The 113,791-nt window shown below is 65.6% G+C and carries 107 protein-coding genes, 3 pseudogenes and 1 riboswitch (1 of these 111 cut by a window edge); of the genes and pseudogenes, 57 read left to right on the top strand and 53 right to left on the bottom strand.

All coding sequences use genetic code 11. The features are described 5' to 3' along the window. Positions 1–29 precede the first annotated feature (29 nt). The 4 genes from SBA_RS23360 to SBA_RS23375 all read left to right on the top strand — a co-directional run bounded on the left by SBA_RS23360 (position 30) and on the right by SBA_RS23375 (position 3,151). Positions 30–785, top strand: coding sequence for an AraC family transcriptional regulator (locus SBA_RS23360; RefSeq protein ID WP_261937546.1), 756 nt, complete (start codon positions 30–32; stop codon positions 783–785). A gap of 400 nt (positions 786–1,185) precedes the next feature. Further along, a complete protein-coding gene (locus SBA_RS23365; protein WP_008831977.1) occupies positions 1,186–1,866 on the top strand; it encodes a hypothetical protein in 681 nt (226 codons plus the stop codon). Beyond that, on the top strand, positions 1,859–2,614 hold the full coding sequence (locus SBA_RS23370; protein WP_008831976.1) for an RES family NAD+ phosphorylase: 756 nt from the start codon (positions 1,859–1,861) through the stop codon (positions 2,612–2,614). Before SBA_RS23365 ends, SBA_RS23370 begins: the two co-directional genes overlap by 8 nt. Before the next feature lie 126 nt (positions 2,615–2,740). Further along, positions 2,741–3,151: a hypothetical protein gene (locus tag SBA_RS23375; protein ID WP_008831975.1), complete on the top strand. Its 411-nt coding sequence runs from the start codon at positions 2,741–2,743 to the stop codon at positions 3,149–3,151. Positions 3,152–3,231: 80 nt separating this feature from the next. Here the strand turns inward: SBA_RS23375 and SBA_RS23380 are convergent, their stop codons facing one another. From SBA_RS23380 to SBA_RS23395, 4 genes are all read right to left on the bottom strand, one after another. Continuing rightward, positions 3,232–5,484 carry a xanthine dehydrogenase family protein molybdopterin-binding subunit gene (locus tag SBA_RS23380; protein WP_008831974.1) on the bottom strand — a complete coding sequence of 751 codons (2,253 nt, stop codon included), beginning with the start codon at positions 5,482–5,484 and terminating at the stop codon, positions 3,232–3,234. A 10-nt stretch (positions 5,485–5,494) separates the two neighbouring features. Continuing rightward, complete coding sequence (locus SBA_RS23385; RefSeq protein WP_008831973.1) at positions 5,495–6,508, bottom strand: FAD binding domain-containing protein; 1,014 nt, start codon at positions 6,506–6,508, stop codon at positions 5,495–5,497. Further along, positions 6,505–7,011 carry a (2Fe-2S)-binding protein gene (locus SBA_RS23390; protein ID WP_008831972.1) on the bottom strand — a complete coding sequence of 169 codons (507 nt, stop codon included), beginning with the start codon at positions 7,009–7,011 and terminating at the stop codon, positions 6,505–6,507. The genes SBA_RS23385 and SBA_RS23390 overlap by 4 nt, the downstream gene beginning before the upstream one ends. A 68-nt stretch (positions 7,012–7,079) precedes the next feature. After that, complete coding sequence (locus SBA_RS23395) at positions 7,080–8,075, bottom strand: SDR family oxidoreductase (protein ID WP_008831971.1); 996 nt, start codon at positions 8,073–8,075, stop codon at positions 7,080–7,082. A gap of 116 nt (positions 8,076–8,191) precedes the next feature. Between SBA_RS23395 and SBA_RS23400 the strand changes: the two genes are divergently transcribed. Beyond that, positions 8,192–9,265 carry a catalase family protein gene (locus tag SBA_RS23400; RefSeq protein WP_008831970.1) on the top strand — a complete coding sequence of 358 codons (1,074 nt, stop codon included), beginning with the start codon at positions 8,192–8,194 and terminating at the stop codon, positions 9,263–9,265. A 239-nt stretch (positions 9,266–9,504) separates the two neighbouring features. Continuing rightward, entirely contained in the window at positions 9,505–9,753 is a 249-nt protein-coding gene (locus tag SBA_RS23405; RefSeq protein ID WP_129965651.1) for a hypothetical protein, read from the top strand. A gap of 73 nt (positions 9,754–9,826) precedes the next feature. On the opposite strand, the gene bktB is transcribed toward SBA_RS23405, so the two are convergent. The 6 genes from bktB to SBA_RS23435 all read right to left on the bottom strand — a co-directional run bounded on the left by bktB (position 9,827) and on the right by SBA_RS23435 (position 14,963). Beyond that, a complete protein-coding gene (bktB, locus tag SBA_RS23410; RefSeq protein WP_037520907.1) occupies positions 9,827–11,023 on the bottom strand; it encodes a beta-ketothiolase BktB in 1,197 nt (398 codons plus the stop codon). Positions 11,024–11,260: 237 nt separating this feature from the next. After that, positions 11,261–11,572: a hypothetical protein gene (locus SBA_RS23415; protein WP_008831967.1), complete on the bottom strand. Its 312-nt coding sequence runs from the start codon at positions 11,570–11,572 to the stop codon at positions 11,261–11,263. A gap of 268 nt (positions 11,573–11,840) precedes the next feature. After that, positions 11,841–12,179: a chaperone modulator CbpM gene (locus SBA_RS23420; protein WP_008831966.1), complete on the bottom strand. Its 339-nt coding sequence runs from the start codon at positions 12,177–12,179 to the stop codon at positions 11,841–11,843. Beyond that, complete coding sequence (locus SBA_RS23425; protein ID WP_008831965.1) at positions 12,176–13,069, bottom strand: DnaJ C-terminal domain-containing protein; 894 nt, start codon at positions 13,067–13,069, stop codon at positions 12,176–12,178. Before SBA_RS23425 ends, SBA_RS23420 begins: the two co-directional genes overlap by 4 nt. Before the next feature lie 185 nt (positions 13,070–13,254). After that, complete coding sequence (gene crcB / locus SBA_RS23430) at positions 13,255–13,632, bottom strand: fluoride efflux transporter CrcB (RefSeq protein WP_008831964.1); 378 nt, start codon at positions 13,630–13,632, stop codon at positions 13,255–13,257. A gap of 20 nt (positions 13,633–13,652) precedes the next feature. Continuing rightward, a riboswitch (Fluoride riboswitch) is annotated at positions 13,653–13,728 on the bottom strand. An 86-nt stretch (positions 13,729–13,814) separates the two neighbouring features. Then, positions 13,815–14,963: a winged helix-turn-helix domain-containing protein gene (locus SBA_RS23435; RefSeq protein WP_008831963.1), complete on the bottom strand. Its 1,149-nt coding sequence runs from the start codon at positions 14,961–14,963 to the stop codon at positions 13,815–13,817. 86 nt (positions 14,964–15,049) lie between these two features. On the opposite strand from SBA_RS23435, the gene SBA_RS23440 reads away from it, so the two are divergent. From SBA_RS23440 to SBA_RS23450, 3 genes are all read left to right on the top strand, one after another. Continuing rightward, a complete protein-coding gene (locus SBA_RS23440) occupies positions 15,050–15,640 on the top strand; it encodes a hypothetical protein (RefSeq protein ID WP_008831962.1) in 591 nt (196 codons plus the stop codon). 171 nt (positions 15,641–15,811) lie between these two features. Next, entirely contained in the window at positions 15,812–16,345 is a 534-nt protein-coding gene (locus tag SBA_RS23445; RefSeq protein WP_008831961.1) for a DUF937 domain-containing protein, read from the top strand. A gap of 39 nt (positions 16,346–16,384) precedes the next feature. Continuing rightward, positions 16,385–16,765: a nuclear transport factor 2 family protein gene (locus SBA_RS23450; protein WP_008831960.1), complete on the top strand. Its 381-nt coding sequence runs from the start codon at positions 16,385–16,387 to the stop codon at positions 16,763–16,765. A gap of 54 nt (positions 16,766–16,819) precedes the next feature. On the opposite strand, the pseudogene SBA_RS23460 reads toward SBA_RS23450, so the two are convergent. The 6 genes and pseudogenes from SBA_RS23460 to SBA_RS23485 form a co-directional block, all read right to left on the bottom strand. Next, positions 16,820–18,951 (bottom strand): annotated as a pseudogene (locus SBA_RS23460) (putative bifunctional diguanylate cyclase/phosphodiesterase). Between the two features lie 74 nt (positions 18,952–19,025). After that, positions 19,026–19,475 carry a globin domain-containing protein gene (locus tag SBA_RS23465; RefSeq protein WP_008831958.1) on the bottom strand — a complete coding sequence of 150 codons (450 nt, stop codon included), beginning with the start codon at positions 19,473–19,475 and terminating at the stop codon, positions 19,026–19,028. 59 nt (positions 19,476–19,534) lie between these two features. Continuing rightward, complete coding sequence (locus SBA_RS23470; RefSeq protein ID WP_008831957.1) at positions 19,535–19,828, bottom strand: DUF1971 domain-containing protein; 294 nt, start codon at positions 19,826–19,828, stop codon at positions 19,535–19,537. After that, the gene (locus SBA_RS23475; protein ID WP_008831956.1) at positions 19,825–20,208 is read right to left on the bottom strand and encodes a group III truncated hemoglobin; all 384 of its coding nucleotides are present in this window, start codon (positions 20,206–20,208) and stop codon (positions 19,825–19,827) included. The genes SBA_RS23470 and SBA_RS23475 overlap by 4 nt, the downstream gene beginning before the upstream one ends. A gap of 1 nt (position 20,209) precedes the next feature. Beyond that, positions 20,210–20,569 carry a response regulator gene (locus SBA_RS23480; RefSeq protein WP_008831955.1) on the bottom strand — a complete coding sequence of 120 codons (360 nt, stop codon included), beginning with the start codon at positions 20,567–20,569 and terminating at the stop codon, positions 20,210–20,212. A 29-nt stretch (positions 20,570–20,598) separates the two neighbouring features. After that, positions 20,599–21,288, bottom strand: a complete 690-nt coding sequence (locus SBA_RS23485) for an alternative oxidase (protein ID WP_008831954.1) — start codon at positions 21,286–21,288, stop codon at positions 20,599–20,601. Between the two features lie 125 nt (positions 21,289–21,413). Between SBA_RS23485 and SBA_RS23490 the strand changes: the two genes are divergently transcribed. Both SBA_RS23490 and fixJ read left to right on the top strand, forming a co-directional pair. Beyond that, complete coding sequence (locus SBA_RS23490) at positions 21,414–22,916, top strand: sensor histidine kinase (protein WP_129965652.1); 1,503 nt, start codon at positions 21,414–21,416, stop codon at positions 22,914–22,916. Beyond that, positions 22,906–23,517 carry a response regulator FixJ gene (gene fixJ / locus SBA_RS23495; protein WP_008831219.1) on the top strand — a complete coding sequence of 204 codons (612 nt, stop codon included), beginning with the start codon at positions 22,906–22,908 and terminating at the stop codon, positions 23,515–23,517. The genes SBA_RS23490 and fixJ overlap by 11 nt, the downstream gene beginning before the upstream one ends. Positions 23,518–23,627: 110 nt before the next feature. Here the strand turns inward: fixJ and SBA_RS23500 are convergent, their stop codons facing one another. Beyond that, the gene (locus tag SBA_RS23500) at positions 23,628–24,428 is read right to left on the bottom strand and encodes an alpha/beta hydrolase (RefSeq protein WP_008831218.1); all 801 of its coding nucleotides are present in this window, start codon (positions 24,426–24,428) and stop codon (positions 23,628–23,630) included. A 268-nt stretch (positions 24,429–24,696) separates the two neighbouring features. Between SBA_RS23500 and SBA_RS23505 the strand changes: the two genes are divergently transcribed. Then, positions 24,697–25,548: a glucose 1-dehydrogenase gene (locus SBA_RS23505; RefSeq protein WP_008831217.1), complete on the top strand. Its 852-nt coding sequence runs from the start codon at positions 24,697–24,699 to the stop codon at positions 25,546–25,548. A 207-nt stretch (positions 25,549–25,755) separates the two neighbouring features. Here the strand turns inward: SBA_RS23505 and SBA_RS23510 are convergent, their stop codons facing one another. The 4 genes from SBA_RS23510 to SBA_RS23525 all read right to left on the bottom strand — a co-directional run bounded on the left by SBA_RS23510 (position 25,756) and on the right by SBA_RS23525 (position 29,977). After that, complete coding sequence (locus SBA_RS23510) at positions 25,756–26,871, bottom strand: mechanosensitive ion channel family protein (RefSeq protein ID WP_008831216.1); 1,116 nt, start codon at positions 26,869–26,871, stop codon at positions 25,756–25,758. Positions 26,872–27,049: 178 nt separating this feature from the next. Further along, the gene (locus SBA_RS23515) at positions 27,050–27,361 is read right to left on the bottom strand and encodes a DUF6894 family protein (RefSeq protein WP_008831215.1); all 312 of its coding nucleotides are present in this window, start codon (positions 27,359–27,361) and stop codon (positions 27,050–27,052) included. Between the two features lie 202 nt (positions 27,362–27,563). After that, positions 27,564–29,417, bottom strand: a complete 1,854-nt coding sequence (locus SBA_RS23520) for a YbhB/YbcL family Raf kinase inhibitor-like protein (protein ID WP_129965654.1) — start codon at positions 29,415–29,417, stop codon at positions 27,564–27,566. 23 nt (positions 29,418–29,440) lie between these two features. Continuing rightward, positions 29,441–29,977 carry a DUF4142 domain-containing protein gene (locus SBA_RS23525; protein ID WP_011950549.1) on the bottom strand — a complete coding sequence of 179 codons (537 nt, stop codon included), beginning with the start codon at positions 29,975–29,977 and terminating at the stop codon, positions 29,441–29,443. Between the two features lie 184 nt (positions 29,978–30,161). Between SBA_RS23525 and SBA_RS23530 the strand changes: the two genes are divergently transcribed. Further along, on the top strand, positions 30,162–31,250 hold the full coding sequence (locus tag SBA_RS23530) for an alpha/beta hydrolase (RefSeq protein WP_129965655.1): 1,089 nt from the start codon (positions 30,162–30,164) through the stop codon (positions 31,248–31,250). A gap of 214 nt (positions 31,251–31,464) precedes the next feature. On the opposite strand, the gene SBA_RS23535 is transcribed toward SBA_RS23530, so the two are convergent. The 4 genes from SBA_RS23535 to ligD all read right to left on the bottom strand — a co-directional run bounded on the left by SBA_RS23535 (position 31,465) and on the right by ligD (position 35,957). Continuing rightward, positions 31,465–32,580, bottom strand: a complete 1,116-nt coding sequence (locus SBA_RS23535) for a DNA topoisomerase IB (protein ID WP_129965662.1) — start codon at positions 32,578–32,580, stop codon at positions 31,465–31,467. Between the two features lie 103 nt (positions 32,581–32,683). Next, positions 32,684–33,178 (bottom strand): cupin domain-containing protein, encoded by a 495-nt coding sequence (locus tag SBA_RS23540; protein WP_129965656.1) that lies wholly within the window; start codon positions 33,176–33,178, stop codon positions 32,684–32,686. Beyond that, on the bottom strand, positions 33,175–33,984 hold the full coding sequence (gene xth, locus SBA_RS23545; protein ID WP_129965657.1) for an exodeoxyribonuclease III: 810 nt from the start codon (positions 33,982–33,984) through the stop codon (positions 33,175–33,177). Before xth ends, SBA_RS23540 begins: the two co-directional genes overlap by 4 nt. Continuing rightward, positions 33,981–35,957, bottom strand: coding sequence for a DNA ligase D (gene ligD / locus SBA_RS23550; RefSeq protein ID WP_129965658.1), 1,977 nt, complete (start codon positions 35,955–35,957; stop codon positions 33,981–33,983). The genes xth and ligD overlap by 4 nt, the downstream gene beginning before the upstream one ends. A 48-nt stretch (positions 35,958–36,005) precedes the next feature. Here ligD and SBA_RS23555 point away from each other — a divergent pair, with 48 nt between their 5' ends. Both SBA_RS23555 and SBA_RS23560 read left to right on the top strand, forming a co-directional pair. Further along, the gene (locus tag SBA_RS23555; protein ID WP_008829210.1) at positions 36,006–36,182 is read left to right on the top strand and encodes a DUF3606 domain-containing protein; all 177 of its coding nucleotides are present in this window, start codon (positions 36,006–36,008) and stop codon (positions 36,180–36,182) included. A gap of 959 nt (positions 36,183–37,141) precedes the next feature. Beyond that, entirely contained in the window at positions 37,142–37,945 is an 804-nt protein-coding gene (locus tag SBA_RS23560; protein WP_008829211.1) for a hypothetical protein, read from the top strand. A 200-nt stretch (positions 37,946–38,145) separates the two neighbouring features. Here the strand turns inward: SBA_RS23560 and SBA_RS23565 are convergent, their stop codons facing one another. Together SBA_RS23565 and SBA_RS23570 are read right to left on the bottom strand one after the other, a co-directional pair. After that, positions 38,146–39,069, bottom strand: a complete 924-nt coding sequence (locus SBA_RS23565; protein WP_008829212.1) for a recombinase family protein — start codon at positions 39,067–39,069, stop codon at positions 38,146–38,148. A gap of 643 nt (positions 39,070–39,712) precedes the next feature. Further along, the gene (locus SBA_RS23570) at positions 39,713–40,954 is read right to left on the bottom strand and encodes a site-specific integrase (RefSeq protein WP_030541452.1); all 1,242 of its coding nucleotides are present in this window, start codon (positions 40,952–40,954) and stop codon (positions 39,713–39,715) included. A gap of 172 nt (positions 40,955–41,126) precedes the next feature. On the opposite strand from SBA_RS23570, the gene SBA_RS23575 reads away from it, so the two are divergent. Beyond that, entirely contained in the window at positions 41,127–42,332 is a 1,206-nt protein-coding gene (locus SBA_RS23575) for a MarR family transcriptional regulator (RefSeq protein WP_030538460.1), read from the top strand. Between the two features lie 254 nt (positions 42,333–42,586). Here SBA_RS23575 and SBA_RS23580 read toward each other — a convergent pair whose 3' ends face one another. The 3 genes from SBA_RS23580 to SBA_RS23590 are packed head-to-tail and all read right to left on the bottom strand — an operon-like array spanning position 42,587 to position 46,352. After that, on the bottom strand, positions 42,587–43,849 hold the full coding sequence (locus tag SBA_RS23580; protein WP_048575061.1) for a TniQ family protein: 1,263 nt from the start codon (positions 43,847–43,849) through the stop codon (positions 42,587–42,589). Continuing rightward, positions 43,846–44,682 (bottom strand): TniB family NTP-binding protein, encoded by an 837-nt coding sequence (locus tag SBA_RS23585; RefSeq protein ID WP_030540651.1) that lies wholly within the window; start codon positions 44,680–44,682, stop codon positions 43,846–43,848. The genes SBA_RS23580 and SBA_RS23585 overlap by 4 nt, the downstream gene beginning before the upstream one ends. Then, positions 44,679–46,352, bottom strand: coding sequence for a Mu transposase C-terminal domain-containing protein (locus tag SBA_RS23590; protein WP_030540650.1), 1,674 nt, complete (start codon positions 46,350–46,352; stop codon positions 44,679–44,681). The genes SBA_RS23585 and SBA_RS23590 overlap by 4 nt, the downstream gene beginning before the upstream one ends. 273 nt (positions 46,353–46,625) lie before the next feature. Between SBA_RS23590 and SBA_RS23595 the strand changes: the two genes are divergently transcribed. From SBA_RS23595 to SBA_RS23605, 3 genes are all read left to right on the top strand, one after another. After that, entirely contained in the window at positions 46,626–47,279 is a 654-nt protein-coding gene (locus SBA_RS23595; protein ID WP_261937536.1) for a hypothetical protein, read from the top strand. A gap of 432 nt (positions 47,280–47,711) precedes the next feature. Next, on the top strand, positions 47,712–48,398 hold the full coding sequence (locus SBA_RS23600) for a ParA family protein (RefSeq protein ID WP_008829214.1): 687 nt from the start codon (positions 47,712–47,714) through the stop codon (positions 48,396–48,398). Then, positions 48,391–48,786: a hypothetical protein gene (locus SBA_RS23605; RefSeq protein WP_008829215.1), complete on the top strand. Its 396-nt coding sequence runs from the start codon at positions 48,391–48,393 to the stop codon at positions 48,784–48,786. Before SBA_RS23600 ends, SBA_RS23605 begins: the two co-directional genes overlap by 8 nt. A gap of 38 nt (positions 48,787–48,824) precedes the next feature. Here SBA_RS23605 and SBA_RS23610 read toward each other — a convergent pair whose 3' ends face one another. Further along, a complete protein-coding gene (locus SBA_RS23610) occupies positions 48,825–49,940 on the bottom strand; it encodes a replication initiation protein (protein ID WP_008829216.1) in 1,116 nt (371 codons plus the stop codon). Between the two features lie 1,016 nt (positions 49,941–50,956). Here SBA_RS23610 and SBA_RS23615 point away from each other — a divergent pair. From SBA_RS23615 to SBA_RS23645, 7 genes are all read left to right on the top strand, one after another. After that, entirely contained in the window at positions 50,957–51,961 is a 1,005-nt protein-coding gene (locus tag SBA_RS23615; RefSeq protein WP_165362025.1) for an amidohydrolase family protein, read from the top strand. Between the two features lie 132 nt (positions 51,962–52,093). After that, the gene (locus SBA_RS23620; protein WP_008831024.1) at positions 52,094–52,663 is read left to right on the top strand and encodes a hypothetical protein; all 570 of its coding nucleotides are present in this window, start codon (positions 52,094–52,096) and stop codon (positions 52,661–52,663) included. A gap of 180 nt (positions 52,664–52,843) precedes the next feature. After that, positions 52,844–54,349, top strand: a complete 1,506-nt coding sequence (locus tag SBA_RS23625) for a Do family serine endopeptidase (RefSeq protein ID WP_202196485.1) — start codon at positions 52,844–52,846, stop codon at positions 54,347–54,349. Between the two features lie 469 nt (positions 54,350–54,818). Beyond that, complete coding sequence (locus SBA_RS23630; protein WP_008831021.1) at positions 54,819–55,484, top strand: YoaK family protein; 666 nt, start codon at positions 54,819–54,821, stop codon at positions 55,482–55,484. After that, positions 55,481–56,380 (top strand): fused MFS/spermidine synthase, encoded by a 900-nt coding sequence (locus SBA_RS23635; protein WP_008831020.1) that lies wholly within the window; start codon positions 55,481–55,483, stop codon positions 56,378–56,380. Before SBA_RS23630 ends, SBA_RS23635 begins: the two co-directional genes overlap by 4 nt. Positions 56,381–56,464: 84 nt before the next feature. Further along, entirely contained in the window at positions 56,465–57,316 is an 852-nt protein-coding gene (locus tag SBA_RS23640; protein WP_008831019.1) for a DUF7146 domain-containing protein, read from the top strand. Positions 57,317–57,457: 141 nt separating this feature from the next. Beyond that, entirely contained in the window at positions 57,458–59,137 is a 1,680-nt protein-coding gene (locus SBA_RS23645; protein ID WP_008831018.1) for an HWE histidine kinase domain-containing protein, read from the top strand. A gap of 31 nt (positions 59,138–59,168) precedes the next feature. On the opposite strand, the gene SBA_RS23650 is transcribed toward SBA_RS23645, so the two are convergent. Then, on the bottom strand, positions 59,169–59,654 hold the full coding sequence (locus SBA_RS23650) for a MucR family transcriptional regulator (protein WP_008831017.1): 486 nt from the start codon (positions 59,652–59,654) through the stop codon (positions 59,169–59,171). Positions 59,655–59,970: 316 nt separating this feature from the next. Between SBA_RS23650 and SBA_RS23655 the strand changes: the two genes are divergently transcribed. Beyond that, the gene (locus SBA_RS23655; protein ID WP_261937537.1) at positions 59,971–60,876 is read left to right on the top strand and encodes a tyrosine-type recombinase/integrase; all 906 of its coding nucleotides are present in this window, start codon (positions 59,971–59,973) and stop codon (positions 60,874–60,876) included. Between the two features lie 4 nt (positions 60,877–60,880). Beyond that, a pseudogene (locus SBA_RS23660) lies at positions 60,881–62,073 on the top strand (IS91 family transposase). Positions 62,074–62,591: 518 nt separating this feature from the next. Here SBA_RS23660 and SBA_RS23665 read toward each other — a convergent pair. From SBA_RS23665 to mprF, 5 genes are all read right to left on the bottom strand, one after another. Then, positions 62,592–63,599: an alpha/beta hydrolase family protein gene (locus SBA_RS23665; protein WP_261937538.1), complete on the bottom strand. Its 1,008-nt coding sequence runs from the start codon at positions 63,597–63,599 to the stop codon at positions 62,592–62,594. Between the two features lie 65 nt (positions 63,600–63,664). After that, positions 63,665–64,879, bottom strand: a complete 1,215-nt coding sequence (locus SBA_RS23670; RefSeq protein WP_261937539.1) for an IS91 family transposase — start codon at positions 64,877–64,879, stop codon at positions 63,665–63,667. Positions 64,880–64,883: 4 nt separating this feature from the next. After that, positions 64,884–65,792 (bottom strand): tyrosine-type recombinase/integrase, encoded by a 909-nt coding sequence (locus tag SBA_RS23675; protein ID WP_008833512.1) that lies wholly within the window; start codon positions 65,790–65,792, stop codon positions 64,884–64,886. 231 nt (positions 65,793–66,023) lie between these two features. Then, entirely contained in the window at positions 66,024–66,704 is a 681-nt protein-coding gene (locus SBA_RS23680; protein WP_261937540.1) for an AcvB/VirJ family lysyl-phosphatidylglycerol hydrolase, read from the bottom strand. A 50-nt stretch (positions 66,705–66,754) separates the two neighbouring features. Then, the gene (gene mprF / locus SBA_RS23685; RefSeq protein ID WP_008831565.1) at positions 66,755–69,283 is read right to left on the bottom strand and encodes a bifunctional lysylphosphatidylglycerol flippase/synthetase MprF; all 2,529 of its coding nucleotides are present in this window, start codon (positions 69,281–69,283) and stop codon (positions 66,755–66,757) included. Between the two features lie 217 nt (positions 69,284–69,500). On the opposite strand from mprF, the gene SBA_RS23690 reads away from it, so the two are divergent. Beyond that, positions 69,501–73,739 carry a strawberry notch-like NTP hydrolase domain-containing protein gene (locus SBA_RS23690; RefSeq protein ID WP_261937541.1) on the top strand — a complete coding sequence of 1,413 codons (4,239 nt, stop codon included), beginning with the start codon at positions 69,501–69,503 and terminating at the stop codon, positions 73,737–73,739. Here SBA_RS23690 and SBA_RS23695 read toward each other — a convergent pair. From SBA_RS23695 to SBA_RS23705, 3 genes are all read right to left on the bottom strand, one after another. Continuing rightward, a complete protein-coding gene (locus SBA_RS23695; RefSeq protein WP_008831244.1) occupies positions 73,714–73,923 on the bottom strand; it encodes a hypothetical protein in 210 nt (69 codons plus the stop codon). The genes SBA_RS23690 and SBA_RS23695 overlap by 26 nt on opposite strands. A gap of 83 nt (positions 73,924–74,006) precedes the next feature. Continuing rightward, a complete protein-coding gene (locus tag SBA_RS23700) occupies positions 74,007–75,800 on the bottom strand; it encodes an NERD domain-containing protein (protein WP_008831243.1) in 1,794 nt (597 codons plus the stop codon). Between the two features lie 139 nt (positions 75,801–75,939). Further along, positions 75,940–76,146, bottom strand: a complete 207-nt coding sequence (locus tag SBA_RS23705) for a hypothetical protein (RefSeq protein WP_233448269.1) — start codon at positions 76,144–76,146, stop codon at positions 75,940–75,942. A gap of 478 nt (positions 76,147–76,624) precedes the next feature. Here SBA_RS23705 and SBA_RS23710 point away from each other — a divergent pair, with 478 nt between their 5' ends. From SBA_RS23710 to SBA_RS23740, 7 genes are all read left to right on the top strand, one after another. Beyond that, on the top strand, positions 76,625–78,787 hold the full coding sequence (locus tag SBA_RS23710) for a ParB/RepB/Spo0J family partition protein (RefSeq protein WP_008831241.1): 2,163 nt from the start codon (positions 76,625–76,627) through the stop codon (positions 78,785–78,787). A 78-nt stretch (positions 78,788–78,865) separates the two neighbouring features. Then, complete coding sequence (locus SBA_RS23715; protein WP_129965674.1) at positions 78,866–79,801, top strand: ArdC family protein; 936 nt, start codon at positions 78,866–78,868, stop codon at positions 79,799–79,801. Between the two features lie 10 nt (positions 79,802–79,811). Further along, positions 79,812–80,129, top strand: coding sequence for a DUF5983 family protein (locus SBA_RS23720; RefSeq protein ID WP_008829631.1), 318 nt, complete (start codon positions 79,812–79,814; stop codon positions 80,127–80,129). Between the two features lie 26 nt (positions 80,130–80,155). Further along, positions 80,156–80,767, top strand: a complete 612-nt coding sequence (locus SBA_RS23725) for a DUF6927 domain-containing protein (RefSeq protein WP_008829632.1) — start codon at positions 80,156–80,158, stop codon at positions 80,765–80,767. A 44-nt stretch (positions 80,768–80,811) separates the two neighbouring features. Further along, entirely contained in the window at positions 80,812–81,012 is a 201-nt protein-coding gene (locus tag SBA_RS23730; RefSeq protein WP_008829633.1) for a hypothetical protein, read from the top strand. Next, complete coding sequence (locus tag SBA_RS23735) at positions 81,009–81,524, top strand: thermonuclease family protein (RefSeq protein WP_008829634.1); 516 nt, start codon at positions 81,009–81,011, stop codon at positions 81,522–81,524. Before SBA_RS23730 ends, SBA_RS23735 begins: the two co-directional genes overlap by 4 nt. 117 nt (positions 81,525–81,641) lie before the next feature. Beyond that, the gene (locus SBA_RS23740) at positions 81,642–82,670 is read left to right on the top strand and encodes a deazapurine DNA modification protein DpdA family protein (protein WP_008829635.1); all 1,029 of its coding nucleotides are present in this window, start codon (positions 81,642–81,644) and stop codon (positions 82,668–82,670) included. A 45-nt stretch (positions 82,671–82,715) separates the two neighbouring features. Here SBA_RS23740 and SBA_RS23745 read toward each other — a convergent pair whose 3' ends face one another. Beyond that, positions 82,716–83,204, bottom strand: a complete 489-nt coding sequence (locus tag SBA_RS23745) for a hypothetical protein (protein ID WP_008829636.1) — start codon at positions 83,202–83,204, stop codon at positions 82,716–82,718. A 73-nt stretch (positions 83,205–83,277) separates the two neighbouring features. Continuing rightward, positions 83,278–83,973 (bottom strand): hypothetical protein, encoded by a 696-nt coding sequence (locus SBA_RS23750; protein ID WP_008829637.1) that lies wholly within the window; start codon positions 83,971–83,973, stop codon positions 83,278–83,280. 194 nt (positions 83,974–84,167) lie between these two features. Between SBA_RS23750 and SBA_RS23755 the strand changes: the two genes are divergently transcribed. Beyond that, complete coding sequence (locus SBA_RS23755; RefSeq protein WP_008829638.1) at positions 84,168–84,812, top strand: hypothetical protein; 645 nt, start codon at positions 84,168–84,170, stop codon at positions 84,810–84,812. A gap of 2 nt (positions 84,813–84,814) precedes the next feature. Here the strand turns inward: SBA_RS23755 and SBA_RS23760 are convergent, their stop codons facing one another. After that, complete coding sequence (locus tag SBA_RS23760; protein WP_037518989.1) at positions 84,815–84,994, bottom strand: hypothetical protein; 180 nt, start codon at positions 84,992–84,994, stop codon at positions 84,815–84,817. Between the two features lie 104 nt (positions 84,995–85,098). Between SBA_RS23760 and SBA_RS23765 the strand changes: the two are divergent. Then, positions 85,099–86,063, top strand: a pseudogene (locus SBA_RS23765) (hypothetical protein). 109 nt (positions 86,064–86,172) lie between these two features. Next, positions 86,173–86,367, top strand: coding sequence for a hypothetical protein (locus tag SBA_RS23770; RefSeq protein WP_008829640.1), 195 nt, complete (start codon positions 86,173–86,175; stop codon positions 86,365–86,367). 369 nt (positions 86,368–86,736) lie between these two features. Here SBA_RS23770 and SBA_RS23775 read toward each other — a convergent pair whose 3' ends face one another. The 5 genes from SBA_RS23775 to SBA_RS23795 all read right to left on the bottom strand — a co-directional run bounded on the left by SBA_RS23775 (position 86,737) and on the right by SBA_RS23795 (position 94,283). Beyond that, a complete protein-coding gene (locus SBA_RS23775; RefSeq protein WP_008829641.1) occupies positions 86,737–89,184 on the bottom strand; it encodes a hybrid sensor histidine kinase/response regulator in 2,448 nt (815 codons plus the stop codon). Beyond that, a complete protein-coding gene (locus SBA_RS23780) occupies positions 89,118–90,767 on the bottom strand; it encodes a PAS domain-containing protein (protein ID WP_129965672.1) in 1,650 nt (549 codons plus the stop codon). Before SBA_RS23780 ends, SBA_RS23775 begins: the two co-directional genes overlap by 67 nt. 82 nt (positions 90,768–90,849) lie before the next feature. After that, on the bottom strand, positions 90,850–91,422 hold the full coding sequence (locus tag SBA_RS23785) for an ankyrin repeat domain-containing protein (protein ID WP_008832495.1): 573 nt from the start codon (positions 91,420–91,422) through the stop codon (positions 90,850–90,852). Further along, complete coding sequence (gene katE, locus SBA_RS23790; protein WP_008832496.1) at positions 91,412–93,619, bottom strand: catalase; 2,208 nt, start codon at positions 93,617–93,619, stop codon at positions 91,412–91,414. Before katE ends, SBA_RS23785 begins: the two co-directional genes overlap by 11 nt. A 172-nt stretch (positions 93,620–93,791) precedes the next feature. Next, positions 93,792–94,283 carry a Dps family protein gene (locus tag SBA_RS23795; RefSeq protein ID WP_008832497.1) on the bottom strand — a complete coding sequence of 164 codons (492 nt, stop codon included), beginning with the start codon at positions 94,281–94,283 and terminating at the stop codon, positions 93,792–93,794. Between SBA_RS23795 and SBA_RS23800 the strand changes: the two genes are divergently transcribed. The 6 genes from SBA_RS23800 (at position 94,282) to SBA_RS23825 (ending at position 97,420) form a co-directional block, all read left to right on the top strand. Continuing rightward, positions 94,282–94,749 carry a hypothetical protein gene (locus SBA_RS23800; RefSeq protein ID WP_313325810.1) on the top strand — a complete coding sequence of 156 codons (468 nt, stop codon included), beginning with the start codon at positions 94,282–94,284 and terminating at the stop codon, positions 94,747–94,749. The genes SBA_RS23795 and SBA_RS23800 overlap by 2 nt on opposite strands. A 182-nt stretch (positions 94,750–94,931) precedes the next feature. Next, entirely contained in the window at positions 94,932–95,390 is a 459-nt protein-coding gene (locus tag SBA_RS23805; RefSeq protein ID WP_129965671.1) for a DUF736 domain-containing protein, read from the top strand. A gap of 164 nt (positions 95,391–95,554) precedes the next feature. After that, positions 95,555–95,989 (top strand): antirestriction protein, encoded by a 435-nt coding sequence (locus tag SBA_RS23810; RefSeq protein ID WP_008831348.1) that lies wholly within the window; start codon positions 95,555–95,557, stop codon positions 95,987–95,989. A 61-nt stretch (positions 95,990–96,050) separates the two neighbouring features. Beyond that, positions 96,051–96,437 (top strand): hypothetical protein, encoded by a 387-nt coding sequence (locus SBA_RS23815; RefSeq protein WP_008831349.1) that lies wholly within the window; start codon positions 96,051–96,053, stop codon positions 96,435–96,437. 170 nt (positions 96,438–96,607) lie between these two features. After that, entirely contained in the window at positions 96,608–97,111 is a 504-nt protein-coding gene (locus tag SBA_RS23820) for a hypothetical protein (protein WP_008831350.1), read from the top strand. A 99-nt stretch (positions 97,112–97,210) separates the two neighbouring features. Then, positions 97,211–97,420: a DUF7673 family protein gene (locus SBA_RS23825; protein WP_008831351.1), complete on the top strand. Its 210-nt coding sequence runs from the start codon at positions 97,211–97,213 to the stop codon at positions 97,418–97,420. Here the strand turns inward: SBA_RS23825 and SBA_RS23830 are convergent. Then, positions 97,417–97,935, bottom strand: coding sequence for a hypothetical protein (locus SBA_RS23830; RefSeq protein ID WP_008831352.1), 519 nt, complete (start codon positions 97,933–97,935; stop codon positions 97,417–97,419). The genes SBA_RS23825 and SBA_RS23830 overlap by 4 nt on opposite strands. Positions 97,936–98,030: 95 nt before the next feature. Here SBA_RS23830 and SBA_RS23835 point away from each other — a divergent pair, with 95 nt between their 5' ends. Continuing rightward, positions 98,031–98,729, top strand: coding sequence for a hypothetical protein (locus tag SBA_RS23835; RefSeq protein ID WP_008831353.1), 699 nt, complete (start codon positions 98,031–98,033; stop codon positions 98,727–98,729). Between the two features lie 16 nt (positions 98,730–98,745). Here the strand turns inward: SBA_RS23835 and SBA_RS23840 are convergent, their stop codons facing one another. Next, positions 98,746–99,141 (bottom strand): hypothetical protein, encoded by a 396-nt coding sequence (locus SBA_RS23840; RefSeq protein WP_008831354.1) that lies wholly within the window; start codon positions 99,139–99,141, stop codon positions 98,746–98,748. Positions 99,142–99,423: 282 nt separating this feature from the next. Between SBA_RS23840 and SBA_RS23845 the strand changes: the two genes are divergently transcribed. Beyond that, positions 99,424–99,948, top strand: a complete 525-nt coding sequence (locus SBA_RS23845; RefSeq protein ID WP_129965670.1) for a DUF736 domain-containing protein — start codon at positions 99,424–99,426, stop codon at positions 99,946–99,948. A gap of 128 nt (positions 99,949–100,076) precedes the next feature. On the opposite strand, the gene SBA_RS23850 is transcribed toward SBA_RS23845, so the two are convergent. Next, on the bottom strand, positions 100,077–101,384 hold the full coding sequence (locus tag SBA_RS23850; RefSeq protein ID WP_008829867.1) for an SLC13 family permease: 1,308 nt from the start codon (positions 101,382–101,384) through the stop codon (positions 100,077–100,079). 102 nt (positions 101,385–101,486) lie between these two features. Here SBA_RS23850 and SBA_RS23855 point away from each other — a divergent pair, with 102 nt between their 5' ends. From SBA_RS23855 to SBA_RS23865, 3 genes are all read left to right on the top strand, one after another. Beyond that, positions 101,487–102,413 (top strand): hypothetical protein, encoded by a 927-nt coding sequence (locus SBA_RS23855; protein WP_051211480.1) that lies wholly within the window; start codon positions 101,487–101,489, stop codon positions 102,411–102,413. A 494-nt stretch (positions 102,414–102,907) separates the two neighbouring features. Then, positions 102,908–103,234 (top strand): single-stranded DNA-binding protein, encoded by a 327-nt coding sequence (locus SBA_RS23860; RefSeq protein ID WP_008829869.1) that lies wholly within the window; start codon positions 102,908–102,910, stop codon positions 103,232–103,234. Positions 103,235–103,328: 94 nt separating this feature from the next. After that, positions 103,329–104,201 carry an NYN domain-containing protein gene (locus tag SBA_RS23865; RefSeq protein WP_037519162.1) on the top strand — a complete coding sequence of 291 codons (873 nt, stop codon included), beginning with the start codon at positions 103,329–103,331 and terminating at the stop codon, positions 104,199–104,201. Positions 104,202–104,222: 21 nt separating this feature from the next. On the opposite strand, the gene SBA_RS23870 is transcribed toward SBA_RS23865, so the two are convergent. After that, positions 104,223–104,438 (bottom strand): hypothetical protein, encoded by a 216-nt coding sequence (locus SBA_RS23870; RefSeq protein ID WP_008829871.1) that lies wholly within the window; start codon positions 104,436–104,438, stop codon positions 104,223–104,225. A 549-nt stretch (positions 104,439–104,987) separates the two neighbouring features. Between SBA_RS23870 and SBA_RS23875 the strand changes: the two genes are divergently transcribed. From SBA_RS23875 to SBA_RS23890, 4 genes are all read left to right on the top strand, one after another. Beyond that, positions 104,988–105,962 carry a DUF2493 domain-containing protein gene (locus SBA_RS23875; protein ID WP_008829872.1) on the top strand — a complete coding sequence of 325 codons (975 nt, stop codon included), beginning with the start codon at positions 104,988–104,990 and terminating at the stop codon, positions 105,960–105,962. A 203-nt stretch (positions 105,963–106,165) separates the two neighbouring features. Next, positions 106,166–106,573 (top strand): hypothetical protein, encoded by a 408-nt coding sequence (locus SBA_RS23880; protein ID WP_261937542.1) that lies wholly within the window; start codon positions 106,166–106,168, stop codon positions 106,571–106,573. Then, positions 106,570–106,806 (top strand): hypothetical protein, encoded by a 237-nt coding sequence (locus SBA_RS23885; RefSeq protein ID WP_129965726.1) that lies wholly within the window; start codon positions 106,570–106,572, stop codon positions 106,804–106,806. The genes SBA_RS23880 and SBA_RS23885 overlap by 4 nt, the downstream gene beginning before the upstream one ends. Positions 106,807–107,350: 544 nt before the next feature. Continuing rightward, complete coding sequence (locus SBA_RS23890; protein ID WP_008829875.1) at positions 107,351–107,575, top strand: hypothetical protein; 225 nt, start codon at positions 107,351–107,353, stop codon at positions 107,573–107,575. Between the two features lie 114 nt (positions 107,576–107,689). Here SBA_RS23890 and SBA_RS23895 read toward each other — a convergent pair whose 3' ends face one another. Beyond that, complete coding sequence (locus SBA_RS23895) at positions 107,690–107,908, bottom strand: hypothetical protein (RefSeq protein ID WP_008829876.1); 219 nt, start codon at positions 107,906–107,908, stop codon at positions 107,690–107,692. Between the two features lie 805 nt (positions 107,909–108,713). On the opposite strand from SBA_RS23895, the gene SBA_RS23900 reads away from it, so the two are divergent. The 3 genes in view from SBA_RS23900 to mobF are tightly spaced (at most 1 nt apart) and all read left to right on the top strand, a layout consistent with a single transcriptional unit that may run on beyond the window. Beyond that, positions 108,714–109,004 (top strand): hypothetical protein, encoded by a 291-nt coding sequence (locus SBA_RS23900; protein ID WP_008829877.1) that lies wholly within the window; start codon positions 108,714–108,716, stop codon positions 109,002–109,004. Beyond that, on the top strand, positions 108,994–111,285 hold the full coding sequence (locus tag SBA_RS23905; protein WP_008829878.1) for a type IV secretion system DNA-binding domain-containing protein: 2,292 nt from the start codon (positions 108,994–108,996) through the stop codon (positions 111,283–111,285). Before SBA_RS23900 ends, SBA_RS23905 begins: the two co-directional genes overlap by 11 nt. A gap of 1 nt (position 111,286) precedes the next feature. Further along, a protein-coding gene (gene mobF / locus SBA_RS23910) for a MobF family relaxase (RefSeq protein ID WP_129965666.1) crosses the window boundary here: on the top strand, positions 111,287–113,791 show its 5' portion. Its footprint extends 528 nt past the window's final position; only the first 2,505 of its 3,033 coding nucleotides appear in the window; its start codon is at positions 111,287–111,289; its stop codon lies off the right edge, out of view.

A 113,791-nucleotide genomic window follows, 5' to 3' on the forward strand; every position in this document is an offset into this window, starting at 1 on the left:
TCTGCGATTGGGACAAAGCCGTGAACATCATGACTACCGAGCATGCCAAAGCGCCGCGCCCGCTCGTCGCGATCGGGCATGACTATCCGCCCTCCTACGAGCTCGCCGAACATCGTCATCGCCGCAGCCAGTTTCTCTATGCCGCGCGCGGGGTCATGGCAGTGAGCACACCCGATGGCGCCTGGGTCGCCCCGCCTGAACGGGCGGTATGGATCCCGGGCGGAACGGCACATTCTGTGCGCATGGTCGGAGCGGTACAGACGCGCAGCGTATTGATCGAACCCGGCATCTGTCCGTCGCGCGGCGCGCGGACCCAGGTTGTCGGCGTGTCGGCCTTGCTGCGTCAACTGCTTGTCGAGGCGGCCGATTTGCCGATCGAATATGACGAGCACGGGCGTGACGGACAGGTCATGACCTTGCTCGCGTCAGAAATCGATCGTGCGCCGGCCATCCCCCTGGCAGTGCCCTTCCCTTCCGACTCCAAGCTCGCATCGCTCTGCCACGCCTTCCTGAACCAGCCCGACGCCTCGGCGGCCATCGACCTGTGGGCCAACGCGATGGCGATGAACCGCCGGACTTTTACGCGACATTTTCGCCTGCAGACTGGGATGAGCTTTGGCGCTTGGCGGCAACAGGCTTGCCTCTCGGTGGCCCTGCCAAGGCTCGTGGCCGGCGAACCCGTGACGGCGGTTGCACTGGATCTGGGCTATGACGGACCCGGCAATTTTTCGACGATGTTCAAGCGGGTCCTTGGCGTTCCCCCAAGCCATTATCGTGCGGGGTGACAGCGACCTACGGTCCATGCTGATTGCGACGGCATCGTCGGGTCGTCGACCAGGGTGGCGAGCCTTCAGCGAGCCTTAGAGATCGCCTTTTTTCGCGACTTTCTTGTGAACTGCTATCAGTTCCGGTTCTCTAAAGAATATTGGATCCGCTGCTGCACCCCTCGGTCGGTGCTGCTCCCATCGAAACTTTGTTACCTCGAGCTGTGCTGATCTGGCTCACCCATCAATGATGTGCCGCGCGGCACAAAGCGCGGCACATCATTGATGGCTGGGTCGTGCGACATTTGCTTGCTGCAAAAACACGGCGGTTGATCGGAGCAAGTGCCTTCGGGGAACGTCGGCCATTGAATATTTAGAATATCGTGTTATGTAGATAACCGTCATATCCAAGGAGGCGATGATGGCCACCGCAACAGGGTCGGATTTCTCGGACGTCCGTATTAAGCCGCTAACGGGCTCCGCACGCGACGTGCGCGCGCACCTAAAGGACGATGACGGACCCATCATCGCTTTTCAGCTGGAACATGCTGGCGAGGCTGCGGCCTCTGCCTTTGCCGAGGCGGTTCGCCTGATCGCGCCGATGATTCTGCGCAACCTCGCCGCCCATGAGACAGCAACCCTCGAAAAGCTGGTCGACGCCCTCGTCCCCGCCGTTTCGCCGCCCGAACATCTGCTCACCCAGGCTCGGATGAACGCCGAAGCCCGTAAGGCCGTGCTGGAAAGCGCGGAATGGGTTAATGCCGCCAAGCTTTCCGAAATCGCCGGGTTCTCCGGGCAAAATTCGAGCGCCCAGCCAAACAAGTGGAAGCGCGAGAGGCGGATCTTTGCGCTGCGCCACGATGGCAATGATCTCTATCCGGCCTATGCCCTCGATCCCGACGCGCAGTATCGTCCCGTGAAGAGCCTCGCGCCTATCCTCGAGGTGTTCGGCGACGAACTCGACTCCTGGGATATCGCGATCTGGTTCGCGTCCGCCAACGGGTTTTTGGGCGGCGCTCTGCCACAGGATCTCCTCATCAGCGATCCCGAGCGCGTACTCGCGGCCGCGCGAGACGAGGTCGCAGGCGTGCGTCATGGCTAAAGGAGCCAAACCCCGCGAAGCGGGTGCCGATCCAGCCAAGCCGCGAACGCGCAAGATGGCGCCTGTCGCTCCCGCTCCCGCCCGTGCCGGAGCGATCCCTTCGCGCACGATCGCCTCGCCGCCCGCCAATCTCGATGCGCTCGTAAAACGCACGAGCTGGCCAGCGAGCCAGATAATCCATCGCATTCACCCCGATGAATACACCCCGGACGCATTCAATCCCGGGCCTGGCGGCAATGCCCGCTTCAGCCCGATCCGCGATGCCGCAGGTGACGCGATCCCCACCATCTATGGCGGTACCACGCTCGAATGCGCTGCCATGGAAACGGTCTTCCACGATGTGCCTCATGCGCCGGGACTGAAGACCGTCGCGAAGCGCAAGCTCAGGAAGCATCATTATTCCAGATTGCAACCCGCCGCGGACCTCAGGCTCGCCGATCTCGGCAGCACCGCGCTGCGCAAGCTTGGTATTCCGCGGGTCGATCTCATCGAGAGCGACAAGGATTTCTATCCGCAGACCCGCGCCTGGGCGGAGGCCATCCATGCCCAGTGTACGGACGTGCAGGGCCTGGGCTGGGTATCGCGTCAGGACGATAGCGCGCGCGCCCTCATTCTGTTCGAAGACCGGCTGCCGCCCGATCCATTCAGCAGCGTCGAAGCGCCCGTCAATATCGTCGCCGATGCCGACACCTTCACTGCACTCGTCGAGCTCGCCGACATCATCGGGGTGAAGATCACCGGCAAATAGCCACGCGAAGCCCGCTTCGGCGATCCAGCTGCGACCTGCTCCGCCAGGCAGCAGCCTCCCTCCCCTTCCTAAAACCCTGGCGACCGCGCGGCTTGTACGGGCGGCGCCAAAGCCTGGAGAATGCCTATGTTCGAACCGAAATCCAAAATGACCCCGCACGCCGAAGCGGACTTCCTGATCCAGGAAATCCGCGACACGCGCACCGCCTACGACAACGCGACCGTCGACAAGTGGCGCGCCCAGCATCTTGGCATGATCGGTCTGCGCATGAGCGCGCTGGTTCGCGCCGCCCGCAAGGTGCTCGCCGCCGCCCACCCGACAACCCAGAGCGACACCGACGCGGACCAGTGCACCATGCTGGAAGCGCGTACCAGCACCTATCTCAATTCTGCCAGCCGGCTTTCCGCCACGATGGAGCATGAGTGGCCCCGCGACATCCAGCAGGAGATTGATGCGCAGGCCGACGACCTTATCCGCGATGCAGACGCGATTTCGGCGGAGCTCGCCGCAATCGTCGCACGATATCCCGCCCCCTGACATCCGTGCTTCTCGGCCATCCCGCGCGATCACCGCGGGTGGCCGGGCGCCAGTGAAGCGCCCAGGCGGAAAGCGCTGATTCAGTCCGCAAGCAGCTTGTCGATCGTGACGGGCAGGCTGCGTACCCGCACCCCGGTCGCGTGATAAATGGCATTTGCGACTGCGGCCGCAGTGCCGACTATACCGATCTCGCCCAGGCCCTTCACGCCGAGCGGGGTGACTTCGGGGTCCGGCTCGTGGACGAAGATCACCTCGATATCGTGGATGTCGGCATGGGCAGGCACATGATATTCCGCGTAATTGTGGTTCATGAACCGGCCGAGCCGGTGATCGAGGAAGCTTTCCTCGTGCAGCGCCGCGCCGATCCCCATCACGACCCCGCCAAGTATCTGGCTGCGCGCGGTCTTGGGGTTGATGATCCTGCCGGCCGCGATCGCGCTCACCACTCTTGTCACACGGACGACGCCCAGCTCCTCGTCCACCCGCACCTCGCAGAACACCGCGCTATGGGTGTTGCGCGACTTGCGCATCAGACTGACCATGTCGAGGGGGCCAGGCTGCGCTGTCTTCTCGACCTCGATCCTGTCCAGCGCCGCAGCCTCCATCGCCGCCGTGAAGGGGACCGCTTCCCCCTTGCCGTCACGGCGGCGCATGGTCCCATTCTCGAAGAGCAGGTCATCCAGCTTCGCGCCCGCGAGCGGATCGCCGTCCATCTTCACAGCAGCCTTGGCGAGCCGGGCGGCCACGCCATGACAGGCAAGCTGCACCGCTGCGCCCACTGACGCCGCGCCCCAGGAGCCGCCCTCTACCGGCGATAGCGGAAGGGTGGAATCGCCGAGCTTTGCCGTGATAGCCGAGGCCGGTAGTCCGAGCGTATCCGCCGCGACCTGGGTCATCACCGTATAGGTGCCCGTGCCGATGTCCGACATCGCGCTTGCGACTTCGAGCGTGCCGTCGGTCTTGAGCGTCGCACGGACCGCGCATTTGGAGAACATCGCGTCCCACATTCCGGTCGCCATGCCCCAGCCGATCAGTTCCTTGCCTTCGCGCATCGAACGCGGCTGCGGGCTGCGCCTGTCCCATCCAAAAGCCTGGGCACCCTGCGCATAGGCTTCGCGCAGAGCCTTGCTGGTGAACTCGGTCCCGTTCATCGCGTCGATGTTGGAGTAATTCTTCACCCGCAAGTCGAGAGGATCGATGCCGACCGCGTAGGACAGCTCGTCCATCGCCATCTCGAATTGTGTCATGCCGGTCGCCGCGCCGGGCGCGCGCATGTCGCCAGGCGTATAGGTGTCGACCGGCGCGATAAAGGAGGCACCTTCCGCGTTCTCGCAGGCATAGTTCATCATGCCCCAGTTGACGACGGTCTCCATGTAATTCTCGAACCTGGACGTCAGGGTCGTGGCGTCGGTCAGGATCGCTGTCAGAGCCCCGTCCCGCTCGGCACCAAGCGAGATCGAGTTGAGGCATTCGGGGCGGTGCGTATGGGTAAACATTTGCTGGCGGGTGAGCACGACGCGTACCGAGCGTTTCAGCTTCAAGGCGGCCATGGCCGCCAGATAAACATTATATTGTGGCCGCAGGCCCGAACCGAACGCGCCGCCGACAAAGGGATTGAGCACGCGGACATCGTCGGCCTTCAGGTCGAACGCGCCGGCCAGATAGGCCTGCACATTCTGCGGACCCTGTGTCTTGTCATGAACCGTGAGCCTGCCGTCTCCTTCGAAGAAGACGGTCGAGGCATGCATCTCCATGGGATTATGGTGCTCGGCGCCCTTGTGATAATCGCCGGCGATCGTGACCGGTGCAGTCTCGAAGGCCGACCGCGCGTCGCCGCGGTTCTTGGGGGGATAATATCCTGACCGCTTCTTCCTGGGTACGAACTTTTCCGCAAGCGCGACTTCGAACCGGGTATTGTGCGCAGCCTGCTCGTAGCTGAGCTCGACGAGACTTGCCGCATAGCGCGCCGCCTCGAATGTCTCGGCGACGACGAGGGCGACCGGCTGGCCATTATAGTGGATCTGCGCGTCGCACAGGGGGCGCAAGGGCGAGCCGGGCGGGGCAACGTCATCCTGAAATTTCTTGTCCGCGGATGCGATCTCCAGCCGATTTTCATGGGTGAGCACATCGACGACGCCTGCGACCGCGCGTGCGGCACTGTCGTCGATCCGGGTGATCCGCCCGCACGCGATCGCGGCATTGACCACGACCCCATGGAGGAGGCCAGTGGCGGGATATTCGGCGGCATAGCGCGCCTTGCCGGTCACTTTGAGAAGACCCTCGACCCGGCTGAGCGGAGCGCCGATGCCGTCGCGGGCGATGATGGCTGCCATGGTCATGTCCTCAGGCGACGCGTTTGTCGGTTTGTGACTGCGGCGTACCGGCCGCGGCCTGCGACAGCGCCCGCACGATCGCGCGACGCGCAAGCGGGATCTTGAAGTCGTTCTCGCCCTGGCCGGCCGCACCGTCGAGCAGTGCGTCAGCGACCTGCCGGAAGACCGCTTCGTCCGCCTCGCGGCCGACGAGCAACTGTTCGACGTGGGGAAGGCGCCAGGGCTTGTGCGCCACGCCGCCAAGCGCGAGGCGCGCCTCGGCGATCCTGGCGCCCTCGATACGCAGAGCCGCCGCCACCGACACGAGCGCGAAGGCGTAGGACAAGCGGTCGCGCAACTTCAGATAGGTGTAGTTCTGCGTGAAATCCTCATGCGGAAGAATGATGGCCGTGACGAGCTCGCCGCGCTCGAGGCTGTTGTCGCGCGCGGGATCCTCGCCGGGCAGGCGATGATAGTCGGCGAACGCGATCGTGCGCACGCCGTCCGGGCCGGCCACTTCCACCTGGGCCGAGAGCGCGGCCAGGGCGACGCACATGTCCGACGGGTGGGTTGCGATGCACTGATCGCTAGCCCCCAGAATGGCATGGATGCGGTTGACCCCACCGATCGCGCCGCAGCCAGAGCCCGGAACCCGCTTGTTGCAGGCGGTCGCCGTGTCATAAAAATAGTAGCAACGCGTGCGCTGGTTGAGATTCCCGCCATTGGTCGCGGCATTGCGCAGCTGGGGGCTGGCGCCCGCCAGGATCGCCGACGACAGGAGCGGGTAACGCTCCTGGACGCGCCGGTCATAGGCGGTGTCGGCGTTGGGCACGAGCGCACCGAGCCTCAATCCCCCATCCTCAGCCTCCTCGATCCTGCCCAGAGGCAGCCGGGTAATGTCGATCACGCTCGTCGGCCGTTCGACATGTTCCTTCATCAGATCGACCAGGTTCGTGCCACCCGCGATGTAGCGCGCACCGTCCTTTGCAGCCAGCCTGACGGCGTCCGCGATCGACGTTGGCCGCGCATAGCCAAAGCGGTTCATGCTCGCTCTCCCAAAACCTGCTCGATGGCGTCGGCGATGTTCGTATACGCGCCGCAGCGACAAAGATTGCCGCTCATGAGCTCGCGTATCTCCTCCCGGCTTCGGGCACGGCCTTCGTTGATCAGCCCCTGGGCCGAGCAGATCTGGCCCGGCGTGCAATAGCCGCACTGGAAGGCGTCGTGGTCCAAAAACGCCTGTTGCAGCGGATGCAGCGCATCCCCATCGCCCATCCCCTCGATCGTTATGATGTTATCGCCATCATGCATCACCGCAAGACGCAGGCAGCTGTTGATCCGGCGGTCGCCGACCAGCACGGTACAGGCACCGCACTGGCCATGATCGCAGCCCTTCTTCGTGCCCGTGAAATCGGCATGATCGCGCAGCAGATCGAGCAGCGTTACCCAGGGCAGGACCGTGAACGCCTGCCGTTCGCCGTTGATGGTGAGGCTGATATCGAGAGGTTCGACGTCGCCAGGGGCCGCGGGTTTGGAAATGGTGGCCATGGCAGCTCCATGTCCCGCGCGGGAGCGCGGCTCTGTTCAATAATCCCCCCGGTCGCCCCGTGGTTCCCCTAGGATCGCCGATTGCGCAGGAACAGGCCGCCCAGGATCACAGCAGCCCCGCCGACGAGCGCCGCAGCCGCGTGTGGCCGTGTCCGTGCCGCCAGGGTTAGGCTCGATCGGCGCCCTTCCTCGTTGCGCGAGCGTGCCTCGCCATCAGTGCCGGGCCCGAAAAGATTGTCACCTTGCGTCGCGGGCTTCGAGCGATCGACGAGAAAAGGCCCGACGAGCGGCGCGAGACGCTCGAACAGCGCCGGAAAATGGCTGGCGAACAACACCTCCAGCCGTCCGATGCCGCCGACCGTGAGGGCACGAACATTGTGGGTCGCGGTATAGAGTATGGCATCGGCCACGAGCGCCGGATCATAAGGCGGCGGCGGGATCCGCGCTTGGCCGTCCTCGTGATTGGCGGCATGCATCGCGATCGGCGTGGTCATGCCCGACGGCTTGATCAGCGTCACCCGCACCGGCGATCGCGCGGCCTTGAGTTCGATCCGCAGCGAGGCGACGAAGGCGTGGATCGCATGCTTGGAGGCAGTATAGGCGCCCATGACAGGCGAAGGCATGTCGCCGGCAATCGAGCCGATCGTAACGAGCGCGCCGCCGCTTGCCGTGAGATAGGGCACGGCGACCTGCGCGCTGTTGACCGCCCCGAAATAGTTGGTGCGGAACAATCGCTCATGTTCCTCCAATGGCGTGGCGAGCAGCGGCGCATAGATGGCGACCCCCGCGTTGCTGACCCATGTGTCGATGCGGCCGAAGGCCGCTATGGCGCAGGAGGCCGCGCGCTGCAGCGCCTCGCGCTCCCCGACATCGGCGACAGCGTAAGCCGCCCGGCCACCGTCCGCCTCGACCTCCTGCACGATCGCGCGCAGGGCCGCGTCATTCCGGCTGATGAGGAACACGCGCGCGCCGGCCCCTGCCGCCTTGCGCGCGGTAAGCAGGCCGATGCCAGAGCTCGCGCCAGTGATGACGAAGACCTGATCGGAAAGCGGTCGGTGCGGCATGGGGCGGTCCGGTCGGTTTGCGGCGGTAGCCGTGCGACCGCATAATGGATGCGCTACGGGAACTCGCCTGCCCGGCGACGGGTTCCGGGACAGACGCTAAATCCAAGGAACACCTCATGCCGCAGCCGGTTCTGTTCTCCCCCGATGTCGAGACGCCTGAGCCGGAGGAAGCGGAGACCAGCATGGCGATCGACCGGGAACTGCACAGGATCCTCGAGACGACCTCGCAGGATTATGGGCACGCGGTGCGAAGCGTGCATGCCAAGAGCCACGGCCTGCTTGAAGGTATGCTCATCTTGTTCGACGGCTTGCCGGCCGAACTTGCCCAGGGCATCGCCGTCCGCCCCGGCCACCACAAGGTCGTGCTGCGCATCTCGACGAACGCCGGCGACATCCTTCCCGACAGCGTCTCCCTGCCGCGCGGGATGGCGATCAAGATCCTGGGCGTCGAAGGCGAGCGGCTTCCAGGTTCCGAGGATGCCAGCACGCAGGACATCATCATGGTCAACGGACCGGCCTTCTCGGCGCCTCGAGCCAAGGACTTTCTCGCCAATCTGAAACTGCTCGCCAGGACCACGGACAAGGCGGAACGCAGCAAGAAGGCGCTGTCAGCCGTCCTGCGCGGCACAGAAGCGGTGATCGAAGCCCTTGGCGGCGAGAGCGCTAAGATCAAACAACTGGGCGGTCACCCTGTCACGCATCCGCTCGGCGAAACCTTCTACAGCCAGACCGCCTTTCGGTTCGGCGACCATATCGCGAAATTTTCGCTCGCTCCTGTGTCGCCGCACCTCGTTGCACTGAAAGACCAGCCGGTCGATTTGGCGGGCCGGGACAATGGCTTGCGCGAAGAAGTAAACGCGGTGATCGCCGCCCACGGCGCGGAATGGGAATTGCGCGTGCAGTTGTGCACCGATCTCGAGGCGATGCCCGTAGAGGATGCCACAGTGGTCTGGGACGAAGCTCAAAGCCCATTCCGCGCGATCGGCCGGATTGTCGTCGAGCCCCAGCCTGGCTGGAACGACGAGAAGGCCAGGCGCATCGACGACGGGCTTGCGTTCAGTCCATGGCATGGCCTTGCCGCTCACCAGCCACTCGGCGTCATCAATCGCGTCCGGCGCAGCGCCTATCCGATGTCGGCCAATTACCGCTCCGCGTACAACCGCTGTCCGATTCACGAGCCGTCTGCCTGATCGCGGCAGTGTCGTAGCCCGTGACGCCATCGAGATGATGGGACGCGAATCGGCGTCAAGACCACCGGCAAGTAGCGTCGGCAACCGGCATGACAACCCTGTAGCAGGGCGCACTCCCTCCTGCGGACGGGAGCTACTTGGGCCTCCTGGACGTAATTTTATTGCGCATGATCCATAGGCGCCGGGAGCGCAGCCAGGCCTAGCGCGTTCCACGACCGAAGGATCACGCGAGGCAGGACATGAAAGCAGCTGACAGTATCATCGAACGCGCCACGGCCCCGAGCCGGCGTCGGAAATTCATCCGGTCTCTCGAGGAGACCGCCGCACGGGCGGTGGTCACCGCAACCGTCACTTTCGCAGTGGGCTGGGTGCTCAAGAAGATGTTTGAAAAGTCGGTGGCCGAAGCCGCCGAGGAAGGCGCAAAAGCCGGTGCCGCGGAGGCTGACGCCAGCGCGCAAGACGCCAGCCCTCCGGGCGGTTCCGCCTAGGGTAAAGCGCTTCCGCGCTTTCCATTCCAGCCCAGCCCGCCGCTGCCAAACAGCATGCCGCTAAGCCATGAATTCACAAAAGCCTTGGACCCAGCCGCTCGATGATCATCGCGATCCCCTGCCCACCGCCGATGCACATGGTCACGAGGGCGTAGCGGCCGCCGGTGCGGGTCAGCTCATAGAGCGCCTTTACCGTCAACATGGCTCCGGTCGCGCCCACCGGATGGCCAAGACCAATCCCGCTCCCGTTGGGATTGACCTTCTCCGGGTCGAAACTCAGCAATTTGCTCACGGCGCAGGCCTGGGCTGCGAAAGCTTCATTCGCCTCGATGACATCCATGTCGGTCAGAGTTAGCCCGGCACGGGCCAGAGCGATCGGTACGGCTTCGACCGGGCCCAGACCCATGACTTCCGGCGCGACGCCCGCATGCCCCCAGGCGACGACCCGCCCCATGGGCTGCAAACCGCGTGCTCGCGCCGTCCGCTCCGACGCGAGGATCACGGCCGCGCCGCCGTCGTTGATGCCGCTCGCATTGCCGGCCGTGACGGTACCGCCCTCGGGTTTGAAAATCGGCTTGAGCGATGCCAGACTTTCGGAGGACACGTCCTGACGGACATGCTCGTCGACGTCGAACGACCTGGCTTTTCCCCGCTCCCTTACTTCGACCGCCACGATCTGCGACTTGAAGCGACCTTCCGCGATCGCCCGGGCCGCTCGGGCATGGCTTTGCGCGGCTAGCGCATCCTGCGCCTCGCGGCTGATCGCGTGGCGCTCGGCGACATTCTCGGCGGTGACCCCCATATGCCCGGCGCCGAACGGATCGGTCAGAACCGCGCTCAGTGCGTCAACCATCACCTCGTCGCCCAGGCGCCGTCCCCAGCGCATCGCCTTGGTGACATAAGGCGACTGGCTCATGCTCTCCGCGCCCCCGGCCACAGCAATCTCGCATTCTCCAAGGGCGATCATCTGCGCCGCGGAAATGATCGCCTGCACACTCGATCCGCATAGCCGGTTCAAGGTGAGCGCCGGCGTCCGGTCGGGGATGCCGGACGCGATCGCCGCGATGCGAGCGAGATAGGCGTCGCGCGGCTCGCTCTGGATCACCTGCCCCATGACGACATGGCCGACGTCCTCGGCAGCGATCCCGGCGCGGGCGATCGCCTCGGAAATGACGATACGGCCAAGCTGCCAGGGCGCGACGTCCTTCAGGCTACCACCAAAGTCGCCGATCGCCGTTCGCGTACCGGCCAGAATCACAACGTCTTCCAAGATCGCTCCTTTCAGCGAGCCGCTGGCATCAATGCCGCGCAGTGATGCTTTAAACATCAGTTCTGATTTATTAGCGCGGATAAATGGAGATGTATACCTATGGAATCATCTCGTGGTGGCGCGGGTCGCGGTGGTGGGGTGCCGAGGGTTAGAGGCTCCCGCCGCCGACGCTGGCCGAAGATGTGCTCGGTCACGTCTCCTCGGAGCCAGGATCGGTGTTGCGATCGCTTCGGAGCGCTAATGGATGCAGTGTGCCACTTGCTCGGCTAGGATACCAAGCTTGTGCAAGGGCCCGTCCCCGATGCGACGGCCTTCATATTGTTCCGCGGTCCATCGAAAGGCATCGAACACGCTATCAAAGGGTCCGGCGGACATCGCCGCGCAGCGGCCAAAGCCCGCCTCCAGAAACCAGCAACCTCGGTGGTCACTGTGACAATTCGCGTCCAGGCGAACGAACAGGGCAATCAGGCGATCATCCCGAAAGACCTGCAGACCCTGAACATCCTCGCAGCCCGTATCGACGGATACGGGGGAAAAGCTGTAAGGCATCTGTCTACTCCTGAAGCGGACCCTTACAGATTTGCGCCACTCTCGTCGTTAACTTCGATTTTGTGACCACCCGATTTGTCGCCGATGCTCCACGACACGCCGAATTGTATCGCGGGTGCGGTCCCGTTCTTTTTCACAGGCGTTCCACAGTCTTCCCCGCCTCTTTCCGCCGACTTTCCCACTGCGCGCGAACCAGGCGCGTCACCGGTGTGCCTTTGGCGATAATCCCCATCTTGCTCGCGCCTATGGGCGGGCGGCGAATGGCCAACTAGGGCCGGCGCTTGCCCAGGCGATAGTAGCGCTGGCGGAGGCGGCTCCCACGCCGGGTCACCCTGCCCTGCCCGGCAGGTCCTGCTCGCTGCATGGTCTCGAGCGCGCGGCGCAGGCCATGGATCTGGTCGAGCAGGTGGAGAACGATCTCGATCCCTTCGTCGTTAATCCCGAAATCGCCTTCCAACTGATGAATGAGCCGTGCTCTGGCGGCATCCATCTCCGAGAGCTGCAACGTGCCCGGGTGCTCGGCGACCAGCCATTCGCGCTCGATCCAGGTCGTCAGAACCTTCCGTGCGATACCCGTGCGCTGCACGAAGTCGTCCAGGTCGATCATCGGCTTGTCTCCCGCGGATTGTGTGCCCTGCCCGCCTCCCAGCTTTTCACGAAGGCTTCGAGCTCCGGATCGGACGGCTTGGGCAGTACGATCTTGAGCCTGACCAGTTCGTCGCCGCGGCCGCCGCCTGCACGCGGGGCCCCCTGCCCCTTCAGTCGCAATGTGCTGCCGCTGTTCGAACCGGCCGGCACCGTCATCGACACCTGGCTCGTGGGTGTCGCCACCTGGATCTTTCCGCCAAGCACCGCTTCGCTCAGCGAGATCGGAACCTCGAGAACGAGATCATCGCCTTCTCGCGCAAATCGCGGATCGGGCAGAACCTCGAGCATGATGTAGGCGTCACCGGGGCCGCCGCTGCCAAAGCCCATCCCGCCCTTGCCCTTGAGGCGCAATGTCTGGCCATCGACGACCCCGGCAGGAATCTTGACGTCGAGCGTACCACCACCCGGCAGGGTCAGTCGCTGTTCGCCGCCCGTGATCGCCTGCGCCAAGGTCAGACCCAGGCGGAACTGGAGATCCTCGCCGCGCCGATTGGGCTGCCCTCTCCCACGTTGCCGGAACAAGTCGGCGAACAGGTCCTCGTCGAAATCCGCAAAGCCGCCGCTATTGGCATATCGGCCGTAATCGTTGCTGGCATAGTCCCGGTAATAGCCCTGCGGCGGTCGCTCGGCGCCGGTCTCATCGATCTCGCCGGCGTCGAAGCGACGCCGCTTTTCGGGATCGCGAAGGAGATCATAGGCTCCCGCGACGGCCTTGAACTTGTCTTCAGCCGTACGGTCGCCGGGATTGAGATCGGGATGGAGGGTCTTGGCGAGCTTTCGGTAGGCCTTCTGAATTTCATCCGCCGAGGCTGTCGGCGATACCCCCAAGACCTCATAAGGACTGCTCAACGTCGTGCCCTCGCTCCTGTATCATTGGCCCAGCGCGGCATAGCCGCGCTCATCCAATTTTGTTGCAGTCGGGACAAAAACAAGATTTCGGTTGGGGCTGGCAGCACGATTTTCGTCTGGCTCCGTGGCGCCGTCAGGGCCGCCGGCAAATGAGCGCTGACACTCAGTCGAACCTCTAATCTGCATCAACCGAAGCGGCGAGCCACCACCAGGACAACGGCCAGAACCGCGAAAGACAGGATGAGACTGCCAAGGACGTAGCCTATCGCCGCCGCCTGTTCGCCGCGTTCCCACAGACTGTACGCGTCAAGGCTGAACGTCGACCAGGTGGTGAAACCGCCGATGAGGCCGGTGGTCAGGAAGACCCGCAACTCATGGCTGGTCCCCGAGCGCATCGACAGCACTCCGACGACCAACCCCATCAGCGCCGAGCCGAAGACATTTATGGCCAGCGTTCCATAGGGAAAGCTCGGTCCGAGCAGTCGGAGCGATACGAGCCCTACGAGATGGCGCAGCGCGCCACCGATCCCTGAACCCATGAACACGATGAAGAACAAGCGCATGATTCCTCCTTCGCCAGATGGCGCCGGTAGGAATCATCGTCCCGTGCGAGGGCGGTTCGGCGACATGCCAGGCAGGAATCCATTGCCTCCCGCAACATTTAGGCCTGACGATTTAGACGGTCAATGATAGCCGGAACGAGGCGACCGGCGGCGCTCGCTGCCCATGCCCCGGCTGGCGGGTTCTAACCCAACCGAGGCGCGCCGCCTCTGCGGCTCGCAACCAGGGTGGACGTCGCCGCCGAGCGGCCTTCAGGCCTGTCCATCTCACGGCGCGCCAGCGTCATCGCAACGACCAGGCCCGCCGCGAACAGCGCCCCTTCGACGAACGCGCATGCCGTCTCCGCCACCGGACCAAGACCCTGTTCACCGAACAGGCCGCCGATCTGCGCAAGGCCGATCCGCGATTGCGGGAATGTCTGGACGAGTTGCTCGAAACTCCCGGCCATGAGATGTCCGCCAAGAAGAACGACAACGCTGCCCGCCGCACCGCCGCAAAGCGCCGCGCGCGCTGCCACTGAGCGAAGGGAACGATCAGAGCGGCCCATGCCGGACAAGGTAGCACCAAGGCCTACCCCAGCCCCCAGGAAAAGCCCCTCGAGCCCGCCCGTAATCCCTGTCGGTGACTGGCCGAACAAGAGATTGAACGCGTCGATCCCAAGCAACTTCACGACGCCGCCGACGATCATTCCGCCGACTGCGCCGCCAAGAGTAAGCCATGGGCGTTTTCCAGCGGCCTCGGCCCAAGCGATCCCTAGGCTGACACCCGCGCCGCCCACGAGCGCCACCGCCAGGGTTAGCCAGAGCAACACGAAGACGGAGGACGCGGCGCCGCCTCCGTTCGAGAGCGGCGGCGTCGCGGCGATAAAGCCGTATGCGAGCCCGCCGATCAATCCGGCGCCCCCAGCACCCAGGGTCCCGGCTCCCGCCATCATCGCTACGCGGCGGAGCGCCGAGGGCGCGGCCGACGGGGGAAGCGTGTGGGGGGCCGCGTCTTCGGCCGGGGCAGAGCTTTCGCGCCAGTCGACCTCGGCAATGAAGCGGTAGCCATGCTTGGGTACCGTCTCGATGAAATGCGGACGGCTCGCATCGTCACCCAGACGCTGGCGAAGGAGCCGGATGCACTGGGTCAGCGCCTCGTCGGTGACAGGCACATCTTTCCACACTTCCGCCAGAAAACGGTCCTTGCCGACGAGCGACCCGGCATGGCGCACGAGAAGCGCCAGTGCGTCGAGATAGCGCGCGTTGAGTTCGACCGGAACGCCGTCACGCAGCAGGCGCCGATCCTCGGGATCGAGGACGAACTGGCCGAAATGATATCCACGCGGCGGCACTTTTCAGCAAAACCTCATATGCTTCTCATGACGCTCATCGGTCTTTCCGGGACCCTGATGATCTCATCTCGAATGGAGGCGATATCATGGATGATCATCGGAACGATAGTTACGCAGCGTCCAGCAATGGCAGGCTCAAGCAGGCGCTCAATCCGTGGCGGATCTCGGCCTGGGGGCTCGCGTTGCTTCTCCTCGCGCTCCCCGCCATCGCGATGCGCTACACCCCGCAGGTGCGTTGGGACGAAACCGACTTCCTCGTCACGGGCCTCATGCTCGGCGGAACGGGGCTCGCCGCCGAATGGCTGGTCCGGCGCTCGCCCAATCCATGGTCCCGCGCGGCCAGCGTGGTATCGCTCCTCACCGTTTTCCTGACGGTCTGGGCAAATCTCGCGGTCGGCATGATCGGGTCGGAAGACAATCCCTTCAACCTCCTCTTCGCGGGCGTGCCCATCATCGCCTTCATCGGCTCGGCGATGGCGCGCTTCAAGCCGCTGGGCATGGCGATCTCCCATGGCGCGGCTGCCGCTGCCCAGGCAGGCATCGCGGCGATGGGCGCACAGATTGATGCGCGCGGCGGAACATTCAGCGCTCTGTTCGCCGGCCTCTGGCTTATCGCCGCGGTCCTCTATTGGCTGGCCGCCTCGTGGGCCGAGGGCGCGGCGACATCGTCGCGGTAGCCCTTGATCCAAGTAGCCACGCTCGCTTTTGGCGCCGCAGGGCTGAGCGAACTGTCCGCCTCATCGCTGCGCAAGTATCGGCGCGGCTGAAAGCCTGTTGACGCCCTGACCGATGATGCCCACCCCTGGGCGCAACGCTGCCCCGCCCCACATGCGAATTGGAGACGTGACATGAACCTTGCCGATCTGCTTCCCGAAGGAAGCCTCGACGCCTTGACCCAGCAACTTGGCATTTCACGCGAAGACGCCGAGCGCGGGGCGCAGGCTCTTCTTCCCTCGCTCATCGGCGGTATCAACGGCAAGACGGCGGCCCCGGTTGAACCGGCAGGTCTCGCGGCGCAGGTCCAGGCGCTGGGTGGCTCGGGGCTCATCGATAATGTCGTCGGCTCCAACCCCACTGACACCGGCCTTGGCAATCAACTGCTGGGGAGCCTGTTCGGCTCGAAGGACGTAAGCCGCGAGGTCGCCGGGCAAGCATCGCAGGCCACTGGCCTCGATCCAGCGATCCTCAAGAAGATGCTCCCTATCCTCGCGATGCTCATCGCGGGGCACCTCGCCAAGCGCTCCGGGGGGCAGCAGGGCGGACTGGAATCCATTCTGGGCAGCATCGCCGGTGCGCTCGCCGGTAGCGGCGGGTCCTCCGGAAGCGCCGCGTCAGCCGGCGGGCTCGGCGGCATATTGGGATCGATCCTGGGCGGCCGTTGACCGCCCTCCCTTTCAACCGACTTTGGGGCAGGCCTGCTTATGGACGACCGCGCGCAGATCGAGCATGCCGAAGGCCGGCTTCGCACGGCGATGCTCGCGAGCGATGTGGCGACCCTCGATGCCCTGCTCAGCCCGGACGTGATTTTTACCAACCAGGTCGACGCGCGGCTCAACAAGGGCGATGATCTCGGCGCTCACCAGTCCGGCCTGCTTCGCATCGAACAACTGGACCCCGTCGAGCCACCCCTCGTTCGCCTCCTGGGCGACAGCGCGGTGGTCTGCCTCGCGGTCCAGTTGTCGGGATCCTACGACGCGCAACCGTTCAGCGGCACCTTCGCCTATACGCGCTGCTGGCACCGGCTGCCGGGCGATCAATGGCGCATCGAGGCGGCCCATTGCTCGCCCGTCGTTCGGCCATGATCGTTCCGCAGGATCGGCGCGGCCGTTGACCGGCCGACCGCTTCCCTCGCGCTCCTAAGCTCGCAAGGCCACGGCCTGGAAGGCGCTCGCCGCTTGCGGACGCCCGAACAGCCAGCCCTGCAAGCGGCCGCAGCCGGCCAGGCGCGCAAGCTGCGCCTGTCCCGGTGTCTCGATCCCTTCGGCGCAGACTTCGAGATGATAGGCCTTCGCCAGGCCGACGATGGAGACCAGCACCTCTCGCATGTCAGGCTCCGATTCCAGCGGAGCGAGGAACGACCTGTCGATCTTGAGCCGGTCGATCGTGAGTTGCTGGAGATAGGCGATGCTCGCAAACCCGGTGCCGAAGTCGTCGAGGGCCATGCGGATACCGAGTGAGCGCAGACGGTCGATCACAGCCGCCGCGACCTGGGGACGGCGCAGCAGCAAGCTTTCGGTGATTTCCAGCTCCAGCCGCTCGGGGGAAAGCCGGTCCGTTCCAGGACCTGCTGAACCTCGTCGTAGAGATTGCCATCCCAAAATTGCGCCGGCGACAGGTTGACGGCCAGATCGAGCCCGGTCTCGCGCATTTCCCGGCAGGCATTGAGCAGCACCTGGCGGCCGATCGCATTGATCAGCCCGCTGATCTCGGCGATGGGAATGAAGACATCCGGCGGGACATCGCCATGTACGGGATGAGACCAGCGCGCCAGCGCCTCGACGGCCACGACCTCGCCCGACTGGGCATCGACGATCGGCTGATAGCGGACGTAGATCTCTTCGTTCTCGACCGCGCGCTTGAGATCCTGCTCGAGCCGCTGGCGCCGTTCATGGCCTTCGTCGAGCGAGGGGTGGTAAACCTGCGCGCAGTTCCGGCCCGCATCCTTGGCGGCATACATGGCGACGTCCGCCTTGCGAATGAGTTCTTCCGCGCTGTCGCAGGATGTGGCGCTCTCGAAATAGCCGATGCTGGTCCCGATCGTGATGCTGTAGGCGCCAACCTTGAAGGGCGTCGAGAACGCTTCGAGAATGGCCTCGCATGTCGCGGCCGCCACGCCAGACGATGGCGATCTCAAGAGAACGGCAAACTCGTCGCCGCCCGCGCGCGCGATAAAGGCCTCGCCCGCCGCGGCCTTCAGGCGACCAGCAGCTTCCTTGAGCAGAAGATCGCCGGCACTATGGCCGTAGACATCATTGGCGTCCTTGAACCCGTCGAGATCGAGGAACAGCAGGGCCAGTCCTTGCCTTGCCGCGACAAGCTCGCCCAGTCGTTCCCCCAACGCGCGGCGATTGGGCAGTTCGGTCAAGGGATCGTGATCCGACAGATGCCGGGCGAGCAGTTCGCTTGCGCGCAGCGCCTCGATCGACTGGCTGCCCCGGCGAAGAATAAGACCGGCCGCCACAAAGGCGACGAAGGCCACCGCCAGGATCGCCGGCACCAGATGCTGCCTCAGCGATGCACCCGGATGATGCGACCGCCATTCCAGCCAGGCGATCCGTTCGCCCGACCGGCCCTTGATGGCGATGGCGTCCATTCCGGCTGTCCGGTTCCCCAGCGTCAGCCGCACATCGTGTACATTGAGTTCGCGCGTGAGGTCCGCCAAAAACGCCTCGTCGACGTGCCGGGCGATGACCAGAAGGCGGGTCGGCCCTCGGGGCGCCGCGATCTTACCCGTCAAGGGCACTACGGCGGCCGTGGCATAGACCAGGACCTGGTTGCCCGAGCGCGTGAAGCCGCTGACGATCGGACTGCCCTCGGGCGGCAAGCGCCGCACTTCGGCGATAGATCGAACGAAGTCGGCGCCAAGACGCAGTTGAGCGGTGTTCGGGGCGATCTTCCGGTCTTTAAAACTGTAAAGGGTCCGATCGTCCGCGCCGAGCACGAAGATGTCGGAATATCCCTGGGTGCGGCCCAGATAGGCCACGACATTGTCGTCCATCCAGGCCGCATCGAAACGCGAACCGATGTGACGCACGGCATCGTCCCATTTGGCGTAATCCTGCAGATCGTGCTGCACCATCGCGGACGCGGTGGCGAACACGCCCCCGAGCGCCTGGCGCTCCCGCTCGAGCTGCTGGGCATCCTGCGCGCGGGTACTGAGGAAGATGAGCAGGAAGATGAAACCGAAGCATACGCCGAGCAGCGACAGGAGCGGCCAAAGATACTGCCTCGGCACAGAAACGCGGAGAAGACGGACAGCTGCGGCCATGGATTCGCGATATCGCAACTAGGTTAAAGCTCTCCTGTCGGCTGCCTCGGGAACGGATGCTCCCCCGCGACCGATCAGGCCGCGCTGGCCTCTTCATAGGCCTGCGTTTCGGCAGCGATGAGAATGTCGGCAAGCATCCAATAGGCCTCGCCCCAGGCGGCTAGCACATCGTCCGTGGCGACTTCGGCGCCCAGCACCTCACGGATCGCCGGGAGGAGAGCGGCCGCGACATGGGGATAATGCTCGGGCCTGACGCCGGTCTCGACGTGCCGGGCGACCATGCGCTGCACGGCGCCCCCAAGGTTCTGGAGCTTGTCGATATTTTTGGCATAGGCCAGGATCGCGCCGGCCAGCCGGCGCGGCTGCTCGCCGCTTTCCTGCGCCGCGCGATCGAACATGGCGGCGATCTCGGGGTCCTGCAGCAGCCGGGCATACATGGCCGTGGTGATCTCGACGCCATGCTTCTCAAGAGCGGGGGCCGTGGCCTTGACGATCTCCATGGCGGCGGGTGAGGCTGTACGCATAAGGGAACTCCTTGATAGGCTATTGAGGTTGGGAACGAGGGGAGGTGCCGGTCAGGCGATCAATCCACCCTTAGAAATTCGACGTGGAAGCGAACCGGCCCCACCGGCGCCACATGGTGCAGGATGGTCGGTTCGACCACGCCCGGCTCGCCGGCGACGGTGAGGACCTGCTCCGAAGGCGGCCGGCGCTCGTCGGTCACCACATAGCGAAGCGCGCCCTCTTCCAACCGGATCAGGCCCCAGGTGCCCTCCTTGGTCGAATGGTCGCCCAGCAGGCCTGCCGGGATGGTGGTTTCGGTAAAGGTCGCGGTGCGCTTGTACGGTTTGGCGTTCGCTGGGATCGCGACAGTCATGCGGCGCTCCGTTCGCGATAAAACTGCATCCCTAGCTGAAGGCTTTGGGCGATACGGTCCGCCTTGTCCTGGAACGCCCTGGCGACGGCCGGCGCGAGAAGTTCGTCCGTGGTCTCTCGCCAGATCGCGAGCCAGCGGGCAAAGGCCTCCTTACTCAACGCCCTTTCGTGACGGATATGGGCGGGCATCGGCTGGCCCTTGTAGCGCCCGCTTGCCAGCATCACCGATGACCAGAAATCCTTCAGCTTCGCCAGGTGATGGGGCCAGTCGTCGATGGCGCTCTCGAAGATCGGCCCGAGCAACGCATCCGCCCGGACGCGGGCATAGAAGGCGGGTACGAGCAGGTCGATGGCAGTTTCGTCGAGGTAGCAAGCAGACATGTCAGGCGGCCTTGCTGGAAGCGAGGATGGTCAGGAGGGCATCAGTGAGCTCGTTGCCGAGCAGCGGCTTTTCGATCAGGACCGCTCCGAGCGGCTTCATCCGTCGACGGAGTTCCCGCGAGGGATTGGTCGCCAGCAGGATCGCCGGTACGGCGACGCCCTTGTCCCGCAGCTCCTGCAGAAAGCCGATCCCATCGGCGCGATATCGCTGGTCGATGACGAGGCATTCGGCCGTCGCGGGGTCCGCGTCCGGCACATTGCCATCCGCGGGCAGGAACCCCTCGAGGCTCAGGGCGAACTGCAGGGAGGACAGGACAGGCTGATCGCTTTCGAACAGCAGGACCGGGCGATCCAAGACCATGTCATGTCCTTCCGCAGTCAGGCCGAGGCTCAGGCGGCCTTCTTCCAGTTCGGGACGAGCTCGGCGTGGGGCGGGCACTGCGCGACGGCTCCAACCGGCAACCCGCCCAGTTCATTGGCGAAGCCGTGGTTGACGTCGCGGTGGTGCGCCTCGTCCGCGCGGACGACCAGCACCACATCGCGCAAGGTAGCCTCCTCGGGCAGCCCCCAGTACCGCTTGGCAATCTCGGGCGCCGGCACATTGGCGCTGCGGCCCTCGTCGATTTCCGCGAGATAGTGCGTGTAGCTGATCACCGCCTCTTCCTCGAAATAGCCGACGACGCGGTGGGCCGTCTTGGCGCTCAAGAGATAAAGAGCAAAGAAGAAGACATAGAACACCCATTGCACGCCGATGATCACGGCCCGCTCGAACCAGGTCGGCTTGGAAATCTCGATGAAGGTCATGAGGTGCATGCGCTCATTTTCAGCCTCGTCCATGAGCGTCTTGATCCAGCCCTTGTCGTCACACATGCGGCGCAGGCAGGCGAGGTGGTTGATCGTCGCACCGACCATGCCGGGCACCGCCGCGACGGTCTCGAGCACGACGGCCCGGTGACCGTAGCGCTGGGCAAAAAAGGTGTCCGCGCACCAGCGCAGGACCTTGGTGAAGCCGAGCGCCACCTTGTCGGAAAGTCCGCTGGCCTTGTGGTGAACGCCCAGATCGATGAACGGTGCAGTCATTGTCGTGTCTCCGATGGCGACGCGATTGACGGGGCGCCGCTGATGGGCCGTAAGTAGACAGGGAAAGGAAGGACGAAAATTTGGATGATGTCCCTACCGCAGCGCCCCTAAGGGACTTCCCGGAGGTGGCTCGCGGCGATGGTGCAAGCCGGCTCCTGCCGCGGCTCGCCCTGCCCGCTGCCCTGGGCGTCGCGCTGCTCGCGATCGCCGGCGGCCTCGCGGTGCGGCTCCTGTTTGCCGATCAGCTCGGCGCGCGCGCGACCTTCATCTTCTTCGTCCCGGGCGTGGTTGCGGCAAGCGCCCTGTCAGGCCTTCGCGTCGGCGCGCTGGCTTCGCTGGCCGGCGCAGCCGCCGGTCTGTGGTGCGACCACCTGACAGGCCCGATCGAGGAAGGCAGCGTAATTGCCGCGGTGGCCTTCGTGGCGATCGGGCTCGCCATCGCGCTGGGGGGCGAGTGGTTTCAGCGAGCCCGTCTTGCTTCGGACGAGGCCGCTGCCGGCCTCGCCAGCCGAGAAGCCCATCTGCGCTCGATCCTCGACACCGTCCCCGACGCCATGGTGGTGATCGATGCTGCGGGGCTCATTCGAGACTTCAGCCCTGCGGCGGAACGGATGTTCGGCTGGAAGGCACAGGAGCTCACGGGCCGCAACGTGCGGCTGCTGATGCCCGAGCCCTACCGCGCAGCCCATGATGGCTATCTGGATCGCTATTACCAGACCGGAGAGCGCCGCATCATCGGCAAGGGCCGTGTCGTCGTGGGCGAACGCCGCGATGGGTCGACCTTTCCGCTCGAACTCGCCGTCGGCGAAGTGCAGGCCAACGGGCAGCGCTTCTTCACCGGCTTCATCCGCGATCTCACCGAGCGCCAGCATGCCGAGGCGAGGCTTCAGGAATTGCAGAGCGAACTCGTTCACGTCTCGCGGCTGACCGCCTTGGGAGAAATGGCCTCGGCCCTTGCCCATGAACTGAACCAGCCCCTCTCCGCGATCGCCAACTATCTCAAGGGCAGCAAGATGCTGCTCGAACGCGAGGAGGATCGCAACGACCGGGTTATCGATGCGGTCGGCCGCGCCGCCGCCGAGGCGCTGCGCGCCGGGGAAATCATCCGCCGGCTGCGCGATTTCGTCGCGCGCGGCGAAACCGAACGAACGGTCGAAAGTCTGCCGAAGCTTGTCGAGGAGGCGAGCGCGCTGGCGCTCGTCGGCGCCAAGGAGCATGGGATACGCGTCCAGCATGACTTCAGCCCTGAGATCGACCTCGTGCTCGCGGACAAGGTGCAGATCCAGCAGGTGGTGCTCAACCTCGTTCGCAATGCCATCGACGCCATGGCCGGGACTGGGCCGGGGCCCCGCGCGTTGACCATCGCCATCGCGCCGGCCGACGCCGACATGGCGCGGGTGACGGTCGCCGATACCGGCCCGGGCATCGCGGCCGATGTGGCCGACCGGCTGTTTCAGCCGTTCATCACGACGAAACGCACCGGCATGGGTGTAGGCCTGTCGATCTCGCGCACGATCGTCGAGGCCCATGGCGGGCGCATCTGGGCGGAATCTCATGACGGGGGCGGGGCCGTGTTCGGCTTCACGCTGCCCAAGGCGGACAAGGAAGGGCCAGGCGATGGCGAGTGACCCGATCGTTTATGTGATCGATGACGACGATAGCGTCCGGCATTCACTGGAATTTCTCCTTGATGTGGCCGGGATACGGGTGCGCTCCTATGCTTCGGCAGACGCTTTCCTAAAATCATCGCCGCCCCTCGCCGGCGCCTGCCTCGTGACCGACGTGCGCATGCCCGGGATGACCGGCATCGAGCTGGCCGAAAAGCTGCAGCTCGCCGGCGCAGGTGTCCCCGTCATCGTGGTGACCGGCCATGCCGACGTCCCGCTGGCGATCCAGGCGATGAAAGCCGGCGTGGCGGACTTCATCGAGAAGCCGTTCGATGACGAGGTCATGCTGAGCGCGATCCGCAGCGCGCTGGCGCGCACCGCGGGAGATGCCGCCTCCGCCGCGGAAAGGCAGGCCATCCTCGACCGCATCGCCATGCTCAGCCCCCGCGAGCGCGAGGTCATGGACGGCCTCGTCGCCGGCCAGGCGAACAAGGCGATCGCCTATGACCTGGAGATCAGCGCGAGGACGGTCGAGGTCTACCGCGCCAATGTCATGATGAAAATGCAGGCAAAGACCTTGTCCGACCTCGTCCGGATGGTCACGATCGCGCGGCTATCCTGAGAGGCACCAAGGAGCGTCCTTGATAATCGGCGGAAGGGCTCGCCCGGCCCTCCGCGACCGTCGGACAAGAGAAGGGCCGATCTCAACCAGACAGCCCCTCACCCGTCACATCACATCGGTTCAATGCTGCGGGCGCCAGATCCGGCACGGACGCCGTTGCGCTCGATGAACTGGAGCGCCGTCTGCGCGACCTCTTCCCAGCCGGGCTCGTTGCAGATGAAGTGGCTCCGGCCAGGAAAGGACACGAACTCCGCAACGCTCCCCTCATCCTTATAGGCCCTGTGGTTTTTCTCGGTCAGATGCGCCGGGATGATCTCGTCCTCCTCACCGCCGATCAGCAGCAAGGGCGCGTGCGGCGCGCCGAGATCGATCCGGCCATCCTCGCCCATACAGTCGCGCAGGATATTGCGGCTGTCATGCGTCGCCGTCGCTTCGAACGCGCGCGCTGCCTCCTCTTCGCTCAAACTGTTGGCGAAAGCGCCGTGGAAGGTCTTGGCATCCATGTAGATGGGTTCGTCACCCTTCAACGGGTTGGCGATGATCGCGCTGTTCTTGAGAAAGCCCCAGTCGAAGTCGACCATGGCATTGGGCGCGACGGAATCGATCGCCACCCCGGCTGACAGCAATCCCCGGCTCAACAGGATCTGGGTAATGAGACCGCCCACCGAATGGCCGATCATCACCGGGCGGCCGAGCCCACGCACCGTAACCTCGATAGATGCGATGACATCCTTGAGGCGAAGTTCGCCCAGACCCGGCGGCGGATTATCGCGCAGCGAGCGCGGATCACCTTCATGCAGCGGCCAGGCCGGGGCGTGGCAATTGTATCCCTTGTCGCTGAACATATGGATCCAGTTTTCCCAGCTTTTGGGGTTCTGGAACATGCCGTGGACGAAGACGATGTCGGTCATGCGATAATCTCCTGCTGATCTGCGCCTTCCCGGTGCGCGACCGTTCAGGATGGGTTCCTCGAATGCCTCGAGACCCAAGGACGAGAACGCGCGACCATGATTGGCGTTGCCCGGGATGACTTCTCGCGATGACGGCGCCTCGCCGCGTCGTCGTGCCGGTCGCTTCCTCCATCCTGTGCCGGCGCCTGGGCTCCTAATGTCTCGGTCCGTCGCCAAGGCGAAGAACCGATCCGCACCGGGCGAGTTCTCTTGTGAGAAGGAGATGTCCATGAGCGATACCCAGGGGATGATTGACGAAGATGCGCTTCCGGGTCACGAGAGCGGTCTCGATCCAAAGCCAGAGTGGCAACCGCGCTACAAGGGTTCCGATCGCCTCGCGGGCAAGGTCGCGATCATCACCGGTGCTGACAGCGGGATCGGCCGGGCGGTGGCGGCGCTCTATGCCCGGGAGGGCGCCGACATCGCGATCGCCTATCTGTGCGAAGATGACGATGCGGCCGAGACGAAGCGCATCGTTGAGGCCGAAGGGCGCAAGGCGATCACCATTCGGGGTGATATCGGAGAGAAGGACACTTCGGAGCGGATCGTCGCCGAGACGCTCAGCGCGTTCGGCAAGATCGACATCCTGGTCAACAATGCCGGCGAGCAGCATCCCGACAAGGACATCACCGACATTACCGAGGAACAGCTGCGTCGCACGTTCCAGACCAACATCTTCGGGATGTTTTTCCTCGTCCAGGCGGCGCGGCCGCATCTCAAGCAAGGCGCTGCCATCATCAACTGCACCTCGGTCACCATGTACCAGGGTTCAAAGGAATTGCTCGACTACAGTTCAACCAAGGGCGCCATCACCGCCTTTACCCGCTCGCTGTCCGAGAACCTCGTCGGCGACGGCATTCGCGTCAATGCAGTGGCGCCGGGGCCGATCTGGACCCCGCTCAACCCCTGCGGCGGCGCCAGCCCGGAGAAGCTCGACCATTTTGGCGAGAACACCCCGATGGGCCGGCCCGGACAGCCCAACGAGGTCGCCCCCGCCTTCCTTTTCCTCGCCTGCGAGGACTCCAGCTACATGTCGGGGCAAGTCCTGCATCCCAACGGCGGCACGATCGTGAACGGCTAAGGCAAACGCTGGAACCGAACTCAAGCGGTTTCAGGATAGACACGTGCCCCATGCGCCCAAGGCCTAGAGTATGACGATTTCGCCTGCTCGAAGGCTGCGCGCGCCAGGCACAGCTGGCGAGACTTTTGGGGCCATTGCGTGACGGTCTCGCCAACAGCCGGCGTTCCCCTGGCGCGATACGTCACCCGCGCGCGCTGCCAGCCGCCGTCACGCCCGTCCGCTCTCTTCCCTGACCTGCGCGGGCGGGTCCGGCTTTGTTTTCTCGGCGAGCAAGTTCACCTGGGTCGGGTAAGCAAAGCTGATGTCGTTATCGCGAAAGCGCGACAGTATCGCCGCAGTCACCCGGTCTCGTGCATCGGGCGGGAAGTCTGCTTCTTTGGACTCGAACTCGACGTCGTAGCTGATGCCGCTTGAGACGAAGCCGTTCACCCCTCCATGTATGAGGGTGTAGCCTTCGCTTTCGACCGCATCCCTTAGCAGACCCGGTATTTTGAGGATGACTTCCGGCGCCGCCGCGTAGCCAATCACAAACTCGAATTTGAAACGGTTGCGCAGGCGCCGGGTCGTGTTGAGGATTTCGAAGTCCAGCAGCTTCTTGTTCGCGATAATCCGCTCTTCGCCAGGCCCGCCCCGAATCCGCGTCGACTTGAGACCGATCGATTCAACTGTCCCCGAGCCGGCGCCCTTGTCATAGGAAATGGAATCGCCAATGCGAAACGGGCGGTCGAAAAGGATGGCGAGCGCTGCGAACAAGTCGGCGAAAATGCCTTGTGCCGCGAGGCCAATCGCGATGCCGCCAATCCCAAGGCCCGTTACCAGCCCGGTGACGTTCACCCCCAGATTGCTCAGCACCACCACGAGCGCGATCGCGAAGAGGGAGATCGTCACAAGGAGCCGTATGATGCCAAGGGCGCTCATGAGTGCCCGACTGTTATGCTCCTGGTCGCGCATGCGATGCTCGATCGCTCCGAAGACGACTTCTCGGGCCCATAGCGCGCCCTGGAATACCGCGGAGATCGTGAACAATGTGGCGATCGTGGTAGTCAGCCAGGCCGGTGCGTCGGCGTATCCCACTACGAGCCGCGCGGCGACAAGGATCATGAAGATCTGCCCGGTACGCCCGAAGGCTCGCCCCAGGATACTGTACCAGCTCGCCGCGCCTTCGCCCCGCTGACACAGTTTAACGCTCCATCCGCGCACAAGGTTGAGCAGCAGATAGATCGCCGCGCCTGCGGCGGTGGCGATCGCGATCTCAAGCCAGTTGGCCCCGATCCAAAGCGTGGCCTCGTCGATCATCCTGTCAAAACTGAAACGTGGATTCATCTGACAAATACGTCCGCTCGTTGCTGACGCTGTCCGAAATCGCGAAAGAGTGTGGGGGGTTCCCGCTGGATTTGCTCTGTACGCTCACCGTGCGTCAGGCTGCCGGAGCAGAGCGGATGCTCTTCCGCGCCGGCATCGGAATTCCCAGTCCAGCCCATCGCCGCCGGTGGCGGGCCGATTATGATCGTCGAGGCTCGCTCTTGCCGCCGCTTTGGCGCACTTCGACCGCCTCATCGAAACGAACCTGGCCGATCGTCGCGCCATTCCCGTCGCGCACCACGATGCGGTGATCGAGGATGAGATGGCCGTGCTCGCGGATGGATTCTACAGCCAGGTTCTGCGCCTCGGCGCGTGCGCGCTTCAGCGCCGCCTCGCTGTCGGCAAGTTCGATGCCGCTTTCATCCTCGGTCGTTTCGTCATTGTAGATGTCGAAAAAGTAGAGCGGCATGGTCGGGTATGTCCTGCATCGGGCCGAGAACTTGCGGAGCATCTGTCATCCGCCTTTGTCCGTGCAACGCCGTGTCAAACGCGGGCGTTCCCTGAGCATCACGTCACGGGCCAGTCCTCCTCGAACCGCGCCACCGTGAGCCGTTAATCAAGAGACCGCCGAAACGACATTACTTCCAACCGAGGGGAAATTTGCCGCAGCGGGAAAGCCGGTGCGCACCGCGCACCAGCCTCTCGTTCGCTCGTCAGCGGCGGGTCGCGGGTATCTTGGTTCCGACCGTCTTGGGGACGCCCGCGGGCAGGACGCCCGACTTCGGCGGCTTCTCGGCCTGGCGGTAGCGGCCCACAAGCGAGCCCTTGGCGATGACGTGGCCCTGCGCGGCGGCAAGCACCTGATCGCGGTCGGCGCCGATCGGCAGATCGAGGGCCTTGTCGAGCGCCAGCACCTGGAATGCGTAGCGATGCGCGGGGTCACCGACCGGCGGCTGCGGGCCGAAATAGCCGGGCGTATTTCGGCTGTTGCGCCCTTGCATCATGCCATCCGGCAAGGTCAGCCGCTCCTGCTCCTGCAGACCTTCAGGAAGGCTGGTCGTAGAGGGCGGGATGTTCCAAGCGACCCAATGGACGAACGGATTGATCGGAAGCGAGTCCGGGTCCTCCATGATGAGCACATAGGACTGCGCGCCGGGCACGGGATCCCACGCAAGCGGCGGCGACACCGCGTCGGCATATTCGCTATAGCGTTCAGGGATCAGTGCCTGCGGCGCAATGGCGGGCGAACGCACCGCAATCCGGCCGCGCGCACCGGCCGTCTCGGGCCGGTCGAGCGTCAGCGGAACACCCACACCCTTGGAGGCCTGCGCGAGCATTGGCTGCGCGGGCGGCACGGCTGCCGCCGACGGGGCAGCGGCCGCGCCCGTGTAGGCAACGCGGAAAATCGTGCCATTGCCATCGTCCGAAAGGAGCAGCGAGCCGTCCTTCAGCATGGCGAGGCCAACGGGACGGGCGATATGGCGCGTCCCGTCGTCGGTCAGGAAACCCGTGACAAAGGGCTCGAAGCGTTGCGGCTGACCGTTCTGGAAGCGGATCCGTACGATCTCGTAGCCCGAGGCCGGCTTTCGGTTCCATGATCCGCGCATCGCAACGAAGGCATCGTTCTGGAACTCGGCCGGGAAATTGCCGCCCGAATAGAAGACGAGGCTCATCGGCGCGGCGTGCGCGGTGTAGCCGAGCACCATCGGCGTGCTTGCCGCAAGCCACTGGGCCTTGGTGATCTCCCCGGGCGGGGTCGTCTGGGGGTGGATCGCGCCAGCGCCGAAGGCATGAGGCCAGCCATATTGCTTGCCCTGCTCGATGCGGTTCAGCTCTTCGGGCTGTTGGTCGTCGCCGAGATCGTCGATGCCGTGGTCCATTCCCCACAGCTCGCCGGTCGCCGGATGCCAGCCGAAGCCGATCGTGTTGCGCAGATTACGGGCGAAGATCGTCCGGGTCTTCCCATCGGGCGAGACACGCAGGATCGATGCGTTTTCAGGATTGCTCTCGTTGCACGCGTTGCAGGTGGAGCCCACGCTCACATAGAGCATGCCGTCAGGTCCGAAGGCCATCGTCCGATTGGGGTGCTGGCCGCCATCGGGCAAGTCGCCGACGATCATCTGGAGCGGTCCGAGCATGCCGTCGGGCCGGATGTCGGCGACGAAAATCTCCTTCACCGTCGCGATGTAGAGCTTGTTGTCCTTGATCGCGAGGCCGTGGGCGCTCGGGCGGTTCGCAACGACCACCGGCGGCCCATCGGCCACGCCATTTCCGTCGGCGTCCTTCAGGAGTACGACGTCGCCCTGCTCGCGCCGGCTGACATAGATCCCGCCATTGGGCGCCACGGCAATGATCCGCGGATTCTTGAGGCCCGTGGCGAAGGTCGTGACCGTGAAACCTGCAGGCGTCTTGAGCCCGGCGAGCCGCTCGGGTATCGCCGGGGCCTTGTCCGGCTTGAAGACATGGATCGCGACCTGAACGTCGGTGCCATCCCCCTGCTGCGCATAAGCGGCGGTCGACAGGGCGAGTGCGGCGCAGGTGCCGGCGAGGATAGCGCTGAGCTTCACGGTCTCTCCTTGGCTTATCGGTTTCACAGGCCGCTCTTGAGCGAACGCGCATGCTCGAGGTGCTGCTTGATGATCGGGATCGCACCGGTGGCGGCCGTGCGCAGCGGCGCCTTGTCGCCGGTCTGCGCATAGGCGGTCTGGACCGCGAGCGCCTGTTCGTGCGCCGGGATTTGCTGCGCGATGTAGATCCGGTCGAAATCCGCCGGGCTCGCGGCATAGAGCTGGTCGATCTGGGCGCGCGTGCCCTGCCCCAGGACTGCCGGCGGCGGAACAAGCCCGGCGGCCTTTGCCTGCGTCAGCGTGACATTCGTCGTCTTCGTATGGTGATCGATCAGCATCGACGCAAAGGCGCGGACGCGCGGGTTCTGCGATCGCTGCACCGCGATCTGGCTAGAGGTCACCTCGTAGACGTCGCTTTCCCCGGCAATCTGAAGATAGGGCATCGCCGCGCCGGTGGAGGCGGGCGTCGGCGGCGGGGGATTCGATGGGCTCTGGGCAAAGGCAGAGCCGGCCAGTCCGAACGAAAGGAGGCAGAGCAGCCTTGCGGAAGTCGAAATCATGGGAGCATCCTTTTCGGCGCTTTGCATTGAGCAGCGTTTTTCGAGAACGACGGATCGGTTCCGCAGTTCCTGCCGCGCGACAACTCGCACATGATTTATTTCCGCAGCTGGAATGACTTAGGGAACGGGCGTGCGCAGCGCCCGTTCACCTGTCGCAACTTCATGCAACAGGGAAACACTTTTCATGCGTAAAGCGCCTTTGCTCGCCGCCGGCACGCTTGTCTCCGCGGCTCTTGCCTTCGCCGCGCTCGGGCCCGTAGCGGCGCCGGTTTTGGCGGCGGCGGCGCAGGGCCAGCCGGGCATCCCGGCGAGCGGCGCCAAGGTCGACGCCGACAACCAGGCCGTTCTCGATGCCTTGAAAGGGCTTGGCCTGCGGCCCTACCACACGCTCAGTCCGGCCGAAGCGCGCCTGCAACCGAGCTTCGCCGACGGGGTAAAGGCCGTGCTCCAGAAGCAGGGTCGCCCGGTTGCGCCTCCACCCGGCGTCGCGACGCAGGATATCCAGGTAGCCGGCGGGGCGGGTCCGATCCCAGCACGGGTCTATCGACCGGCCGACGCACAAGGTCCCCTTCCCGTCATCGTCTACTACCATGGCGGCGGATGGGTGCTCGCGACCATCGACACCTATGATGCCTCGGCCCGTGCCCTCGCCCGAGAAGCGCGCGCGATCGTGATTTCGGTCGAATATCGCAAGGCGCCCGAGGCGAAATTCCCGGCTCAGCACGACGACGCCCTCGCGGCATACCGCTGGACGCTCGGCCATGCCGGCGAGATCGGTGGTGACCCGCGCAAGATCGCGCTCGCGGGCGAAAGCGCCGGCGGCAACCTCGCCCTCGCGACCGCGATCGCCGCGCGCGATGCCAAGCTGCAAAAGCCCGCGCATGTATTGACCATCTATCCGATCGCCGGTTCCGACCTCAACACCCCCTCCTATCAGGAAAACGCGAATGCCATGCCGCTCAATCGGGCGGCCATGGCCTGGTTCCTCCATCACACGACGCGCGGTCCGGCTGACGCAACCGACCCGCGCATCAATCTCGTCGCGGCAAACCTGCGCGGCCTCCCGCCCGTGACCCTCATCCAGGCCCAGATCGATCCCTTGACGTCCGAGGGCCAGACGCTCGCAGGCCGGCTGCGCGCGGCGGGGGTGCCGGTTGCGACGCAATTCTATCCTGGCGTTACCCATGAGTTCTTCGGCGCCGATGCGGTGATCCGTAAAGCGGGAGAAGCCCAGCGCTTCGCCGGCACACGGCTGAAGGCGAGCTTTCGTTGAAGGCGGGCCGCCCGCAGCCGGGCGGCCCCACCTGACACCCCCCAGGGCTACGGCGCGCGCCTCGGTCGTCGGCCGCAGCTGACATTGGCGCGGACAGATCGCCGTGTCCCCTTGCATAGGCACGGTCCTTTTACGCCATGAACCTGCTAGGGTCCCCGAGGGTTCGCCCGAATAACGGGAGAGACTGGCCAGCCTCCCGCCATTTATCGCAGCGCTACAAGGCCGGAACCTTTGCCTTTTCGGCGAGCCGACGCTGGAGGAAGGCCAGCACGACCGCTTCTTCCGGACGGAGGCGGGACAAGTCTTCCCGAAGCTCCTTCTCGACGGCGTCCCGCGCCTCCAGGACCAATTCGTCGCTCAGGTAGCTCTCGAAAACTTCGGGATGAATGTAGCACTTGCGGCACACAGTGGGCGTGTTGCCCAGCCGCGAAGCGACGGCTTCGATTGCGGTCCGGACATTCCGTTTCGCCGCAGCCTGGCTGTCGACCTTTTCATATTCGGACAGCGCCAGAGCAGCGAGCACCGTGCCATTCCAGGTGCGGAAATCCTTGGCGGTGATGTCCGTCCCGGAGATCTCCCGAAGATAGGCATTGATGTCGTTCGAGGTGACTTCGTACTGCGCGCCGTCTTCGCCCACATATTGGAAGAGATGCTGTCCGGGCAGATCCTGGCTGGCCTTGACGATCTTCGCGATGCGCCGATCCTTCAGCTTCAGCCGCCACTGCTTTCCGCTCTTGCCCTTGAAATTGAATCGGAGCTCAGCGCCGTCGATCGCGACATGGCGATCCTGGAGGGTCGTGAGGCCATAACTCTTGTTCTGCTTGGCATAATCCGCGTTGCCGATGCGGATCATCGTGGTTTCGAGCAGATGCACGACGGCGGCCAGGACCTTCTCGCGCGGTAGCCCGCGCTTCTTGAGATCGGCATCGATGCGCTCGCGAACGCCAGGAAGGGCCTTTGCGAAGTCCAGCATGTGCTCGTACTTGGTGCTGTCGCGCACCTCGCGGAAACGCGGATGGTAACGATACTGCTTGCGTCCCTTGGCGTCACGGCCGGTCGCCTGGATGTGCCCGTTTGCTTTGGGGCAGATCCAGACGTCGGTGTAAGCCGGGGGGATGGCGAGCGAAGCAATCCGCTTCAGGGTTTTTTCGTCCGTCACGACGTTGCCCCGGGCATCGCGATATCGAAACTTGCCACGGTAGGGCTGGCGGACGATTCCCGGGCTGTCGTCGGTTACGTAGACGAGACCCGCATTTTCCGCGGCTTCCTGCGCATCGACGATCGTTCCTGCCTCGCCGGTGTCAGCCGGCCCATCCTCTTTTGTTTTCATAACCGCTGAAGCGTCCAGCACGGGTTCGCGTTCCCCACCCATGCCGGACCCTGGTTCGCACCGTCCAAGAGCGAGGGTCGATCCTCCTATGTGTCGACCATCATCAGGCGCCAGTCCTTGCCCCCGTTTCGCCGGTAACGGGGTCATGCTTCGGATCAGGAAGCGCCTCCATCCGCGCGCGCGCCGCATCATCGGGCGCTTCGCGGCAGATGTCCCAGCCCTGTCCCCGCGGATAGGCGCCGACAACCTGGAAATGCTCGCTCGCATGAATCGCGCGGTGGCCGGTGCCGGGCGGCAGCATAAGCGCATCGCCGGCTGCGACGGACACCTTGCGCCCGGCTGGCCCGCCAAGCTCGAGCGTCGCTTCGCCCGCGAACACACCCAAAACCTCGTGCGCGGTCGAATGATAGTGGTGATAGTCGAATATGCCGTCGCGCCAATCCGGCGGCCAACCATGGTCCTCGAACAGAGCTTCGAAGCGGCCGGCCAGGTCTTCGCCCTCGCCGTCCAGCGCGGCGTGATAGATGACGACCGGCAACCGCGCATTGTTCGGCACCCAGTCATTCTCGCCGAGCAGGATGCTTTCGATCTTCATCATATCTTCGCCTTGGGGGTTCGCTTGCGCTTTGGCTTGTCGGCCAGTTCGATCCAGACCGGTGCATGGTCGCTGGTCTTTTCCCAGCCCCGCACATGGCGGTCGACCTGGGCATCGAGCAGCCGGTCGGCAAGCGCGGGGCTGAGCAGCAGATGATCGATGCGCAGGCCGGCATTGCGGCCATAGGCGTTCCGGAAATAGTCCCAGAAGGTGTAGATGACCTCGCCCGGGTGCAGCGTGCGCAGCGCGTCGGTCCAGCCCTGATCCAGCAGCCGGAAATAGGCCGCCCTTACTTCGGGTGCGAATAGCGCGTCGTCGAGCCAGCGCTCCGGCTTGTAGACGTCGAGATCGGTCGGCATGACATTGAAGTCGCCCGCCAGCATCACCGGCAGTTTGCTCTCCAGCAACCCAGCCGCATGCTCGATCAGCCGGTCGAACCAGCGCAGCTTGTAGTCGAACTTGGGGCCGGGCCGCGGATTACCGTTTGGCAGGTAAAGCCCGCCGATCAGGATGCCGTTGACCGCCGCCTCGATATAGCGGCTCTGGCTCGGGTCGGGGTCGCCCGGAAGCCCCCGCCGCGTCTCGTGGATTTCGCCGACGCGGCTGAGCAGCGCGACGCCGTTCCACGACTTCTGGCCGTGCCAGATGACATCATAGCCAAGGTCGCGGATCGCACTTTCCGGAAACTTCTCCTGCGGCGCTTTCAATTCCTGGAGCACAACCACATCAGGCTGCGCTTCCTCAAGCCAGCGCAGCAGCACCGGCAGTCGGCCATTGACGCCGTTCACATTATAGGTGGCGATCTTCACAGGTCAGGCAGGGTCTGGTCGGCGCGGCCCCAACCGCTGAGCGCCTTGGAGCCGGCCCGCTTCACCAGTTCGGTGCCATCCCGAATGGTCCAGTGCGAGGGCTTGTCGATCGTCTCCATTTCCTTCCATGTGATGGGTACGGCGACCGGCGCGCCTTCGCGCGCGCGGACCCCATAGGGCATGACCGCCGTCGCACCGCGCTGGTTGCGAAGATAGTCGACAAAGATGCGGCCCTTGCGCTGCGCTTTCGGCAGGGCGGCCGTGAAATGCTCAGGGTCACTCTGGGCAACCGCTTGGGCCAGCCGATGCGCAAAGTCTTTCACCTCCGGCCACTCCGCTTGCGGAACAAGCGGCGCGATCACATGGACGCCCTTGCCGCCGGTCACCATCGGGAAGGTCTCGAGCCCGATCGACTGCAGGATCTCGCGAAAGTGGAAGGCGGCGCTGCGCACATTCTCGAAATCCAGGCCCTCGTCGGGATCAAGATCGAAGACCAGCCGGTCGGCCCTCTCGACATCCTCGATCCTGGCGCCCCAACCATGGAACTCGATCGTGCCCATCTGTACGCATGTGAGCAGGCCGTCCGCGGTATCGACATAGAGATAGGGCTCGTCGTGCCCGTCCTTCTCGCGAATGGCGACATGCCGTACAGCGTCGCCAAAACTGCCCGCGTCATGCTTCTGGAAGAAGCATTTCTTGGCTCGGCCTTGCGGGCAGCGAACGAGGCTGATCGGCCGCGAACCGATCCAGGGCAGCATGATCGGAGCGACCTGCGCATAATAATCGGCAAGCTGACCCTTGGTAAGCTTCCCCTCGGGAAAAATGACACGGTCGCGGTTTGTGATCGTGATCGACGACGTCTCGGCCGTCACCGCCTCAGCCGGCGCCTCGGTCTCGACGACCACAGCCTCGGGCTTCTTGTCTTCGCGTAGGCCCAGAAAGGACGGATGCCGAAGCGTCCCCTCATTGGTCATTTCGGTAAATGCAATTTCTGCGACCAGCGTTGGCCGCAGCCAGTGCGCCCCGCGCACCTCTGCGCGCGGCGCCTTGACGGTCGGCGCCTCCTGCTCGAGCGGCGCCATCACCGCCATCAGGTCGATGATCTCCTGGGTATCGAAGCCGGTGCCGACCTTGCCGGCATAGCGCAGGACGCCGTCCTCATGGACACCCAGGATCAGCGATCGGAATAACCGCGACTTGTCCGAAGGGGTCCAGCCGACCACGACGAACTCCTGCCGCTTGATGCATTTGGTCTTCAGCCAGCCGCCCGATCGCGAGCCGACATAGCGGCCGTCGGCCCGCTTCGAGATCACCCCTTCGAGGCCCGCCGCGCAGAACTGGTTGAGCAACTTCTCGCCATTGCCGGCAATGTGATCCGAATAGCGCAACCGCGACTTGCCCTTGGGCAGGATCTTCGCGAGCTTCGCCTTGCGCTCCGTGAGTGGCAACTGGGTTAGATCCTCGCCGTCGAGCTCCAGCAGGTCGAACGCGAAATAATCGATCGAAGCCGGCGCCCCTTTGAGCGCGTTTTGCAGGGCCTGGAAACTCGAGCGGCCGTCGGCATCGAGCACGACCGCCTCGCCGTCGATGAGCGCGGAGGAAACCTTCAGCTTCAGGGCGTCGGCAACCAGTCCGCTAAACTTCTCCGACCAGTCGAGACCCGAGCGGGTATAGGCAACGGCCTCGCCCCCGCCGACGCTCAGCAGCACGCGGTAGCCGTCATACTTCATCTCGTGCAGCCAGCGGTTGCCGGTAGGAACCGTGTCGACCAGCGTTGCGAGTTGCACTGCGCGGAAGGGCGGCGCGCGGCTGGTGGAAGCCGCTTTCCTTGGCGCTGCGGTCATGCGCGCCATGATGGATGGCCGTTGTTCTTCATGGAGACCAAAGTGCGCGAGCGGCGGACTCGTTCCAGCGCGCCCCTGACTCGGCTCGCCGACCGACCCCCCACGTCTCGCCGATAGCGGCAACCGCATCGTCCCCCCGGCGTTGCGGACCTAGGCCACCGACGAAGGAGATGAGCAATGGCAGACGACAAGACCGCTCGCGGGCCCCAGGACCGGGCGCGTATCGCGCTCGGAGAGGATTATGAGGTCGATTACTGGACGGGCAAATTCGGTGTCAGCAGGGAGCGGCTGGAAGCGGCGGTAAAGGCTGTCGGAACCAGCGCGGACGCTGTCGAGCAGCATCTGAAGGGCTGAGGCCGACCCGCTCGCTTCGCAATGCAAACTGCGATGTCGCCTTTGCTGTCGTGCTGCTCAGCGGTCGACGTACAACTCGTATATTCATCAGATGGGCCCGACGCGACCCACGCGCCGGGCCCCCTGCTACCGATTATAGTCCGCGTCTAATTGGCTGCGAAATGCTTGGCTGAGCTGATGTCGTTCGCCAGCCGAACGCCATCTCCTCGCGCAACTTCCGCAAGATGAGCTTTCACCTCATTACTGCGACGTACTATTGATGACGCAACCTGCGCCCTATTCTCCGAGCATTTGCCAAAATGGCTGCCCCGGATCATTTGATCGGCATCCAGGCGATGGCTCAAAGATGCGCCCTTGGTACCTGCCACATCGCGAACGACGGCCACCCGGGCGGCCCAGAGGCAGCGTTCCGTGGTAGGTCGTGTTCCCGCGGACATGCCGATCTGGCGGGTAGATACCTTGGCATCGGCCCGATAGGTCACATCCAGGGATCTTCCTTAATGATCCACGCTGGTCCGATGAACCTGATCAGCGAAGGGGGCAGCGGAAGCGGTTGCCAAGGCAAGCAAAGACAAGATCACAACATACTCCTCTTTCCAAACAATGGATCGAGCTCAGGGAGTATGATTGAGACGGCCCCTGAGTTCGATACGTCCGACATCGCGAGATATTCTCGCCAGAGGGGCCCGGTACGCATCCCAAAGCTAGGCCTCAGATCGAGTTTATCAATGCGCCCGTCACGGTTTCGATTGGGGGACACACTTTCTTACAGAACTTCGTCGTTAATGCCTGACCTGTGATCGGCAGCGCTCGCAGCCAATCCGGGCGCTCGGTCGTCGAGAAAGTCGTTGCCGGTTCCAGCCAACGAAATGCCGCTCGGCGGATTGCGCAATTGCTAAGGACCCACGCGGTCCCTACGGAAGGGGCACCGCGAAATCACTGTCTGTCAGGATCATCGGATGCCGCTTCGCCGCGCCCATTATCTCGTCCTGGCAATGGTGCTCGCTACAGTCGTGGCATTCTGGCCGACCTACTTCGCTGTTTTGCGGACCGCGCGGACAGAACTTCATTTTCATGGAGTAACGGCCACCGCCTGGATGTTGCTGCTGGCGCTCCAGAGCTGGACCATTCATCATCAGCGACGCGGCGCGCACCGGATTTTCGGGATCGTGAGTTTGTTTCTGTTTCCGCTTTTTCTCGCGGGAAGCGTTGCTGTCCTTCTGAGCATGGCGCGCAACACGCCGTCAGACCCTTTCTACCAAATCAACGGCGGACGCCTGGGTATATTGGACGCCTGGACGCCCATCCTTCTGATGGTCCTCTTCTATTTCGCGCTGAAAGAAAGGCGCAAAGTGCAGCTGCACGCCCGCTATATGCTCGCGACAGCCCTGCCCCTCGTCGAGCCCATTATCGAACGGCTGCTCGGGCATCTGATCCCGCCTTTCACGGCGTTCGACCCCGCTCAATTCGCGTGGACCATGCGTGCTGCAGAGCTTGGGGGGCTTGTTGCCGCGGCGTGCCTCTACGCGGCGGCACCACGTTACGGGCGGCCGTTCTTCATCGTCGGATTGGCGATGGTCGCCCAGGCAGTCCTGGTCGAGACGCTGGGGGAGAGCAGCGTTTGGCAGACGGTATTTGTCGGGCTTGGAAAACTGCCGTCGCTGCCGGTGCTGGTTGTCGCGACGATTGTCGGTGGGCTCACAGTGTGGGCGGGTTGGACTGCTGGCCCAGCTGCTCGTCGGCACAAGCCTGCAGCGGCCTGAAGGCCGCTCGGCTGCTTGATAGGGTCCGCCAAAAGCTGTCAGGCAACGAGCCAGGCCCGAGCTTCCTTTCGGCCTGACGGGCTCGAATTTCACTGGCGACTGAAGAATCTGGTCGCCGCACAACGCGGTGGGCCACCTCATATTTGCGTGCCGCGCATTGTGCCGCGCCCCACACGACGCGGCACATTATCGAGGGCTCGTTAGGCGATCAGACATGGGTCCAAAGACGCCTCGCGATCTACGAGAAGCCCAAGCCCCCTCGCCCGTTCCAGCACACGCCGCACGCCCTCGGCCGACCAGTGTATGCCGCCGCGTGGCGTAGGTTCGCGCAAGTCCTTGCTGAGCCAGCCCGCAAGGTCGCGCAGAGACGATTCCGGATAGGTCTTCAACCTGTCCGCCACCAAGCGCGCGACGCGGGTATCCGGTGGCAGGCGCGGCGCGGACTGGAGGATTACATCGTTGGCATAACCGGCTTTGACCAGGGCCTTGCAGGCCTTCACCAGCGTGCGCTCACTAAATGAGCGGACGGGGGGCTTTATCGCGCGGATCTGGCGCAAGACTATCGACCAGGGAAGATGTGGTCGCAGGCGCTCTACGGTCGGCAGCCAGCGGTGGCGATCGTCAATCAAGGCGTGCAGATAACGCTCTTTGTGCGCGTAGCCGATATCAGCAATTGCCGCCGGATCGCGCGCGCGCATCTTGGGATTGCCGGGCTTAGCGCCCCTCGCCATCGCCGCGGCAAGCCCTGCTCGCGTGCGTTCTCGGATAAGGGCGCGTTCGAATTCGGCAAAGGCACCCAGCATCTGGGTCATCAGCATGCCTTGCGCGCTCGAGGTGTCGATCGGGTCGTTGATCGAGCGAAAGTAAGCGCCCTTGGCCCGCAGCTGCTCGACGATCTCCAGCAAATGGACGAGCGAGCGTGCCAATCGATCGATCCGCACGACGATGAGGGTGTCGCCCTCCCCTACCCTTGCCAATGCCCTGGTGAGGTTCGGGCGGTCCCGGCTTCCCCCGCTGGCCTTGTCCTCGAAGATGAGGGCGCAACCCTGCTGCTCCAGCGCAAGGCGTTGGCCGGCCGTGTCCTGATCTTCTGTCGATACGCGGGCATAGCCGATCAAAGCCACTGTCACATTCCATCAAACGGGGGCAATCGAGGGGTTGCTCCCGTTCGATAAACGACAGCACCGGTTTTGGCCAGCCCCGTCCCCCGGGATTTGAGCCCCGGCCCTTTCCCGCGTCCCATGGGCATGCGGGCGACTTGCGGGCGCTTGGACAGCCCCGCCGGCCGATTTGCGCGGATGAAATCTGCGTCTCAGCAAGCGACAGCGGGGCCTACCGGCGCCTCTAACGAGGGGTCGCCCCTCGCGTCGGCAAGGGGCCGCCATAAATGTGTGAGCAAAGTGAACCCAGATTGCTTTTAAGCTCAGTATTTGTTACTTTGGCTCCATGGATATCGCTGGCTTTGGACCAAGCTATACGCCGAGGGTCGTCACTGAAGTTGCACACGCGACCGCAGTGATAGCCACGCTAAACGACCGAATTTCCGGAAGTTTTGTGCACTCGGCGTGGCAGACCCGCGCAGCTTGGGCCGGCTATGCGCGTGCTCTTCAGCTGGAAGGTCACGAGGTCGATGAAATCGACGTATTTTCCTGGGGCTGCGGGCTGCAAATCCCCGGCCGGCCGTTGCGTTCGTGTGAACGGACAAAGAACACTGCATCCGACACCCCACGCCAATTCACCTGACCGACAAAATTCTCTGCACCGGCGTTATTTCCTGACACCCTTCAACATACGCGCCGCCGCGTTGGACGACGGAGCGAGCTTGCGGCCGTAGCGGAGTGCAGTGGCGGTCGAGGTCCATCGCAATGCCTGCGCGATCGGTCCCGCATCCTCGCCATTGGCGAACAGATCCTGGGTCAGGCCGACGCGCAACGAATGCGTGCTCAGCGCATCGATCGCATGGTCGAGATCGGCGCCCATGAGATCGACCAGGCCCTGGTCGGCTGCGGCGAGCGCCGTGCGCTTGATGATCAGCCGCATCGCCGCCGGCGTCAGCGCGCGCTCGCCAATTCCGTAGGTCACCGTGGCCGCGCGCGCAGGCCGCGCCGCCATGCGTTCCCGATCGACCCGGGCATGATAGGCCAGATCCTCGATCGCGAGCGCCCGGCGCGCTTCGCGGGGTTTGGTCCGGATCACCGCTACGCGGCGGAACAAGGCGCCCGCGCGGATTGATGCGGCCTCGCGCCAAAGAGCGACACGCCGCATCGTGTCGGGCGACAGCCACACCCAGGCCCCTTGCCCTTCCTGGTCGGTTTTCGAGTGGGGCACCTCGAGCAGCCCCGATCCATCCTCTTGCGCTTCCATCAATTCGACGGCGACGGCCACCAGCTCCGATACGCGCAAACCCGCATCATAGCCGAGCGACAGGATCGCCGCGTCGCGCAGGCCAGCGACGTCGCGCCCACACGCCTCGAGCAGCACCGACAGCGTGAACCCCCTGACGGCTTCCCGCCCGATCCCTTCGCCGAGCCGCAACGGGCCGGCCTGGCGCTGCCGGACTCCGGCCCGACGCCGCAGCCCACGCAGCGCATCGCGGACCACGACGGCACCGACGGGGCATGGAACGTCGAGAAGGTGATGGGCCACCGCCAGCGAGGACAGGCGCCGGGACACGGTCGCCGGCTTGAGCCGCCGCGCCTCGCAATAGTCAATATAGGCGACAAGCCGCGCTTCGTCGGCGGGCAGGCCGATCCCGCCGCGCTCGGCCGAGAAGCGCGCGTAGCAATCGAGATCGACCGCGAGCGCCTTGATGCTGGCGGGCGCCCGCGCCTCGATGCTCTTCTGGAAGTTGAGTTCGACCAGGCTGGCGCCTTCGCCTGTCAGCTCCTGAAGCAACTCGACGAGCTGGACCGCGCGATCTTGCGCGGCGCCCGACCGCCGCTGGGGCAGCGGCGCCTCGCCGGGTGCCAGGATCGTCACGATCTCCGCGGAAACCGAGCGCTTGGGCATGGGCAGACGCTCTGTCTGTGCAGCGATCGACAGGACGGATTTGGCGCGCATACCGGGGGACTATAACCCCGATTTCGCCGAAGTCACTATCGATAACACTCTATTATCGATAGTGCAAAAAAGGGCGTGCTAGGGATGGTGCAGTTAAGGCAGTTTAGGTTACCCTTGCGACATGCCCGATTTTTGCGATCCATCGACCCGATTCCATCCGCTCCGATCGGACGAAGATGCGCCGATCGAAGACCTGATGACGGCAAGGGTGCGCGCGGCGCTCACCTGGGGCCAGCTGCAAGGCCGTTTAGCGCATGTGCCCGCGCAAGTTGCGCATCAATTCTGCGCCGCGCTCGCCCGCCTGCTCCTCGTCGAAGCGCTCACGGGTAGCGGCTTTTCCGGCGCGAACAGCTGGTTTTCCGCATGGTTTTCCGGCCTCCAGCCCGTGCCCGACGCCACCGCCCATGTCGCAGCCCCGCCCTCGCTGGTCGCCGACACGCTGCTCGCCGAGCTCTCGCTGTCGGCCTGGGCGCCGCTCGCCGACACGGCCATCCAAATCCGCGCCGCAGCGCATTTCCATCGCGGCGAGGGCGCCCCGCAAGGCGAGCGCGGCGATGCCCCCGCGTTCGCCGTAGCGGAAGCGGCGCGGCTCGCCGAGCCGCCCGCCGACGATCGCGCGGACGACTGGCCCCTCGCCGCGCTCGATCGCCTGCATCGGGCCGCGGCCGCCTCGCCGCATTTCGCGCCCACCGAGCGCAGCTACCAGCTGCTCCCCCTGCCCGCCGGGCCGGTCTCCTTCGAGCAGACGCGGACGGCCACGCCGCTGTGGGCGCTCGATCTCCTCGCCGGCGCCCTGATCGCGCGGAGCGCGCCAGCGACCAGGCCGCTGCCCCTGCCCGGAGCCGTGCGCGCCGAGGCGCTCAGACCCGAGCTCTGGTCCCGCGAGCGCGCCATTATCACGGCCGAGGCCGCCGGCGAAGCTGCGCAGCGGCTGAGCGACCAGCTCGATGCAGCCCATGCGAGCGTGCGCGAAGTGCATGAGGCGATGACCGTCCTGCGTTCGACCTCGCGCGCGCCGCTGCTCTACCGGCTGCTCGCGGGCTTCGGACCGCTGCGCCCGCTCCAGATCGAGAAGGCCCTTGGCGTTTCGAAAAACGGCGTGCGCGATCTCGTCGCCGCCCTCGTCAAAGCGGGCCTCGCCGAGCGGGCGGCGTACGAACATCACACGATCATCCGCGCCCTGCCCCGCGCGCGCCGTGCCACGCTGGCGGCCGAGGGTGAAAGCAGATCCGTTGAAACCAGCTCCGGCGCGACGTTCGCCGCGTTCGACGCGGCCATGGCCGATGTCGAGCGCGTGCTCGCCCGTATGGAGACGGCGCGCGAATGACCCCGGCAACACGGCAAGATAGGAAACCCCGGCAGAAACTTCAAATCGACGCGCCCGATACGGGACTCGCGCCGCCGTTTCAGGCCATGACCTGTCTTTGAACGATCAAAGGAAAGTTCGCGCAAAAGCCCCTGGGAGCGCAAAAAGGCGGTCTCGGATAGGAGGGGGCGCCCAGAGGCCGCCACCACGCCCTACGGGCCTCCTGAGGGCAAATTCGCGCGAAATGCCCAATGGGCGACCGTCGCCGTCCGGCTTTACCATCCGCGCCCATGACCCGGCAGATCGAGCAGGATGCGAAACCTGGGAGCGGCGAAGCAGGCGGCGAGCCGCGCCCGCCACAGATCGCCATTCGCGCTGCAAGCCGGCTCGGCGCAGCCGGCGGACATCGCCGCGCCCACCATCCCCGATGCTTGCAGGTAAAACAGCGCCTCCTGGAAACCACGGCGCTGCGCTGACATCGCCGCGCTCTCCGTCGCGGCGGCGTCTCGTACCGCGCGCGCCAGCGCCGCGCGGCGAGCCTTCAGCCCCTGCATCAAATGGGCACGGGGATAATTGCGCTTGGCCTGCTCGAGCTGCTCGCAGACCATGGTGAGCCGGCGACGCTCGCGGTCGAGCTGCCGCAGGCCGACCCTGGCGATCGCCTCCGCCAGATCCGATAATTGGGGTCCGACGCCGGAAGCCGCCTTTCGCGGCAGGCGTGCCGGCTGCGCATCGAAGCGGAAGATTTGCTCCCATCGCCCGGCTTTCAGCCCGTCACTGCTGTGGAGCGCCGCCAGCAGCAGATGACGCACCGGAGCGTAGTGGAAGCGGTTGCCGACCAGCGCCGCCCGGTACCGCTCCCAACCTACCCGGTCACCGGGGCGGGCGCCGCGGATTTGCTCCCGCGCAATCATCCCGTTCCACAGCACTCGGGTTTTGACGAAGGCAAACCGCGCCATTTGCGCGCGCGTGCGCGCGACCCGGGCCGCGAGCGCCCGCTCGGCGGCCTGCGTCCGCCCCAGGGCCCTGATCCCCGCAAGATCGGTCAGCAACAGCGCATGACGGTCGCAGAAGGTCGTCACGCGCAAGATCCAGCTCCGCTCGATCCGCCACGGCGCGCCGGACACCAGCCAGTCAAGCCAGCACTGGGCGCAGCCGATTGACCGCAGCGTCAGCGGCAACAGATCGCCGCGCCCACAGCCGACGAACGTCCTAGAAATCGCCTTCGCGGGCACCATCGTCGCCCACGCGAGCCGTTCTACCATCACCTGGCGGCGGTCCGGCACGCCAGCGACCGCCGGCGCCGGCGCGGCCAACCAAGCCGATGCGCGCGACGTGGCCGGTACGCGCGACGTGGCCGGTACGGGCGACACGGCCAGGTCGCGATCGGCGAGCGCCGCGTCGATGCCGAGATGGCGAAACAGCGCTTTGGGCGTGGTCTCATGACGCGCGGCCAGGCGGCGCAGCCAGGATTCGAAACATTCCTCGGGCAGCGGCCTCACCCGAAACGCCAGCGGCTCGATCTCCCGCCCGCTCATTCCGGGCTATAAGGCGTAAACAATTGCAGCGCCTCGGTGATATCGTCCTGGGTCACGAACCGGCGGTCATGCCGCCGCGCGACCTTTCCCGACCAGTGCAGGATGCGCTTGAAGTTCCCGGTGACCCCGCCGCTGGTCCGCCAGATGCGCTCGGCGAACGCGGGTTCGGCGAGATGGTCGGGCTCCTCCATCCCCATGCCGCGGGCCAGCGCGCGGATCAGGCGCTGCGCGGGCTCGCCCGGCTCCCATAACGGCAATTTGAGGATGATTGAGCGGTACGCCAGCTCGACATCGTCGGCGAAGATCTGCCGGGCGACATCGAGGCCCGCCACGACCAGCGGCACATTGCCCGCGCTCATCAGGAAGCGGAACGCATCGAGCGTATCGCGCCGCGCAACGCCGCTCGCGGTCAGGATCACATGGACATTGTCGATCGCGACCAGCCGCGTGCCCTGTTCGGCCAGCAGGTCGACGACCTTCAAATCGGCGGTTTTGTGCGTGTTCGTGCGGATCGGCCAGCCCTGTTTCCAGAGCAGGGCGAGGTTGATCTTGAGCGAGGTCGGACTCGAGGGAATGACCGTGCGCAGCACGGGCTGATAGCGCGCCTCGCCCCAATCGGCGGGCTCGGGAAAGGCTTCGGCAAGGCGGCGCTGCGCTTCGCGCAGGATCGAGGTTTTGCCCATGCCGGACTGTCCGGTGAGCACGATGCAGGTCGGGCGTTCCTCGGGATCGTCATGCGCGACATCGACGATCGTCTCGACCGCGTTCCGCGCTTCTTCGAAATCGATCCAGAAGGAGGGCGCCAGCGATGGCGCGGTCGCAGCGGCGCTCATGTCCGCTCCTGCAACCAGTCGTCTTCGCTGAGCTCGGCGACCGGTTTCCAGTCAATGGGCGGCTTTTCCGGCGCTTCGCCATACCGGAGGTCCGCGAGCGTCGTCCCCTCGCCTTCGCGGCGCTTTGCCTGGCGCCGCGCCGCCTTCGTGCGAACGCGGGCGCGGTGGATTTCCTGATTGGCGGCGGCCACCGCCCGCGCCGTCGCCGCGCGACCGCCATCGGCCTGGTAGGCCCGGCCTAGCGCCCGCACTCCTGCCCTGGCGGCCTCCCAATCCGCCTCCCAGACGTCGGGATAGTCGCCGACAACCGGCAATTCGACATAGCGGCCGTCGAGGTCGGCGTAGATATGCTGGATCGTCCGCTCATCCCAGCTGATCTCGACCCTTTGGCCGATCCTGGCGGCAAGCATCGGGTGCCAGTAATGGCGATATCTGATCTGGATACCCTTGGCATGGACCGTGAGCGACTTCGACGGCAGAAACTGGCGGAACAGTTCGCCCGCATCGACCGACACGGGCAGCAGCGGGCTGTGCTTCGCCGCCTCGCGCTCCCACATCTGGGCCGGACACAGGCCGCCCAGCGCGCTATGCGGCGCGTGATGATAGATCGCGATCTGGCACAGCAGCCAGCGCTCGAATTCCACAAGCGTCATCGCCGCGTCCGCCTCGGCATCATAGCCGTCGCGCGCCGCCACGTTCGATCCGGTCGCACCGGGCAAAAGCCGCAGTTTTCCAATCATCGTGCCGATCAGCCGCTCGATATGCCCGCCAAGATGGGCCGGCCCGGGCCTCCGCACATCGGGGCCAATCCCATTGCGGACGCAGGCGCGCCGGAAGGCTTCGGAGCGATGCGGTTTGGCCTGATCGGCATGCAAGCGCCGGAACAAACCGTGCATCGGATAGCTGACATCGACGCCCAGGTGGGCGAGGGCCGGCTCTTTGGGCAACACAGCGCTCGCAACCGCCCGTCCGCACCGGAATATCGAGGGGTCGCCGAAGCTGACATAGTAACCAAGAATGGACCGGGTCCAGATTTCGATGAGGAAGGTGATCCACGGTCTTCCGAGCTGTTCGCGCCGCAGACTATCGACCAGGATGACATCGCCCTTGGTGTGATCCATCTGAACCAGGTCGAGAAATCCCTCGCTTGCATATTCGCCGGGGTGCGGTTCATGGGCGCTCCGCGTCTTCGATCCCATCGTCGCTTTCGCCCAAACACGGCTCGGAATCTCAGCCAGAAGCCGCTCGATCGTCTTCTCGCTTGGGATCAGATCGGCGGGAAAGCGATGATCTCCGTTGTCCGCGTGCAACAGGCCCCAAATCTGCCGCGCCGCTTCCGCACGCGATGGCGGCACCATCTTGAGCGCAATTTCGTCGATCAACGTCTCGATGGCGGCCCTCACCTCGGGATCGATCCTGTGCGATCCAACAGCGGGTCCACGCGGTTTTGGAGCCAGCGTTTCCGCGACCGGATGCACCCGGAAGCGCGCGGCCAGTGTCCGTATCTGCCGCTCTTTAAGGCCGGTTGCCTCGGAAATCGCCTGAACCTGAGCCGCTGTCACCGGGCCGGAAAGCGATATATGTCGCCGGAAATGGGGGTAGAGAGCCAATCCCGCCTCAAGCGATTTGAGGCTCCGCCGGGGCGCTGGAGACGGCTTGCGCTCAATCACGGAACGGGCTCCCCAATGATTTTTGCTGTCCGCGAAATGTAGCTTATTTTGTCGAACACCGCGACGTGTATATTGCCCTAGACAGAATTACTCGCAGAGCATCCGATGTAATATATTGATATTACATGATATTATTGAAATGTAGCCTATTTTGTCGGCTGACAGCTGCGCGCCACGAACCGCGGCGAATATGAGGCGTTCGCGCCTTGGCAGGACATACTGGGGTCATCAGACCCCTTTGTCTGGCGCGATGCGCTCCCCAAGGCTGTCGAATTGCCGGTCGAGGCCGCGGACCACCCTCCCCTCGTCCGCGCGCTCGAACAGATCCGGCGCTATGCACGAGTACGAGGCGGGCCCGACCCCTGGCTCGGTCTGCCGTTCGCCTTACGGGACCAGGGTCTGACGGCCAGCCCCCTCCCCTGCCTCGTCGGCGGCGCCAAAGCCTTCCGCTTGAAAAAGACACTGAACGAAGCCGACTGGCTCGCGCTCCTACGCGCTCTTGCCGCGCGCGCCGAGCGTGGCCTTGAACGCCTTAACCATCTGGAGCGCCTCCATCGCAAGGCCCGAACGGCAATCGCGGAGTCTTATCGTCCCGGCGCCCTGCCCTCCCTCCTCGCGCTTACGCTTCACCAACCGGTCCTGTCGCCGCAGGCTGTGGCGCGACTTCTTGATTTGACCGTGACCGGCGCAAGCAAGTTGCTCGAGCGCGCCACCGGTACCGGACTTCTAACCGAAATCACGACAAGGCGGACATGGCGCATTTTCATGAGCGTCGACCTCGCTGTCGAGTTTGGCTTTGCCAGAGCGCCTCTTGGGCGCCCCCGCGTGGAGAGGTCCCTCCCCTCGCCGTCTCGAAATCTGGCGGCTGTCTTCGATCAATTCGACGCGGAAATGGCAGCCATCGATCAGCTTCTCAACTCCCGATAAGGCATTTCAGCGCGGATCACCTCGGCTCCTCGTCGCCCTGCACACAATAGAAGTCCTTATAATTTCAGCACTTAAGCTTGTGCCGCACGATGTGTCGCGCGCTGTAACGCACGTCCGCACCACATTCCGCTGTACTTTATGCAGCGATGACGCTTACCCCAGCGCGGCACATGTCGCCAGCGGACTCGCGTGCGCGCTCGCTGGCGTGTTCGCGCTGTAATGCGCCCGCGCACTCGCGGTTCATCGCGCTGGCACTAAGCCCAGCGCTTACGCATATTGCCGCGCACTTGCACGCGCTGTCGCGCGTATACGCGCCTTGCGTGGCGCGGGCGGTGACGCTATCAATGGCGCTGTCATTGTGTGCGGCGCGGTGCGGGGCGGGCCATGTTTGTGCCGCGCAGTGTGCAGCGCTATCGCATTACAGGAGTTCGCATGCCCGTCATCACGATCGCGCAAAGCAAAGGCGGCGCCGGTAAGACCACGCTCGCGCTCGCGCTTGCTTCCGAATTCGAGGCGCTCGGCGGTTCGGTCTTCATGCTCGACGCCGACCGTCAGAACAGCTTGCTCAACTGGTATCGGGATCGGATGAATGCCGACAGGGGAGGGGAGGGGCGCATCACGGTGGAAGACGCCTCGCAGCTCCGGGACGCGGACATTGGACCCGCTATCGCGCGCGCGCGCGATGCCGCGCAGCTCGTCATTGTCGATTCCGAGGGCACTTCCAACTTCAAGACAGCCTACGCGGCGATGGACTCCGATTTCGTCGTCATTCCGACGCGCTCATCGCGCCTCGATCTCGAGCGCACCGTGGAAACCAGCGACATGCTGGGCAAGATGTGTGGCGGCGTGCCCTACAGGGTCCTGATCACGCAGACAGGGCAGGTCGCCCGCTCTAAGGCCGAATGGGAGATCGACAGCCAGATCAGCAATGCTCTGCCGACGTTCAACGAGCAGATGCATACGCTCGACGCGTTCCGCGCCATGTCCAACTATCGCATGACGCTGGCCGAGGTGGAGGCCGCCGGCCTGGCCAAGACCGAGAAGGCGCGGCGCATCGCGCAAGGCATCCTGGCCGACATACTCAGCGAAATTCAGAACAAGGAGGCCGTCAATGCCTGAGCCCAAGTCTGCTGCCGGCGCGATGGGGGACATCATCGGCTCCACCCGGCAGCGCATCGAGCATAGCGAAGACCCGGCCGACCGTCTCAAGAACCTGATCGCTGCGACGCCGAAGCCCGCTCCGGCCGCCGCACCGGCGCCCGTCCGCGAACCGGCGCCAGCGACGCTTCCGTCCGGCTATTTCCCGCAAGTCGCGAGCGAGGTGGGCATCATCCCGAAGCGCAAGCCGCAGCGTGGTCCCGCGCGCTCGCTCCATATCAGCATGCGCCTGTCGCCGCCTGAGCGCGACCGGCTCGTTCGCTGGTGCGACGATCGCAACCTCAGCCTGCCCGACGGCATCATGGCGTTGATCGATCTCGCGGAAGGGCAGGGGGGTAGCGGGGAGTAGGGCCCGGCTCTTTATGTGAGGAACGGGGGGAGGGGACTTCAGGGCGTCCCGCGCATCGCGACCCAGCTTTTGCAGAAGCCTTCCCACGATTTGTAGAGAGCGGCGCCCGTCAGGGTCTCCAGCTTTGCGCCCATTTTCTGCCTGTAGGCATCGGCAATCATGTCCTTGTCCCAGCCTCCGCCAAAATCGCGAAAGATCGTGATAATGCGTTGGTCAGGGCAGAAACTGAGCGATCCCGAAGGGAAAGGCCGCGCCGAGGGCAGGGGGACGGGCGGCGGTGCGACCGTTTCGACCGTTCCGTCCCGCCTGGCACGCCGACCCACTTTCGGCCGATCGAGCTCCTTGGCGGTTTCCTCCTGATCGACGGGATCCTTGGGACTGAATGTGAGCTTCACAGCCTCGACCGGCCGTCCACGCCCTGACCCGCGGATCTCGTCCCATTCCACGGTGAAATCCGCGAGCTGGTCGATCTCCAGCTTCGATTTTGCCAGGACATCGCGGCGGAATTCCGCGAAATTCTTGAAGCTACCCTCCGGCACGCCCAGACGCCGGCGCAGTTCCTCGACCTCCATCTTCACGACACGGTTCTGCCGGTTGATGATCAGGCAGCCCAGGTCATAGAGCGTCAGCGAATAGCGCGACTGCAGCGCCAGCATGACGCCCAGGTTGACCCGCGCATAATAGTCCGAGCGCTGCATCACGCGCTTGAAGGCTTCCGAAAACTCGTACTCCACGACGCTCATGCCGTCCTCGGAGATTTCCTCGACGCAGCTTGAGAGCAGGGACTGCGACATGATCGCGGGCTTGCCCTTCTTGGTCGTCGTGCGGATGCGCACGATCACGCGCAAAAGCTCGTCCATCACGGGCTGGATGCGCTCATTGCCCTTGTGCGACCCGCGCAGTTCCTTCTTGGTAATCGTGAAGTTTCTGTCCTCGCCAGCGTCCGGCCCAGCCTTGCGCAGCATGAGGGCGAAGGCCTTGCGCCCGGCGGCGCTCAAGGAGCCGGTTTCAAACTCGGATTCGACGAGTTCGCCCGGTTTGCTTACAAAATCGAGATCGCGGCGGCGAATCACATCAGCGACCCGCAGCGTCCGGCTCAGGCCATCCGCGTCCGGGGAAACCTCGATCTCAACGATGTCCGAATCGGGCTTCATGTGAGTTGCATATCATCACCTTGTCATAAAGAGAACATCCCCCCGTTCACTCACATAGACGTGCCCCCAGCCCTCACATAAAGGCTGACAGAGGCGCAAACCGGCGGCCCCCGACCACTCATATAAAGAAATTGTCCGACTCGCCGATTCACCGCGAGTCTCGCGATATCCCCCATCGCTCATATAAAGTTCCTGACCCGACATTCCCCAGTCCAGCGCTTTTACCGGCCGCATTGCGACATCCCCCGCGCGCTCACATAAACGCCACAGCATCTACTTGCTTTTACTGGGTTTTTTGAAAGCCCCCCGATCGCTCATATAAAGCGACTCGGTTCGAAATAGGGAATTTGACCGGTATAGTGAGGCCCCCGAAAGCTCATATAAACGGACGGGAAGGGCAGGGGGATCGCCCCCGATCGCTCACATAAAGAAGGTCGGTCGAGGTTTAGGGCCGGCGTCGTACCAAAAAGGCTGGCCTTTCAAGCCATTCCCGTGTTGTTTTGCAAGCCACTGGGACGATTCCCCCGATCCCTCACATAATCCCCCGGCCACTCAGGCAAAGGCCCCCGGCCGCTCGCATAAAGGCCCCCGAGTCCTCACGATAAAGCCCCCAGCTGCTCACATGAACGGGGTCTAACCCATTGGTTCCACGGGCGAAATTGCCCCTGAATCTTAGAATCATTGAAATATAGAAGCTCCCGCGCTCCGCTTGGGCGTTTCTAAAGATGGATTTTTTGAGGAAGAAGTACCCTTCCGCAGAACCGCCGAGGTTGCGCACCATGCCCTGGTCGGCTGCCCCATCGCATCCCGCAACCGCCTATCATCCTCGCCGGAGCAAAACATCCTCCAAGTCAAACTTCCGTGAAATCGATCACCGCCGCGCGTCGATCTTGAACGCCGCTTGACTAACGACGCAACCGTATCAAGGTGATCGAGCTGGGAATCAGGCGTGTTCAGCGGCACCAGCCGATACTGTTTTAACGGGCAAGATCATGCGCAATGGGGCGGGATGTGCAATGAGCCAGCGAGCGCTTTACTACGTAGCGACGCTTGGCTGTACCGTTGCTATCGCCTTTAACGGAACACCAGCTCCCGCTCAGCCGAAGTTCGACGTGATCGATATGCATTTCCACGCCGATCGTCCTGACGATCAGGGACCTCCCGGGGGCAAGGCCTGCGCTCCCTATCCTGAATGGGGCCCGCGCGATCCCGGGCAACCGATGGACGGGTATCTCGACTGGTTTACCGGCCGCCCCGATTGCCCGACCGTGCTGTCATCGCCGACCGACGCGGATACTCTGCGCGATCGTGGCATCGCCCAGCTGAAACGGTACAATGTGCTGGCCCTTGCCGGCGGCCCAGCGGAGGTGGTGGATGACTATCGCCGTCATGGGGATGGCCACATACTTCCTGGCATCGGCTTCGGCAGCAGCGGCACCCTCCCTCCGATTGAAGATCTGCGCCGGCTCCACGCCGAAGGCAAAATGCAGGCGCTGAGCGAGATTACCACGCAATATGCCGGCATCGCCCCCGACGATCCACGCATGGAGCCCTTTTTCGCTTTCGCGGAGGCCAACGACATCCCGATCGGCATCCACATGGGGCCCGGGCCCCCTGGGACAGCTTACTTCGCCACGCCGCATTATCTCGTCTCGGCCGGTGATCCGCTCCGCCTAGAACCCGTGCTCATCCGTCATCCCAAGCTGCGGGTCTATGTTGCCCACGCCGGCTGGCCTTTCGGAGACGCGATGATCGCGATGATGTTCGCCCATCCGCAGCTCTATGTCGATGTGGCTGTTCTCGACTGGGCCTATCCCGACCAGCAATTCTACCCCTATCTGCGTCGGCTGATCGACGCAGGTTTCGAACGGCGGATCATGTTTGGGTCCGACAACATGGTATGGCCCGACGCTATCGGAATCGCGATCGAGCGGATCAGACGCGCGCCCTTTCTCACAGAGAGGCAAAAGCGTCTGATCCTCCACGACAACGCCGCTTCCTTCCTTCGCATCAAGGGATAAGGGGCGGTACGGCGGGACAATGCGCTTGCACGCGGAGTGCCGTTCCGCGACACTCTCGCTGAGCCGCAGTCATCGCGCGTTCAGCCTTCGAATGGCAATTTGACCTGTGCTTGAATTGTAAGGGAGATCCCCATGCGAACCACGCACAAACTTCTGCTCGGCGGCTGTCTTGCCGCCTCGCTGGTGGGCGGTGTGGCCTATGCCGCGTCCCACGAGCACAAAATGACCGTCAACCTGCCGGGCGGTGAGATCGCCCACATCACCTATTTCGGCGATACACCTCCGCAGGTCAAAATTTCCCAAGCCCAGCCAGACCAGATCGACTTCGTCGATGCGGCCTTCCAGCCTTTCGCGCAGATGGACCGGATATCGGCGCTGATGGATGCGCAGATGAACGCCATGATGCGGCGCGTCGTGGATCTCCATGCCCAAAGCGCTGACGTGACGGCGAGCGAGGCACCGCATTTCGTGTCCTTCTCCGGCCTGCCGAAGGGCACGCAGGTCCACTACAGCTATAGCTCGACCACCATCGGTCCCAATGGATGCGCGCAGAGCGTGACCTGGACCTCGGACGGCACGGCGAACGCGCAGCCGAAGATGACGAAGACCAGCACCGGCGACTGCAGCGCCGCGGCCAAGCCGCAGATGCAGACGACCAGCGGATCGGCGCAGGCTCAGGCGGGTCCGTCCCACACGACCTGATGCGGGCCGCCCGGGTCCGGTGACGCTTTGGCCGCGTGCGTGAGCGCGCGGCCATTGGCGTGAGGACATCTCATCGCATTCCTTTGCGGACCCTGCGGCTTCCGACATCGACCAAAGCCGGCGTAGCCAGTGCCGCGCCGCCCGTTCCCATCTCGAGAAAGGAAGGAAGAGGAGAATTTCGTGCGAAATCCTGACAGGATCTTTGCCTCCCTATTAAGCACCGCCGCCGCCCTGGGTCTTGTCATCGGCCAGCCATCGTCGGCTGCAGCGCAATCGCCGCCCGCCGCATCGCCAGTCGTGCCGCGCCCAGGCGCGCCGCAAAGCTTTGCCGATCTCACCGAAAGGCTGGCGCCCGCCGTCGTCAACATCTCGACCCGCCAGCGCGTGCAGATGCCGAGCTTCAGCCCCTTTGCCGGCACGCCCTTCGAGCGCTTCTTCGGCGGTCCCACCGGACCGCGCACCCGCGAGGCCCAGTCGCTCGGCTCAGGCTTCATCCTGTCCGCCGACGGCTACATCGTCACCAACAACCACGTCATCACCGCCGACGGGCAGGGCAAGGTCGAGACGATCACCGTCACCCTGCACAATGGCGAGGAGTATCCGGCGACCCTCGTCGGTAGCGATCCCGCCTCGGACCTGGCGGTCCTCAAGATCACGTCGCGCAAACCGCTGCCCTTCGTGAACTTCGGCGATTCCACGCGCGTCAGGGTTGGCGACTGGGTGCTCGCGATCGGCAATCCTTTCGGCTTGGGCGGCACGGTCACGGCCGGTATCGTCTCGGCGGTCTACCGCAATACCGGTACAGGGCGCGCCTATGACCGCTATCTGCAGACCGACGCCTCGATCAACCGCGGCAATTCGGGCGGACCGATGTTCGACAGCAGCGGGCGGGTCATCGGCATCAACAATGCGATCTTCTCGCCAACGGGCGGAAATGTCGGGATCGGCTTTGCCATCCCCGCGGAGATCGCCGCGCCGATCGTCGAAAAGCTCATGGCCGGCAAGGCCATCGAACGCGGTTATCTGGGCGTGACCATACAGCCGATGACCGAAGACCTCGCGTCATCGCTCGGCGTTCCGCGAGACCGCGGCGAGTTCGTCCAGAGCGTGGAGCCCGGCGGGCCGGCGGCACAGGCCGGCATCCGCGCCGGCGACGTTATCCTGCGGGTCGACGGCAAGGACGTCACCCCAAGCCAAAGCCTGTCGTTCCTGGTCGCGAGCGTCGAACCTGGCCGCAAGGTCGCAGTCGAACTCATGCGCGGCAACCAGCGCATGACCGTGACTGCCACGCCGGTGCTTCGTCCCAGCGAGGACAAGCTCGCCCGGCAGGGTTTTGGCCGCGATGACCGTCGTTTCGACGATTTCGACAAGGATCGCGCGTCACCCAGCGAAAAGACACTCGGGCTTGCCGTCGAACCGCTGACCCCAAGCATCGCGCGTCAACTCGGTGCGAGCGACGTCTCCCAGGGTCTCGTCATCAGCAGCGTCGAGGGCAATTCCGATGCGGCGCGCAAGGGCCTCAGCCGCGGCGACATCATCCTGTCGGCTAACAACCGGCCGGTGGCGAGCGCCGTTGATCTCGAGGCCGCGATCCGGCAGGCCAGGACGGCGGGACGATCGGCTATCCTCCTACGGGTCAAGGGGCGCGGCGAAGCGCCGGCCTATGTGCCGGTACGGCTGCGATAGGGCGGCACCAGGGCAGCGTCCTCGGCCGACGAGGGCGCTGCCTTCCTGGCAGCATCGTCGAGACGGGGAGGCTAGACGGCAACGTGTGGCCAGCGCGTAACTGATCTTATGATGTTTCATACATCACAATTCAATCTTACGAAATGACAGCCAATGTGCTAAGATTCGCCGCATCGGAACAACGGCGGGGTGTTCAGGCAGTCGATCGAGACGCTTGCGAGCGGAGCGGTTGGCGCTGACACATAAGCGGGAGACATGATGACGGCGCGGACAGTTCGAGAATTCCTTCTCCTTCACAACCAGCGATTGTACGATTTTCTCTGCCAAGGCTTGGCCGACCGGTCGCTTGGCTCGCAGGACTTGGCTCAGCTTTCCGCAATCCATCTGGCGAACCGCCGCGAGATTGCGCGGTGGGATCGCGATTTGTCGTGCGGCACCGCGACTAGCTGCGCGTAGGGACGCGCCGCCGATGAACCGCTATGAGCGAAGCGTCTGGGGTCTCGCCGCCTGTTTTTCCGCGCTCGCCGGCTTTGTCGACGCGCTCGGCTTCCTGTATCTCGGCGGCTTCTTCGTCTCCTTCATGAGCGGCAACTCCACGCGGCTTGCCGTCGGGTTGAGCGAGCATGTCGCAGACGCCCTGACCGCCGGCGGGCTGATCGCATCCTTCGTCGTGGGCGTCATGCTCGGCTCACTGTGCGGACGAACCATCAGGCGCGCCCGCCATGGTGCGCTCATGTATCTCATCGCGGCCATGCTGACTGCCGCTTCTTTGCTTGCGGCGGCCGACGCGACCTGGGCCGCGGCTGCGGTGCTCGCCATGGCAATGGGCGCAGAAAATGCCCTGTTCGAACATGATGGCGAGGTACAGATCGGCCTCACCTACATGACCGGTACGCTCGTGAAGCTGGGCCAGCGCCTGTTGTCCGCGCTTATGGGCGGCGACCGGTTCGGATGGGTTCCCTATCTCTTGCTATGGCTTGGCCTCCTGGCGGGCGCAGTGCTGGGCGCCATGCTGTTCGGCCTCATCGGCCACCAGGCCATCTGGGTTGCCGCCGCTTCGGCCTTGCTGCTTGGCATCGCTCTCCATCGCCGCGACGTGAACCTGACACCCTCGGCGAAGGCGCCGCGCCCATGACCGACGGGGGCGGGGTAGGGCCGTCGATCGATCTCGAGCTGTTTCACGACATGGTCTTCGATCTGCGGTTCGATCGGCCTGCGCCAGGCAGCAATCTCGAGGGCCGCTTCCAGCGCGCAGGGAACATCCCGATCGCGCTCGACGCGCCTTTTGGCGAGACGGGGCCGATGCTGTTCCGGTTCGGTGACATGTTGTCGCTCCTCTTCGACTGGACCACGGTCCAGAGCGGCATGCGGATCAGCGATCCCGACCATCTCCTGTTCGACTATACGCGCATGATGATGGGCTTCCGCCTGTTCCGTCCCGCGCCGCGAAAGATCGAAATGATTGGCCTGGGTGGCGGATCGCTCGCCAAGGCCTGCTATCGCTGCCTGCCCCAGTGCGACATCACCGTGGTCGAGATCGATCCCGCAGTCATCGACCTGCGCGAGCAGTTCCACATTCCGCCCGACGACGACCGGTTCCGCGTGATCTGCGCTGATGGCCTGGACTATATCCTCAGCGCCCCCGGCGCGCCCGACATCCTCATTCTCGACGGCTTTGACAGCCGGGGCCTTCCCCCGGCGCTGAGCGAGCGGTCCTTCTACGACAGCTGCCGAGATCGCCTCGGCAGAAACGGACTGCTGGTGGCCAATCTGTGCGACAATGCCATGGCCTTTACCACGCTCGAACGCCGTATCGGGGCCAGCTTCGAGAACCGCACGATCGTCGTTCCGGCCGAAAATGGCGGGAACCGTGTCGTCTTCGCGAGCATCGACCCCGCGTTTCCGCCCGCGCGTCAGACCGTTCGCGGCCATCTGCCCGATACGGATGTCGTCGATTACGATGCCAAGGCTCGCAGGATCGTACGCGCTCTGGCGCGCGCCTCGCTCGAGGTGCCCGGTACCGAACATTGACACGGGTTGATCGGACTTTTGCGGCCAGCGTCTGATCCCAAGGAGAAGGAAAGGGGGAACAGGACGGTAAGCAAGGAGGATATCATGCCGCTCACAGCCCTCAGACCGTCCCAGGAACTCATCGATCTCGTTGGCGCCCTGGGGGGCACATGGAGCGGCAATGTCGCCATGTGTCGATGCCCAGCCCATGCCGACAGCGACCCCAGCCTTTCGATCCGCCAGGGCGACCGCGGTATCCTCGTGACCTGCTTTGCCGGCTGCGCCCGCGAAGACGTGCTGCGTGAGCTTCGGCGCGTGCGAGCGGGCCGACATTTTCCTGCACCCAGCAGCGCCGAAGGGCGGGGAAGGGGCGATCCACAGCGCGTCTGGGACCAGGGCACCGAGATCATCGGTACGCTTGGGGAAACCTACCTGCGCGGGCGCCACCTCGTGCCGCTCGTCCAGGGCCTGCGGTTCCATCCACGTTGTCCCTATCTTCCCAAGCCGCGAACGCAGTTTCTTCCCGCCTTGCTGGTCCCCGTCCAGGAAGGTCAGCGCCTGACCGCCATCCAGCGCATCTTCCTGGACCCTGATGGCCGCTATACGCGCAAGGTCATGCTGGGCACGCCGGGGCGCGGGGCGTGGCAAGGCGCGCGTCCCGCGGATATCCTCGCCATTGCAGAGGGTTTCGAGACCGCGCGGGCCTTCACCCTGCTGCGCGGCATTCCGTGCTGGGCCAGCCTGGGTGCCCGAAGGCTTCACCAGCTTCAGATACCCGCTTCAGTGACGCGGCTCTTCGTGGCGGGTGACAATGATCCCGAAGGCCAGCGTGCCATGGCGCAGGCGATGGAATGCTATGCGCGCCCCGATCTTGACCTCGTGGAAGCGCTGCCGCCCGCTCCCTTCAAGGATTGGGCGCGGGTGCTCGAAGCCGAGGTCCAAGCCGGTCGGCGCTGAACTTTGCGCATTGCGCAGGATTGGGTTCCCGGGGCCGCGCCATCCCCCGCTTTTGTGCGACGGCCGGAAACCATTTTGCGATGACCTGCGTTTATACCTGTCACGCGTAGCAATTTTTCCGCCTTCGGGGGCTATCTTCTCATGTCCAATGTGGTGCCTTTCGGGGCCACGTCGTCTGTCCATCGCCCGCTCGAGCAGGCGAGCGGACCATTCGCCGACATCGACCTCATCCACTCGATCAGCGTGGCGCTGATCGGCGAGCAGGACCGCGTCGAGCTCTATGGCAAGATCGTGGACGCGGCGATCACGATCGCCCAGTCGCAGTTCGGTACGATGCAGCTCGTCGTGCCAGGCTGCGATGTCTCGGGCCATGCGGGCTGCCTCCAGCTTCTCTGCTCGCGGGGCCTGCCGCCCGAGGCGGTGCAGTTCTGGCAGATCGTCAGCCCCGCGGCTCACAGCAGTTGCACGAAGGCGCTCAAGACCGGCAGCCGCGCGATCATTCCCGATTATGAGGAATGGGACGAGATCGCGGGCACCGAGGATCTCGAGGCGTTCCGCCGCACCGGCATCCGATCCGCGCAGACCACGCCGCTTCTCGCGCGCGACGGACGCCTGCTCGGGATGATCTCGACCCATTGGACCGAGCCGCACGAGCCCTCGCCGCGCGACCTCCGGCTCCTCGACATCCTCGCCCGCCAGGCAGCCGATCTTCTCGAACGGACGATTGCCGACGAAGCGCTGCGCGAACGCAAGGAGGAACTCGACCGGACCTGCGCGGCGCTGCGCGAATCCGAGCAACTCCAGAAGATGCTGACCGGCGAGCTCAGCCACCGCGTCAAGAACATGCTCGCAACCGTCCAGGCAATCTCGACACAGACCCTGCGCAACTGCAGCGATCCCGCCGAGTTCGTCGAGAGCTTTTCGGGCCGCATCCAGTCGATGGCCCGGGTCCACTCGCAGCTCAGCACCACGGACTGGAAAGGTACGCAGCTGCGCGCCGTCGTTGAAGACCAGATGAAACTCGGCCATATCGACGAGCCGCGGATTGCCGCGTCAGGCCCCGACATCCATCTCGATGCCAATGCCGTGCCGAAGATGGCGATGATCCTGCACGAGCTCGGCACCAACGCGCGCAAATACGGCGCTCTCTCTCGTGCTGGCGGCACGGTCGACATCCGCTGGACGGTGCGGCCGGAACAGCTCGCGCTTAGCTGGATCGAGCGCGGTGGTCCCAGGGTCCAGGTGCCCCTCCGCCGCGGGTTTGGATCGCGGCTGATCGAAGCGACCGTTCGCGGCGTTCACGGCAATGCCGATATGAGCCTCGAGGCCGAGGGCGTACGCTGGGAGATCCAGTTTCCGCTACCGGACGACGAGGACTCAGTTGAAGAGGCTGGCAAACGGCGGCCGGGGCAGGGTTCGCTCGCCGAGCAGGCCGGCCTTGGGCCATCGCGCGAACCGGCATGGCGCAATCTTGCAGGCAAGCACGTGCTTGTCGTCGAGGACGAGCCGCTCCTGGCCCTCGATCTCGTCGGCCAGCTCGAGGACGCAGGCACCATCATCGTCGGACCCGCCGCCGATCCGCGCGCGGCGCTCGACCTCATCGCGCACCATCGGATCGACGTCGCCCTACTCGACGCCAATCTTTCGGGTGAACCGGTCGACGATATCGCGCATGCGCTCGCCGCGCGGTCCATCCCCTTCCTGTTCATGAGCGGCTATGGGCGCGAGAACCTGCCCCCGGCTTTTCCGCATATCGAACTGCTCTCCAAGCCGTTCGACGCGCGGCAGCTTCTCACGCTTGCCGACAGGATGCTTGCCTGACCGATTGGGGGTAGGCGCGCCGTGCTGGCTTCTAGCGCTTAGGGACGTCCGGGGCCGGCTTGGCGGCCGCTATGCCAAGTTTCCGGCGGCCCTTGCCACTTGCCTTAGCGGCCGGTGCCGGTTCACCGGGCTTGCGGCCAAGGCCATTTGCCTTGGCAAGTGTGCTGCGGCGCTCCCTGTAGCTCGGCGCCACCATGGGATAGTCTTTGGGCAGACCCCATTTCGCGCGATAGGCATCGGGCGACAGGCCATAATGGGTCGCTAGGTGGCGCTTGAGCATCTTCATCTTCTTGCCGTCTTCCAGGCACACCAGATAGTCCGGCTTGACCGAATGGCGGATCGACACTGCCGGACGAAGCTCTTCCGGTTGGGGCTCTGGGGCCGGCGCCACCGCCTGGTTCAACGCGCCATAGACGCCCTCGATCAGCGCCGGCAGGTCGGCCGCCGGCACGGCATTGTTCGAGACATGAGCCGCAACGATATCGACGGTGAGTGTGACAAGAAGATCTTGGGCCAATCTGGTCTCCCTTTCTCGGGAATGGTCGTCAGCGCTGTAGTCCGCTGATCGCCGTCTTCATATTGCGGATCGCGATGCCTGCAAGCAGGATCACTCGGAGGCGTCACTGGAAGGGAGCGCAACGACCCATCTGGCGCGGACCAGCCGACTGACCAGCACCAGCATGCTAGCGTGAGCCCCGAGGGCGGAGAGCGACCAACGCACGAACCCGCTCCGCGGGAGTGTCGCTTGGGGTGACGTAGTGTAGTATTTGTGAGGCTTTCGGCGGGGCGGCGCCCGCCGACGGTGGAGTTCCTTCAACGGAGAGGAACTTACCATGGATGCTATCACGACCGCTGCCCCGACCCATTCGCTGCGTGAGCGGATGTTGCAGGACATGACGATGCGTGGCTTCGGGACGCACACGCAGAAGGACTATATCCGGCATGTCCGGAGTTTCGCCGCGTTCCTGGGCCGTCCGCCGGATACGGCCACAATGGAAGACCTGCGGCGTTATCAGGTTGACCAGCACGAGCATGCCGTGGGGCCGGCCACGATCAATGGCGCGGTATCGGCACTGCGGTTCCTGTTCGGGATAACGCTCCGGCGGCCGGAGATGGCGCTAGCGCTCGTCGTTGTTCGCTTCACACCCAAGCTGCGGGTGGTTTTGAGTGTCGAGGAGACAGCGCGGCTGCTCGAGGCTGCGCCAGGCATCAAGTACAAGGCGGCACTCAGCGTGGCCTATGGCGCGGGCCTGCGGGTTTCGGAGGTTGCCCATCTCAAGGTCGATGACATCGACAGCACCCGGATGATGATCCGCGTCGAGCAGGGCAAGGGACGCAAGGACCGCAACGCGATGCTCTCACCGCACCTGCTGGACTTGCTCCGTCAATGGTGGCGCGAAGGCAAGCGGCGCGGAGTGATGCTACCTCATGGCTGGCTGTTCCCCGGCCGCAGCGGCACGGATCCGATCTCGGCTCGTCAGTTGCACCGCGTCGTGCAGGAAGCGGCCGAGCGCGCCGAGATCCATAAGCGGGTAAGCCCGCATACACTGCGCCATTCGTTTGCCACCCACCTGCTCGAGCAAGGCGTCGATATCCGGGTCATCCAGGTGCTGCTGGGACACGTGAACATCAACACGACCGGCATCTATACCCAGGTCTCGAGCAAAACGATGCGGGCGGTGGCCAGCCCGCTCGACCAGATCGTGGCCGTGATGGAAGGCAGGGCACCTCCCGGTTGAGCCGGTGCGCACCTCACTCGAGGTCGCCGATATCTTCCGGAGCAGCGGGCCGGCCTATCGCGCGGCCCATGCCGGGCATCTCAGCCTCGGCCAGCTCAAGGTCATGACGGCCATCGAGAACTGCCGCACCGCCGCGCTGGGCGGTCACGTCGAGGCCTGCGACGACTGCGGGCACTGGCGGGTCGCCTACAACTCGTGTCGCAACCGACATTGTCCCAAATGCCAGGGCGCCGCAGCGCGCACCTGGCTGGCTGCGCGCGAGGCCGACCTGTTGCCGGTTGACTACTTCCACGTCGTGTTCACCCTGCCTAACGAGGTCGCAGACATCGCCTGCCAGAACAAGGCGGTGGTCTATGACCTGCTGTTCCGCGCGGCCGCAGACACGATGCTGATCATCGCCGCCGATCCAGGCACCTTGGCGCGCTGATCGGCATCACCGCCGTGCTGCACACATGGGGATCGGCACTGACCCACCATCCGCACGTGCACATGATCGTGCCTGGCGGTGGCATCGCGCCCGACGGCACGCGCTGGATCTCGTCGCGCCCCGCATTCCTGCTGCCGGTGCGTGTGCTGGGCGCCTTGTTCCGCCGTCTGTTCCTCACTCGCTTGTTGGCATTGTTCGATGCCGGCAGGCTGGCCTTCTTCAGCACCTTGGCTGGCCTCGCGACACGCAAGGCCTTCCTGCGGCATCTCTCGCCGATCCGGAAGAAGCGCTGGGTGGTCTATGCCAAGCCGCCCTTCGCCGGGCCGCAGGCGGTGCTGGCCTATCTCTCGCGCTACACGCACCGCGTTGCCATCTCGAACCGGCGGCTCCTCGGCTTCGACGAGACCGGCGTGACGTTCCGCTACAAGGACTATCGCCGCCCTGCTGCTGAACGCCAACAGGTCATGACGCTGGCCACCGACGAGTTCGTCCGCCGCTTCCTGATCCACGTTCTGCCGCGCGGCTTCCACCGCATCCGGCATTACGGCCTGCTCGCCAGTTCGACCCACAAGGACACCATGGCGCTGGCCCGCAGACTTCTGGGCGTTGCGGTACCGGTCGAAGAGCCCGAACCCGACGAACCTCTCGACCATCGCCCGCCATGCCCATGTTGCGGCGGGCACATGACCATCATCGAGGCCTTCGCCCGCTGGTGCCAGCCCCGCGCGCCACCATCATCGGCATCGCCAATCCGGGGGAATGCGCCATGATCCGGCATGGCTCAGGCTGCACGACGGTCGCGCCCATGGCGTCCTGGCCGATGAACCAGTGCATGCCCATTCCGGAATCAAGCCCAGCACAGGGCACACCGACCAGCAAAACCACCACCGTCCGCACACTGTCGCCGCACAAAGTCACGTTGATCCGGCCAGAACCGACACTTCCGGATCAGCATCGCTTATCCGTCCGAACCCCCCCAAAGCCGCTTTACCCATAGACCAGCGCGTGGGCCCGCGGGTTCCTGCACTGGAGGCTTTCGTACGCAAGCGCCCGAAACCCTTCGCAGCTCGAGCCGTTCCACTTCCCGCGCCGACCGGCTGCTCTCGACGAAACCGGCCATTCCAGGCCCCTCGGGCAGGTCGGCGGCTTTGCGCCTCAATTGCGTTCCGGATAGCTGGTCAGCCATTCTAAAGCGGCCGGACGGTGAGGCATTGGTGAGATCGGGGGGAGCTAATTCCCCCCCCGGTCCGAATTATCTGACGAAGGAGGTCCTTCTGGCCACGCCCGCCTAGGCTTGAGGCATCCGGCTCATGTGCTTGTCGAACCAGCCGACCAATTTCTCGGGATGCTCCCCATAGTAGTTGTAGCCCGAAAACCGTTGATCGGAGCCGTCGATCCAGAACATCTCTTTTTCCGTGGCGCCGAGGCTGTCGAACAATTCCTCCATGTCTTCGCGAACGATCATCCAGTCCCGTTCGAGCTGAGACATCATTGTCGGCTTAGTGACAGCGCTGGCGTAGGGCGTCGGCGTCATTTCCTCCAAACGGAATCCGGAAAGCTCGTAGATGCGCTCGCTGACGGCTTCGGCAGTATTCTTCGCATCCAGATGCATTTTGTTCGCAGTGCCCTCGACGAGCATTTGGCCGGGAGCCGGATGGTGAAAGAAGAAGGCCTCGACGTGGTCAAACTCCTCAGGCCACTTCGACACGGCAATGATGGTCGAGTTCGCCCCCATGCACCGGCTGTAGATGCCGACACGCATGTCCTTCGTATCGGGCCTAGACTTCGAATAGCGGACCGATCCGACAACGTCGCGACATTCGAGCAGACCGATACCTGCTAGGCCGCCACTTCCCGCACCGCTGCGTCCGTGGTTCCTGATGTCATAGGTAATGATGTTGTAGCCTGCGTTGTGGAGATGCCTTAGCTCGGGCAGGAAGTTGACTTCGAAGCCGCCGAACATCGTGTTCCACGGCGCGATATGCCCCGGAAACCCATACCGATTGCACGGCATGGGATGGTTGATAATCAGAAGTCGGTCCGAGTTGGCCGGGATGAACCAGCCATCGAGAGGCACGCCGTCTAGTGACGGAAAAAATATGTCCTCATACTCCATTCCATATTCGTTCGGATATCGAAGAACCGGCGTGCGGGCTCCATGGGTGTAGAGCTGGGCATATTGCTCCACGATCGGATGGATCGTCCGCGAAACTGCAGCCCCCAGCGCTTCCGCCGCATTTCCGAGCACCGATGAGACGCTCGCGTCGTGTTCGCCGCTTTTTTGGTTCTCAGTCATAAAGCCTCCTATCTGGACATGAGGGTAGATAGCCACTGCATCGGCGGCTCGTTCTCGAAACGCATTCATCCCGATTGACAACGCGTCGAGCCGCCAACAGGAGCCATTCGAGCTGCCGGCTGCGGCGGTGCACGCGGTTGGCACCAGCGGGTGAAGGCTTCAATGATGGTCATATGCCCACCGCAGCATGGGCATGGCAGACGATGATCGGGCGGTTCATCGGGTTCGGGCTCCTCGATCGGCGCGGCAACGCCCAGCAGCCTGCGGGCGAGCGCCATGGCCTCCTTGTGCGTTGAACTGGCGAGCAGGCCGTAATGCCGGATGCGGTGGAAGCCGCGTGGCAGGACGTGGATCAGAAAGCGGCGGATGAACTCGTCGGTCGCCAGCGTCATGACCTGCTGGCGTTTGGCGCCATCGCGGCGATAATCTTTGTACCGGAACGTCACGCCGGTCTCGTCGAAGCCGAGGAGCCGCCGGTTCGAGATGGCGACGCGGTGGGTGTAGCGCGAGAGATAGGCCAGCACCGCCTGCGGCCCGGTGAAGGGCGGCTTGGCATAGACCACCCAGCGCTTCTTCCGGATCGGCGAGAGATGCCGCAGGAAGGCCTTGCGTGTCGCGAGCCCAGCCAAGGTGCTGAAGAAGGCCAGCTTGCCGGCATCGAACAATGCCAACAGGCGAGTGAGGAACATCCGGCGGAACAATGCCCCCAGCACGCGCACCGGCAGCAGGAAGGCGGGGCGCGACGAGACCCAGCGCGTGCCGTCCAGCGCGATGCCGCCGCCGGGCACGATCATGTGCACATGCGGATGGTGCGTCAGCGCCGATCCCCAGGTATGCAGCACAGCGGTGATGCCGATCCGCGCGCCAAGGTGCTTGGGATCGGCGGCGATGGTCAGCATCGTGTCCGCGGCGGCGCGGAACAGCAGATCATACACCACCGCCTTGTTCTGCCAGGCAATGTCGGCGATCTCAGCGGGCACGGTGAACACGACGTGGAAGTAGCCCACCGGCAACAGATCGGCCTCGCGCGCGGCCAGCCAAGTGCGCGCCGCCGCACCTTGGCACTTGGGACAGTGCCGGTTGCGGCACGAGTTATAGGCGATCCGCCAGTGCCCACAGTCGTCGCAGGCCTCGACGTGACCGCCCAGCGCAGCGGTGCGGCAATTCTCGATGGCCGTCATGACCTTGAGCTGGCCGAGGTTCAGATGCCCGGCATGGGCTGCGCGATACGCGGGCCCGGCGCTACGGAAGATATCGGCGACCTCGAGCGAGGCGCGCACCGGCTCAGCCGGGAGGAGCCACCTGCGGCTCGAGCAGCGTCGTCAATTTGTCCAGGGGACTGATGACCGCGCGCACCGTTCGAGTTGCGACCGTGGTGTAGAAAGCGGTGGTCTCAAGGTTCGCATGCCCGAGCAGAGCCTGGATGATCCGAATATCGACGCCGTCTTCCAACAGATGCGTGGCGAAGCTGTGCCGCAGAGTGTGAGGGCCGACCCGCTTTTTGATACCCGCAGCCTCGGCAGCATCGACAACGATCCTATGGAGCTGTCGCGTACTGAGCGGCTTGAGATAGTGCATGCCCGGGAACAGCCAGCCATCGGCGTGCATGACGCCTTGCTTGCGGCCAACCGTCCACCACTCACGCAAAAGGGCAAGAAGGTCAGCAGGCAGGAGCGCATTGCGATAACGCCCGCCTTTACCGCGCTCCACTCTCAGGAGCATGCGCTTGCTGTCGACATCGCGGACCTTCAGCATCGTGACCTCAGCGGCGCGCAAGCCAGCGCCATACGCAACGGACAGTGCAGCCTTGTGCTTCAGGCAGTTGGTCGCGCCGAGTAAGAGCACAACCTCGTCGCGGCTGAGGACAACGGGCAATGCGCGAGGGTTCTTAACCGTGTAGAGCTTGCGGGACAGATCCGGGCGATCAATGGTGTGGGTGAAAAAGAAGCGCAGCGCAGAAACGATGCTGTTCATGGTCGGGATCCCTATGCCCGCCTCGCGCTGTTCGACCTGGAACTGCCGGAGTTCTTCTACCGTCGCAGTATCGGGGGGACGCCCAAGATATGTGGCGAACCTCGCGACATGCCGCACGTAATCGAACTGGGTCTTCCGCGCGAACCGGCGCATGTTCATGTCTTCGATCATGCGCTGACGCAGCGAAGTGACGGGAGCATCAGACAGAATATTGGTCATGGTACGACTCCTTGGTTGAAAGGAGCCGGAATCGTCTGCCTACTCGGGCCAGATCTCAACTTAGACCCAGACCGCCGATCACTGGCCTGACCTCAAGGAAAGCACCACTCCCGCGGCAGCGGGTTCGTACTTGTCCCAATTTAAGCCGGAAGCTATGGTCTCATGGCGCGTCCAGGGGAGGCTGGCGTGCGTGCCGGCGCGAGTGATTTCGCTGCCTCGCGACGCACAAGGTCAATCCCCGTCGATTGCCCGCAGGATTACGGCCGACACCTTGCCGACATCGTCATTCAGGAAGTGGCCGCCGGGCAGCGCGATCCGTGTCACGTTGCGCGCGCTCGCGCTCCAAACGGGGCATAGGCTTTCCGGCTCGGTCTCGCCCTGGATACAGAGCGCGGGCGCCCAATCGAAGCGCCGGGCCGTGGGGACAGCCGGGCCATCATTGCCGAAGTTGAAGGCGCCGCCCGGCGTCGCCCGGAACGACAGCGTGTCCTGCGGGACGATGAGGGCCGCAAGCACGATGCGCTGCCGATCGGCGTGGGGCAGGTCGGCCAGACCCGTCACGAGGAGATCGGCGCCGAAGGACTGCCCGATCACCACAAGGCGGCGCGCGCCCGGCTCGGCGAGCGCGCGGCCGATCGCCTGGCGCACGAGCGCCCGCGTTTCCTGCGGCGATCGGCGATGGGCAAAGGCGCTGAGCGAGTTGACGCCCAGGACCGGGATCCCGGCCGCGGCGATGCGCCTTGCGATTCTGGGCCCCATGCCGGTGTTGAACCCAAGGTCACCGGAGAAAAACAGGGCGACCGTGCCGTCTTGCCTTGCGGACGAAGTGCTCGCCGGCACCCGGCTGTAGATCGGCCCGGCCGGATAGCCCAGAAAATGGCAATATCCCGCGGCCGCGGCGATGAGGAGCAACGAGACCAGCAGCGCGGCGCGGACCCATCGCCGCGCAGGAGACCGGCCGCTCATTTGCCGCCGATCAGCGCCTGGAGGTCGAACAGCGCCCTGGCGAGCGCCGGGCCTTGCGGCCCCGCGATGAAGCGCGGCTCCCAGACAGGCGAGAATTTCTCCTTGTAGCTGCGCAGGCCCTCGAAGCCGTAGAGCGCTTGGCCGTGATGGTAGAGAAGCGCGCCGAGCCGCGCCCAGAGCGGCGCCAAGCGGCGCGCCTCCAGGCCGGACAAGGGGGCGAGGCCGAGGGTGAACCAGCGATAGCCCTGCCCATGGCCCCATTGCATCAGCCGCACGAACAGATAGTCCATCGTGCCATAGGGCATGTCGGCATCGTGGCGCATCAGGTCGATCGACAGCTCGGAGTGATCCTGCGTCGCCCAGATATTGGCGAAGGCGACAATCTTCTCCTCGCGCAGGACGACCGCGCAGTCGAAGCGGGCGAGATAGGCGGGGTCGAAGCGGCCAACGCTGAACCCCTTTTCCCGGTGGCCCTTCTCGCGCAGCCAGCTTTCGGAAATCTCCTGCAGCCGCGGCAGATGCGCGGCAAGCTCGTCTCGCGCGATGATCGCGAAGCGCGCGCCTTCCTTCTCCGCGCGGCGCACCGCATAGCGCAGCGGCTTGGCCGCCGGCGTGTCGAGCGTGAAGGCGGCAAGATCGACCCGCGCTTCTTCGCCATATTTGACGATCTGCAAGCCCAGGTCGATCGCCCCGGGCAAGGCCTGCAGGCTGATCTGGTAGAGCAGCAGCCGGCCCTGCGCGGCGTCCGCCCCTTCGCGCAGCTGCCAGAGGAGTTCGCTCCATTCGGCAGGATCGCCGACCGGATCGCCCATCACGATCCAGCTGGCTCCGCGCACCTGGTACATGACGAAGGCGCGGCCGGACGTCGAGCACAGGAAGCGCTTGTCGCCCGTATAGGCGAGATTGGCATCGGTGCGGCGCGTGAGCGCCATCGCTTCGCCCTGCGGCGGCTCGAGGCTGGCGAGCCCCGGGCCCGCCACGGGGGCCGGGCGCAGCAGCCGCCAGACCGCGAGGGCGGCCAGCGCGAGGCCCACGCCGAGGCTGGCGCGCAGGAAGCGCGAGGCGTCGCCATGCTCCGAAAAGCGCCAGAAGAGATCGGTGCTGTAGGGCACGCGCTTATAGGCGAAGAAGCCGACCCAGATCGGCAGGCCGATCATCAGCGCCACGCTCGCGAGCCAGCTCGGCGTCAGCACTTCCTGCGTCAGCCGTGTCCGGCGGTAGAAGGCGCCCCGCGTCCAGCGCAGGACGCCCGCGAGCAGCAGCATGAGGATCGCCTCCTCATAGTCGAGGCCCTTGGCGAGCGAGACCAGCGCGCCGATGAGCAGCAGCAGGCCTGTCAGCCAGGCCGCCCCATCGAGCCGCCGATAAAGGCCCGCCGACACCAGGAGCAGCGCGGCCCCCACGACGCTGCCGGCGAGATGCGATATTTCCACCAGTGGTAAGGGCAGGATCGCAGCGAGCGCCGCCATGCGGTCGTGCTCGGCGGGCAGCGCGCCCGAGACCAGGAGGACCATGCCGCCCAGGAAGACGAGGGCCGCGACCAGCGTCGGCGCTACTCCCGAGGCGATCGTCTGGGCACCGTGCAACGTCGCGGCCATCGGCCGCCGCCAGCGCGTGCCTTCCTGCACGGCGATGATGACGCCTGCGATCAGCAGGGGCAGGATATAGTAGACCAGCCGGTAGCCGAGCAGCGCGGCGATGAGCTCCGGGCGCGGCGTTCCCGGCAGGGCTGCCACGATGACCGCTTCGAAAACGCCGAGGCCGCCCGGCACGTGGGTTACGAGTACCGCAATGATCGCCAAGATGTAGCCGATGAAGAAGACCGGCCAGTCGGCAAGACTGGCGCCCGGGACCAGCACCAGCAGGGCCGCGCTCGCGGCCATGAGATCGACCGTGGCGACGCCAAGCTGGGCGAACGCGGTCCGGTAACCCGGGATCCGCAAATCCCATTTCCAGATCCGGACAGTCCGGCCCGAGGGTCCTGACCAGGCAAGCGCACCGATGATGAGGGCAAGGAGCGCGATGCCACTTGCTCGCCAGACCCAGGGCGAGGGCGCGAAGTCGGCAAAGCCGGGGCCGCCGGGAAAAAGCGCCAGCATCGCCCCGGCAAGCGTAAAGACGCCGCCCCAGAAGGTCAGCCCGGCGATCGCGACCACACGGCCCACATCGCCCGCGCCCAGGCCGTGCGCGCTGTAGATCCGGTAGCGGGCCGAGCCGCCGGTGAAGAGCGCGAGGCCCAGATTATGGCTGAGCGTATAGCTTGTGAACGAGGCCAGCGCCGCGACGCGATAGGGCAGGGGACGATCGATCGCGCGCAGCGCCAGTACGTCGTAGAGCGTCAAGGCCAGATAGCTGATCGCGGTAAGCCCCGCCGCCGCGAGCAGATGGAGGACGCCCACTTGCGCCCAGGCTGCCCGGATGTCGTGCATGTGCACTTCGCGCAGGAGGTGCGACAGCGCGAAGAAACCCATCGCGGCAAGCAGGAGAACCACCGCCACCGGGACGATGCTCTTGAGCCGGTCCATTTGCGCTTTTCCGATCACCCGCACCCCTCTCGAAGACGGGACCACCTTATGGAGACGGCGCGGCGCCGAACAGCGAAATTGGAGCGGCGTTTACGGGTGCCGCCGCCGGCACCCCGCTGGCGACGAAGACGACCCGGGGAATCCCGGCCCGGAAAAGGGGAGGGGGATCGGAACTGTGATGCTGCCGAAGGGGCAGCTGTCACAGGAGCATACCCTCATGTCCGATCTCTTCGCCGCCGCCGCCGCATCCGACCGCCTTGCCGCCCAGGCCCTGCTCCCCCTGCTGCGCAGCGGGGCCCCCATCACCCGCCGCCAGCTCAACGAAGCGATGACGAGCGCCTTTGGCGGCAGCGACGCCGACGGCCGCTGGACACAGCGCGACAGTTTCGAACTCCTGGAGCACGCGACCGCCCTCTATCTGCGCGAGAAGCCCTATGCTCTCGAGAGCTTCGCCGACGTGACGCAGGCCCATGCGCTCGTCCAGCGCCTGCCGACCCAGACCGTGCGCAGCGAAGCGCAGATCGCCTGGCAGCAATTCTCGACGCCCGCCGATATCGCGGCGCTCGCGGTGCTGCTCGCCGACGTCGGGCCGCAGGACGTGGTGCTCGAACCCAGCGCGGGCAATGGTCTTCTCGTCGCACAGCTCGGAGATCATCGGTCGCTGCAGCTCAACGAACTCGATCCCACGCGGCGTTCGCGCCTGGCGGCCCTGTTCCCCGAAGCCCTCATCACCGGGCATGACGGCGCCGCGATCGGGTCGCTCATGGCCCGGCAGGAGCGGCCGAGCGTCATCCTGATGAACCCGCCCTTCTCGCGCTCGCTGGGCCGCGGCGCCGACGACCTAGCCGCTGTCCGGCACCTCCAGGCGGCACTGCGCCACCTTGCCCCGGCTGGACGCCTGGTCGCGATCATGCCCGACTGGTTTGGCCCCAGTGCGCGCATGCACGACCATTTCGAAACCGTGCTGCGCGAGGCGAGCGTACGGACATCGCTGCGGCTCGAAAAATGCTACACCAAGCATGGCACGAGCATCGCCGTGCGGGTCTTCGTCATCGACAAGGTCGCGGGAAACGCGCCGCCCGCCGTCATCCAGCGCGCATCGGTCGAAGAACTGGCCGCGGTCCTCACCGTGCCGCCGCGTGCCGCGCCGCCCGTCGTGGCAGCGCCCGTCCGCGCGGCGCCGGTGTCCGGCAAAGGCATCTCGCTCTTCCGCGCGGTCAAGAGCGCTCCGGTCAAGCCGCGCGCCTATTTCGCACCGGCGCGCAACGACGTCCTCCCGGTCGATTATGAACGCCTTGAGGCCCCGGCACCGCTGCTGGAGCAGACCGGCGTCTATCTGCCCTATCGGCCGAGCCGCATCGTATTTGACAAAGCGGGCGAGCACCCGACCGCACTCGTCGAATCCGTCGCGATGGGATCGATCGCCGCTCCCATCCCGCACTATGTGCCCCGCTTGCCCGAGCGCACCGTGTCGGAACGCCTGCTGTCGGCCTCCCAGCTCGAAACCGTCGTCTATGCGGGCCATGCCTGGTCGCAGACCCTCCCGGGCCGCTTCAACCCGGACAGGGAGGGCGTCGGGCTCGTGCTCGCCGAGGACGGGCGGACCTATCGCAAGGGCTTTTTCCTGGGCGACGGCACCGGGGCCGGCAAGGGCCGGCAGGTCGCGGCCTGCATCCTCGACAACTGGCTGCAGGGCCGGCGGCGCAACATCTGGGTCACCAAGAACGAGCCGCTGCTCGAAGATGCGCGGCGCGACTGGACCGCGCTCGGCGGGGTCTCGGCCGATGTGCAGCCGGTCGGCAACTGGAAGATCGACGAGCCCATCACCCTCGAGCAGGGCGTCCTGTTCGTCACCTATCCGACCCTGCGCTCAGCGCGCGGTGAACATAGCCGGCTCAAGCAGATCCTCGACTGGGCGGGCGAGGATTTCGAGGGCGTCATCTTCTTCGACGAAGCACATGAGATGGGTGGCGTCGCTGGTGGGGAGGGGGCCCTTGGCGCCAAAGCCGGCTCGCAGCAGGGCATCTGCGGCGTGCTCCTCCAGAACCATCTACCCGGCGCGCGCGTCGGCTACGCTTCGGCCACCGGCGCCTCGGACATCAACAATCTCGCCTATGCGGTCCGGCTCGGGCTCTGGGGGCCCGAAACCTCCTTCCCCGATCGCGAGCAGTTCATCTCCTCGATCCGGCAAGGCGGCATCGCCGCGATGGAACTGGTCGCCCGCGATCTCAAGGCCAGCGGCCTCTATCTCGCCCGCGCCCTGAGCTTTGCCGGGGTCGAATATGACATATTGAAGCACGAGCTGACCCCGGCGCAGATCGAGATCTACGACATCTATGCCGATGCCTGGGCGATCATCCATCGCAACATGGAGGCCGCCCTCGAGCTGACCGGCGTGGTCGACGGCCTCGAAGGCAATACGCTCAACAGCGGCGCCAAGGCCTCGGCACGCTCGCGCTTCGAATCGACCAAGCAGCGCTTCTTCGGACAGGTGCTCCTGTCGATGAAACTTCCCACCGTGATCGCGGCGGCCGAGCAGCATCTCGCCGAAGGCAAATCGGTGGTCATGCAGCTTGTCACCACGGCCGAGTCCATCCTCGACCGCCGCCTGGGCCAGCTCGCCCCGGACGAGCGCGCCGAACTCGATATCGACCTCAGCCCGCGCGAATATGTCATCGACTATCTCGAACGCGCCTTTCCGACCCGGCAAATGCGCGTCTTCACCGACGACACCGGGGCCGAGCGCTCGGTGCCGATGGACGACGAGAACGGCAATCCGGTCTATAATCCGCAGGCGCTCGCGGCGCGCGCCAATCTCATCGAGCAGCTTTGCGCGCTACCGCCGATCACCTCCGCGCTCGACGGGCTTCTCAATCATTTCGGCCATGACAATGTCGCCGAGATCACAGGACGCACCAAGCGGCTGATCCAGGCGAGCGACGGGCGCCAGAAGCTCGAGACCCGCTCGACCCGAACCAGCCAGGCCGAGGCCGCCGCCTTCATGGGGGGCCTCAAGCGCATCCTCATCTTCAGCGACGCGGGCGGGACTGGCCGCTCCTATCATGCGAGCCTCGATGCGGTGAACCAGGAGCAGCGGGCCCATCTCCTGCTCGAACCCGGCTGGCGGGCCGACCGGGCGATCCAGGGTCTGGGGCGCACCCATCGCACGCATCAGGCCTGCACGCCCCTGTTCCGGCCGGTAACCACCGACTGCAAGGGCGAGCTGCGCTTCACCAGCACCATCGCCCGGCGCCTCGATACGCTGGGCGCGCTGACACGGGGGCAACGCCAGACCGGAGGACAGAATCTCTTCGACCCCGCCGACAATCTGGAAAGCAGCTACGCCTGCGCGGCGCTGACGAGCTGGTTCCACCTCCTGCATCTCGGCAAGCTCAAGAGCACCACGCTCGCCGAGTTCGAGGAGCGCACCGGCCTCGAGCTCACCGACAAGGACGGCGTGCTGAAGGACGAGCTGCCGCCGATCCAGCGCTGGCTGAACCGCTTGCTTGCGCTCCCGATCGGGTTGCAGAACCGGATCTTCGAGGAGTTTCTCGCTCTTGTCGAAACCCGGGTACAGGCCGCACGCGAAGCGGGGCGGCTCGACGTCGGCGTGGAGACCATGCTCGTCGATACCGCGACGATCATCGACGACACGATCCTGCGCACCGATCCGGTCAGCGGCGCGACCTCCCACCTCCTCACGATCGAGGTGGCGCGTCGCAAGACGCCTGTCTCGCTTGAGCGCATCCTGCGCATCGCTGAAAGTCATCCCCGCCACGCCTTCCTGCGCAATGCCAAGTCCGGCCTGGTCGCACTGCAAGTGAAGGCCCGCGCCCATATGGAAGAGAAGGACGGGACGCCCATCCCTCGCATCGAACTCATGCGCCCGACCCGCAATGATTATATGCGCCTTGCCGATCTTGCCGAAACCGCCTGGTCACCGATCGACGAGGAGACCTTCCGCGCGCTCTGGGCCGCCGAGGCCGAAGCGGCGGCGGCGCAGGTCGATACCGAGACGATCCGGCTCGCGACCGGGCTCCTGCTGCCAATCTGGTCAGCGCTTCCGAGCGACCATCTCGTCGTCAACCGCATCGCCGACCAGAGCGGCCAGTCCTGGCTCGGCCGCATCGTCTTCGATGATCATGTCGTGCAGCTCTACACCAAGCTCGGCCTCGATCGCGCCGAGAACCTGCCGCCCGGCGATATCGTCAAGTCCGCGCTCGGCGGACGTAGCGTCGAACTGACGCAGCCGTTCCCGATGGCGATCAAGCGCGCTGTGGTGAACGGTCTGCCCCGCATCGAACTGGTGGGCGCGCCGCCCGCGCAGCTTGCCTATCTCAAATCGCTTGGCTGCTTCACCGAGATCATCAGCTACCGCACGCGCGTGTTCGTGCCGGTGGAAGGCGCTGCCGACATCCTCGGCCGGCTGCTTAGGCCAGAGGCCCGAGCGGCATAGCCACGATCAGGCTCGCGGCATCCGGCTCGATTTCCAACCCCGCCAGGGGCTGGGTCAGCAGCATGGCCGCGAGCGCCGCCTGGGTCGTCGCCGCGCCAGCCTTGTCGCCCGCCTGTTCGAGCAATTGAACTGCCTTGCGGATCAGGCCGACCGCAAGCGCCCTCTTGTCATGTACCGCGTCCATCGCATCCACTCGTGCTGGTGCCATGGGCCTAGGATAGCATAAGCCCCGCCGCCCGCTACGGGGTGATGTGGCTGGCCGTCCGATCAAAGCGTCGCGAGTGGCCCTTTCTCGATAAAATCCGGCCATGTGCTGCCATAGTCGCGCAGCAGCGCGGACGAGCAGATCACCGTCATGGCGCTTCCCGCCTGCTGGCGCTTGAGGCGGGTGAGACCTGCATAGACCAGTGCGAGCGACCGCTCGCCCGCATTCTCGTCCACATAGATCACCAGGAGCGGCGATTCCCAGCCCTTGAAGCTGTGCAGGGTCGTGGCCTTCACGCGAGCGTCGCCCATGTAGAAGGCCATCTTTTCGCGCCGGCGCTCCTGCATGTCGGGCGCGAAGGTGGCGACGCTGGCAATGTCGCGGTCGGCGAGCGCAGAGACGACCATCGCGCCTACCGAGGCGTCGGCGGCAAGGAAGGTGATATCGGCATTGGCCAGGGCCTTCCCCGTCCGCCGCATCATTCCGACGATCTCTGTGACGCAGGTCTCGATTCTGTGCTGCGACGTGCACTGCACCCAGCGCAGGGACACCGGGAACAGATCGAGCGATGCTTGTGGCGGACTGGGCAACTCAACGCCCTCTTCCGGCAGAAAGCTGGTCACGAAGCTCTGGATCAGCGGCAGGGTGGCGGGCGGCAGGCGATAGCTGACGTCGAGCTGCGCCCAGGCGCCACGAAACCCCGCGCCCGCCATTGCCTCGTTGGTCCAGGCCTGGGCCGTCCCATAGACATCCTGCGTGGCATCTGCCGCAAGGATCATCTCCCCGCCAGGCTTCAGAAACCGTCGCAGCGTATTCCACCAGAGTGGGCGATAGTCCTGCCCTTCATCGACCAGGATCGCGTCGTAGCGCGGGCTGTCCTCCTCGGCCGCGGCCGAAGCGACAAGGCTGGGAAGGGCAGCTTCCATCACCGATGCGCCGTCTCCGCTTTTCCACAGCTCGTCATAGGCCTCGCTCCACCCCACCTCCATGCAGACCTGCTTGCACCAGCTGTGGAAGTTGACGAACACGACATTGCGGTGGCCCCCGCGCACCTTGAGCGCGCGCACGACGAGATCGCGCAGATAGTGCCAGAGGGTGATGTTGAAGGTCGCGACCAGCACCGACTTTCCCTCGTCGGCAAGGCGCGCGGCCCGCGCTGCGAGGACGAGCGACTTGCCCGACCCGGCGGGCCCCTTGATCCGGCGATAGCCGCTCTCGGTTCGGGTCTCGGCTAGCTGCCGCTGGTTTGCGTCCATCTCCAGCGGTCGGCGCTGCGTGACCGAGAAATCAGGTTCCACCAGCCATCCACGCAGGTCGGCCGCGATGTCCTCGCGCATGAGCATCGAGTGCCGGCGCTGCGATTCCGGCATGATCAAATCGATCCGGCCGGCGGCGAGCTCCACCCGACCGCTGACCGGTTGATAGCGCGCCAGAGGATCATTCTCATCGCGCGTCAGGAAGCCGGCGAAGAGGTCGCGCACGCGCCGGCTGTCGGCGAAGGGGAAAATCACGCCCGCCGTCACCGCGGCAAAGCCGGCATTCTGCTTCAGGCGAGAGCAGTAGAGCTTGTAGACCGCATCTCGGTAATGATTGACCTTGGTGACGGGGTTCTGCGCCGCAAGGGAAAAGCTCTTTCCGTCCTTGCGCCCGTGCAGGTCCCGGCCGCCGGCGGGCACGAAATAGTGCATCGCATCGAGGTTCCAGTCCTTTACCTCGAAGACGGCGATTCCCACCGAGCGGTTTAATAAAACGAAGTCGGGGCGCAGGCCGTTGAGATGCGGCTGGCAATAAATCTCCCATTCCGGGTCGAGATGCGCGTCGAAAAACTCGAGGACTACGCGCTCGCCGGGCGTCAAGGGTTGGCGCAGTCGGTCGAGATCCTCCCGTGGAGGAGAAATGATCCGGTTTCTTCTCAACGCGATGCCCCGCCAATTCCCGCAATCCTCCTAGGGAAGAGGTGGAGGGTTTCCAATCCCTCGAGGCCCGGCGAATGGCCTAATCGCTGCTGAGCGGAATAGCCGCGATGAGCGCGGCGCTTTGCGGATCGAGCTCTTCGCCGGGCTGGAGGGGCCGCGCCGCGAGCGCCACATCGAGCGCATGTTGCAGCCGCGCCGCCGTATCCCAGTCCTCGGCCTTTTCCAGAAACACCATCGCCTGCCGCATGAGGCCTATCGCGATGCCCCGGCTGTTCGTGTCTGCCATGCCCATATCCTCGAGCTCCCGGTTGAACCGTGGGAGAGGGGCGATTGGCCTGTCGTCCGAACTCCCGCGCACTGGACGCGGGAGCCGCCGGACCTCGCAACATGTGAACACACATGCGCCGTCACCTTTAACCCGAAGGTCTGGACATGCGCGACGGCAGCCCGGAAACCGATGGTTTTCGAGTTGCTTGTGTTCACGGACTTGCGAGGTCCGGCGCTGCCCTTTGCGCAGCGCATCCCCGCCCTAACAGAGGGGCCGGGAGCGGCCAACCGGTTCCTTTTCCTGACCCGGTTCCCGGCGTCGTTGACAGGTGTCGGCGCCCCGTTCCGCGTGCCTTGGCGATCGCTGTCGCACCATAGGCCGCCGCCCCCGGTCGGACGGCCGAAGCGGCCGAAACGGCCAGCGGCGGGGCCGCTGCAAAGAGAAGGGGGGTCGGAAGGGGTGTCCCGGGATGGTCCGGGCATCAAGGAGACTTCCAGTGATCGACAGCGTCAAACTCAACAAGCTCCGCCTCTCGCCGATCAATGTGCGCAAGGTTTCGGAAGACCGGCTGCGTCTCGACGAACTCACCCCCGACGTCGAGGCCCGCGGCATCCTGCAGAACATGCTGGTGACCCCGGCCAAGCCCAAGGGCACGTTCGAAGTGCTCGACGGGGGACGGCGCTGGCGCGCGCTGATGCGGCTGGTCGAGGCGGGCACGATCGTCGCGGCCGACTATGACGTGCCAGTGCGCGTCATCACGGGCGATATCGCGCATCTGAGCGAAACGTCCTTCGCCGCCACCTATCACCAGCTGCCGCTCACCCCGGCCGAAGAATGCCGCGCCTATGAGCATTTCATCGGCAAGGGCGCCGACATCGACGGGGTCGCCAAACGCTTCGGCAAGACCCGCCGCTTCGTCGAAGGCCGCCTGCGCCTGGCCTCGCTGGCCGAGCCGATCTTCGACGCGCTGGCCTCGGGCGCGATTACGCTCGACATCGCCAAGGCCTATGCCTCGACGGAAAGCCACGACAAGCAGCTCGATGTCTGGAGTACCTACGGCCAGAACAGCTACGTCAACGCCGATTCCATCCGCCGCGTCATCGCCAACGACGCCCTTAAATCCAACGAACCGATCGCGCTCCTGATCGGCGAGGACCGCTATGCGGCCGCCGGCGGCCGGGTCGATCGCGACCTCTTCAGCGAGGGCGGCGACCGCTGGATCGATCCCGAAATCGCCAAGGGCGTCGCTGCCGAGATGATGGAAGCCGAGGCCAAGCGCATCGGCGAGGAATCCGGGCTCGCCTGGATCCGGCCGATCGCGAGCAGCTATGCCTATAACCACGCGCAGGATCTCTACCGCGTCATGCTCGATCCGCCCGAACTGACCGACGAGCAGGCCGCGCGCCTGGAAGCGATCGAGGCGCGGCGCAGCGAGCTCGAAGAGCTGATGCAGGACGAGGCGCTCGACGACGATCAGTTCAAGGCGCTCGACAGCGAGGACGACGCGCTGATGGCCGAGGCCGAAGCCATCGAGAACCGGCTGCCGGTGCTGCCCGACCAGCTCAAGCCGCATGTCGGCGCGTTCCTCCTGCTGACCCCGCAGGGCGAAATGCGCCTCGACACGCAGTTCTTCAGCGAACAGCCCATCCAGCGCATCGATGACGAGGCGCAGGGCGAGGGCGAGGAGGACGATTGCGAGGGCGGCGAAGAGGGCGAGCGCCTGGCAGGCGGTTTCCGCATCGGCGGGACCGACAAGGAGGCGCCCAGCCTGCCCGAGGAAGCCGTGGGTCCGGGCGGCAAGCCGCTCAGCGCCCGGCTCTACGACGAACTCGCCATGCAGCGCCGTGACATTCTGGCGGCCTCGCTCCTCGCCGAACCCGCGCTCGCGCTCGACTATGCCCTCTTCACGATGATCGACGCGCGCAGCCAGTCCACGCGTCATACCGGCTACCACAGCGTCCACTATGGCTCGACGCTGCGGGCCGGAGCACCGCAAGACCCGATCTCGGGTGATATGCCGGTGACCCGGGCGCGGCAGTATCTCGCCGAGGCCCATGACGGACTCGACGCGGCCTGGACGGAACCAGCCGATATCGTGGAGCGGTTCGAGGCCTTCCGCGCGCTCGGCGACGACGCCAAGGCAGCCTGGCTCGCCTACATCGTCGCCGTCTCGCTCGAGGCCAAGGGCGGTTTCAAGGCGGAACAGATCCCGCTGCAGAACCGCCTCGCCTCGATCCTCGAGATCGATGTCGCCGCCTGGTGGCGACCCACCGCGGAGAATTTCTTCGACCGGGTCAACAAGGGCACGATCCTCACCCTGCTCAACGATGTCGGCGGGGGCTCGCTCACCGCGCGCCATGCCACACTCAAGAAGGGCGAGATCGCCGCGAGCTGCGAAAAGCTCTTTGCCGGGGAGTCGATCGTCGAGCCCGACGTCAAGGAGGCGGCGCTCGCCTGGGTCCCCAATGCCATGCGCTTCCTGGATCGCGTGGCGGAACAGGCGGAGGAGCCCCTCGATGCGCTTGGCGACCTGAACGTGGCCCAAAGCGACGGGGCTGATGACAGCGAGACCGACGACGGTGACGCAGTGACCGCCGCGCCGACGGCCTCCGCGCCGGCCGAGGCCGACGAAGACGAACTCGCCGCCGCCGAGGCCTGAGCCTCAAATCCTGTCCGCAAGCGACCACCGGCGTGTCCTCGCGCCGGTGGTCGTCTCGTCTGTGAGGAGTTTTCCACCATGTCCAAGCCTGCACGAACCGGCCGGGATGCCGCGGCCGAAATCAGCGCCATCATCATCGATCGCCTTGAAAAGGGCGTACCGCCCTGGACCCGGCCCTGGCGCACGAGTGGCAGCGGCGGCCGGCCGCTCCGGCACTGCGGCACGCCCTATACGGGGATCAACAATCTCCTGCTTTGGGCGCTCGGCGACATGCACGGCTACCGGTCGCGCTACTGGATGACCTATCGGCAGGCGAGCGAGCTCGGCGCGCAGGTCCGCCGCGGCGAGCAGGGCGCCCTGTCGGTCTATTATTCCTCGTTCAAGAAGACCGAGACGGACGCCGCGAGCGGTGAGGCCGTGGAACGCAGCATCCGCTTCCTGCGCCATTACATCGTCTTCAACGCCGACCAGATCGATGGCCTGCCCGGCTATTATTACCCGCCCGAGGTGCCGGCCACGCCGCTGACCCCCTCTTTGCGGCAAGCGGCGATCGACAGCTTCTTCGCGGCGATCCCCGCCGATGTCCGTCATGGCGGCAACGGCGCCTTCTACTCGCCGACGTTCGACTATATCCAGATGCCCAAGCGCTCGAGCTTTATCTCGATGGACCATTATGCGAGCGTTAGGGTCCATGAAACGGGGCATTGGACCGGCCATGGCGACCGGCTCGCGCGCACCTTCGGCAAACGCTTCGGCGACAAAGCCTACGCATTCGAGGAACTTGTCGCCGAGATCACCGCCGGGCTGGTCTGCGCCGAGCTTGGCCTCCCCAACGAGTTGCACGACAGCCACGCGAGCTATGTCGGCCACTGGCTCGGCATCCTCAAGGCCGACAAGACCGCCATCATCCACGCTGCGTCCAAGGCCGAACAGGCCTTCGCCTATCTGACGGCGTTCGGCGAGGCCGGGCAAGCGGGCAGCGCCGCGCCGCCCGCACTTGCCGCGGCTGCATGAGGTGGCCGCCATGACCCTTGAAACCAAGATCCTGGCCTGCCTGTCGACGGCCCATCTCTCAGCCGAGGTCGCGGCGGAACTCGACGCCATCCTCGCCTATCCGCCGCCGCTCGCGGCCCGCCTCAACCCTGCGCTGTGGCAGGCGCATATCCTCATGGACCGCTGGCTGGATTATGGCTGGTTCATCTGGGTCGCGTCGCCAGCCCGCGCGCATATGCCCGGCTCGCTCAAGGCCTGCCTCGACCTCGCCGAAGCGTCCGGCGCCGCCTGGCTGCAGTTCGACCGCGACTGCGCGCCAATCGCCGAACTTCCGGTCTACGACTGGTAATCCCCTCTCATCCAAGGAGAACCCTCATGGGTTGGCTCACCATGTCCCGCCATTCGATGGGCGGGCACGCGACTGCGAAAGCCTATCTCGACGACCAGTTCACCTATGAGCGCGACCATCCCGAGGGCGGCACGCGCGGCCTCAAGGTGCTCGCCTCGTCCTGCCCTGCAAACCGCGTCTATTATGCGGCCGCTCAGGTGACGCGCGACGGCATCGGCGGCGAGGTCTTCGCCATCGTCTGCCTCGTCCTGTGGAACCCACGCAGCGCGAGCGGCGAGCATTTTGGCTACAAGGACATGACGGAAAATATGGGCCCCTGCGAGGCTGCCTGTCCCGCCGCGATCCTCGATCTTCTGACACCGACCACGAACGAGCATGCGCTCGACTGGCGGCATCGCTGCCGCGAGGCGCTCGCCCGCCGTTCCCGAAAGATCGAGACCGGCGCGCGCATCAAGCTGCCCGCGCCGGTCCGGTTCTCCGACGGGCATGTCGGCGAAGAATTCATCGTCGACCGGATCGGCCGCCGCGTCATCCTGCGCGATCCCGAGACGCGCATGCCCTACCGGATCAGCCGCTTCATGGACCAGGCCTGGACGATCGTCCCGGAGACCAAGGTCCACAAGACCCTCTTCGCCTGAGCGCTCTTGCCTCCCGTCCCTCCTGCGAAGACAAGGATCTGACCATGTTACCTTTTTCCTTTCCCCGGTCCGCCAAGCGCGACCTCCTGTGCAGCCGGCAGAATGCCGAACGCGTCGCTGCACGTCTGTTCGCCGCCGGCGGCGGGCCGATCAGCGTCGTGCGCACCGGCGATCTTCTCCAGCCCTACCGGGTGGCCCTGGTCCCGGCTCGCTATGAGCAGGTCGAGACGGTCATGGTATCATGATGGGTGGCAAGGTCATGCTCGCGAGCGTCTTTGCAGCCCTGCTTATGGGCTCCAGCCTGTCGGACGCCCAGAGCTTCCATGCGCGCGGCCGCGCGCTCGACGGCGATACGCTCGCCGTCGATATCCGCCTGCTCGGGATCGATGCCTTCGAGACAAGGCAGATGTGCGAGCGCTGGAATGGCTGCTGGTCGTGCGGCAAGGCCGCGCAGGATCTCGCAGCGCGGGCTCTGCGCGATGCCGAGGCGGTCATCACGCTGACGCCCTCATCAACCTATGGCCGCCCCGTCGCCACCGTGACCGTTCGCGGCGCTGACCTCGGCGAGACGCTGCTCCGCGCCGGGCTTGCGATCCCGCAAGCGCAGTATCTTCGCCGCGATCCCGCCCGCCGCGCGCGCTATGAGGCGGCCTTCGCCGACGCCCAGGGCCGCAGGGCAGGGGCCTTTGCCGGCACCTGGCTGCCCCCCGCCCGATGGCGCAAGGGCGAACGCCTCACCTGCGAGCGCCGACAATAGTCCCTTTTCCGCAAGGCCTGGGCGTTTGAAACGCGTGGCCCACCCCGTACGGCACCAGGTCGAACCCGGTGCCGTCGATGGGCTTTGCCGATGAGGTGGTTTCCAAGGACCTGTCGCATGGTTACGTCCTCGTCCCAATCGCGCGCGATCACGCTGATGGTCGGGCTGCCGCATCTTCGCTCCGGCCCGCTGCTCGCCCGCGCGCGCAGCCTTGCCCTGCCGGTCCTCGTCTCCGCCAATGCCTTCTCCCGTTGGGTGGACGCAAGGCAGGGGCGTGAATGGGCCGGCTGGAAACTCCAGGACCTGGAGAATGCGGCCGGTCTCCACAGTCTTTGCCTGGACAGCGCCGGGTTCAGCGCCATGGCCCACTATGGCGGCTATCCCTGGACCATCGACGCCTATGTCGCGCTCGCGTCCGCCTTTCCCTTTCGCTGGTGGGCGAGCCTCGACTATTGCGTGGAGCAGGAGGTTGCCCGCGACCGCGAGGAGGTCCTCGACCGGATCGCGCGCACCGTCCGGGCCAATATCGAATGTCATGCGCGCGCTGTCGATCGGAATATCGCCAGCACATTCCTGCCGGTCATCCAGGGCCGCCTGCCGCAAGATTACGAACGCTGCGCCACTGCGCTCGCGGGGCTTGTCGAGCGCCATCCCCTCATCGGTGTCGGATCGATGTGCCGACGACCCATCCATGGCGACGCCGGTCTTATTGCGGTGGTCGATCATCTCGATCGCGTCCTGCCGCCAGCGGTGCGGTTGCATCTCTTCGGCGTCAAGGGCGCGGCCATTCCCTTCCTCAAACCCTTCGCGCGCCGCGTCGCCTCGATCGACAGTCAGGCCTATGGCATCGCAGCGCGTAGCAAGGCGCGGGTGCATGGTTGTCGAAAGTCGGATGACCTCGTCGCCGACGAGATGGAGCGGTGGGTCGAGCAGCAGCGGGCGCGGCTACGCCAGCCTGCCCGCGCCCTGCCGATCGCGGCGCCAGCCATAGCGCCGCCGCTGCGGTTCGATCCCTGGGAAGAGGCGATCGCTAAGGCGCGGGAGGATCTGCGGGCGCTCATCGAAAGCGGCGACCTCGATCATGATGCGCTTGTGACCGGATGGGTCGAGCAATGGGCCGCAGACCAGCTGCACGCCGAGCCTTGATGCCGATCACCAAGCACGGCGCCGGACGCGGCGCAGCCCTGCAGCTCAGGATTTGACGACTGGCTCCGCCCACCAGGACGCACCTTGGGCGAAATCGGCACGGCTCTCGACGAGGGGGCCGTCGGGCTCCGCCGCGACATAGGGGTTAGTCAGCGGCAGGATCGTTCGCTTTTCACGGTGGATCTGGCCCGCGATCCGGCCGCGCCGCTCGAGCAGATCCTCCAACCAGGCGAGGTCGTCGAGCATCTCGACCACGCCGCGACCCGCCAGGCAGAAATAGATCGTCCGCTGAAAATCGTCGGCCTGCGGGTTGGACAGCAGGCTTGCGAGCTTCCGTTTGCCTTGCGCCAGCCCCTCGTGGATCCACTGGGCCGCCTCGCGGATCTCGCGCACGGCATAATAGGCATCAAGCGCATCCATGCCGATGGCCGCATTGGCGATCATCCGGCGCGTCGGCCGATTGTCGGGATCGAGCGCGGCATCCCGCAGCGTGATGTCGAGATCAAACCGGTCGAGAAAAATGGACATGCTCATGGCGGAAACTCCCTTCGCGTGGGAACGTACCGTGAACATCTGGCATGGTCAACATGGTCGGCATCGACCTGGGTCAGGCCTTGTCGGCCGCATGGGCGAGTTCGCGATGGACGGCCCTGGCGAGATTGAGGTCATAGCTGAGCGCGCTGCTGACCGGGAGGCTACGCACGCCCAGGGCCTGGAGCGTATAGTTGAGGTCGGGCGTCACCGCCGCGCCGGCCGCTTCGATCGGCAGGTCCCAGGGCCGAAGCGGCGAGACCGGCCACCGCACGCCCTCGGCCTCGCGCATCAGCGTATCGCCATGCAGGCAGAAGGCGGACGGATCGCAGCGATAGTCCATGTCGATCCGGGCCGCGATCGTGCTGTCGCCCGCGTCGCGCGCGACGAAGGCCCGGTGACGCCCCTCCATGACCTGATACAGAGCGGGAAGCCCTGACACTGTCAGGCGTCGTACCTTCACGGGCAAGCTGTCCCGCGCGTCCCGGCGGTCGCGCACGGCTCCGACCAGCCGGTCGAACCGGACCGGCTGGGCTAGCACGTAGCGCAGTTCGATTGCGGCCGCCTCGGGCGGCGCGACACTGCCACGGGAAAAGGCGGTGGCGCAGACGGCCCGCGCGAAAAGATCGACCTGAAACGGTCCTATGACGCTGAAGATGCCGGTCGCATCCGGTCCCGCCATCTCGTTCGCGCGCTCACCAAGCTCAGGATGTCCCGGGATGCGCAGGTCCGACACGCCGCCACGCAGGCATTCCATCATGTCGATGCCCATCGCCTGAGTCCTCTCCATTTCGGAGGAATTTTATACCTTGCCGAGGCCTCTGACTATCCGGCGGTTCTTTCCCCTGGCCGCACCGGAAAGGTCCGCAATCTGCAAGGACCGCCCGGCGCCAGGCGCCGGAAAAAGGGGAGGGGGGCCGGGAGGACGAGCGACGTGGATCGCTTGGCCCCTCGGAGACTTTCCCCATGAGCTACGATGTTGCGTTTCGCCACCAGCAGGCCCTCGACCCTAGCGCGCTCTGCACCGTCACCACCACATTGCACGCGATCGGCGCCGCGATCACCGACTGCCGCAACGCTGGCAAGGACGCTGAGATCGACCCCGCGGTCATCCTCCTTATCCGTCACCTGTCGCAGGTGTGCGAAGCCCGGCCGCCCAGCACTCTCCTGCGCCGCGAATGCCTGGACGCGATCGCTGAAATCCGGCGGCATCCTGTGCTCAAGACGCTCGCCTATCGCGGCGTCGCCTATGACGAGCCCGCCAAGCGCCTCTTCCACAGCGAGGGACGGATCGCGATGCGGCGGCTCGCCGAAGCGCTGGATCTGGCCGAGGGCAGTTTCGATGTCCGCTCCAACAAGGGCGGCGTTGCCGTCTCCGGCGAAATCACGCTCCACGGCGAGGACATCTGGGTCCAGCTCAGCCTGGGCCTCATGGGACCGGACCGCGAGATCCTCTACCGGCGCGTCCACGGCCGAAGCGACCATATCGGCGAGCGCAACCATTATGCCTCGATCCGCGACCTCATGGCGCCCGATCGCTTCGCCCGGAAGATCCGCCGGGATCTCAATCTGGCACCCGCCACCCCATCGGACGGCCGGCTGTTCGCCTGACCTCAGGCCGGCGGCGGGGCGACATGGCCCAGCCACCGGGCGAGCAAATGCGCCATCGTGGCGCGATAGTCAGAGGGACTGTCGGGTTCGGCCGTCGCTTTCCATCCGCATTGGCACTGCACGGTGCGCACCGCGTCATGGGGCGGCGCTGCGTAGACGATCATATGCGCCCTGAGCGGCATCTTTCGTTTCCCCCCGCGGCGCGATGCTGCGCGCGCGCGGGGCGGCTGTCCACATTTTTGTCAGTAGTGCCCGCCTACGGGCAGACTCCCTGAAAGGACACCTCATGCACCGCGTGCCTAATGACGCGGCACATTGCCGCGTGCCCGACAGGATCGAGCTCGATCCGCAGGCACCCATCATCCTCGCCTACGGCGTCGGAGTCGATTCCACCGCGCTCCTTATCGAGCTGCATGCGCGCGGCGAAACGCCCGATCTCGTCCTCACCGCCGACCCTGGGGCCGAAAAGCCCGATACGTATGAATATCAGTCGATGATGGCCGCCTGGATGGCGGCCCGGGGCATTCCCTATGAAGTCGTCGCTTACCGGCCCAAGCGCTTCAAGCACTATCCGCCTTATGCGACGATCCTCACCAACCTGCTGGCGAACGCGACGCTGCCGAGCATTAGCCTGGGCCGTCACAGCTGCTCGCTCAAATGGAAGGTCGCGCCCCAGGACGCCTTCCTCAAGCAATGGCCGCCGGCCAAGGCCGCCTGGGCGGCGGGCGGGAAGGTCGTGCGCCTGATCGGCTACGATGCCTCGCCCGCCGACGCGCGCCGCTACCGCCATGCCGCCGGGATCGACGACCCGCTGTTCGAGTGCCGCTATCCGCTTCGCGACTGGGGCTGGACGCGCGCACGCTGCGAGGCCCGGATCACGCAAGCTGGCCTGCCGGTCCCGCCCAAATCGTCCTGTTTCTTCTGCGGCGCCATCAAGCCCGACGAGGTCCGCGCCTTGCCGCCCTGGTGCCTGCGGCTCATCGTGCTCATCGAGGCACGCGCCGCCCCGCGTCTCCACACGGTCGAGGGGCTCTGGCGGCGCTCGACCCGGACGCGACCGGGGCGGATCACCGACTTTATCCGCGCCGAGCGGCTGCTGCCCCAGGCCGAGATCGGCGAGATCCTGCGGACCGCTCCCACCGAGCTGCTGCGCTTCCAGGACGCGGCCGCGCTCGTGCCGTCAGCGAACGGCCGACCATGGAGCAATGGCTCGCCGACTTTACTGCAGGGCAGGCCGCAAGCCGTCTCTAGGCAGCCGCGCGGCGCTGCGCCATCGCGCGACATGTGCACCGCGCGCCCACAGCATACCCACCGGTTATGCCGCCTTTGACCACAAGCTTATTCACTAAGGAGGTCATCCATGCGCCCCATCACGCCTGCCACGCCCGAGCACGGCCAGGCCATCGCCAATGCCGTGGAGCGCCTGCGCGAAGCGCGCACGCTTTTGCGCCAAGCCGGCGCGCGCCAGGCGGCGGCCGCCGCCGGAAAGGCGATCAGCAGCGCTGAAGGCGCGGCCCGGCATGTCGCGCACCGGATCCGGCGCACGAGCACGTGACGCCCGCGCTCTCGCGGGATGCCTTGTTGCAGTCAAGCGCCATGCGACCAATGTCTAGGGCTTTGGCGCCGTGGCCATAACCAGGCTTTCGTCATCTTGCGGTACAAGTGTGCATGGATTCGCACACAACACCCGGGCTCTGGTCGCTCGACTTCGAAGCAGGACTTGCGGTCTGCGCTCAAGGTACCCTTCGTTTCGAGCGCCGCGGCGACGCCGGCGTCACCCTCGCGTTCGTGGGCGATGCGCCCCTTTCGCTCGAAGCCCAGTGTCTGCTGGCCGGCCACGCCGTCGCAGCCATCGAACGCGCCTATCGCCTGCGGCGTCTCCCGGGCGCTTCCCGACAAGAACAGCCGCCCTTTTCTCCGCGTCCTACTGCCCCGTGTCGCCGACCGCGCACCGCATCCCCAGATCGGCCAGCGCTTCCTTGAGCAGACCGCCGGTATAGGGTTTGGCGATGACGGCGATGCAGCGATCCTCGGCAAAGCGCGCCGCGAGCGCCTTGGCGCCTGCATCCGCTGCGATCAGGATCGGGAGATCGGCATGAAGCGCCCGCAGTTCGGCGGCCACCAGGTCGCCCGGCTTGTCGGGGAGCGCGAGATCCAGCACCACGGCATCGAAGCGCCCCTGCGCCGCCCGGACCGTCATCAAGGCCTCGGCCGCCGTCGCGGCCTCGTCGGCCGTATAGTCGACCCCGGCCAGAGATTCGGCGACCAGCGCCCGCACCATCGGATCATGGTCGACCACCAGCACGCGCTTGGTGCGGCCGGCCTCTAGCATGTCGCGCAGTTTCATGGCCAAGGCCTGGTAGGTGAAAGGCTTGGCGATCATCTCGACGCCTTCGTCGAGCCGGCCACCATGGGTGATGGCGTTGCGCGTATAGCCCGAGGTGTAGAGCACGCGCAGATCGGGCTGGCGTCGCCGCAGCTCGTCCGCGAGCTCGCGGCCCGACATGCCGGGCATGACCACGTCGGTGAACAGCAGATCCACCGAAGTTCTCTGCCGCTCCATCAGCGCGAGCGCCGAGGGCCCGTCATGGGCTTCGAGCACCCGGTAACCGAGTTCGCGCAGGCACTCGACCGTATAGGCGCGCACATCGTCATCATCCTCGACGGCAAGGATTGTCTCCCGGCGCGGGCTGGTCTCCAGGTCGGTCACCTGCTCCGCGGCCGGCTCCACCTCGGCGTCGCTGACCAGGCGCGGCAGGTAGATCTTGACGGTGGTGCCCTGGTTTTCTTCCGAATAGACCTTCACATGTCCACCCGACTGCTTGGTGAAGCCGTAGACTTGCGAGAGTCCCAGGCCCGTGCCGCGACCCACCTCCTTGGTCGTGAAAAAGGGTTCGAACACCCGGGCCAGCGTCTCGCGCGTCATACCCTCGCCGGTATCGGTCACCGCGATCACCACATATTGGCCAGGCGCCACCTCGGCATGCTGCGCGCTATATTCGTCCCCCAGCCGCGCGTAGGCGGTCTCTATCGTCAGCGTTCCGCCCTGGGGCATCGCGTCGCGCGCGTTGAGGGCCAGATTGAGGATCGCATTTTCAAGCTGGTTCTGGTCGGCCTCGATCCGCCAGAGCCCCGGCGAGGTAACGATCTCGAGGCTGACCATCTCGCCCAGCGAGCGGCCGAGCAGATCGGACATGCCTGCGACCAGCCGGTCGGCATCGGTCGGCTTGGGCGCCAGCGGCTGGCGGCGCGAGAAGGCGAGCAATCGGTGCGTGAGCGCCGCCGCGCGTTCGCCGCCCTTCATCGCATTGTCGAGCGCGCGGCGTGCGCGCGGATCGTTGACGCCCGCCGCCTCGAGGGCCCGGCCGGCCATGTCGATATTGCCGGTGACGATGGTCAGCAGATTGTTGAAATCGTGCGCGATCCCGCCGGTGAGCTGGCCGACCGCTTCCATCTTCTGGCTTTGCCGCAAGGCCTCTTCGGCTTTCTCGCGCTCGGCCACGGCCGCCGCGATCCGGCGTTCCAGATCGGCATTGAGCGCGCGCAGGTCGTCGACCGCATTGGCCCGCTCGACCGCGTCCCACACCCGCGCGGCCACTTCCTCGATGAGCGCGACCTCCGCAGGCTGCCAATCGCGCACCTCGTCCTGGTTGACGTAGAGCGAGGCGCGCAAGACGCCCTCGCGGATCAATGGAACGGCGACCAGGCTCGCGATCCCGAAGTCCGCGAGGCCGATGCCCGCCGTGCCGGAGTCGGCTTCGACATCCCGATAGACCGAGGTCTGCCCCGCACGCAGGTTCGCGATATTGCCGGGACCGAAAGCGCTGATCGGATGGCTACCGGCCAGCGGCGCCACCCCATCGCAATATTCGGTCTCGAGATCGACCATCTCGCCGTCCCGGCGCACCATGCCATAGCCGACCCGCGATGCGCCAAGATGAGGCCCCAGGATATTCACGGCGCGCTGCATGATCTGGCGCGGATCGATCTCGCTGCGCAGCGCGTCGACCAGCTCCAGTCGGAATGCCTGCCGTCGCTCCTCGGCCTTTTCCTCGGCGGTCCCACGCGCCTCGACCACCGTGCCGACGGGCCGGCCCACCTCGTCCAGAACCGGACTTGCGCTGTAGGCGATGGGCAGGATCGTGCCCGCTTGGGTGACGAATATCGTCTCGCCCTCGATCTGCTGTCCGTCTTCGAGGACCGTGTCGAGCGGCAGCGCAGTCCCGGCACCCGGCTGGGCGACCCCTTCCGGCGCGATCAGATGATCAAGCGTACGGCCTTCAAGCGCGGCCACATCATGTCCCGTCAGTGTTTGCGCCGCAGCATTGGCAAAGATGCACTTCGCGCGCTCGTCGAGCAGGAACACCGCCATGCGCGTATTGGCGAGGATCGCTTCCAGGCGCTGCTGGTCGCGCGCAGGGCGCGCTCAGCCCGGCGACGCTCGCTGAGGTCGAGCATGGCGCCGATCATGCGGATGGCGCGTCCCGTCTCGTCCCGGATGATATGCCCGCGGTCGAAGACGTCGGCGCTGCCGTCAGCGCGCCGGAAGCGATACTCACCGGTCCAGCTTTCCGCTTCGCCTTCGATCGCCTCATGGATGGTTGTGTCGACCCGCTCGCGGTCTTCGGGATGGATCTGCTCGAGCCACCATTCGCCAGTGGGGCTCACCGTCTCGGGCGCATGGCCGTAGCCGACTTCGAGCGCTTCGTTCCACAGCACATGGTTGCTGGCGAAATGCCAGTCCCAGATCGCATCATTGGTGGCGCGCGCGGCCAGGCGATAGCGCTCCTCGACCTCGCGTAGCGCGTCCTCGGCCCGCTTGCGGTCGGTGATGTCGAAGGTGACGCCCGGAAAACGCGTCGGCGTTCCCGCCGCATCGCGCAGGCAGCGACCCCGGGCGACTACCCACCGGACCTCGCCGTTGAGGTTGCAGACCCGGTATTCGGCATGGAATTCATCTTCGCCGTCCACCGCCGCGCGGATGCGCGCGCTGATCGCCTCGCGATCGGCGGGATGGATGCCGGCGATATATTCCTCGAGCGACAGGCCGGCGGCGGCCCGCTCGGCCGCGATGCCGTAAAGCCCGGCAAATTGCGCGCTGGCGCGAACGACGTCGCCAGGGACGTCCCAGTCCCAGGTGCCGATGCCGCCCGCCGCTTCGAGCGCGAAGCGGAACTGCTCCTCCGCCTGCGCCAGCGCGGCCTCGGCTTCCTTGCGCGCGGTAATGTCGATCGACGAGCCGATCATGCCGGTGATCGCACCGGCTTCGTCGCGCAAGGGCGCCTTGGTCGAGAGCCAGATCGCGCGGCGCCCGTCGGGGAAGCTGACCAGTTCCTCCACCTGTTCCGCCACGCCTGAGGTCATCACCCGTTCGTCGGTTTCGGCAACCGCCGCCGCTTCCGCCGCAGAATCGAGGAACTCCGCATCGCTTTTGCCCAGGATCTCGGACAGCGGCTTGCCCACCAGTTCGGCGACGCCGCGATTGGCGACGATCATCCGTTTCTGCCGGTCCTTGGCATAGACGACGCCGGGAACCGCGGCGACAAATGTCTCGAACAACTGCAGCGTGCGCTCGCGCTCGGTCACATCCTCGAACGAGCAGATCGCGAGCAGGGGCTGGCCGTCATCGCCGCGCACGCGCGAGGCGCTCACTTCCAGGCGGCGCAGTTCGCCGTCCCCTCGGCGATAGAGCATTGGCTCGCGGGTTACCGTTTCGCCCTTGGTGGCGGCCCGGGCCAGCGGATAGTCCTCGGGGCGATAGGCCGAGCCGTCGGCATGCTCGGCGCCGAAGCCCGCATAATCGGCGAGATCGACAGGCGCATGGGCGCTGCCCAATATGGTCTCGCCCGCCTCGTTCAGAAAGACGAAGGCGCCGGAGGGGACCTCGGCAACCGACACCCCGACTGACATCTGCTGCAACGCCGCGCGCATTCCCGAAGCCGCAGTCTCGTTCAAAACACCTAACCCCTCAAAACCTTATGGCATGGCCTAGCGGCGCGGGCCCTCGCGCGAAACCGGCAAACGGCCCTCGGCCATCCTACGATGCAGGAATGGCGCTTTCTACCCGCCGGCTCCCAGGCCGAGATGCAGGACAAGTGCCGCGCAAATGCTCGCCCATGGCGGCGTTGTTCTGGTCGCGCGCAACCGACAGCGCCGAGTTGCCCGCGGCGTCACATCGCTCGGGGTCCGCGCCCTGCGCAAGCAGGAGATCGGCTATCTCTCGCCGGTCGAACAGCGCGGCTAGCATCAGCGCGGTCTGGCCGGCCTTGTTGGTCGTCTCGGCGTCGGCCCCGCGCTCGAGAAGCAGCCTGGCGACCGATGTGAAGCCCTTGAACGCCGCGCCCATCAGCGCGGTGTTGCCGCGCGCGGCATCACCCGCCTCGGGATCGGCGCCGTGATCGAGCAGCAGCGCCACGGCCTCGTCATGCCCATGATAGGCCGCCAGGATGAGCGGGGTATAGCCCCGCTCATCCTTTGCCTCGACCGCGCAGCCCGCATGCAGCAGGGCCGGCAGCACGTCGGTCCGCCCCAGCCTCGCCGCATCGAACATCAGTTCGCGCAGCCGCTCGGGCGAGGGCAGGGGCGGCAGATCGCCGGGCTCATTTGGCATCCAGGTCGACCTTGAGTTCGCGGGGCCAGAAGCGCAGCGCCGCGATCGTGTCGACGAAGGCCGCCGCATCCTTGGCGGCGCCAAGCTCGATACAGGCGTCGTCGAGCTTGTCGAGGATGCCGGCATTGGCAAAGATCGGCTGCGCATCGAGCGTGAGGCCGATATATTTGCAATGGCCAAAGGCATCGCGCACGAAGTCCTGCGTGGCGGCGTCATCGGCAAGCAGCGCCGCGCCGTCGGCCGAGACGACGATGGCCACCGCGTCGAACAGCACCGAAGGTCCGCCGTCGATCTTCTGCTTGGCCGCAACCTTGGTCCCATCATCGAGCGTCACGCCGCCGATCTTGGGAGCAATCACGTCATAGACCGCGCCCACCTTGTCGAGCGCCTTGACGAGGCCGCCAAACAGCGCGGCATCGGCGCCGTCACTCAGGAGAATGCCCAGCTTGCGCCCCTTGAAGCTCGGCGGTCCGTTCTTCACGATCGACAGTGCTTCGGACGGGGGCAGATCGCTCCGGGTGGGCTGCGCGGCCTGTGCGGACGCGGGCAATTCGGGAAGGCCCAGGCCGTCCGCGACGGTGCCGGCCAGGCCGTCGTCGATGTTGATGAGGTGCGAGACGACACGGGCGCGAATGTCCGGGCGTTCGACCTTGCTGAGCTCGAAAACCAGGGCATCGGCGATATGCTTCTGCTCGATCGGCTCCTGGCTCACATAGAATTGCCGGGCCTGGCTATAGTGATCGGCAAAGCTTTCCGGGCGGATGCGCAGCTTGGCGCCATCGGCCTCTTCGGCGAAGCTCCGGAACCCCCGGACCGGATCCTCGCGCGGTCCGCCGAGCGTCGCACCCCAGCTGTTGGGCTCATAATTGACCCGCCCCCGGGGGTTGGTCATCGCCATGTGCCCGTCCTGCTGGAAATGGGCCACGGGGCATTTGGGCGCGTTGATCGGGATATGGGTGAAGTTGGGCGAGCCCAAGCGCTTGAGCTGCGTATCGAGGTAGGAGAAATTACGCCCCTGGAGCAGCGGGTCGTTGGTGAAGTCGATGCCGGGCACGACATTCTGCGTGCAGAAAGCAACCTGTTCGGTCTCGGCGAAGAAATTGTCGACGACCCGGTCGAGCACCAGACGGCCCACGACCCGGACGGGCAGGATCTCTTCCGGAATGATCTTGGTCGCATCGAGCACGTCGAAGTCGAACTGGTCGGCAAAGGCCTGGTCGAACAGCTGGACGCCGAGCTCCCATTCGGGGAAGTCGCCGCCATTGATCGCTTCCCACAGATCGCGGCGATGGAAGTCCGGGTCCGCGCCGTTGATCTTGACCGCCTCGTTCCACAGCACCGACTGCAGGCCCTGCTTGGGCTTCCAGTGGAACTTGACGAAGGTCGACTTGCCCTCGGCGCTGACAAGCCGGAAGGTATGGACGCCAAAGCCCTCCATCGTGCGGAATGAACGCGGGATCGCCCGGTCCGACATGGCCCACATGATCATGTGCATGGATTCGGGGGTCAGGCTGATGAAATCCCAGAAATTGTCATGGGCGGTCTGCGCCTGCGGGAAGGCGCGGTCGGGTTCGGGCTTTGCCGCATGGACGAGGTCGGGAAACTTGATCGCATCTTGGATGAAGAAGACCGGGATGTTGTTGCCGACCAGATCCCAGTTGCCTTCCTTGGTATAGAGCTTGACCGCGAAGCCGCGCACGTCACGCGCCAGGTCGAACGAACCCTTCGAGCCCGCCACGGTCGAGAAGCGCACGAAGGCGGGGGTGCGCTCGCCCACGCGCTGGAAGATGTCGGCGCGGGTCACGTCCGCCAGGCTGTCGGTCAGCTCGAAAAAGCCGTGCGCGCCATAGCCGCGGGCATGGACCACGCGCTCGGGGATTCGCTCATGGTCGAAGTGGAAGATCTTCTCGCGAAAGTGGAAGTCCTCGAGCAGCGTCGGGCCGCGCGCGCCTTGCTTCAGGCTGTTCTGGTCGTCGGCGACCGGAGCGCCCTGGCTCGTGGTGAGCACCGCCGCGCCGTCGGCTGCGACCTGGTGGGTCTCGCCGCCGTCGCCCTGTTTTTCAGCATAGCTTTCCGACAGCTGTGCATCGGCGGGCACCGGCGAGGCCTTCTGCCGCGACTCTCCCGAGACGGGCTTGCCAGGCGCAATGTCGGCAGGAACGAGCACATCTTTGTCGGTCGCGGGTTTCCTGGGCATAGAAGCTCCTGTCAGGTCATGTCGATAAACCGCCCTGCGGGACGCAGGGCGGGTGTGAACGACAAACCCCCGGAACGGTTTTGAGTTTCCCAGGCCGAGCAGATTAGGGGCCGCCTCGTCCGACAGGGCGCACGGAGCCCCGGGCACGCCTGTCGGATAACGGTCAGTCGCTTCAGTTCTGCAGCAGCGATCGCAGCATCCAGGCCGTCTTTTCGTGCACGGTTAGGCGCTGCGTCAAAAGATCGGCGGTGGGCTCGTCGCTCGCCTTGTCGGCCAGCGGGAAGATCGAGCGCGCGGTGCGCGCGACCGCCTCATGGCCCGACACCAGGATGGCGACCATGTCGAGCGCCTTGGGCGGATCGGCGGGCGCATCGTCGATCGAGGCCAGCGCGCTGAACTGCGCGTAGGAGCCCGGCGCCTTGTGTCCCAGCGAACGAATGCGCTCGGCGATGAGATCGACCGAGTTCCACAGCTCGGTATATTGCACCATGAACATGTCATGGAGCGTGTTGAACATCGGGCCCGTCACGTTCCAATGGAAATTGTGGGTGGTGAGATAGAGCGTATAGGTATCGGCCAAAAGGCGGGAGAGACCTTCGGCGATGGCTGCGCGGTCCTTCTCCTCGATGCCGATATCGATATGGCCTTCGGTGGCTTTGCCCATGGCTGTCTCCTTCTTGGGATTGAACCTGGGAAGATATGGCGGCGATGTCGCAGCGCCAACCATTCAAGCAACTTGCGAGGAGGACAAAATCATGAGCCGTCATAGGCTTGCGCCCCGCCCCGAGTGCCCGAAGGTGCTGTGCGCCGTCGTCGGTTTCGACCGCCCGCTCCAGACCCTTTTTGCGCAGGTCTTCTCGCGCATCCCCGAGGCCGACGATCCCGAGGCCGAGAGCGTCCGGCACGATAATGAGGATGGGGACGAGGACGGCGAAATCCTGCTGTGGGCCGGCACCGAGCCGGGCGAACTGCTCGACCCCCAGGCCGCGATCGCGCTTGTCGCGCCCTATGCGCTTATACCGGATGATCTGGCCGCGCGTCTGCGCGCAGACATGGACGCAGCCGCCGGCAAGCGCGACGGCGCGCACCAGATCGAGGTCAAGCGGATCCTGTTCGGTTCGCAGCATTAGGCTTCAAGACCGGACTGCGCGGACAAGACGGGCCAGTTTCAGGCCATCGGCCGCGGGAAGGCGCGGGCGATGATGGGCGCTTGTCAGCGCCTGCTCGGCCGAACGGCCGAGGAGAGGAGGGGGTGAGGGACTGGCGTCCCGGACAAGGGGTTCGAGGACGCTTTCGAAAACGGAGAAGTCCCATGAACATCGGTTCCATCGCCAAGAACGCCGCCGGCCACCTCGTCGGCCGTGTCTCCACCCTGACGGTCGAGCTCACCATCGCGCTCCGCCCGGTCCACTCGGCCAATCCCAACGCGCCCAAGTTCGAGGTGATGGCGCTGTCGGCTGCGCGCGCCTGGGTCCGTGTCGGCGCGCTGTTCGAGCTCGCCTCGCGCGAGAGCGGCCTCATCTTCTACAACGGCAAGATCGAGGACCCGAGCTTCGCCCAGCCGCTCTATGTCTCGCTGTTCCAGCAGCAGGATGGCTCCTACAATGTCGTCTGGTCGCGCCCCTCGCGACGCCGCGACCTCCCCGCCGAAATGGCGATGCCCACCGACGATGGCCTGCCGCCGCTGCCGGGCGATGACGCCTCCCAGGCCGGACATAGCGAGCCCGAGGGACTGGGCGCCAGCTCGGCCCCGCCTGCCTTCGCCGACTGATCGCCATCGCTTCTGCCCCGACAGGGCTCGCCTCGCACGCCTGCGAAGCGGGCCCTGTCGTCATGCCGCCGCTCGCGCGGCGCTGGGAAGGGGAGGGGGAGCGGTGATGATGGTCCTGCCGCGAAAAGGAGCGTCCGGGCCGGTCCCTTTGTCGGAGTTCCCCCATGACAGACACTCTTCCTGCCATCGCCGATGCCCCCTGCAACGCCGCAACCCTCGTGCCCGACGCGCGGCGCGGCGCATTCCTTCCGACGCTTTTTGGCCGCCGTCATTTCTTCAAGGGCGAGACGCTGGTCTATTCCTTCCTGCAGTGGCTCTCGGCCGATTATGGCGGTGGCTACTGGCAGTTCATGGAACGGGCGGGGCACGCGCTCTATCTCGTCCCCGCCGGACGACCGGCCTATCGCATCTGTTGCAACAGCAACGGCTATGAGGGCACCGTCTCCGCCGACGCTGCGGGCATCATCGCCACGCTCTTCGCCTTTTCGCACCTCTCCTTCGAGGTCGAAGACGATCATCTCGCCGAGGCCTTCCACCGCCTGCGCGACTATGCCGGCGACCATCCCGAGGCCGCGAAAATCTTCGGCGCGATCGACTAGGTCCGCTCCATGCGCGGGTCTGCCGTCAGACGCCAGGCCCTCCTATCCCCTGGAGGATTTCATGTTCAGCATCTTTGATATCGGCGCGGCGCCGGCGAATGAGGACTGCGCCCAGATCGGCCACACGCCCGACTTCGACGCGTGCAACCGCCTCGAAGTGGAAAGCTATCGCGCCGCCATCCAGACCCGCCTCGGTCCTCCGCCCGAGGGCTGTGCGCTCGTCGCTATCGGCAACGCCCATGATTTCGGGCGCTACCTGACCCTCGGTCTCAAGGTCTGGCGCTTCGCGCAGGACCGGGCCGAGGTCGCCGCCTATGTCGAGGCCGCCGAAAACGGCCTGTCGACCTGGATGGAAGCGGGCTTCACCGCGCCGATCCGCATGCGCCGGGCGGCGACGTGCTGGAGCGGCGCGCCGGGCTCGAGGAGATCGTCATCGGCGCGCTCATGACGACCCGGCCGAACAGCGAAGGGCATTTTCCGATCCCGGACTTCGCGCATCTCCATGCCAATATCGCAGCCGCCTATCCCGCTTGCGCGGCCCAAGCCCGCGCGCGCCTCGCGGCCCTCTGCGCCTGATCTCGCGCAAGGCCGAACACCTTCTTTTCAGGAGCTCACCCCATGGCAAACCGCGTTTCTGCGTCAATCACGCTCGGCGGCACCCTCTCACCCTACGCCTATGAGGCGCTCACCGCGCTCATCACCGCCGAGGCCTTGTCGACCGAATGGGACGGCGAGCCGTTCGAGACCGACCACCATGTTCCCGGCACCGCTCTCAGCCTCTTCGCCCACGAAGTCGCCAACGGCCGGTTCGAGGCCCTCGAAGCCTGGTGCGCCGAGCACGGCATCGCCTTTGCGCGCTGGTCGGGCGCCTATCCTTCGCAATGGGGCGCAGAGCGCGTGGTGTTCACGGGCGCAGGCGAACCCATCTCCTACCCGGTCGACGAAGACGATTATGTCGTGATCGGCCGCGCGGCGCTCGAACGCCTGGCAAGCTACGACGCCGTGCTCGCCTATTTCGATGCGGCCGACTTCGTTGTGCCGCCGCTCGTCGTGGACAAGGCCGCTCCATTCCCCCAAGAGCTCTTGGCCCGGCCGGGCTTTGTTGAGACAGTATCATCATGACAGCGATTCCCACCGACCGCAGCAGCGCGCTGGCCGCGCTCGACCGGCTCGTTCCGCTCGCCCTGTCCGATACCGGGCAGGCGCGGCGGGCATTTTCTCATGGCCTGGTGGAACGGACCCGAGCTGGGCGACTTCCCGGTCGCCGACCTGTTCGCGCTGGACACGGCCGTGGCGCGCGACATCGCGGCGATCGTGGGCTTCCTCGCCGAGCATCCGGGCGCCCTCTATATCGATGCGCTCGGCTATGGCGACGAGATGCAGGCCATCATCGCGCGCTGGCACGCGCCCCAGGCCGCGAACGCGGTCTAGCCCGCCTCGGGCCACGGCCCAAACATCAGATCCACCAGCGCCGCGATATCGCTGACGGGCGCAAAGCGCGCGAGCGGCACCTCGCGCAGCGCGGGCCGGTCCGCCTTATGGCCGAGCGCATTGCCCTTCGCATGGCGGGTGACCTTCTCCCCTAACGATGGCAGGCCTTGGCCGGGCGGGGCGCCGAACCAGCGATAGGCCTCGACGGCGAGGCTGCGCGCGTCATGCCGGATCAGCACGGCGCAGCCATTGGGCTTGGCGCCCAGCCGCGTCTGGATGTCGAAGCTGCGCCGCCTGGCCTGTCCATGCATCGCCTTGAGCTGGACATGCCGCATTATGCCGCGCGCCTCGATGATGAGGTCATAGCCGCTATTGTCGACCTCGCTGTGCGAGACCGAAAAATCGAACTCGCCCCGGCGCCATAGCTCGCCGCCGACATCGGCGAGAAATCGATGCTGCAGGATCGTCTCGCGCGTCGCGGAATAGGTCGAGAGCGCGGCGATCCACGCCTGCATGGGATCTTCCTCCCATTTTGTTCAGCCGGGCGACGAGCCCGGCGCTGCGCGTGCGGCCAGCGGGCCTGCACTTTTCTCACCATAAGGAGACGATCATGGCGAACAACTATCTCAAGGCGAGCTTCCTGATCGAAGTCACGCCCGCCGAGGCCGCGCTCATCGACTGCGCCTTTGCAGCGAGCGATCTGCTCGGCGATCTCGGGGACGAGCCCGCGGCGCGCCTTGCGGCCTATTCTGGCCTGGGTCCGGCCTTTGCCACGGCTTTTCCCCCGGGCGGCGACGATCCGTTCGAGACGTTCCTCGCTCTGTTCGTCGATCCGGCCTATCCGACGTTCGACTGCGATCTGTCCCGATCCGAGTCCCGCAGCGAGGGCCGTGTCCACCTGCACTTTGCCGGGGAGCAGTTCGCCATCGACGCGGTCGGACACCTTCTCTTCGCCGCCGCCAAATCCGCCCTGCCCTTCGGTTTTGAGTTCTCGCTCGATTGTGATCGCCTCGTACCCGGCCAGTTCGGCGGGGGTTATGTTGCCATCACCGAGCATGGCGTCAGCTTCGGCCATAGCAGCGCGCTCCTGGACCGGGCGATCGGGCGCGCACTCGAGGAGGGCGCGGACGGCTATGTGCTGGTCACGCGTCATGCGACCCATGGTCTGAGCTTCTGGAGCCGCGAGGCCGGGTTCGGGCGGCTCGCCGATGCAAGCATCTTCTCCGGGGCCGAGGCGTCGCGGCTGGACATGCCGATCACCGACGACCAGCCCGAATGGCTGGCCATGCCCGCGCCGCTCCGGTTTTGATCAGACCGTAACGCGCCTAGAGAAAGCTGGCGGGATCGGGGGTTGGCGCCCTGCAGGCCGCGCTTTTCCCCGTCTTACAAGCTGCAACCTGTTCGCGCCATGCGGCCATGGCGGCCGCATAGGCGTGCCGCTTATGCCGATACTGGGCGTTCCCGATCGCCACGGCCCGCTGGCGAGCGCGGATCGACCGGTCATAGGCCGCGACGTCATGCTGATATTGGCGTTCCGCCTCCATCAGGGTGATCTGCTGGCGCCGCGCCGTCTCGCGGTTGAGCTGCCGTGTCGCCTCGACCTCCTGTCGGTCGGGTGTCGCCTGCGCCAGGGCAGGGATCGCGCCGGAGGCGGAACCGGCGAGGACCAAAGCGACGATCCAGGGGCGGGTTACAACGCTACGCATAAAGGGTTGTGTCATGGACGGCCTCCTGTCCTTCTTCGCGCAAGAAACCTCAACCTCCCCGACAGTTCCTGGACGGCAACAAAGGGTTTGTAAGGCCCCGCATCCCCCCGCCCGGGCTCGGGATCTGGGTTGCGCGCCGCCCGTTCTCGCATCCCGCTGCGGCCATCGCCGCCGAAGGGGCTGGCGATGATGGGCGCCTGGCGGCGCCTGCTCGGCCCAGCGGCCGAGGAGAGGAGGGGGAGAGAGGACTGGCGTCCCGGACAAGGGGTTCGAGGACGCTTTCCAAGGAGAAGTCCCATGAACATCGGTTCCATCGCCAAGAACGCCGCCGGCCACCTCGTCGGCCGCGTCTCCACCCTCACGGTCGAGCTCACCATCGCGCTCCGCCCGGTCCACTCGGCCAATCCCAATGCGCCCAAGTTCGAGGTGATGGCGCTGTCGGCCGCGCGCGCCTGGGTCCGCGTCGGCGCACTGTTCGAGCTCGCCTCGCGCGAGAGCGGCCTAATCTTCTACAATGGCAAGATCGAGGATCCGAGTTTCGCCCAGCCGCTCTATGTCTCGCTGTTCCAGCAGCAGGACGGCTCCTACAATGTCGTCTGGTCGCGCCCCTCGCGCCGCCGCGAACTTCCCGCCGAAATGGCGATGCCAGCCGACGATGGCCTGCCGCCGCTGCCGGGCGACGACGCCTCCCAGGCCGCACACGGCGAGCCCGAGGGGCTGGGCGCCTCGACCGCCGGCGACGATTTTGGCGGTGATGACGCACAGGCACTCGCCCAGGGCCGCCGCGGCCGCCGCCAGCGCGCGGTCGAAACCGCCGATTGACCGCAACCATCCTCTTCCCTTTCCGCGCCGCGCCTCCGGCGCGGAAAGCCCCTGGCAGGATCCGCCGCGGTTCCCCGCGCAGCGGGTCCTGTCCTTATTCCGCCTGGAAAGGGCCGACCCAGTCCGGCTCAGAACGGAAAAAAGGCCTGGATCGCGAGGATCGCCACGGTCGCGGTCAGGAGGTTGAGCGGCAGGCCGACCCGGACGAAGTCCATATAGCGATAGCCCGCCATCTGGTAGACGATGACATTGGTCTGGTAGCCGAAAGGGGTCGCGAAAGCGGCGCTCGCAGCCATCATGACTCCGACCAGAAAGGGCCGCGGGCTGACGCCGAGACTGTCGGCCAGCGCCACGGCGACAGGCGTCACGAGCACCGCCACGGTCGCGTTGGACAGAAGCTCGGTCAGCACCATCGTGGCGAGGTAGAGCACGATCAGCGCGACCAGCGGGCTCAGCCCGTGGACGCTGGAAATCAGGAACTCCGAGGCCTCGCCCGCCAGCCCGCTCGATTCCATGGCGATGCCGATCACCACCATGCCCGCTATGAGGATCAGGATTTCCGGACGCAGTCCGCCATAGGCCTCGTCGGCGCTGATCACGCGCAGCAGGATCAGAAGGACCGCGCCGCTGAGCGCCGTCGCCGCGATCGGTGCGACCCCGAACGCCGCCAGCGCGATCGCGCCGGCAAAGATCGCAAAGGCCATCGCGGCCTTGAGCGGTTGGAAGGGGCGCTTTTGCGCGAACAGCGTCGCGTCGCCGACCTGGGCATTGCCGATATGGACGGGTTCGAGCGGCCCAGGCTCGCGGTCCCGCTCGTCGCTCTCATGCGCCCGCAGCAGCCGGCCGCTGACGAAATAGAGATAGAGCCCGCCGACCAGGGCGATCGGCAGGCCCACGGGCGTGATCTCGAAAATGCCGAAGCGCGCCTGTCCGGCAATGCTCGCCATGTCGTCGACGAGAAGGTTCGTCGAAGTGCCCACCAGCGTGCAGCAGCCGGTGAGGACGGTGATGTAGGACAGCGGCATCAGATAGCGCTTGGGCGACTGTCCCAGGGTGCGCGCGATATCGCGGATCACCGGCGCGCCCAGCACCACGATCGGCGTCGAATTGAGAAAACAGGAGAGGCCGCCGATCATCGAGAGGAGCAGCCACACCCCCTTGGCGCCCAGGCGCCGGCAGAGACCGACGCCGAGTTCGATGGCGCGGTCGAGCAGGCCTGAGAGCTCCAGCGCATAGGCAATGACGAACAGCGAGGCGAGGGCGATGATGGCGGGACTGGCAAAAGCGCCCTGCACGTCGACCGGTCGCACGACCCCGGTCATGAGGAGGATCGCCGCGCCTGCAAGCGCCACGACGTCGGCGCGCAGCCGGTCCCAGATCATCACGCCGACCACGCCGACCAGCACGAGCAAGGTGAGAATTTGATCGATCGTCATCGCGTCCCTGCCTCGAACCCAGGTCAGCCCCTGTCAACGCCCGGTCAAAAGAAACAGGCCGGGCGGGGTGGAGCCGGCCTTGCAATTTGGTATCACCCGGACATGCGCGAGCCCAATCTCAGGACCAGCCGTCTTGCCATTGCCGGCGGCCTCGTGGCCGCGCTCGCGCTGGCGGGCGGGGGATTCCTGCTCGGGCGCAGTACGTCGCCGAGGCCAGACAGCGCGCCGCCGCCCGCGCTCCAGCCCGCGCCGCCGTCGCCGGCCCAGCCTGAACCGCCGCATATTCTGGGCCGCGCGGACCTCCTCGCGCTCGCCGCCAAGGCGGCCGATGCCGCCGCATCGGGGCAGGCGCTGCCGACCGGCCTGCAGGGCAAGCGGTTCGAGCTCGCCCTCCCTTTCGGCTGTGCCGGGCCTGCCGCTGCCGACAGCGCCGCGCCCGTGCGCTGGCGCTATGACGCCGCGCAGCAGACCCTGCGCGTTCATGTCGCGCCCGCCCGCTGGTCGCTGGCCGACTGGGGGCTTGCTCCGGATAAGGGCGGGGACGGGACGAGCGGCGAAGGGGATACGGGCGTCGACGCCAGGGCGGGGGAAGCGGCCGGGCAGGCCCGGCTCGAGGGCTTCTGGATCGAGCGGCCCTGGTCTAGCGCCGAGACCTGTCCGCCCGTTCCTCCCGGACCGGCTGCAAGCGAGGGTGCATCTGCGCCCCTGCTCCCGCCTGAGCAGACGCTGGCCTTTGCGCAATGGCGCACCGAGGCAGGGCGCACCGATACGGCGCGGGCCGGGCGGGCCTATGACCTGGTCAAGCGCTTGGCGCCGGACGCAGCGCCCGGGCCGAAGGGGCTCCGTATCCGGCTCATCGGCCGGGTCGCCCGCCTTCCGGATGGCGGCAGCCTGCGCTGCACCCAGGCCGCCGGGCCGGGTCAGCGCCCGGTGTGCCTGCTCGCCGTCACGCTCGACGAGGTGCGCATCGAGAACCCCGCCGATGAGGCTGTGCTCGGCACCTGGGCGGAGGCTATCGTCCAACCCTGACCGCGCACGGGCGTCGATGCGGAGCTCCCGCCCAAGCCGATAGCCCGGGCGGGCGAGGGCCGCCTGCTTCGCGCAAGGTCGCCGGGCCCCGGGGCCGCATCGTATCTCAAGGGAACCCGTCGGCGCGCCATTGGTCGCTCGCCCTGCGCCCGCGTCGGGGTCGGTCTGCCGGCGCATGAGCCTCGCCCGCCGCGCCGGGTGCCAGGGCCAGCGCCACAGGGTTCCGATCCTTGGGGGCGGCCAGATGATTGTCCGGTCACCGCCGGCCAGGGCTGCCAGCGTCCCTTCCGCGCCGTTGACGTGACACCTGCGGCGAGGGGACCGGGCCCGGCAACCCCGTTCCAGGCGCCCGTGTTGCCGCTGCGCGGCGGCCCGCGCCAGCGCCTTCCAGGGGTTCCCCTCCCGCGCTGCGCGCGTCGGTGCAGGTCCCAGCCCCACGCCGCCAATCGGTGTCACCGGCGGGAAGGAACGCCGGCAACCCAAGGAGGCTCATCATGAACGAAGTCAATCTCACCGGCCGCGTCGCCAAGGATCCGCAGACCCCCTCGGGCAATGGCCCCGTCACCCTCATCGTCGCGACCGACCGGGTCAAGCTCAAGGACGGCAAGACCTATATCGACGAGGCGACCGGCTACACGGCCAAGACCACCGAGTTCCACAAGGTCACCTGCTTCAACGGCCAGGGCAAGGCCGCGGCCACGCGCAAGAAGGGCGACGTCGTCGCCATTTCGGGCTATCTGCACTATTCGAGCTGGGAAGACCGCGACGGCAACGCCCGCTACGGCGCCGAGGTCATCGCCGACCGGCTCCACTTCTTCTGACAGGCGCCGGGCGGCGCCCATGCGCCGCCCTTCGCTGGCCACAGGTGCGCATCCCTCGCGCGCCTGCGGCACTCTCTTGCACAAAGGACCGCTCTTGGAACCCGACACGCCCCTCGCCGCCACACCCAGCCGCCGCATCGCGCTTCTCATCGACGCCGACAATGTGAGCCATGCCAAGATCGGGGCCATCCTCGCCGAGCTCAGCAAATATGGCACCGCCAATATCCGCCGCGCCTATGGCAACTGGGCGGCGGCGACGCTCAAGGGCTGGACCGGAAAGCTCCACGATTTCGCGATCCGTCCGATCCAGCAGTTCAGCTATTCCACCGGCAAGAACGCCACCGATATCGCGCTCGTCATCGACGCGATGGAACTGCTCTATACTCAGGACCTGGACGCCTTCGCGATCGCGTCGAGCGATGCCGACTTCACGCCGCTGATCATGCAGCTCAAGGCCAATGGCCATGAGGTCTACGGGTTCGGCGAGCGCAAGACGCCGACGCCTTTCGTCAACGCCTGCACTACTTTCCTCTTCCTTGACGGCCTCGAGGACAGCACCCCGCCTGCCGAAGCGGAGGTAGAGGCTCCGGCTGCTGCGCAGCCGAAGGGGCGCGGTCGCCGCAAGGCGGCGCCTGCCACTGCGCCGGCGGCTGCCGCCGCGCCTGCCGCTCCGCCAGAAGCGCCGACGACGCCCGGCGCCAAGTCGCTCGCGCAGGACAGCAAGCTCATCACCACCCTGCGCGGCGCGGTCGAGGCCGCCGCCCGCGACGATGGCTGGGCGCACATGGCGGCGGCCGGCAGCGCGGTAAAGCGCCAGGCGCCGATCGATCCGCGCAACTATGGGGTCAAGAATTTCCCCCGGCTGTTCGAGGCGACCGGCCTGTTCGTCATCATGAAGGGCGACAACGGCCAGACCTATGTCGCGGACAAGCGCAACACCGACCGCGCGGCCAAGCCCGGCGGCTAGGCCGGATACCGGGCCGGGCGCTCAGCGCGGCCCGGCCTGCGCCCGCAGATGGGCGATGATCCGCGTCCATTCCTCGCCATGGGCCACGCCCGGGTCCGCGATCGCGGCGAGGACGGTCCGGACCTGCGGCAGGAAGCTTTGCCACATCGGCGCGCCTTCGAAGCGGATATCGCACGCCAGGCCCTCCGCCTCGCACAGCGCCCGCGCGGCGCGCTCGCTGCCCCTGCCTTTGACCATGATCTTGGTATCCCGGATTTGCCGCCGCCCGAGTCCCTGACCGGCGTCCGGTCTCGAAAATAGTCCTCTGGCCTGGCCCGCGCCAGCGATCTTGCGGGCAGGGCGATCCTCGATAGTCCGGGCCGGGTTGGATATCCCGTCGTCGGCGTGGCGGGGCGCGGTGAACGGGATGGGGACGACGCATCCCGGCCGCCGGCCGGGACCGGCGCTCTAGTCGCTGGCGCTCCCGGAGCCGCGCCTGCGCCGCGTCTCCGCCCTGCCGGGTGACGATCACCTTGCGGGGGCGCCAACCGGATCCACCAGTTTTCTATTTATCTCTCTCTAGTCGTCCAAGTGTGGCGTGCGGGGATCGGCGCTCGTCAAGGATGAGCGGTCCCCCCAATTTTGACGGGGCCGCCGCGTGCCGCGCCGACTCCGACAAAATCGGTTCCCCCACTCCCCGCAGAGCGGCGGCGACCGGAGACCGGTCGCCGTCCCTGACCAGCTTGACCGCCGCACGCCCGGAGGAGGGCCTCATCGAACGGATGAGACACTCACACGGAGGCACTCATGACCAACTTCACCAACTTCGCCGATCTCGCCAGCTTCATCGCCGCAAGCCGCGACAATGACGACGCCAGCCGCAATTATGGAGCCGCCTTCATCGAGCATAGCGAGATGGCCAAGCTCTCCATCGTCGAGGCGCCCGAAGCGCTCGACATGCCCGACCCGGAGCAGGTCCGCGCCGCGGTCGACATGATGATGCAGACGATGTTCGACGTCCTGCGCGACACCAGGATGGAGGCCTATGCCGCCGATCTCGCCTGGGGCTTTGCCAACAGCTTCCATGTCGTGGCCAAGCGCATCGAGGGCCGCGAGGATGACGCCGCCAAGGCGCTCGGGGAGCTCGCGCGCCACTACGACCCCTCGGAAATCTACGCGACGGAACTCGAGGACACGCAGCTGCTCTGCCAGACGCTGCAGGGATGCCGCGAAGCGATGGAATGCATGCGCGACCATGCCGCCGAAGTCTACCGGGTCGAGACCGGCAAGCCCTTCTCGCCCGTCAAAGGCAGCCGGGTATCCTCCGCGCTCAGCGCCTCGATGATCGACGCGCGCGATTATCTCGCAGGACGGGCCCGGACGCGCCGCGAACAGTTCGCGCCCGATGGTCCGGTGGTGATCTTCTCGGGCGGCCAGGTCTGGGAAGATCATGACCTGCTCTACAAGGGCCTCGACCGCATCAAGACGCGCATCCCCGAGATGATCCTCGCCACGACCGCGCAGGCCAAGGGCTGCGATGCCATCGCCCACGCCTGGGCCGCCGCTCGCGGCGTCAAGGTCATCCAGTTCCGCCTGGACCGCAGCCAGGGCAACCGCGCCGCCTTCGTCCGCAACGACCGGCTGGTGAACCTCAAGCCCGTCGAAGCGGTCATCTGCGAGGGCTCGGGCATCCAGATGAACCTCGCCCAGAAGCTGCGCCAGGCGGGGGTTCCGCTCCACGTCGTCAATCTCGCCCACCAGCGGACGGCCAAGCGGGCATGAGCCCATCGGAGAGGCTCCGGCTCAGGCCGGGGCCTCTCCTCCTTCTTTTCGTCTGGCAGGGCGGCGCGCCGGGGCATCGAACCCCGTCGCGCCGCGCCGAAGGCGACCCTGAAACCTCTATCGGCGGGCTCTGGAGACCGGCCCGCAAAGCCCAAAGAAAAGAGGGGTGGAAAGGCGCGAGCCAACAGACAAGGAGAGCTCCCATGTCGATCCCGTTTCGCAATGCCGCCGCCGCGTCCACGATCCCATATCGCCCGCTCGTGGCCCGCATCACCGCGCGACACTATGCCCGCCTGCGTACCTATCTCGAAGCCGAAGCCCTCCGGCAGGGTCTCGACCTCCTGCGGCAGAAGGAGGGCGACGAGCACGCGCTGGACTATGCGCTGAGCGCCCGCGTCGACACGCTGGCCCTGGCCGCCCTCGCCAAGCTCTTCGACTATGACGCCCATGTAATCGCGGTCCTCGACGAAGCGCAGTTCACGCGCGCGCAGATCCGGACCCGCCGCCTGCCGATGAGCGGCGACATTCTGCTCGAAATAGGCGGGCAGGGCGCGGTCGACGGCGCCGGTATGAGCGCGACGGAACCGGCAGGCCAGGGCGGGACACGATGAGACGCCGGGCACGTCCTTTGAAGCCCGAACGCGCGCCGCGCCTCGACCTTCTGACGCTGCTCGGCCCCGCGCCGGTCGATGTCTTGTGGGAAGCGGAAAAAGCCGGCTGGCGCGCCTTCGTCATGGGCCATGGCGGGAGCGGCTACCGGCGGGGCAGCGCGAGAGATCAAGCCTGGCAGCGGGGCTTCGACGCGGCGGCGGCAAGTCGCGATCCCGCCAGCCTGATGCTTTAGGCAAATAGCTGCCAAAGCCGACGCAATTCGCCAACTATTCGTGCATCCTTTGATGCTACAAACCCGGTGCGACCCGAGGGACTCGCGGCTTTTGTTGCGAGCAACCCAAACTTGAGGCGATCCCTGCATCATCAGGGGTCGCCTTTTTCTTGGCGCGATGCCCATGAACCCGGTCTGAACCCCCGCCCGTTGCTGCGAACTCCCGCTTCGAGCGGCCACCCCCGCGCCGGTTCGCCCGGCTCGCTCGCGACCCCCAAGCGGACCCTTCGGTCCGCGGGCCGCTCGCCTCGGCCGGGGCGCCCCCACGAGAGGAAAATATCTCTCACAGACCTCCCATGATGTCAGCCGTCCGGGACCGCCTCAAGGATCGACGGTCCCCCCAATTTTGCCCTGGCCGCCGCTCCGCTTCGCTCCACGGCAACCAGGACAAAATCGGCACCCCCGTCGCCCGCTTCGCGGCCGCCGGCGATGCCGGCGGTCCTTGACCCGATCCCGGACGGCCGACGGCCACTCCCCTGTCCTTCAAGACAAGAGGAGAAAGACGATGCACACCCATATGACCAGCGCCGCCGCCGACAACGCCGCCTTCTTCGCCGCCGTCGCCTGCGCACAGCGCCGCGCGCTCCACAGCTTCTTCGACCAGCATGTCATCCAGGAGAGCGAGGGCCGCTACATCAGCATCGACGAAGGCGACTATGACGCGCTGCCGATGACGCTCATCGACCGGGTGGTGCACACCGTGCCGGGCGGTCTGTCGGACGAATATTGAAACCGAGGGGAGGGGCCGCAAGGCCTCTCCTTTTTTGCTGCTCGGGACAGACGGACGCGGGGGGCATCGAGCCCCCCGCGTCCGTGCCGCGCCGGTCGGCGCGGCGGGGTCGTTTCAGGCGGCGAGGCGTTTGGTGACTTCCTCGAAACCGAGCTTCTTCACCTGCGCGGCGAAGGCCTCGATCCTATCGAGCGGGAGCTTGAACAGCCCCGCCTTGTCGAGGGCCGCCAGCGCCGCGTCGCGCTCGCGTTCCGCGAGCCGCTTGCGGCGATCGGCCAGCCGCTCTTCGTCGGCGGCAATGGCCGCGCGTTCATCGTCCAGGGATTTCGCCATAGGAAGGCCTTTCGTTCAAGCTGATCGGGCTGTGAACGCGCCTCTCCTATAAGCGATGGAGAGGCCCGGCGGAAGACAGGAAAGGGATTGCTGGGCGCATCGGGCCGAGCCCGATGACGGCTCTATTCGCTAGGCCGCCGCCGACCCCTGCGGGGCCTGTCCCCGGCCAAGCTCTCGGAGCCGATGCGAACGCCTCGTCTCCGCCCATCCGGGTGACGATCCTCGCCTGGGGCGGGGGACGTTTCGCCCCCGCTGCCAAAGCGACGAAGACCTCACGCAGGCGGGCCTGCAGGTTCCTCTTGCGTCGGAGCAAAAGAACGCTGCCTGCGCATTTGAGGCGGACGTCCGAAGGGCCAGTCGGGACCGACAACGTGTCACCGCTCGCACGACCGCGCCGCTTTATGCCGCACTGGCGCCTCAAAGCGCCGCACCTGCCAGCCTGACCCAGGCAAGTTCCGCCGCAAAGGGCGGAGCAGTACCCGCCGGAGGCCGGTTCCTTCCCCTCATAGACGACGACCCGAACGTCCCAGGGCAACGGGGCGAACTCTCAGGATTTTAGCACACCCTACGCAGCAAGCTGCAGGAAATAAGCCGGCAATCCAACGGGTTACGGCTGATGGGTGCGTGTTTACACTGTATGACGCGCGCGGCCGAAGTAATAATGCGCTCTAATTCAATATCTTAGCCGTCATCACTGTTTACGGCGGCCTTCCTGACCGCGCCTATTCTTGCGGAGCGTCGCGCTCTCCTCTATAAGCGGCATCGCGCTTTCAAGCTCCACCAGCCTCTCTGCTAGGAGGCTGGCTTGTCCCACAGTTCGAAGATCGTCTCGCTGCGCATGGCGCGAGACCGGTTCGACCGTCTCGTCGCGGTCGCCGATGCGCGTCACTGTCGGCCGTCCGACGTCATCCGCAGCGCCATCGATGCCTATCTCGGCGGGGCCTCGGTCCTGACTGCCAGCCAGCTTCGTCTCGCCCGCATCGGCGAGTTCCAGCAACTCGCCCTCGACATCATCATCCGCGAGCAATTTCCCGAGTTTCGCGACCGCATCGTCGCGGAAACCGACAAGCGCCTGGAGCAGTATCATGGCGCGTAAAAACGACATCCGCACAGACGGCCGGGCCATCCCCTTGACCCATCACAGCGCGCGCGGACGCGTGCAGCGCAATTCGGGCAATTTCACCCGCGGCTCGCAGCTTCTCACCCACGAACTTCTGATGTGGTTCTCGGGCGCGAAACTGCCCATCCTGATGTGGTTCTTCCTGTTCGCGGCCGCCTGGTTCGTGATCATGTCGATCAAGCTCGACGAGCACGGCTTCCAGCTCATCTGCATGAAGATTTATGCCGCGCTCTGGAACTGGGTCGACCTCAACCCCAACAAGCGCGTCAACGTCACCCTGCCGAGCGGCGAGGTCATGCGTACGGTGATGCCCGCGGTGCCTTATATCGCCGAGGTCATCCAGGCCTGGAAGATCGCGATGAAAGGCCTTCTGGCGGCCTTCTTCGTATCCATCTTCATCACCATCCCGGTCGCACTCTGGTTCGTCGATCTTTCGCGCCGGCGGGGCAAGACGATCCTTCAGGAACGCCACGAGCGCGGAGCCATGCTGGTCGCCCGCCACGTGCTTCTCAACGAGATCAGCCAGCACAATTACGCGAAGTTCGAAGAGGAGGCGCAGGATCGCCTGCCCGGCCTCGCCCCGGCCAAGATTCTCGACATGCCGTTTCGTGCACGCAAGGCGGCGGGCATCCATCACCCCTATACGCTTGCGGGCATCCCTTATCCGCATCGCACCGAGCAGTCGCATACCATGCTCATCGGTACGACCGGATCGGGCAAGACGACCGAACTCAGGAGCCTGGTTTCGCAGATGCGAGCCCGCGAGGACACGGCCGTCATCTTCGATCTCACCGGCGCCTATGTCGAAGCCTTCTACGATTCCGCGCGCGATACGATCCTCAACCCGATGGACGCGCGCTGCCCGGCCTGGTCGATCTTCAACGACTGCACCACGCATAGCGAATTCACTGCTGCGGCGGCAGCGCTCATTCCCTCGGACGGCGGCTCTGCCGAACCCTTCTGGGCGCTCGCGGCGCGCACCCTCTTCATCGAGATGTGCATCCGGCTCCAGGAGCGCGGCGCGACGACCAATCTCGCGCTTTCCGAGAACCTGATGACGGCCGACCTGAAGCGGGTTCACCGCTTCCTTGCCAACACGATCGCGGACCCGCTCACCGCGCCGGAAGCGGCACGCATGGCGGAATCGATCCGCGCGGTCTTCAATACCAATGCGCAGGTGCTGCGCTTCCTTCCCGACGAGGGGCCACGCTTCTCGATCTGCAACTGGATCACGACCGAGAAGAAGCCCGGCGCGATCCTGTTCATCACCTCCAACTATGTCGATCTGGCGATGAACCGGGCGCTGCTGACGCTGTGGATGGACATCGCCATCAACCGTCTCATGACCATGCCGCGCACCCGCGATCTGCGCACCTGGTTCATGTTCGACGAACTCGGCGCACTCCATCGTCTGCCCGCGATCGAGAACGGTCTCCAGACCGCCCGCGCGTTCGGCGGCGCGATGATCCTGGGGATCCACAGCTTCGAAAAACTGATCGAGGTCTATGGCGAGCAGGGTGCCCGCAATCTCGCCTCGCTCGCGCGCTCCAAGCTCATGCTCGCGACCGCCGATCTCGACACCGCCGAGCAATGCGCGCGCTACATCGGTAACCGCGAAGTGCGGCAGATGGATGAAGCCTATAGCTACGGCTACAACAACACGCGCGACGCCTCGACGCTGACGCCGCGCAAGCAGGTCGAGCCGCTCGTCATCGCGGACGACATCACCAACCTGCCCTCGATGCATGGTTTCGTGAAATTCCCCGACGGCTTTCCCGCCGCGCGCATCCAGCTCCAGTGGAAAGACTATCCCCAGGTCGCCCAGGGCTTCATCGCCCGGCCCAATCTCCAGCCGGTGCGATCAAGGCGCGGAGAGGAGGCGTTCGAGGGGAGCGATGGGGGCGAAGCGGGCGGGCGCGATGGCGCCGCGCAGGTGATCGGGGAGGTTGCCGATCCCGTCAATCTGGCCAAGGAACTTGCCGCCAATATCCTGTCGGCCGAGGTCGAGGATGAGCATGATGAAGCGGCCCGCCGGGCGCAGCGTGCGACCGAGAGCGACGAGCGGCCAGCAACCCCCACGCACGCCGCCGACAAGGCACAGGCAGCGCGCGCTGCGACCGAGGATCCTCAGAGCGTGCCGCGCGATCGCGACGGGCGGGGTCAACCTGCGCCAGCGCCCCAGGTCGAGGATCAGACGCTGGTCGAGCTAAGGCAGGCGTTCGGGCGCGAGGACGACGGCATGGACATGGGGATCTGACATGCTGTCGGTCGCCTCGGTCCGCTCCGCTTCGGGCGCCGCGAACTATTTCGCGAAGGACGACTATTACACGGTCGAAGGATCCTCCGAGATCAGCGCCTGGGGCGGGGAGGGCGCGGGGGCGCTCGGGCTGTCGGGAGAAGTGGGCAAGGATGCGTTCGAGGGCATGCTCAACGGCATCCTGCCTTCGGGAGAAGGGGTGGCTCAAGTGGAGAACCGGCGGGCCGGCCTCGACCTCACCTTCTCCATGCCCAAGTCAGCCTCGATCCTGGCCTATGTGGCGGGCGACAAGCGCATTCTCGCCGCCAACATGGCGGCGGTCCAGAAGACGATGGCCTGGGTCGAGAAAAACCTCGCCGAAGGTCGCAAGGATATCGGCGGGCGGACCGTTCCTGTCGCGACCGGCAACCTCGTGTATGCCCTCTTCCAGCACGACACGAGCCGCGCCCTCGATCCCCAGGGCCATATCCATGCAGTGATCGCCAACCTGACCCGTTTGCCCGACGGCAAATGGCAAGCGCTCCACGCGGACAAGATCTGGAGCCATAACACCGTCATCGGCTCGATCTACCACGCCTATCTGCGCGAAGGCATCGAGCAGCTCGGTTTCAGGATCGAGGCGCTCGGCAAGCACGGCACCTTCGAGATCGCCGGCGTACCGCGCAAGGTGATTGATGCCTACAGCCAGCGCCGCGAAGCGATCCTCGAAAAGGCGGCGGCGCTTGGCATCGTCTCGCACAAGGGCCGCGACCAGATCACCACCAATACCCGCGATCCCAAGCTCAATGTCGAGGATCGCGACGCCCTCAAGCAGGAATGGATCGACAAGGCGGCGTCGCTTGGATTCGACGGAAAGGCCCTCGTCGAGGGCGCCCTGGCGCGGTCCGATCGCCATGGGGCGCTCGGACCGCTCGAACGCGGCTACAAGGCGGTGACCGAGGCGATCGCCGCCGCCCGCGAGAAGCTCGGCGACCTGGTGCGGTCCGCGGATCCTCTGGTCGATCGCGGCCTTGCCCGCGTCACCCAGTCGCCCGCCATCGCGCGAGCCCAGCTCGCGGTCGCCTCGGCAGTCCGTATGCATAGCGAACGCGAGGCGGCCTTTCCCATCCATCGCCTTGCCAAGACCGCGCTCGACCTTGGCCTCAAGGACGTGACGATCGATCGGATCGAACAGCGGATCCAGCAACTCGTCGAGCGCGGCACGCTGCTCAGGGGACAGGAGCGCGCAGCCGACTTCATCACCACCCGGCAGGCACTAGCCACGGAAACCCAGATCCTGGCCCAGGTAGAGGCGGGCCGCGGACAGGCGAACCCAATCATCGACGCGTCCGAGGCGCCGGGCCGCCTGCAGGCCGTAGCGACGCAGCCCCTCAATACAGGCCAGCTCGCCGCCGCCACCTTGATCCTCGGCTCGGCCGACCGCACGGTCTCGATCCAGGGCATCGCCGGCGCCGGCAAGTCGACGATGCTTCAGGCCGTCGCCCGCGTGGCCGAGGCGGAAGGACGCGCCATCACCGGCCTTGCCTTCCAGAACAAGATGGTCGCGGACCTCGCCGAAGGCGCAGGCGTCCCTGCGCAAACCATCGCCTCTTTCGTGCTTGCCCATGAACGGTATGTCGCCGAACCGCAGGGCCCGGGCTATGATGCGGCGCGGGCGGCACATGCCGGATCGATGCTGGTCGTCGACGAGACCTCGATGGTGTCGTCGAACGATATGCTCACGCTCCACGCCATCGTCGAGACGCTTGGCGTCGACAAGCTCGTGCTGGTCGGTGACCGGCAGCAGCTCTCCTCGATCGATGCGGGCAAATCCTTCGCCATGATCCAGGCGGCGGGCGGCACGCTGGCCCGCATGGACGAGAATATCCGCCAGCGGACCGACGTCCTGCGCACCGTCGCCGCGCTTGCCAATATCGGCAAGGCAAGCGAGGCGATGCGGGTGCTGGGCGACAAGGTCATCGAAGCCTCCCAGCCCGCGGAACATGCCGCCGATCTCTGGCTGGCGCTCGATCCCGCGGAGCGCCAGGCGACTGCGGTCTTTGCCTCGGGGCGCGAGGCACGTGCGGCGATCAATGAGAGGATCCAGGCGGGTCTTGCCGCCGAAGGATCGCTGGAAGGGGAGGGCATCCACCTCACGGTCTATGAGCGGGTCAACACGACGCGCGAGGAACTGCGCTACGCGGCCACCTACCGCGCCGGCATGACGCTCGAGGTCGGTCGGGGCGGCGGCCAGGACGTAGGGCTCCGCGCCGGGCGCTACGATGTCCTGGCCGTCCACGCCAATGGCAAGGTCGAGCTGGGCGAAGGCCGCCGCCGAATACGTTTCGATCCGCAGAAATTGTCGCCGACCCAGACACGCGATCGCCTCCAGCTGACCGAGAAGAAGGATCTTCACCTGCGGGCGGGCGACCGCATACGCTGGACGGCCAACGACAAGCCGCGCGGCCTGACCAACGCCTCGCTCGCCCGGGTTGTCGCCGTCGATCGCGACAGCGTGACCGTCGAG

The sequence above is a fragment of the Sphingomonas bisphenolicum genome, from assembly GCF_024349785.1.
Taxonomy (GTDB): Bacteria; Pseudomonadota; Alphaproteobacteria; order Sphingomonadales; family Sphingomonadaceae; genus Sphingobium; species Sphingobium bisphenolicum.

Coding starts and splice junctions, on each gene's coding strand:
- SBA_RS23360 (WP_261937546.1), top strand. CDS start 30: ATGACTACCGAGCATGCCAAAGCGCCGCGCCCGCTCGTCGCGATCGGG.
- SBA_RS23365 (WP_008831977.1), top strand. CDS start 1,186: ATGGCCACCGCAACAGGGTCGGATTTCTCGGACGTCCGTATTAAGCCG.
- SBA_RS23370 (WP_008831976.1), top strand. CDS start 1,859: ATGGCTAAAGGAGCCAAACCCCGCGAAGCGGGTGCCGATCCAGCCAAG.
- SBA_RS23375 (WP_008831975.1), top strand. CDS start 2,741: ATGTTCGAACCGAAATCCAAAATGACCCCGCACGCCGAAGCGGACTTC.
- SBA_RS23380 (WP_008831974.1), bottom strand. CDS start 5,484: ATGGCAGCCATCATCGCCCGCGACGGCATCGGCGCTCCGCTCAGCCGG.
- SBA_RS23385 (WP_008831973.1), bottom strand. CDS start 6,508: ATGAACCGCTTTGGCTATGCGCGGCCAACGTCGATCGCGGACGCCGTC.
- SBA_RS23390 (WP_008831972.1), bottom strand. CDS start 7,011: ATGGCCACCATTTCCAAACCCGCGGCCCCTGGCGACGTCGAACCTCTC.
- SBA_RS23395 (WP_008831971.1), bottom strand. CDS start 8,075: ATGCCGCACCGACCGCTTTCCGATCAGGTCTTCGTCATCACTGGCGCG.
- SBA_RS23400 (WP_008831970.1), top strand. CDS start 8,192: ATGCCGCAGCCGGTTCTGTTCTCCCCCGATGTCGAGACGCCTGAGCCG.
- SBA_RS23405 (WP_129965651.1), top strand. CDS start 9,505: ATGAAAGCAGCTGACAGTATCATCGAACGCGCCACGGCCCCGAGCCGG.
- SBA_RS23415 (WP_008831967.1), bottom strand. CDS start 11,572: ATGCCTTACAGCTTTTCCCCCGTATCCGTCGATACGGGCTGCGAGGAT.
- SBA_RS23420 (WP_008831966.1), bottom strand. CDS start 12,179: ATGATCGACCTGGACGACTTCGTGCAGCGCACGGGTATCGCACGGAAG.
- crcB (WP_008831964.1), bottom strand. CDS start 13,632: ATGCGCTTGTTCTTCATCGTGTTCATGGGTTCAGGGATCGGTGGCGCG.
- SBA_RS23440 (WP_008831962.1), top strand. CDS start 15,050: ATGGATGATCATCGGAACGATAGTTACGCAGCGTCCAGCAATGGCAGG.
- SBA_RS23445 (WP_008831961.1), top strand. CDS start 15,812: ATGAACCTTGCCGATCTGCTTCCCGAAGGAAGCCTCGACGCCTTGACC.
- SBA_RS23450 (WP_008831960.1), top strand. CDS start 16,385: ATGGACGACCGCGCGCAGATCGAGCATGCCGAAGGCCGGCTTCGCACG.
- SBA_RS23465 (WP_008831958.1), bottom strand. CDS start 19,475: ATGCGTACAGCCTCACCCGCCGCCATGGAGATCGTCAAGGCCACGGCC.
- SBA_RS23470 (WP_008831957.1), bottom strand. CDS start 19,828: ATGACTGTCGCGATCCCAGCGAACGCCAAACCGTACAAGCGCACCGCG.
- SBA_RS23475 (WP_008831956.1), bottom strand. CDS start 20,208: ATGTCTGCTTGCTACCTCGACGAAACTGCCATCGACCTGCTCGTACCC.
- SBA_RS23480 (WP_008831955.1), bottom strand. CDS start 20,569: ATGGTCTTGGATCGCCCGGTCCTGCTGTTCGAAAGCGATCAGCCTGTC.
- SBA_RS23485 (WP_008831954.1), bottom strand. CDS start 21,288: ATGACTGCACCGTTCATCGATCTGGGCGTTCACCACAAGGCCAGCGGA.
- fixJ (WP_008831219.1), top strand. CDS start 22,906: ATGGCGAGTGACCCGATCGTTTATGTGATCGATGACGACGATAGCGTC.
- SBA_RS23500 (WP_008831218.1), bottom strand. CDS start 24,428: ATGACCGACATCGTCTTCGTCCACGGCATGTTCCAGAACCCCAAAAGC.
- SBA_RS23505 (WP_008831217.1), top strand. CDS start 24,697: ATGAGCGATACCCAGGGGATGATTGACGAAGATGCGCTTCCGGGTCAC.
- SBA_RS23510 (WP_008831216.1), bottom strand. CDS start 26,871: ATGAATCCACGTTTCAGTTTTGACAGGATGATCGACGAGGCCACGCTT.
- SBA_RS23515 (WP_008831215.1), bottom strand. CDS start 27,361: ATGCTCCGCAAGTTCTCGGCCCGATGCAGGACATACCCGACCATGCCG.
- SBA_RS23525 (WP_011950549.1), bottom strand. CDS start 29,977: ATGATTTCGACTTCCGCAAGGCTGCTCTGCCTCCTTTCGTTCGGACTG.
- SBA_RS23530 (WP_129965655.1), top strand. CDS start 30,162: ATGCGTAAAGCGCCTTTGCTCGCCGCCGGCACGCTTGTCTCCGCGGCT.
- SBA_RS23535 (WP_129965662.1), bottom strand. CDS start 32,580: ATGAAAACAAAAGAGGATGGGCCGGCTGACACCGGCGAGGCAGGAACG.
- SBA_RS23540 (WP_129965656.1), bottom strand. CDS start 33,178: ATGATGAAGATCGAAAGCATCCTGCTCGGCGAGAATGACTGGGTGCCG.
- ligD (WP_129965658.1), bottom strand. CDS start 35,957: ATGCGGTTGCCGCTATCGGCGAGACGTGGGGGGTCGGTCGGCGAGCCG.
- SBA_RS23555 (WP_008829210.1), top strand. CDS start 36,006: ATGGCAGACGACAAGACCGCTCGCGGGCCCCAGGACCGGGCGCGTATC.
- SBA_RS23560 (WP_008829211.1), top strand. CDS start 37,142: ATGCCGCTTCGCCGCGCCCATTATCTCGTCCTGGCAATGGTGCTCGCT.
- SBA_RS23570 (WP_030541452.1), bottom strand. CDS start 40,954: ATGCCCAAGCGCTCGGTTTCCGCGGAGATCGTGACGATCCTGGCACCC.
- SBA_RS23575 (WP_030538460.1), top strand. CDS start 41,127: ATGCCCGATTTTTGCGATCCATCGACCCGATTCCATCCGCTCCGATCG.
- SBA_RS23580 (WP_048575061.1), bottom strand. CDS start 43,849: ATGAGCGGGCGGGAGATCGAGCCGCTGGCGTTTCGGGTGAGGCCGCTG.
- SBA_RS23585 (WP_030540651.1), bottom strand. CDS start 44,682: ATGAGCGCCGCTGCGACCGCGCCATCGCTGGCGCCCTCCTTCTGGATC.
- SBA_RS23600 (WP_008829214.1), top strand. CDS start 47,712: ATGCCCGTCATCACGATCGCGCAAAGCAAAGGCGGCGCCGGTAAGACC.
- SBA_RS23605 (WP_008829215.1), top strand. CDS start 48,391: ATGCCTGAGCCCAAGTCTGCTGCCGGCGCGATGGGGGACATCATCGGC.
- SBA_RS23610 (WP_008829216.1), bottom strand. CDS start 49,940: ATGAAGCCCGATTCGGACATCGTTGAGATCGAGGTTTCCCCGGACGCG.
- SBA_RS23615 (WP_165362025.1), top strand. CDS start 50,957: ATGAGCCAGCGAGCGCTTTACTACGTAGCGACGCTTGGCTGTACCGTT.
- SBA_RS23620 (WP_008831024.1), top strand. CDS start 52,094: ATGCGAACCACGCACAAACTTCTGCTCGGCGGCTGTCTTGCCGCCTCG.
- SBA_RS23630 (WP_008831021.1), top strand. CDS start 54,819: ATGAACCGCTATGAGCGAAGCGTCTGGGGTCTCGCCGCCTGTTTTTCC.
- SBA_RS23635 (WP_008831020.1), top strand. CDS start 55,481: ATGACCGACGGGGGCGGGGTAGGGCCGTCGATCGATCTCGAGCTGTTT.
- SBA_RS23640 (WP_008831019.1), top strand. CDS start 56,465: ATGCCGCTCACAGCCCTCAGACCGTCCCAGGAACTCATCGATCTCGTT.
- SBA_RS23645 (WP_008831018.1), top strand. CDS start 57,458: ATGTCCAATGTGGTGCCTTTCGGGGCCACGTCGTCTGTCCATCGCCCG.
- SBA_RS23655 (WP_261937537.1), top strand. CDS start 59,971: ATGGATGCTATCACGACCGCTGCCCCGACCCATTCGCTGCGTGAGCGG.
- SBA_RS23665 (WP_261937538.1), bottom strand. CDS start 63,599: ATGACTGAGAACCAAAAAAGCGGCGAACACGACGCGAGCGTCTCATCG.
- SBA_RS23675 (WP_008833512.1), bottom strand. CDS start 65,792: ATGACCAATATTCTGTCTGATGCTCCCGTCACTTCGCTGCGTCAGCGC.
- mprF (WP_008831565.1), bottom strand. CDS start 69,283: ATGGACCGGCTCAAGAGCATCGTCCCGGTGGCGGTGGTTCTCCTGCTT.
- SBA_RS23690 (WP_261937541.1), top strand. CDS start 69,501: ATGTCCGATCTCTTCGCCGCCGCCGCCGCATCCGACCGCCTTGCCGCC.
- SBA_RS23695 (WP_008831244.1), bottom strand. CDS start 73,923: ATGGACGCGGTACATGACAAGAGGGCGCTTGCGGTCGGCCTGATCCGC.
- SBA_RS23705 (WP_233448269.1), bottom strand. CDS start 76,146: ATGGCAGACACGAACAGCCGGGGCATCGCGATAGGCCTCATGCGGCAG.
- SBA_RS23715 (WP_129965674.1), top strand. CDS start 78,866: ATGTCCAAGCCTGCACGAACCGGCCGGGATGCCGCGGCCGAAATCAGC.
- SBA_RS23720 (WP_008829631.1), top strand. CDS start 79,812: ATGACCCTTGAAACCAAGATCCTGGCCTGCCTGTCGACGGCCCATCTC.
- SBA_RS23725 (WP_008829632.1), top strand. CDS start 80,156: ATGGGTTGGCTCACCATGTCCCGCCATTCGATGGGCGGGCACGCGACT.
- SBA_RS23730 (WP_008829633.1), top strand. CDS start 80,812: ATGTTACCTTTTTCCTTTCCCCGGTCCGCCAAGCGCGACCTCCTGTGC.
- SBA_RS23735 (WP_008829634.1), top strand. CDS start 81,009: ATGATGGGTGGCAAGGTCATGCTCGCGAGCGTCTTTGCAGCCCTGCTT.
- SBA_RS23740 (WP_008829635.1), top strand. CDS start 81,642: ATGGTTACGTCCTCGTCCCAATCGCGCGCGATCACGCTGATGGTCGGG.
- SBA_RS23745 (WP_008829636.1), bottom strand. CDS start 83,204: ATGAGCATGTCCATTTTTCTCGACCGGTTTGATCTCGACATCACGCTG.
- SBA_RS23750 (WP_008829637.1), bottom strand. CDS start 83,973: ATGGGCATCGACATGATGGAATGCCTGCGTGGCGGCGTGTCGGACCTG.
- SBA_RS23755 (WP_008829638.1), top strand. CDS start 84,168: ATGAGCTACGATGTTGCGTTTCGCCACCAGCAGGCCCTCGACCCTAGC.
- SBA_RS23760 (WP_037518989.1), bottom strand. CDS start 84,994: ATGCCGCTCAGGGCGCATATGATCGTCTACGCAGCGCCGCCCCATGAC.
- SBA_RS23770 (WP_008829640.1), top strand. CDS start 86,173: ATGCGCCCCATCACGCCTGCCACGCCCGAGCACGGCCAGGCCATCGCC.
- SBA_RS23775 (WP_008829641.1), bottom strand. CDS start 89,184: ATGGCGGTGTTCCTGCTCGACGAGCGCGCGAAGTGCATCTTTGCCAAT.
- SBA_RS23785 (WP_008832495.1), bottom strand. CDS start 91,422: ATGCCAAATGAGCCCGGCGATCTGCCGCCCCTGCCCTCGCCCGAGCGG.
- katE (WP_008832496.1), bottom strand. CDS start 93,619: ATGCCCAGGAAACCCGCGACCGACAAAGATGTGCTCGTTCCTGCCGAC.
- SBA_RS23800 (WP_313325810.1), top strand. CDS start 94,282: ATGGCTGTCTCCTTCTTGGGATTGAACCTGGGAAGATATGGCGGCGAT.
- SBA_RS23795 (WP_008832497.1), bottom strand. CDS start 94,283: ATGGGCAAAGCCACCGAAGGCCATATCGATATCGGCATCGAGGAGAAG.
- SBA_RS23805 (WP_129965671.1), top strand. CDS start 94,932: ATGAACATCGGTTCCATCGCCAAGAACGCCGCCGGCCACCTCGTCGGC.
- SBA_RS23810 (WP_008831348.1), top strand. CDS start 95,555: ATGACAGACACTCTTCCTGCCATCGCCGATGCCCCCTGCAACGCCGCA.
- SBA_RS23815 (WP_008831349.1), top strand. CDS start 96,051: ATGTTCAGCATCTTTGATATCGGCGCGGCGCCGGCGAATGAGGACTGC.
- SBA_RS23820 (WP_008831350.1), top strand. CDS start 96,608: ATGGCAAACCGCGTTTCTGCGTCAATCACGCTCGGCGGCACCCTCTCA.
- SBA_RS23825 (WP_008831351.1), top strand. CDS start 97,211: ATGGCCTGGTGGAACGGACCCGAGCTGGGCGACTTCCCGGTCGCCGAC.
- SBA_RS23830 (WP_008831352.1), bottom strand. CDS start 97,935: ATGCAGGCGTGGATCGCCGCGCTCTCGACCTATTCCGCGACGCGCGAG.
- SBA_RS23835 (WP_008831353.1), top strand. CDS start 98,031: ATGGCGAACAACTATCTCAAGGCGAGCTTCCTGATCGAAGTCACGCCC.
- SBA_RS23840 (WP_008831354.1), bottom strand. CDS start 99,141: ATGACACAACCCTTTATGCGTAGCGTTGTAACCCGCCCCTGGATCGTC.
- SBA_RS23845 (WP_129965670.1), top strand. CDS start 99,424: ATGAACATCGGTTCCATCGCCAAGAACGCCGCCGGCCACCTCGTCGGC.
- SBA_RS23850 (WP_008829867.1), bottom strand. CDS start 101,384: ATGACGATCGATCAAATTCTCACCTTGCTCGTGCTGGTCGGCGTGGTC.
- SBA_RS23855 (WP_051211480.1), top strand. CDS start 101,487: ATGCGCGAGCCCAATCTCAGGACCAGCCGTCTTGCCATTGCCGGCGGC.
- SBA_RS23860 (WP_008829869.1), top strand. CDS start 102,908: ATGAACGAAGTCAATCTCACCGGCCGCGTCGCCAAGGATCCGCAGACC.
- SBA_RS23870 (WP_008829871.1), bottom strand. CDS start 104,438: ATGGTCAAAGGCAGGGGCAGCGAGCGCGCCGCGCGGGCGCTGTGCGAG.
- SBA_RS23875 (WP_008829872.1), top strand. CDS start 104,988: ATGACCAACTTCACCAACTTCGCCGATCTCGCCAGCTTCATCGCCGCA.
- SBA_RS23880 (WP_261937542.1), top strand. CDS start 106,166: ATGTCGATCCCGTTTCGCAATGCCGCCGCCGCGTCCACGATCCCATAT.
- SBA_RS23885 (WP_129965726.1), top strand. CDS start 106,570: ATGAGACGCCGGGCACGTCCTTTGAAGCCCGAACGCGCGCCGCGCCTC.
- SBA_RS23890 (WP_008829875.1), top strand. CDS start 107,351: ATGCACACCCATATGACCAGCGCCGCCGCCGACAACGCCGCCTTCTTC.
- SBA_RS23895 (WP_008829876.1), bottom strand. CDS start 107,908: ATGGCGAAATCCCTGGACGATGAACGCGCGGCCATTGCCGCCGACGAA.
- SBA_RS23905 (WP_008829878.1), top strand. CDS start 108,994: ATGGCGCGTAAAAACGACATCCGCACAGACGGCCGGGCCATCCCCTTG.